This window comes from Fannyhessea sp. C0108B2, assembly GCF_056583915.1.
Genome location: NZ_JBWPJQ010000005.1, coordinates 1 through 115343 on the forward strand (window position 1 = coordinate 1; position 115343 = coordinate 115343).

A 115343-nucleotide genomic window follows, 5' to 3' on the forward strand; every position below is an offset into this window, starting at 1 on the left:
CATGTGTTAGGCGCGCCGCCAGCGTTCATCCTGAGCCAGGATCGAACTCTCCATTCAAAATGAAATAAACTGAATTGATTCAGTTTTCAATCAAAATTAAGAAGTGTTTATCTTGCTCATATGATCGCTGATCTGGATTCGCTTGGTTCGAAAAAATTGACGTATAAATACTTATATAAATTCGAATTTGCTTAGCTATCTTTTATGATTTCTCAATCACAGTATCCAGTTTTCAAGGTTCAGTGTGCGCTCACTCAGACAATGTAGCGTCTGTGCGGCGCGAGGAATTACTATACGCGAAACAATTGACAATGTGCGCGAGAATTTGCGTCTTCACGTCATCGACACAATTATGGTTATAAGGACATGCGATAGAAGTAGGAGCATATAGGGTTATACCTATTATGAACTGGTGTTTTAGGGATTTGTGTGGTGGATAAGATGCAAAGGCGACAGGAAACGAAAACGTTTTATTTGAATTTGACTATCCTTTTATAAAATGCCTTCACAGTATGTACATATTTTGGAAACAATTCCTACGGTGCTGAGTTTGCAAGCACTTATCTATAGTGTTACGTGCAACAGATGATTAGAGCTTACTTTGGGCAAGCGCGTATGCTGCGCGTAAGAGCTCATTTCTTTCGGCTAGATTAGGCGCTTCGGCATAAATACGAACCGTAGGCTGCGTACGAGAAGGACGCAGCATAACCCACGAACCATCATCAAACGCAAGACGTAATCCATCTGCATGGCTTACTGCACAAGGAGTTTTTTGCGCAATACTTGCAGGATTAACACCAGGTAACATGGTAGAAAATGTTTGCATTTTGGCTGGATCAAGGCGTAAATCTTTTCGGATATAGTCCATATTCCCAAGGTCAGAACTCATCTTGGCAATAATTGTATGAAGCGGTTCGTTTCTCATTTGCAGATAGCGAATTACAAGCAGCGACGCTAATATACCATCGCGCCATATACCAAAGCGAGGAACACATATACCTGCATATTCATCACAGGCTAGTAAAACATCACCTTCGGTAAGCTCATCGGCAATGCGCGCGTAACCTACGGGCACAATACTTGTTTCGCACTTAAGCTGTTCGGCAAGTCGACAAATTCTTACTGAGCTTGCCTGTGTAGTAACCACGCGCCCATGCCCACCGCAAAAACGTACGAGAAAATCAAGAATACATGGGGCAATAAAGTGAAGCGGCACTTGCTGGGCTTCGTTATCTATTAAGCTAAAGCGCATCCCGTCACCATCATATATAACTGCTACATCAGCCTGCGCCGAGCGTAAAACCTCATAGCTGTGTTTAGTCCACGGTTTAATTGGACAAGGATGTACGCCGCCAAAATCATCGCGCGCGCCTTGGCGTGTGGTAATGACCTTACAGCCAAGAGCCTCAAACAATTCGGCAGCAATACCGCTTGTTGCTCCATGCATATTGTCAATCACAACGGTAAGCGGACGGCACAAACCATGTGGTGCCATGTTTTTTACAAAGGAGAGAATCTCTTTTTTATAGAGTTCGCACACATCTTGACGCGGAGTGTCAAACGTGCGATCAAGATCTTCTAAAGCAATTTCGCGATTGGTAAGTGCTGTGATAAGCTGTTGCGTTTCATCGGGAATTGTCTGTTCAACAAGGCCGTCAAGCTGAGACCATATGTTAGCGGCTACAAGGCCACCTCCACGTGCACGCAACACAACGCCGCCGTAAGTTCCAGCATAATCGGCACCAGAAAGCATAATTCCCAATGCGTAAGAAGAATCGCTCATCATAAAACTTATCATGGGAGTTGTTACCGCATAATTTAAAACGCGAGCATGATAGCCCTGATCGGCCATCGTCGCAGCTACAACATAGGCAAGCGTGCGCGATTGACTTCTGGTGTCATAGCCTACAAGAATGGTTGAGCGAGCTTTTTCGGCCTCATATAAATGAGCAAGCGTTAGGGCAACGCTATAAAGAGCTTGAGGTGTGAGAGCTTCATCAAACCGAGCATGCCAGCCATTAGATCCAAAATGTACAATATTCATTTCGATTACCTAAAAACATTCTGGCTCGATTGTTGCGAAATTCGACAATAACGGCCTGCATTGACATTTGCACTGCCAAATCTATAACCGTGCTGATTGTTGCCTTCATTGCCGTCTTTATAGTGCAACTGCTATAATGCCGACTTTAAAATTGAAAGAGCGTCGTCGTTAAGCGCCTCAATAAACTTTGGACGAATATCGGGGTTAAGCAGAGCTATGCGAGCATTAGTTGCTGCCCAAGCAGCTGGTGTTCCTGTGTCACAACCTTCGTTAATATCAACAACGAGTGCATACATTTCTTCTTCGGCAAGCACACGTTCCATAGCATCGGTAAGCTGAATTTCTCCGCCAGCGCCCACGCCTTGCGTTGCAAGCAGCTCCATTACGCGCGGAGTTAATAAATAACGGCCGACAATGAAAAGGTGACTGGGTGCTTCTTCGGGCTTGGGCTTTTCAACCAAACCAGAGATCTTCCAAACTGCGCCCTCTTCATCTGAAGCAGCACCTTCAAAACCTTTAAGCGTGCCCACCTGCTCACCTGCAATGATGCCGTATCTGCTCACCTGATCTTGCGGAACACAAGCAACCGCAATAACAGACGCGCCCCCGTGTTCGTCTGAAATTTGTTTCATGCGAACGCACATTTGACGGTCAGGAACAAAATAATCGCCCAACAGTACAAAAAAGCGCTCATCCTTTGTATAAGAAGCCGCACAATGAACTGCATGGCCTAGGCCTAACGGTTTATCTTGATATACAAAGTTGATGGGCAAAGACTCGGATTCTTGCACCATTTGAGCCTCTGCGTTCTTTGCGCGATCGTGTAAATAGCGCTCAAGAGTTTCGTTATGTTGGAAATAAGAATCTATCTGGGGCTTTTCGTGAGAATTAATAATAACTACGCCGTCAACATCATCGGGCTCAAGGGCTTCTTCTACCACGTATTGAATAACAGGCTTGTTAAGAACCGGCAATAATTCCTTTGGAGTTACTTTAGTAGCTGGTAAAAAGCGAGTACCAAGCCCTGCCGCAGGAATGATGGCCTTCATAGTGGTTCCTTTCTTACACGGTGATTACACCGACACACAAACACGCAGGTATTTCTTCGTGTTTTATTAGTTTTCCATAAAACAAGTATGCATAAAAGTTTATACTAAGCGCATATCATTGTGATACGATAGCACAAAACAGACAAAAGTTCTAAAGTATGCAAAAGGTTTTCTGTACGCGGCTCTATACTATTCTTCAATGGTTATGCCTTGTTTATCCAGATAGGCAAGCCATCTGTTCTGTGTGTCAGTAGAAATAGCATGCTCCATAAGGCATGCCTCATTATCTGCAGTATCGCTTGCTACACCTAAATCTTGAACCAAAAATGAACGAATCATACGGTGACAACGCCAAATATGAGCGGCGTATTCTCTACCCGTGTTAGTTAGTTGAATGCGACCATAACGATTCTGTTCAACATAGCCGTTTTCTTTGAGAACATTCAGAGCCTTATTAACGCTTGCTTTTGAAACCTCAAGCTGGTCTGCAACATCTTTTGACCGGATTCCTTCAAAAGCATTCTCTTCTTGCATAATGCGATATATTGTTTCTAAATAATCTTCACTCGCCATGGTTAAGCGATGCCATGCATTTTCTGCCGTATTAGCCATAGTCTCTCTCCCTATGCAGCGTATTCCCCATCCAATAGTGCATCGTAATACGTCTTTAGTGACATGTACCACATTTAACGAATATATTTCATTGTAATTAAAGATCTTCAACAAAACATGTCTTAATGGCTTGCTTATGCAATTGTATACATAAAATGCTTATATTTCTTCATCTTCTATCTGCATTCTTTGTATATGTGCGCCCAACGACTGCAATTTAGGAACAAAGTTTTCATATCCTCTATCGATGTGCTGAATCGCAGACACCGTGGTATAACCATCTGCGACAAGCCCTGCCATCACGAGCGCAGCACCTCCACGCAGGTCGGGCGATTTAACATCGGTCCCAGAGAAACGAGAAATTCCGTGAATTACAGCATGATGACCTTCAAGACGAATGTCAGCGCCCATACGCTGCAGCTCACTTGCAAACATAAAACGGTTTTCAAATACATTCTCGGTTACCACACAACTTGAATTGCCAAGAGCCAAAAGACACACAGTTTGTGCTTGCATATCAGTTGGAAAGCCTGGATACGGTAATGTTTGGATGTCAACAGAATTAATAGGACATTGGCGCTGAACACGTACAAAATCGTTTCCTTGTTCGATAGACAAGCCCATCATTTCGTATTTTTTAAGTACAAGCGATAAATGCTTAGGGTTAAATCCCTTAACTTCAACGGGATCTCCGCATAAGCCGCCAAGCGCAATAAAAGTCCCTGCTTCGATGCGATCACCAACCACCTTATGGCATTCAACGGGATGAAGCTCCTCGGATACTCCTTCAATCTCGATAATAGGTGTACCAGCACCTTTAATTTTTGCGCCCATTTCTTGAAGAAAGTTAGCCAAGTCAACAATTTCGGGCTCACGAGCAGCGTTTTCGATGGTGGTTACGCCTTGCGCGTGCACGGAAGCCATCATAAGATTTTCGGTTGCACCTACACTTGGGAATTCCAAAGAAACTAACGTACCGCGAAGCCCGTGCTCATCCTTTGCGTGAATATTGCCGTGGCTGATATCAAACGTAACACCTAAGGCTTCCAAGCCTAAGATGTGCATATCGATTTTTCGAGCACCGATGTTGCACCCACCTGGCATAGCAACCACCACTTTATGAAAACGTGCAAGAAGAGGTCCTAAAACAGCGGTTGAAGCACGCATTTGGGCAACAAGATGATAGGGTGCATCCCAACGATTAATATTAGTTGTATCAATTTCGAGTTCGTGCAAATTTTTTACGGTAATTTTTGCGCCTAAATAGGTAAGAACTTTTCCCATTACATGTACATCAGAAATGTTGGGGACATTAGTAAGTGTGGTAACACCAGGAGCCAATATAGTTGCAGCCATAAGTTTGAGAGCGGAATTTTTTGCTCCTTCAACAGTAACTTCTCCTGTTATAGAATAGCCGCCTTCAACACGTATGACTTCCATACTTCCTCCTTGAATATACTCATGTTCAGGTTTTAGTAAGTGCCTATGTTCATTTTACTCCCAAAATGCAGGAACACCACATTTTGGTGTAAGCAAAAAACAAGCTTAAAATATGCGTGAAGAAGAATAACAAAAGAGCATTGCATATGCAATGCTCTTACCATTTTTAGAACCATCTTATGCACAGATTAAACACGAACAGCAAAGAGTTGTTATGGACAAAACACATCGAGGGTTATTGTTGTCTTAACTTTTGCTCTTCTTTTAAAAGCATATTACACCACTTAATTTTCTGCTCGTAATAGGCACTACGATTATCGCTTTCATCCAAATTTTCGAGCGCATCAAGTGCTTTTTGTCGGGTTTCATTAACCACATCGGGATCAATATCATTTGCAAGACGAGCATGATCGGCAAGAATAATAACGCCATCAGGTGCAATTTCGGCATAACCACCCGACACAACAACGTTATCGGTACCGCCACCATCTTCGTCAAGATGATGCAGGCGCACAACGCCATCGCCCAACGAACAAATCTCATGCGCATGACCAGGCCACACGCCAAGCTCACCATTTTGTGTAACCAAAATGAGACTTTTGACGAGACCTTCATATATTAGTTTGTCAGGTCGAACAAATTGGCATGTTAACTCGGCCATTGCTATTGTATCTCCCGATTCTTGTACCAAACCCAAATTAATGCGTGCTATCTTTCATAGCTTCTGCGCGGCTACGTACATCTTCGATGGTTCCCGCATAACGAAATGCTTGCTCGGGCAAGTCGTCACATTCACCATCAATAATTGCAGCAAATGAACGAACCGTATCCTTTACCGACACATATTGTCCAGGATTGCCAGTAAACTTCTCTGCAACATGGAACGATTGCGACAGGAACTGCTGAATTTTACGAGCGCGTGCAACAACAAGCTGCTGCTCTTCGGACAACTCGTCCATACCCAAAATTGCAATAATATCTTGCAGATCTGAATACTGCTGCAAGATCTCTTGCACGGCCATAGCAACACGGTAGTGTTCCTCACCAACAATGGATGGATCAAGTGCCGAAGACGAGCTGGCAAGTGGATCGACTGCTGGATAAATACCAAGTTCGGTAATGGAACGTGACAAAACGGTTGTAGCATCGAGGTGCGTAAACGTTGTTGCAGGTGCAGGGTCGGTTAAGTCGTCAGCAGGAACATATACAGCCTGTACCGATGTAATGGAACCTTCTTTTGTTGAGGTAATACGCTCTTGAAGGTCTCCCATCTCGGTAGCAAGCGTAGGCTGATAACCTACCGCAGAAGGCATACGCCCTAACAATGCAGAAACTTCTGATCCAGCTTGAGAAAAGCGGAAGATATTATCAATAAAGAGCAGAACGTCTTGACCCTGATCGCGGAAATATTCTGCAGTTGTAAGGCCTGCAAGACCAACACGTAAACGAGCTCCAGGTGGCTCATTCATCTGTCCATAAACCAAACAGGTTTTATTAATAACGCCTGATTCAGTCATTTCTAGATAGAGGTCGGTACCCTCGCGAGTACGTTCGCCAACACCAGTAAATACCGATGTACCACCATGCTCTTGAGCAAGGTTATTAATTAATTCCTGAATTAAAACGGTTTTACCAACACCAGCACCACCAAACAAGCCGGTTTTTCCACCACGAACATAAGGCTCAAGTAAGTCAATGGACTTAATGCCCGTTTCAAAAATTTCGGTTTGAGTAGTTAACTCATCAAATGCAGGCGCTGGATGATGAATAGGATAATAGTCAACGTCGGAAGGAATGCCCTTACCGTCAACAGGCTCGCCCATAACGTTCCATACACGACCCAATGTAGACTTACCCACAGGCATCATCATAGGATGACCTGTATCGTGTACTTTAAGACCACGTTGTAAGCCGTCGGTAGACGACATGGCAACCGTGCGCACTACGCCTCCAGGAAGCTGCGATTCCACTTCCAAAATGGTTTTGACACGACCTTGTGGCGTTTGGGCGTCAACTTTAAGTGCTGTATAAATGTTAGGGAGCTCTTTTGAGAACTTAACATCTACAACAGGCCCTACAATACGAACAATAACACCTTCACCAACACTGCGGTTATGCTGATTACGCGCAGCGTTCTCTAAAAGCGTATGTTCATCATTCATAACTTGTTCCATTAGTTGTCCTCCAATGCGGAAGCACCACCGATAATTTCATTGAGCTCAGTTGTAATCGCTCCTTGGCGCTCACGATTATACGTGCGTGACAAGCTGTTAAGCATATCTTGAGCACTATCTGTAGCCGATTGCATAGCTCGACGTCTGGCACCGTGTTCGGCAGCAGCGCTATCAAGCAATGCATGAAAGATAACCGTTTTAAGATATGCCGGCATCAAATCATGAAGTACAACTTGTGCTGACGGCTCAAAATCATACATGGTATACGCCTGCGGCTTTACGGTAGACACAGCCTTTTCGACACGAGGGTTATTAGGCATGCGCAAGCGTTCACGGCTTACTGGCAAAAGCTCCTCATACACAGGTACCTGGTCTACACGGTTTTTAGCATGCCAATACATAAGCATAACACGATCTATGCTTTGCTCTGTATAGCCATTCATAACAAACGAGGCAATACGATCGGCCTCATCGCTTGTTGGCTCGGACGAAATTCCTACAAAGGAAACATCGGGCTTAACACCGCGAAACGTGAAATACTCGGTTGGCTTTCTACCGCACGTAATAAGTGACGTACCAACACCTTTTGCATGGAGCGCCTTCATACGATGCTCAACTTCATGTTGAAGCTGTAAATTGAAACCTCCAGCCAAACCGCGATCAGATGCTATAAGAATAAAAAGAACGTTCTTTTCTTCTTCATGAGTAGCCAACAGCGGCTGCGATGTATCAAAATGAGCGCATGCAACATGAGATAACATATTAGTAATAGCATCCTTATACGCAGCAGCAGCCTCGGCATTTGCAAGCGCATGCTGAATACGCGCCGTTGAAATCATCGACATCGTGCGTGTAATCTGCATGGTCGACGTAATCGAATTCATACGTCTTTGTAACTCACGAAGATTTGCCATAAGACGCTACTCCTGCTCTGCGCTTTGCTCGGCTTCTTCGGCTTGAGCTGTATATTCTGCCTGCTCCATAACGTCTACTGAAACCTCTTTATTTGGATGCTTAAGCATAAACTGTGCTTTAAACTCTTTGAGCGCTGCTTTAATCTGTGCTGCAAGCGCATCGTCGATCTTTTGCACAACAACTTTTTGACGAATATCGTCATGCTCAAGCTTCATAAACTTTGCCAGCTCGTCTCTAAAGAGTGGAACATGAGCAAGGTCAATATCATCGAGGAAATCTTCCTTAGCGGCATAAATGGTAAGAACTTGATCTGCTACCTCAAGTGCATGATAACGAGGCTGTTTAAGCATTTCGGTCATGTGCGCACCATGAGTAAGCTGATACTGTGTGGTAGCGTCCAAATCGGAACCAAACTGCGAGAATGCCTGCTTTTCACGATAACTTGCCAAATCAAGACGAAGCGTACCTGCAACTTGCTTCATAGACTTAATCTGCGCAGCTCCACCTACACGAGATACAGAAATTCCAACATCTACAGCAGGACGTTGTCCCTGGAAGAAGAGGTTAGACTGCAAATAAATCTGACCATCGGTAATAGAAATAACGTTGGTTGGAATATAAGCCGAAACGTCGCCCTCTTGAGTCTCGATAATAGGAAGTGCCGTAAGCGAACCTGCACCACGTGCATCGCTGAGCTTGCACGCACGCTCAAGCAAACGAGAGTGAAGATAGAAAATATCACCAGGATATGCCTCACGTCCAGGTGGACGATGCAATGTTAACGACATTTGTCTATATGCAACAGCTTGCTTTGACAGGTCGTCATACACAACAAGCACATGACCACCAGGGTGGTTTTCATCTGCAGGATTACCATTGATATCGTTATACATGAAGTATTCACCGATAGCAGCTCCCGACATAGGCGCAATATATTGCAAAGGAGCCGAATCGGCTGCAGTTGCAGCTACGATAATTGTTTTATCAAGAACACCTTTTTGATGAAGCGTCTCACGAATAGAAGCAACAGTTGATGCTTTTTGGCCAATAGCAACATAAATGCAAATCATATCGGTGTTGAGCTGGTTAACAATTGCATCAATAGCGATGGCTGTTTTACCTGTTTTTCTATCACCAATGATAAGCTCACGTTGGCCTCGGCCAATTGGAACCATAGCATCAATTGCCAAAAGACCCGTTTGCACTGGTTCACAAACAGGCTGGCGTTCCATAATCCCTGGTGCTTTAAATTCAATAGGACGTTCATGCGTAGTTGGAATTGCGCCCAAACCATCAATAGGAACACCAAGCGGGTTAACCACGCGGCCAAGCATAGCGCGGCCAACGGGAATAGACATAACGTGTCCTGTCGTACGACACTCGTCACCTTCACGAATTGAGTTAACGTCGCCAAATAAAACGGCTCCAATTTCGTCTTCGTCTAGGTTTTGCGCAAGACCGTACACGCTTTTGCCCGAGGATGAGCTTGTAAACTGCAACAGTTCGCCTGCCATGGCTGCTTTAAGACCCGAGATATGGGCAATACCATCGCCGACCTCGGTAACAACTGATGCTTGTTGGCGATCTACGGTTGCATTAATTTGTGAGAGCTGACGACGAAGCCCGTCAATTATAAGGTCTGAACTTATTTTGTCAGTCATTACATCTCACTTCCCGTGTACGTTTGAGAAAGTTTCTTTCTAATAGTTGCAAGCTGAGAGCGAACAGACGCATCATAGCGATTGCCCTTTACCTCAACGATAAGACCACCGATAATGGATTTATCAACACGTTCTACGAGGAAAACAGGGGCTTTTACAAGCTTGGACATATAGTCACAAACCTTGTTGCGAAGTTCGTCATCCAAAGCAACAGCAGTGATAACCGTAACAAAAACCGTATTGTCATGCGTATCCAAAATATGCTTATACACGTTTTGGACATTGGTTACCAAACCAAGATCGTCTGCATCGTACATTGCACGAATAGTTTCAAAAACCTCCGAAGAAAACTTAGCGGCGTGTTTCCACTGCACCAGGTCATCATTTACGCGACCCTCCTTTTGTGCAGCATCCATCAATGCACGCGCGTATTCCTCAGATTTGCGCTCGTCGCTATGCTTGCTCTTCGTCATGTTTTGCACCTACCTCATGGAGGTAATGTTCTGCAAGATCTCGTTGCTGTGCTTCACTTAAACTGTTTCCAATAATTTTGCCTGCAATTTCTACCGACAAATCAACAACAAAGCCAGAAAGCTCAATCATTGCCTTATGACGCTCTGTGGTAATTGCATCACGTGCTTTTTCGATAAGACCCGAAGCATTACGCTGCGCATCAGCAAGAATGTGCTCGCGTTCTTGTTCGGCTTCACGCTTTGCCGTTGCAATAATTTCGGCAGCTTTAATTTGTGCATCGCCGATTGTTTTAGCGCTTTCTTTACGATCTTGCTCTGCTTTAAGCTTTGCCTGTTCGGCGCTATCAAGATCGCCTTTAATTTTTAGCTCGCGCTTTTCCATCATTTTTACGATAGAGGGCCACGCAAAACGAGCCATAATAAACCAAATGACTAAGAAAGCTGCAAGTGCCGGCAAAAATTCTGCAGGCTTAGGCAGAAGGATATCCGCTCCACCAGGTGTGGTTGCAAGCGCAGAAGTTGCGCCGCACACCGAAGCTCCAAGCATCATCGAAACAGTGGCACCTGCAGTTTTGGTAATCAACGAGTGATTGTATAATTTCATGCCTTTACCTGACATTCTTGGTACATCCTTATTTAACAATAAGAGTTACAACAAAGCCGATCAGTGCCAATGCTTCAATAAATGCAGACGCAAGAATGAAGGTGGTAAACAGACGACCCTGTACTTCTGGTTGGCGAGCCATAGATTTCATTGCACTTGATGCTGCCAAACCGATTCCTCCTGCAGCTGCCAAAACACATACTGCATATCCGAAAATACCCACAGTTCCTCCTTTTTCATTCGTTCTTTTATGAACGAGTCCACATCAATCGGCGCGTACAACAAAGCGCGCCAATATGTAATGCCCGACTAATGCTCGGATTCTACCAATTGAATATAGACGGTAGAAAGCAGCGTAAATACATATGCTTGAATTACTGCAACAAGTATTTCAACCATATATATAGCTAACAATACTCCAACCCAAAAAATTGATGTTGAAGCGTTTGCCATTGTTTGAACGGTAACATCTTGCAGCATGGGCTCAACAAACAGCGCAGCAAGCACTGCAAACGTACCCATAACAACGTGTCCTGCAAACATATTACAAAATAAACGAACAGCCAAGGTAATAAGACGTAAAAACGTAGAGAAAGCTTCGATTATGCCTAAAAGCAGCTGTAAAGGAAGCGCAACTCCTTCGGGAGCTAGGCTTTTGATGTAACCCCATACTCCTTTAAGTTTACAACCAACTACAACAAAATAGCAAAACGAGCAGGTTGCAACAGCAATGGTTACACCCATAGTCCCCGTTCCAGGTTTACAACCAGGAATAAGTCCCATCAGGTTATTAAATAAGACAAAGAAAAAAACTGTTGCAAGAAAAGGAAAGTGTTTTTTCCACGTTGCGCCTAGCACACTTTTGCACATGTCATTTCTAACAAAGTCAATAGCGAGCTCAACAAGATTTACAAACCAACCGTGAGGAACAAAACTCTCCGCTTGACGTTTTTTAAACTGAAATATAACAACAACATAGACGATGATTGCAACAAACATCCAAAAAATGTACTGCGTCATACCCCATGAACTTGAACCAAAAACCGTCTGAGCCATAAAACTGTTAATAAGCTCATCCATAGCTTCCGATAAGTTAGACAGCGGATTCATTGTTCACCCCTTTTCCTTTTACCTGCGTATGCTTAAACCTACAGCATACATACATTGTCTCAATAAACCAACATACTACAAAGCCACATACAAGTGCGACACCAAAATAAAACGCCGATGCCAATTCGTATATGTACACAATAATCATGCTTATAACAAGCACTACGAATGAAACTATAGTACTACCAAAAGCCCATGCGCTTCGCGTTTTTACATCACGCGTAGACCGATAACATATTTCAACCACGATAAGGGACGAAAGAGTAACCACAACCGACCATATAAAGCCCACTAAAATTGTTGTAAACTCATCCATATTTGGTCTTTCCCTTATGCAATACTTAGGCGTAATATACATTAGTATACAGCCGCGCAAAGCACAAATACATACGGTAACAACCAATTCCTTAACCAAGTTTAGAAAGTCTAGTCTTATCTTTTAAGCTTGTCCATTACCTGAAAGCATTATCACGCATTTGATACAAAATGTGCACATATACACGTATACCTATAATGACATATGCATTATAGGTATACTTAAAATGCTAATCATTTGATCAAAATGAACAGGTAAAGTGCACAAACGAGTGTATGGTTGCATCAAAACACAACACGATAGATGCTCTCAAAACAATATACAACTTGCGCTGTGCTCTTTTATTTAGTTCCGTAAATACGATCGCCCGCATCACCTAAGCCAGGAAGAATATAGGCATGTTCATTAAGCTGACGATCAAGAGCGCACGTAAACAGGCGGACATCCTTATCAAAGTCAAGCGTTGCTTTAACGCCCTCGGGTGCAGACACCAAGGTGAGCGCGCGAATATCTTTTACACCTGCCTCGCGCAGAAAATGAATAGCGGCGGTAAGAGAACCTCCAGTTGCAAGCATAGGATCGACCACTAAGCAGGTACGGTTTTCGATATCCTCGGGGAACTTGCAATAATACTGATGAGGTTCATGGGTATCGGGGTCTCTATACATACCAACATGCCCAACGCGCGCAGACGGAGTAAGTTGCAAAATACCATCGACCATGCCCAAACCAGCACGTAAAATTGGAATAATGGCAACTTTTTTGCCCGAAATCTTTTTACAGTGAGCAACTTCTAATGGAGTTTTAACGTCGACGTCTTCCAAAGGAAAATCACGCATGGCTTCATAGCCCTCAAAAATAGCAAGCTCACTTACCAGCTCGCGAAATTGTTTGGTTGACGTATTTTCATCGCGAAGAAGATGCAATTTATGCTGTACAAGTGGATGATCAATAATCGTAAAACGTTTGCTGTCAAATTCCATGATACGTCCTTTCTGACGTGCTCTGTGCAAGTGGAAACAAACTTCCACCTGTTATGATAACCAACTATCAAGCGCGTAGGCTGGCTTTGCAAACCTTGAGTTACGCGCACACACCGCAAAATGCATCGTCATCTTCGCGCATAATTTTATCAACACGGCCAGCATGACGGCCACCTGCAAACTCGGTGGTAAGAAACTCTTTAACAATATCGCGATTTATTTCGTACGGGGTAAAACGACCCGATATGCAAACAACATTTCCGTTGTTGTGCTCGCGGAACAAATGGGCAAAATGAGGCGTTTGAATGCAGCTTGCACGAACGCCTTTAACTTTATCTGCAGTTATAGCCATTCCAATACCAGTGCCACATATTAAAATACCTCGATCTGCTTTTCCTTGTGCAACATAACGTGCAACTTTATCAGCAAAATCGGGGTAATCACAACGAGTGTCTGTTGTAGGGCCTAAATCAATAACTTCGTAGCCAAGCGATGTAAGCCATTCAACAAGCGCGGGTTTTTGCTCGAAACCAGCATGATCTGAACCGATGGCAACTTTCATGATGCAGCCTTTCTATAAGTATGTACAATTTTTCTACGCTTATAGCGTACCACTATGCTTAGGCGTTAAGTGCCTCCATAATATCATGAGGATCAATTGCACCAATTCTTAAAATTTTAGGAGTTGCTTGTGTGCAATCAACAATAGTTGAAGCAACTGCCAAAGGCGCAGATCCTGCATCAAGCACCAAATCAACCTCATCTATCAGACGGTCTTCAAGCGTTGCTCCCGAAATAGCTGCATCAGCACCGTGTGTATTTGCGCTGGTAATAGCCAACGGACATGACAGCTTACGTGCAAGCGCGCGAACAACATTGGAGTTTGGCAAACGCAGAGCAATAGTTTTATTATCCGCGTGAACGTATTCTTGAGGAACGTCATCACATGCTTTTACCACCAAGGTCAAAGCGCCAGGCCAAAACGTATGCGCCAACTTTTGTGCCCATGCAGGGACATCTACTGCATAGCGCATAAGGTCGGACTCATCTCCTATAAGCCAGGGAAGCGTTTGTCGAAGATCTCGATGTTTAATTTCAAAAGTTCTCTTATGTGCCGTGTTATGAGGCAAAGCAACACAACCTATACCATACACAGAATCGGTGGGGGTAATAATGACACCTTCGTGTGCAAGAACATCGGCCGCCTTATCAATAATCTGTGGATCGGGATTATTCTGGTCAACCTTTACAATCTTGTTTTCACGTTGGGCTTTTAACTGGTGTTCCTGCGTGGTCATAGCTCCAAAATCTCCCTTTAACCGAGCAACCAAAAAACGCTTGCGATGTGTAAGGTCGCGCTCAATATAAACTTTTTGCCAAACGCCTGAAGCAACACAGAGTGCCTGCGCCTTATCAACATTATCTTCAAAAAGCTCAACACATAACATACCACCAGGGCGCAGCATATGTGGCGCCGTTTCCAAAATTTTTTGAAAGATATCAAGACCGTCTTTGCCCCCATCTAAAGCAAGATGAGGCTCAAACAGAGAAACTTCAGGTGGTAAAGTTTTCACCACCGAGGTTGGAACATAGGGAGGATTGGAAATAAGCAAGTCAAATTGGCCATAATAAGAAGGGTCAACGCCTTGCGCAATGCTACAAGAAACAAACGTTACGCGATGCTCCAAATGAAGCGCCTTGCAATTACGTTGAGCTAACTCTAAGGCATCTTCAGAAACATCGGTAGCAAGAACCGTACAGCTGTCCACCTCGGACGCAAGCGATAAAGCAATACAGCCACTTCCTGTTCCTATTTCTAGTGCGCGAGGCTGACGATGATATTCATGAGCCTCTTTAAGTGCAGCGATTCCAATATCTACCAAAACTTCTGTTTCGGGACGAGGAATCAAAACACCAGGCTTGCATTGCATAATAATATGTCTGAACGGCATCTCTCCCGTAATATACTGAAGAGGTTTTCCCTGAGAGCGCTCTTCTACACGCTTGTGCATAGCGCTCAGTTGGTTTGCATCTAACACTTGATCATAGTGTAAATAGAGCTCAACGCGAGAAAACCCCATAACAGAACTTAACAGTATTTCTGCTGATAAACGAGGATGTTCATCATGCTTTTTGGTTAAGTAGGCTGTTGTCCACAAAAGAATTGATTTGATAGTCCAGACAGTTTGATTCATACGTTTATTTACACGGCTTTTGCAAGTTTTTCGGCACGCTCGGCTGCAGCAAGGGCTTCGATGATAGAAATAAGCGTATCTCCAAGCAGAACACCGTTATACGTTGCATTAAAACCAATACGATGATCGGTTACACGATCTTGCGGCTGATTGTACGTTCTGATTTTCTCGGAACGATTGCCATGTCCAATTTGTGAAAGACGCGCAGCGCCCTGCTCTTCTTGCTGTTTTTCGAGCTCCATCTCATACAGGCGAGCACGTAACATTTGCATACAAACTTCTCGGTTTTGAATTTGAGAACGCTGATCTTGCGACTGTACAACCGTATTTGTTGGTAGGTGCGTTATACGAACAGCAGAATACGTAGTATTGACACACTGACCACCAGGGCCTGACGCGCAATAGGTGTCTATGCGTAAATCGGTGGGATCAATTTGAATATCAATTTCGTCGGCTTCAGGTAAAACGGCAACCGTTGCGGTTGAAGTTTGGATTCTACCTTGGCTTTCGGTTTTTGGAACGCGCTGAACACGATGTACACCTGACTCGTATTTCATAACAGAATATACTTTTTCGCCCAGCATTTTAAATTCAATGGTCTTAAAGCCGCCCACTTCTGAAGGGCTCGACGAGAGAATCTCAACTTTCCAATTTTTACTTTCAGCAAAGCGCTCGTACATTTTGTACAGATCACCAGCAAAAATAGCTGCCTCATCTCCGCCAACACCTGCGCGAATTTCTACGATAGTATCTTTTTCATCGTTGGGATCGCCCGGAATAAGCATGATCTTAATTTCGTCTTCAAGCGCTGGAAGCTTCTCTTCGTTTGCAGCAATATCTTCCTGCAACATTTCTCGCTCGTCTGCATCGGCATCGTGAAGCATTTCTTTAGCTGCTTCAATGTCATCAAGTGCTTGAAGATATTCGCGTGCACGCGCAACAAGATCGCCTTGGCGTGCGTGCTCTTTTGCTATACGAGCATATTCTTTTGGATCGGCAACAATTGCAGGATCGATCATTTTCTTTTCAAGCTCGGCATAAGCGGCAATGAGCTTTTCAAGTTTGTCACGCATATGAGCTCCTCAAAGCTGTAACGAAGAACATAAAGTTAGGTACAAAAGTAGGTACAAACTACTATATGCCCAATAACAGATGGATGCTTGCAATATCTACAAGTTCACTAAGAAAATTTCTCTGAAAAAAGAGCACCTTCTTATTCAGATAGGTGCTCCTGATACCGGCATATGTAAGTTCGGTAGGTTAACAGAGCGCAAAACTGCTGTTATTCAGCATCCTTTGCTGCGTCTTCTGTTTTATCGGCAGCTTGCTCAACTGCATCTTGAGCAGCAGCGGCGTCTGCCTGTTGCTTTGCAGCTTCTTTAGCTGCTTTAGCTGCAGCACGCTTTTCAAACTCAGCAGCACGCTTTGCTTTTTTAGCAGCTTTTTCTTCGGCAGCAGCTTTTTGAGCAGCAGCTTCTTCTGCAGCTTTAGCAGCTTTTGCCTCTTTAGCTTCTTGAGCAGCCTTAAGTTGAGCTGCAGCAGCTCCACCGAATTTGTTAGAGAAGCGCTGAACACGTCCACCGGTGTCAACGAGCTTTTGTTGACCGGTATAGAACGGGTGGCACTTATCGCATAAATCGATAGTAAGCTCAGATTTAGTAGAGTGTGTTTGCCATGTATTACCGCACGTGCAGCGTACCGTGCACTCTACATAATTTGGATGAATACCTTGCTTCATGACAGGACTCCTTCTTGTTTGCCTGGTTTCCGATCAGGCTTGGATGTCATCTTCATCTGCTTGAGCACATGAAGATAAAAAGCCTTATCAGTTTAGCAGAGTTTTGTATATTTGTCGCCAAAATTAATTTTTAGTGCGGGCGGCTTGCTAAATCACATAGTTTCACCACGTTTAGGTGCGCGTGGTGGTGCGAGAGGTACGACGCTCATACCGATACCCCGCATGAGGTTTCTAAAGATAGCCTCACATGGTAAAATGAGCTCGATTTTAGACAGTAGATCCTCTTACTGCAAATCATGAGTGTACGCGCATATAACGTGCGCAAGTTTTATTACAACACGATGTGTCACATAAAGGAGTTCACATGAACGTTGTCAGCACAATTTGCGAAGTAAGAAAGATAATTGCTCAACAAAAAGCACAAGGCAAAACAATTGCACTTGTTCCTACCATGGGTTTTCTCCACGAAGGCCATGAGAGTCTTATAAAACGCGCCTCAGCTGAAAATGATTTTGTAGTTGTATCAGATTTTGTAAATCCCACACAATTTGGTGTGGGTGAGGATCTTGAAAGTTACCCGCGTGATCTAGCGCGCGACTGCGCCTGCTGCGAACGCGCGGGCGCAAGCCTTTTATTTAATCCAAAGCCAGAAGAAATGTATCTTCCTCACGCATGCTCGTATGTGAGTGTTGAGGGGCTTACGCAGGAATTATGTGGCCTTTCACGCCCCATTCATTTTAGAGGCGTATGTACGATAGTTTCAAAACTTTTTAACATCGTCCAACCAAATCGTGCGTATTTTGGACAAAAAGATGCACAACAGTTATCTGTTATTAAGCGTATGGTCAAAGATCTTAATTTTGATATAAAAATTATTGGATGCCCTATTATTCGCGAGGCAGATGGCCTAGCAAAAAGTTCGCGCAATACGTATCTTTCTCCAGATGAACGCAAGGCTGCACTTTGCCTGTCAAAAGCTATTTTTGCAGGTCAAGATATGGCACAGCGAGGAATTCGTAATGCGCAAGAAATTGTGGGCGCTATGCGAAACATAATTGAAGCCGAGCCACTTGCACGTATTGATTACGTTAAAATGGTTGATTTTGACACGATTACCAAAATTACGGAAATTGAACAAGACAAAACAGCTTTATGCGCGATTGCAGTATACATAGGGAAAACTCGTCTTATTGATAACTTTATCTTTCGGGCAAGCGATAACTAATACTCAACGCACAAAGTGCTACCTATAAGGACTTACCTACATAAGATGTTGCTGTTTTAATGCTTGTATAAAATTATGAGCACGTCCCTTAGAGAAAGAACTTGTCCCATGCTGCTTGCAATTGATGTTGGAAATACACAAACAAATCTTGGTCTGTTTAATGAACAAGGAACGCTTATTCATCTATGGCGTATGGCTACAACATCGAGTAATACCCCCGATGAGCTCCAAATGCATTTGGATGGGTTTTTTCGTATGTCAAACGTAGACCTAGGCCACATATGCCATGTTGCAATCGCAAGCGTGGTACCTTTACTTACGCAACAATGGTCACATGCGATGAAACGCATCTCTCAAAGCGCTGATGTCTACGTTATTGATGCAACACAAGACTGTGGTATACCAATCTGTGTTCCTCATCCCCATGAGGTAGGTGCCGATCGCGTTGCTAATGCGGTAAGCGCGTATAACACGTATGGACCCTCGTCTATTGTTGTCGACTTTGGGACTGCTACTAATATTGATATTGTTGATAAACGGGGAAGATTTTGCGGTGGCGTTATTATGCCTGGACTTTTGCTTTCGGCGCATGCCCTGTTTGCACGTGCTGCAAAATTATCAAGCGTGCCGTTAGTGGTGCCGTCGGCAACCATAGGAACTACTACCGAAACCAATATACAATCAGGAATTATTATTGGTGCTGCAGCACAGGTTGAAGGTATGGTAAGTAGAATAAAAGCTGAGCTTGGCGAGCCAAATGCCCATGTAATAGCTACGGGAGGCTGCGCAAACATGGTGGCTGGAGCAACCACCTTATTTGAAAGCGTTGACCTGGATCTCACCGTTCGCGGTATCTACCAAATTAGGACATGGCACGCAAAACATAGTGAGCATACAAGATAACACGTACACCATAATGCATGCACGATAATGCACTTCGCCCAACACAAAGACACATTATCGTGCATGAAAATACGTGCTAAACCTAGAGCAACTCACCATAATGGTGAATATACAGTTTTTTGCAGAGTGTTGTGAGTACCATGTACAACAAGACACATATCGCTAAATATGCAAAGAAGATCAAAGGTAGAGGACACAATCCCAACACAGATCCCAATGGCGAAAACGGTATCAGCGTTAGAAGAGCAATAGCGCACGAAGTACACAAAGTAAGTTGCCACGATGCATTACTTTGAATAAACGGTATCTTTGACGTACGAATCATATGAATAACCAGCGTCTGGCTCCACATAGACTCAACAAACCAGCCCGTTTGAAAAAGCATGCAATATGCAGCTCTTACATGTGCAAGTTGCGCGCCGCTATATACGCTTGGTAAATCCCACCATACAACACCGCCTGATACGCAAAGCGGGCATATCACTAAAAACATAACGGCAAACGTAAGCACATCAAAGATTGAGCTTATAGGTCCAAAACAGATCATGAATTTACCGATGGATGACGCATTCCACGCACGTGGGCGCTCGATCATCTCGCGATCTACCCCATCCCAAGGAATAGCTGTGCAGGAAAGATCATAAATAAGATTCAGCAAAATAAGCTGGATACTTTGCATAGGCAAAAACGGAAGCATTGCAGAAGAAATAAGTACCGAAAGCACATTACCAAAGTTAGAAGATGCTGTCATCTTTATATATTTCACCATATTGGCAAACGTTTTTCTACCGCCAATAATACCTTGCTCTAAAACGCCTAGATCCTTTTGTAGCAGAATGATATCAGCCGACTCTTTTGCCACGTCAACCGCACTATCAACCGATATTCCAATATCGGCTTGTTTCATAGCAGCTGCATCGTTAATGCCATCACCCATATACCCAACGGTGTGACCACATTCGCGCAAAACACGCACGATACGAGCCTTTTGTTCGGGCGTAAGCTTTGCAAAAACAGTAGTTGTTTGTGCGCGTTCACAAAGCTGTGTATCGCTTAAATCTTCAATATCGCTGCCTTCAAGAATGGAGCTCACTTCCAAACCTACGGCTTTGCAAATAGTACGCGTAACCTGCGTGTTGTCCCCCGTCAAAATCTTGGTGGTTACACCATGGCTACGAAGAGCTGCCAATGTAGAGGCAACGCTTTCTTTTGGTGGATCAAGAAATGCAAGGATTCCTAAAAAGCACATCGAACATTCGTCACTAACGTTAAACGCGCCAACAGGTGATGGATTGTCTTTTACCGCAAGCGCAAGGACTCTAAATCCGCGGTCATTAAGGCAAGATACCATGTGTAAAATCTTTGTTTTTACCTCAGCAGTAAGGTCTTTCACGGCGTCTTCGTCTCTCACCTGCGTACAAATTGAAAGCATTTCTTCAACAGCACCTTTAGTAACCATCACCGTAGTGCCTTCGGAGCCCCTTACAACAACAGATAAGCGACGACGCTTAAAGTCAAACGGTATCTCATCAAGCTTGGTATACGCTTCTGAAAGATCCTCAAGCTCTTTATCAGCGGATTCCACTTCTTCAGTTTTCTTAATAATGGCTGCATCCATAAGATTTTTGTATCCCGTTTGGAAATAGCTATTAAGATATGCACTTCTTAATACGTGTAAGTCATCTTTGCCGTGAATGTTCAAATGATATTCAAGTACCACGTCGTTTTGAGTAAGCGTGCCTGTTTTATCGGTGCAAAGAATATCCATAGCACCAAAATTTTGAATAGAATTGAGATTCTTTACAATGGTCTGCTTTTTGCTCATTAAAACGGCGCCTTTGGCTAAGCACGTGGTAACAATCATGGGAAGCATTTCTGGTGTTAAACCTACCGCCACCGAAATTGCAAACAGCGATGCTGCCACCCAATCGCCTTTAGTAAAGCCATTGATCATCAATACAATAGGCACCATAACCAGCATAAATCTAATGAGAACCCAGCTTACCGCGTTAACGCCTTTTGCAAAGCTTGTTTGGGGATCTTTTTCATCCAACGCACGAGTCATGCTTCCAAAAAGCGTATGAATGCCGGTAGACACCACAATTGCCCAACCGCTTCCAGATATAACATTTGTCCCCATAAAAGCAATATTGACGTAATCGGTTACACTCGCTTGGCGCGCTTGTGTTGCGGCAATTTTTTCTGCAGGTTCGCTTTCACCCGTTAAAGATGCCTGATTAACAAACAAATCGTGAGTTTCGATGAGGCGAACATCTGCAGGTACCATATCACCCGTGCTTAAATAGATAAGATCTCCTACAACTAATTCGTCCAAAGGTATTTCACGCGCAGCAGTCTCGCGATGCACAGGCTGCTCGTTTGTGGGCTGGTCTGTATCGTCTTTACGAAGAACAGAACAGGTAGTTTTAATCATCACCATAAGCTGATGAACGGCATTATTACTCTTAAGCTCTTGAATAAAGCGCAGCAATCCCGAAATGGTTACCATAACAACAATAATGACAACTGTTGTGTAGCTGCAATCATCGGGTGTTTGACCAAACATTGAAAGCAACGGGAACACAACATCGTTAAGCCCAGATATAATTGCCAGCACACATAATATAGCGGTAAAGGGATTGATAAACGCTTCTATAAGTTGATGAATTGGGCTTTTTTCGCGCTTATGCGTAATGTAATTGGTACCGTAACGCGCACGATGATTGATGACCTCACGCGCAGTCAAACCTTCTTGCGAGCTTTGTACATAGCTCAGCACCGCAGTTTTACTGTGCGTAGCCGCAAATGTAAGACGCTCTTCGTGCGAAACGTCTACCGTATTTTTCTGAGATGAACCACTACCATCAAAACGCTTACGTTTTGAAATAATTGCATGAGTATCTTGAGATGAAAATGTTTGAGATGACGATAAGGTCTTACGCGTATTAATGCGTTTGACAGTGCTCCAGATGTTCTTCATAAGCATCAACTCCTGTGTCACATGTATATGTGACCATCAGGCAAAGATGAGATATATGCACTTCTTTGCAACTATTTATACGTCTACTTCGACCGCAAGAGCAACTATGACTTTTGCTCGTACTGTGACCTGTACTGTTTGCGTCCATACATCCCACCTCCTTATAGTTGATGTACAAATTAAGTCTGTTCATACGCGCGCCGCCCACCAAGGCTCGCGCGGTGCGCCATAAGACTTATAAAGCGCAAAACAAACTCACGCTCGTTATACCTTACTTAAAAATAATTTGCAAGATTAAATTCTAAAATTTATAAAACTGCGTGCAATGACGCTTGCTCGGGGGCTAAGGTGAGCTCGGTTGCATCGTTAAGCGTTACTACAGCTCTACCCCATACGTCTACTCCAGCAAGGGTAGCTGTATATGGAGCACTTCCGTCTTTGGGATGAACTGCAATTTGTTGGCCCATATGATCAACATGATCAAAATATTCCGACGCTACAAAAGCAAGCGGACCTGCAACAGCTGGTGTCTTTGAAAGCGCGTGCTGCCATGCGGTAATACGATCCATAAGGCAAGATTGCAAAATGGTGTCAAAATCAACAGGAAGCGCCTGAACAGTGGGCGTATCACCTTGGCAAATAATATCGAGATCAACAAACACGCCACCTTCATCACATCCGCCGTGATGTACAATATCAAAGGTTAAGCGCTCGTAATATAATTCAACTTCAACACGATATGGCCAACAAATATGTGCTTGAGGATTAAGCGTGTGAGCACATGCGTCGTATATTCCTAACGAGCAGATCCAAGGCAATCCACTTATAAGATGTTGTGGAACCTGTGGTCGTATACGTACGTGCGCAATACAAAACGGCTCATGAGAAGGCCTGTCTTTAGTGTTATCCCAGCTCATACTACTCCCAATCAACGGTGCCCAAGTCTGCTATAACATGGCCAACTCTTTGTTCGGGGGGAAGAACTTCAATTCCTGCGTGAGACAGAAAACGTACTGGATCGTGCATTAAATCTTCCATGGGTACAAGCACAAAATCACGCTCGGCAAGGCGAGGATGAGGCAAAGTGAGCTTTTGCCCTGCGTGCGTTTCGCCTTCAACATAGCACAAATCGCAATCAATCGTACGCGGCTGTGGCGTGCGCGACTTGAGTGAACGTGTGCGTTTAAGTTCTTTTTCAATTGCCATAAGCTCATCAAGCAAGCAAAGCGGTGCAAGCTCGGTGCGCGCTTCAACCACCGCGTTTGCAACTTTTGTTGCAATGCCATATGCTGGCTCGGTTTCGTAGACATGGCTTACCTGCACAACGCCTGTAAGTGGAATCTCGTTGATCCGTTTTACCGCCATGGCAAGATTTGCCATATAATCGCCCGTATTGGAACCAAGCGCAATAAATGCCTGACGCGCATCGGCTTGCGCACAAGACCAATAACCGTTGATAACTTCTGCTGCCATTTTAACGTTGTGGACGCGCACGATTCGAGAACCTGCGGCAATTGCGGCAATGCATATACCCATCGTTGCACTATCGCGACGATTAGCAACTGCCACCGAAGATACTGCTCCTACAAATCTTTTACGAGAAACAGCAGTTAAAACAGGATACCCCATAGAAACAAGCTTGTGCATAGCGCGCTGGATAACTACGTTTTCGTTGGCGTCTTTATCAAAGCCTGGTCCTGGATCTATACAAATTCTGCTGTGATTTACACCTGCACGCATTAAAAGGCGTGCTTGATCTCCTAGGAATCCCATAATTGAGCGCATAATGGGACCTTCATCGGGAAGCGTGAAACGGCGCGAACTTTGAGGAACAATACGTTCGCGTACAGGGCGTGCACTATCGAGTTGAACAGATTTTCGCATGGGCTGGTTGCTGAATTTTTCCCAATGCATAATAATGCAGCCGCAATCGGTTTGAGCAGCTACTTTAATCATTTCGGGGTCCGAAAAGCCCGTAACATCGTTGATAATAGAAGCACCCAAACGAACGCACATTTTTGCCACGGACGCATGACGTGTATCAATAGAAATTACAGTTTGGGGCGCTTGCTCTAAGATTCCCCGAATAACCGGCACCACACGTTGTGCTTCTTCTTCGGCACTCACAGGCGTATGTCCAGGCCGCGTTGACTCTCCCCCAACGTCGATAATGTCTGCACCTTCGTCGAGCATGCGCAATGCGTGAGCAATGGCTTTTGTTGCATCAAGATTTTCTCCACCGTCTGAAAAAGAATCAGGCGTGACGTTTAATACACCCATAATGCGAGGACGTGATAGTGAAATATCATGCTGTCCGCAATGCCAAACGGAATAATCTTGACGTAGCATAAATAAGCCCTCCAAATGCGCGAATTGTATCGGTTTCCTCTATTTTACCCGAATAATAACCGCATAACTTCCTGTTTTTTATCCATGTTGGTAAACACGCCAAGCGTGCTTTGTGTGCGCGTGGTGCTCTCGCGTTTACAAACACCTCTAAGCGACATGCAGGTATGCGTTGCGTCCATGCATACATATACCCCTTGCGCGTGCGTACCATCCATAATTGCCTCGGCAATTTGCTGGGTTAGGCCTTCCTGAATTTGTAGGCGATGAGCATATTTATCGACAATACGTGCAAGTTTAGATAAACCGCACACATGACCATCGGCGCTTGGCAAATATGCAATATGAGCCACACCGTAAAACGGCAACAGGTGATGCTCACACAACGAAGAAAATGCGATGTTTTTTACCACAACAATATCATTGCATTGCGCATTAAAACTTTTTTCAAAAATAGTTTGATTAGATAGACGCGTTGGCTGTATAAACTCGTGCAACGCGCGAGCAACACGAGCCGGCGTATCAAGCAAACCACTGCGCGTGGTATCTTCTCCTAAACCCTCTAAAATAAGGCGAACACCTTCTTGAATTTTATTCAACTGCTGCTCATCCATATCGGCAGATAAACCTGGGGCATGAGCACTATCGGAGCATTTCTTGTTCATATGAATATCTTCTATCCTTTTAAGCAAACATGTAATATGGTACACAGTTGGGCAATACTTCCTCTTAAGAAATGTTACCCATGCAAGCGCACTTACCATGCAAGATCTAAATGTCGAGCGCGTGCGGCATGTAGGTATCTCTATACTACACAAAGTGCACGACGCAATATAAAGGAGATCGCATATGTCACAAAAACACCCGTATCGTTTTGTATCGTGGAATGTAAACGGGCTTCGAGCGACGCTTAAAAAAGAACCAAGTTTTTTAGAAATTTTTTCGACACTCAATGCCGATGTTTTTGCCATCCAAGAAACAAAATTACAGGCAGGACAAGTAGATCTTGATTTGAGTGGATATACACAAACATGGAGCTATGCTGAGCGCAAAGGTTATTCGGGAACAGCTGTGTTTTCTCGTGAAAAGCCCCTATCAACTATTCATACCATAGGCTGCAAAGCAGCAGACAACGAGGGGCGCGTTTGCGCGCTGGAGTTTGAAAAGTTTTGGTTTGTAGACGTTTACACGCCCAACTCTAAAAACGAGCTTGCACGCCTGGATGAGCGCATGGAATGGGATAAGGCGTATCGCGAATTTTTGGTAGGATTAGATGTTCAAAAACCTGTTATAACCTGTGGAGACTTTAATGTTGCGCACCAAGAAATAGACCTTAAAAACCCAGCGTCAAATCACGAAAATGCTGGCTTTTCTGATGAAGAACGCGCAGGCTTTTCGGACCTTTTAGATGCAGGATTTACCGACACCTTTAGATCTGCACACCCCACGCTTGAAGGAGCATACAGCTGGTGGAGTTACCGCATGCGCTCGCGCGAAAGAAATGCAGGTTGGAGAATCGACTATTTCCTTGTTTCAAACAGAATAGCCAATAACGTTAGTTCAAGTGCCATTTATAACGAGATATATGGAAGCGACCATTGTCCTGTAGGCCTTGAGCTTGAGCTGTAACAAGTGCGCAAGAACTTTAGTTGTTTGTGGGTTCTTGTGTGCCAAGAGCACGGTGCATAACACGTAAAAATGTTGCCGAATCGGTTGTTGCGATAAGCTTTTGGGGGAAATGAATTTCTTCCAGAAGCTTTTTAACGTGCGAAAATTGACCGATATGCATCGAAATGTGAGAATCAGAGCCCGTGGCAATCATAGTTCCAACTTCTGCACAACAAAGCGCAATTTCTTTGCAGGTATTGGTTGGATACCCAGCAAGCGTTGCCTCGTTTATCTCGATAAGCTTGCCTTTTTCCTTTGCGTACGCGCAAAGCTCTTTAATATCAAAATCAACACCATAACGACCCGTATGGCCTAAAATTAACACGTACGGATTATCCAAGGCTTTCATATACATGCGCGTTACCTCGGGCTTAGATGCCTGGCGAGCAAAATCTATGTTATGCAGCGAAGCAAGTGCATAATCACACTGCGAGCAAACCTTATCTGCCAAACTTTCAACATGATCATAAAGCCGACCGCCAATTTGATAGCGAACGGGAATATCTTCGCCAAAAATATGGCCTTCCATGTCAACAATATCAACTTCACAGCCATGTAATACGCGAACGCCTTCCCAACTTGAAGGCCATGCAGAATAGTTAATAAAATGCTGAAAATCACGCAAATCATATGTTTGCGCGCGCTCAAGGTTAACTTCTTTGGTGATCATCGAAGAAAAGTGATCCGTACAGCCCAACAACTCTAAACGAGCTATGGCAGCTGCGTGCACGTTTTCTTGAATGGTTGAAAAGGCATGACGTGATAAAAGCGTATGAGAATGAGTGTCACATGCAATCCGTATCATACATACACCTCTTTATGCATGGGGGCGAACACGAAATAAAATCTTGTGTTAAGCATAGCAAAAGTTACATGTTGACGCGATGGATTTCGGTATGCGGTGTATGAGACGCTTAAGCGGTACGCAAAGCTTTATGCAGCTAAGCAAGCCTTTGAGACCCGTAGATTAAAGTGGCGTGTGCCTACACAGGCGCATGTCGTTAACCAGCTAAACACGCTTGTCAGCGCTTGTTGTCATAGGCGCGCTTGAGAAGCTCAAAAGCTTTTCGTGAGCGTTTAATGGTGTCTAGATCAGCGCAATAACCAATACGAACCCATCCTTTGCAACCAAAACTATTTGAAGGAACAAGCATGAGCTCAAACGTGCGCGCCACATAAGAAAAATGTTCGGCGTCATCTTCGAGCGCGCGCATCCACAGATAGAAAGCACCCTGCGGCTTAATATAGCAATAGCCCAGATCATCTAGAATATGCATGAGCTCGCACCTATTGGTGTTATACGCCTCAACTGGTGCAGGTTCTTGCGCACAATCGATAAGAACTCGCTGAAATAGTGCCGGAGCACACACAAATCCCAAACGTCTACCTGCTCCTGCTACAGACGGGATAATTTTGTCGTGATATGGGTTAGACGAAGGCACCAAAACCCATCCAATACGCTCACCAGGTAAAGACAGCGATTTTGAATATGAATAGCACACTATAGATGTTTGGATATAATCGGGAACCCAAGGGACCCGTGTTCCATAGCTTAGCTCACGATAAGGCTCATCAGAAATAACGTAAAGAGGATGACCAAAGGTGTCCATAGCATTTTTTACAAGCTCATTAAGGCGCGTAAGCGTTTCTTTTGGATAAATAACGCCTACAGGATTGTTGGGCGAGTCGATAATAATTGCCTTAGTTTTAGCAGAAAGCGCCGCAGAAAGCGCCTCAAAATCAATATCAAAGGTCCGTTCGTTGGCTAAAACCACAACTTCGTGGGCGTCGCAAGCGTCAATCCATACACTATATTCGGGGAAAAACGGAGCAATAACAATAACTTCATCACCTGGACAAACAACCGCATGCAATGCAATGGATACCGATGCAGCGGCACCACAGGTAAGATAAAGATCGTCTGGATGGTAATCGGTATGATATTTTTGATTAAGCGCGCATACAACAGCATGACGAGCCTCATATAGTCCCGAAGCTGGCGTATAACCATGCAGACTTAATGAAGGTAGTTCAAGATTTTTAAGAATAGAAGCTTTAACCGATGCGGGAGCCGAAACACTTGGATTGCCAATTGAGAAATCAAAAACGTTCTCATTTCCTATTTCTGCTTTTCTCTTTTGAGCAAATGCTGCAAGCTCGCGAATAGACGATTTTGATGAGCCTGCTTGATAACATGTTTGGTTAATATCCATATGATTCCTCGCTCGTTCTCAATCTGCGGTATGTAAGCATTACAGATATGGTAATCATACTACAAAAAACGCCGCAAGCTGCAAAGCATTGCGGCGTCTATGCACACAGACATACAAAAATTGCGTACAAGTTATACGTACATAACGCGGTTAAGCACGCGCGCTTGTGTTCGCGTTTTGGTCTATGTCGTTCTCCATATATTCGGGGTGGTTTTGAAGATAGTGTTCCCACTTACCGTCGAGCAAAGCTTGAACGGCCTCACCTTCAACCGTTTCGCGCACAAGCAGCACGTCAACCATCGTTCGTACCAACTCTTTACGCGAAGCTAAAACTTGTTCAGCGCGCTCGTGCGCACGACGCATCATACGCTCAACTTCATCATCAATGCGTTTAGACGTTTCGGCAGAATAATTAGAGCCGTGGGCATAATCGCGGCCTAAAAACACCTCATGCTGCGCCTCGCCGTACACCTGAGCACCAAGCTCGTCGCTCATGCCATAGCGCATAACCATCTTGCGCGCAAGTTTAGTGGCTTTTTCAAGATCGTTGCTTGCACCAGTGGTGATATCTCCGCAAAACAGCTCTTCGGAAGTTCTACCACCCAACATAACTGCTAGCTGATCTAACATAGCATTTTTAGTTTCAAGCACTTTATCTTGCTCGGGCAACTGCAGCGTATAACCAAGTGCAGAACCACGGCTGATAATTGAAATTTTATGTACAGGATCAGCGTGTTTAAGAATATGGCCCACAAGAGCATGTCCGCTTTCGTGGTAGGCAATGGTGCGTCTTTCCTCTTCGGTCATAACGCGACCCTTCTTTTCTGGACCAGCTATCACGCGCTCCATAGCCTCTTCTATTTCGTTCATACCAATTATCTGCTTATGACGACGCGCTGTAAGAAGCGCTGCTTCGTTCAAAAGATTAGCCAAATCGGCGCCCGTAAATCCAGGCGTTAGCTTTGCAAGCGCTCCGAGCTGTACATCGGGTGCAAGTGGTTTATTTTGAGCGTGAACCTCAAGAATGGTTTTTCTGCCTTTGATATCGGGAGGATCAACTTGAACACGTCGATCAAAACGACCAGGACGCAAAAGTGCTGGATCCAAAATATCAGGACGATTGGTTGCAGCAATAAGAATAACTGCGTCACTCTCTGCAAAACCATCCATTTCTACCAGCAACTGATTAAGCGTTTGTTCGCGCTCATCATGGCCACCGCCAACTCCAGCTCCACGCTGGCGTCCAACTGCATCTATTTCGTCGATAAAAATAATGGAAGGAGCTGCATGTTTTGCCTGTTTAAAGAGGTCGCGAACACGAGAAGCGCCTACGCCAACAAACATTTCAACAAAATCTGAACCCGAAATAGAGAAGAACGGCACTCCTGCCTCTCCTGCTACTGCCTTTGCAAGCAACGTTTTTCCCGTTCCTGGCGCGCCCACTAACAGTACGCCACGCGGAATTTTGGCACCTAATTTTTTATAGCGCTTAGGATCTTTAAGAAAGTCGCGCACTTCTTTGAGCTCTTCAACAGCTTCATCAATACCTGCAACATCTTTAAAAGTTGTTTTGGGGCGACTTTTTTCTCCAACGCGAGCGCGCGCTTTACCAAACGACATCGCGCGTCCATTTTGATCGGAAATCGAATTCATAAGGAAGAACAGCGCCGCAACAATCAAAACCGTTGGCACAATTGCCGAGATTACCGTTTTAATCATGGAATCGTCTGACGTGTCAATACTAAACGCAATTGTTGGGTGATCTTGCATGAGCTTTTGCAGGCTATCGTGCCCTATGTAATAGGTTTTAAAATGACGCGAAGTGTCATTGGAATTAGTATAAACGCCTGTAATGCTGCTGTCTTGAGTTTTATAAACAACCTTGGTGATCTGTTCTTGATTAACCGCTTCAACAAACTGATTGGTTGTAAGGGTATCTTGAGGCGAAGCAAAAAAGGCATTATAGGCACAATACGCAAGCCATGCAGCTAAAAGCAGTGCAAAAATAATCCATATACGCTTGCGTCGGGGTGACTTATTTTTAGAAAACGCGTCAATAATATCGTTGAGCTCATCAACACTTAAGTCATCTAAATTAAGGTTTTTGAAACGACTTTGGCCAGATGTGTCCTCTTGCTGAGACGCATTTCCGCGTTCAGGCGTTTGGACAGACTCATTATGTTTCAAAGTATTGTCATGAACATCTGCGCTTTTGTTTGCCTGTTGTTGAGAAGGTTTTGTCTGCGACGTTTGCGTAGACACAGGCGTAGGCGATTCTTTCTGATCTGGTCTGTTTTCCAACACGAACAAACTCCTTATACGTTCTTATAGCGTTTAATGTGAATAAACTTGAGGCTTAAGTACGCCAACATAGGGTAAATTGCGGTAACGCTCGGCATAATCTAAACCATAACCCACAATAAATGAATCAGGAACATGTGTACCTACGTAGCGTGGTTCAATTGCCGGTTTATGATTGGGGATATCTTTCACTGAAAACGCCGCAACATGAATTGAAGCTGGTTTGCGAGCATGAAGAAGCTCGATGAGGTACTTGAGGGTAAGACCTGAGTCTAGGATATCCTCGGCAATAATGATGTCACGACCTTCGATCTTGGTATCAAGGTCTTTAAGGATTTTCACAACACCCGAGCTTTTTACCCCGTCTCCATAGCTTGATACTGCCATAAAATCAATGGCGCACGGTATGGTAACAGCTCGCAAAAGATCGGATGCAAAGATAAATGCTCCGCGCAAAACGGCAATAAACAAGGGATTTTTACCCTCATAATCTTTAGAAATTTCGGCACCTAAACGGCTTACGATTGCTTTAATATCGTTTTCACTTAAAATAACGCGCTCGATATCGGGGTGAAGCTCACTCATGATATATAGCTCCTAACTTTTTACACGTGAACATATGCACAGAGCATGAACACCTATAACCAATGCTCCTCCAATGTTATTTTGCAGGAGTAAAACTTAATTCTAGCATCACTGTAGTACGAGATGTACAACGAAAACGCTCATCCGAGCGAATGCTTGCAACCCACACGATTTTTCCTTCGGGAGCTTGCCGAACAATGGGAATGAGGGGGCGCTCGGCAACGGGAATGTGTGCCTCATTTAAAATGTCGCTAATTTTTTTGGATCTTCCACTCATACCAAACGGACACATAACATCTGCAGGCTGTGCGCTGTCTACCCACAACATAGCTCCCTGTAAAGACGGACGAGAATCCAGTGCAAATCCAAGTTTTTCGGCATCACACACTATATGGGTACCTTGTGTTCTTTGCGAAAGCTTTTGCGCAAAATCTTCGGGCTGCATATGAGCAGGACACGCATACACACGCGCGCTTAAAGCATAGGGTAGTGCATTGCGCGTGCACGAAAACGTACCTGGTACACGCATCCATGCAGGACGAAGCGCCTCTTTATGCGAGGTTAGACGAATAAAGAGCAGACCATGTTCAACGCGAACAGACAAAGAACTTGCAAGGCTTAAAGACCCAATACCAGCAGCAACACAGCGCAAAATAGCTTCAATGTGTGCGGTATCAAGACGAATATCACAAGCCATCTGCATAAGAGCAAGGCGCACCATACGGCGCGCAAGAGCCACATCTTCTGAACTTAAACGAAGAGCATCAAGCACTAATACGCTTTCTGTTTTTCTTCTTATAAGCGACTCAAGGTGGCGACGCGCCACATTATCCATATAATTGTTTTCATCGCGCAAAATATCGCAGGTTGAGCAAATTCGCTCAATCAAACGCGGATTTTTTTCCTTGAGCTTGGGAACAATAACGTGACGCATATATGCACGCGCATAATGCGTATCGTGATTAGTTTGATCTTCGCACCAGGTCATACCATGTTGGGTCAGCATATCGCAGAGTTCTTCATGCGTTGCGTCCAAAAGTGGACGAACGATAATTCCTCGACGACGAGGAATTGAGCACAAACCCGACAGTGCCGAACCCTTAGTTGCATTCAAAAAGAACGTTTCTACCCGATCACTTGCTGTATGAGCAGTGAGAATACGGGCATCCTGTACGCGCGTATGCGTTTGGTGACACAGTTTTTTTATCAATTCGTAGGCCACTTTATAGCGCACCATACGACCAACATTTTCTATATTTTTCTCTCCTGATAAGGATTTTTGCGCGGCAAGGCGAGCAACATCTACATGTGCGACATGAAAAACAATGCCATAATGAGAGGCAAGCTCTTGTACAAATTCCTCATCAGCTTGAGCGGAAGCACCGCGCAGCCCGTGATTTACGTGAAGAATGTGCAGGCGCTCTTTTGCAATTGGTGCACAGCCTCGACCATCCTCAAGATCAAGCTGCGAAGTTGCAGCTAACAGGGTTAATGCCGATGAATCTGCTCCACCAGAAACCATCAAAAGCACCGGTGCAGATGAAGATCCTTCTACTTGAAACCTAGAAGATGTTGTATGAGCAAAACGAGCCTGAACGCTTGGCACGTAAACCTCCTCAAAACCGCGCTTTATTTGTTTGCCTATAGGTGCAATGTCAGCCTGAATACATAAGATGATAGTATGCAGAAAATTATTGTAACCGTATTACATAAACAGCGCCTATTCATCACAGTAAAACAAAAAGTATAAAACAAAACGTGCGGTATCACACAACGTGATATCGCACGTAAAAGCATATGGTTGTCGCACATACGCCTATGACCAAACGCACAAAAGCTAGTCGATTGAAACCTTAGTGACGTTTGCTTTTTCTTGCTGTTTAGGAACCGTAATGGTAAGCACACCATTAGCTAAACGAGCACTTAATCCTTGTGTTGCTGCATCTTTTAGATAAACACCACGCGTAGCACTCCATGAAGATGTCTCTTTGTAGAGATAATTCTTATGCTTATCCTCTTCACTTTCTTGCTTAGTGACGGCTATCGACAGGCGCCCCTCATTAAGCTCAACATCTATATCCTCGCGTTTTACACCAGCAAGCTCAGCCGTAACTTCATAGGAAGTGCCTTTATCTTCAACATTCATCTTAAACGTATGAGCATCGGACAAATTTGAAAGCTCTACAGGCTCCTGGAAGAAGTCACCAAAAGGATCAAATGCACGACGAAGTGTCTCTAAACGATTGTAAGGAACCAAAGTAGCCATATGAATCACTCCTTAAATGATGAGGTTATACAACCTCTTATGTTCATATAGGTACGTACCCGTACTAACAGATATTATACAACCTCATATATATTTTTATAATTGCTACACATATATAATCTAAGTCTACTATTGTTAGGTATTGAAATGTAAAATCGTAAAAGAGTTGCGCGTTCAGGCGCGTATTATGGTATAAATAATGTGAGAAAACAAATGCTGTCGGAGGTGCTGTATGACAGAAGATTTACACGGCATATCAGGTAATGACGGTCGTGCGCAACAAAAACACATGTCTGATACCCAAGACGTCTGTGAATCTAAGGTTCATATGCAGCGCAGCGCCGCAACTGCCGATTATGTAGAAGATCCTTTTGCCTATGCCAACAACACCGCAGATGAGAGTTCTGTGCCTTATGTACGTCCTACCAAGCCACATCACACACAAGAAGCCATTAATGACTTGCAAGAAGATGAAGTTGACAATCTCGACGTTACTGGTATTGACTCACGCGCTATAAAATCTTCTTCTCTTAAGCGCCGTCAGCGCAGAATCTCAAGAAAGGATGCCGAGATCTTAAATAAATCTCAGTATGGTCACTATCTTGAAATTCCACGCAACAGGCGTTCCATTTTTCAGCCACAACAGCGCATTCAACAACAACGCATGAATAAACTTTTGTTTTTATCTGCGCTTATCGTGGTTGCAATTATTATCGTTCTCTTTTACATCATTCGCTAGCATCATACGCTAACGTCATCCGCTAAGAGTACTTCTCACTAATCCCAAGGATTCTTCTCAAAAAGTTTTTCTTGCAAAGGTGCGCGGTCAGAATACGGGTCATAGCCGTCATCGTCTTCACGTTCGGCTCTGATAGTGCTGTCTCCTCTACGAGAAGATATATTCTGCGCAATACGAGAAGACCCTTTTTTTGTTGAAGCTTCACGCGCAGGGTCTGTATGAGCGTCAGACATTTTTGGATGAGCTATAAAATTGTGATCTGCATCTACATCTACCACAAGCGTATCTCCCTCATGAACACGTCCATCAATAATAAGCGAAGAAATAATATCTACCACCTGTGTTTGAATAAGGCGCTTAAGGGGACGCGCGCCGTATGCAGGATCAAAGCCCTGAGTTGCCAGTTGCTTATGTGCCGCGTCAGTTAAGACAAGGCTCATGCGCTCGCGCGCAAGTCGCTCACGAACTGATTTCAGCTGAAGATCAACAATTTTCTCGATAGCTGCAGCGTTAAGCGAATCAAACATAACAATATCGTCAATTCGGTTAAGGAACTCCGGCTTAAACGTATCGCGCAATGCCTGCGTTACACGATTTTTAACATCTTCAGATGTAAGCGATGAGCCTGCTTGCGTTGCTTGCGATATAATTTGACTTCCAACATTGCTAGTCATAATAATGATTGAGTTTTTAAAGCTCACCACACGACCTTGCCCATCTGTTAGACGCCCATCATCAAGCAACTGCAACAAAATGTTAAACACATCAGGATGCGCTTTTTCCATTTCGTCAAGCAAAATAACACAGTAGGGATGCCTGCGTACAGCCTCGGTGAGCTGTCCGCCTTCGTCGTAACCTACATATCCTGGAGGCGCACCAATGAGACGCTGAACGCTAAACTTCTCCATGTATTCGCTCATATCAATACGCACTAAGGCGCGTTCGTCGTCAAAGAGCGTAGAGGCAAGCGTTTTAGCAAGCTCGGTTTTTCCTACACCAGTAGGGCCGAGGAAGAAAAAGCTCCCCAGTGGCTTATTGGGATCCGCAAGCCCTGCACGACTTCTGCGCACAGCCGCTGCAACAGCTGATACGGCCTTATCCTGTCCGATAACACGCTTATGCAGCACAGCTTCTAAACCGCGCAATTTAGACATTTCACCCTGCATCATCTTTGCAACAGGAATACCTGTCCACGAAGAGACAACGGCTGCAATCTCCTCAGGCGTTACTTCTTCTTTAAGCAATCCGCCATTTTCCTGCTTGTCATGCAAAGCGGCTTCGGCTTCTTGATAGCGCTTTTCAAGCTCGGGTATCGTTGCATAACGCAGTTCGGATGCGCGAGCTAAATCCGATGTCTGTGCGGCATATTCCATATCACGTTTTGCGTGTTCAATCTTTGATTTAAGATCTTGAACCTTATCAATTGCGTGTTTTTCGTTATACCATTTTGCACGTGCTGTTGTAAGAATTTCACGCGCATCTGCAATTTCTTTTTGAAGCGCACACAAACGCTCCTTAGAAGCATCGTCGTCCTCTTTTTTAAGCGCCTGCTCCTCAATTTGCATGCGGGTAAGTTCGCGTTGCTTTGCATCTATATCTGCTGGCATCGAATCAAGCTCCATGCGAAGCTGAGAGGCCGCCTCGTCAACAAGATCTATTGCTTTATCAGGTAAAAAGCGTTCGCTAATATAGCGATTAGACAAATCTGCAGCACTCACCAACGCAGCATCACAAATACGAACACGATGATGCTGCTCATAGGCTTGTTTAAGGCCTCTTAAAATAGATACCGTATCCTCAACAGAAGGCTCTTTTACCAGCACCGTTTGAAAACGACGCGCCAAAGCTTGATCTTTCTCGATATATTTACGATACTCGTCCAGCGTTGTGGCTCCTATTGCATGAAGCGCACCGCGTGCAAGTGCAGGCTTTAAAATATTGCCGGCATCCATTGCACCGTCTGTTGCCCCTGCTCCTACAATCGTATGAAGCTCATCGATAAACAAAATAATTCGGCCTTGAGATTTTTCTACTTCTTTAAGCACCGCTTTAAGACGATCTTCAAATTCGCCGCGGTACTTAGCTCCAGCAACAAGCGCACTCATATCAAGCTCGATAAGCTCTTTATCTTTGATGCTTGACGGGACATCGCCTGCAACAATACGCTCGGCTAAGCCCTCTACAATTGCTGTTTTACCAACACCAGGCTCACCAATGAGTACGGGATTATTTTTAGTACGACGACTAAGCACCTGAATTGTTCTGCGAATCTCTTCAACACGGCCAATAACGGGGTCAAGCTTGTGAGCACGAGCAAGTGCGCAAACGTTTCTGCCGTATTGTTCAAGCGCCTGAAACTGAGGCTTGCTGTCAGCAGAAGTAACGCGATCGTTTCCGCGCAATTCCTCGTAAACTTTTGCAACGCGCTGTGCGGTAATACCAAAATCTTGCAAGATTTTTTGTGCATCACCCGATGTAGACGCAAGCGCATAAAGAATATGCTCGGTTGTAACGTAATCATCGGTAAGTTTATGAGCATATGCCTCGGCCTTATTTGCCACATCAATGAGCTCAGTGCTTAACTCAGTTTGAACAGTTTGTCCTGTTATTGCTGGTAACTTGGCAAGCTTCTCTTTCACTAAGCGCTCGATAGCTCCGGCGTCACCGCCAATTTTCTCGATAATGGCAGATATATTTCTTTCACGCGATGAAAGAAGCGCATCCAAAACGTGCAGCGGCAACACCTGCGATGCGTGTGCTGTTTGAGCTGCGGCGATTGCCTGTTGGAGCAACTCCTGAGCTGTAGTGGACCACATAGACAGCTGCATACATACCACCTCTTTCATGAAATTTACGAATGTTTGTGTTATACGATTGAGCGCGTGGCTCAATCTCTGTTAAGAAGTATTACCCTTAAGTCATACTTTATACATTATCTAAGTGTATTCATATTAGATTTATAGGTCTACACATATCCTACAAGTAAGAAATTACGCAAAACATAAACGGAAAAGATGTGCTCTACCTGCGAACAGAGAGCTGAAAAGTCTGCTAGCAGCTTAAGCGTGCAATAGGATTATATCAATACGGTTTACGTCCAAGCGACCACATCACGCGTCTTGAGTATCTCCAGATAATAGGCCGCGCATAATTGTTTCGGGATTATTAGAATCATAGCGAGCAAGTGCGGTTATACGCTCGCGCATACGCAGCTCGTGGACTTCATCCTCAAGCGCGCGTATGCGTTTGCGCAATGCATCGTTTTCTTCATCACGAGCAACGGAGCGCTCACGCATATCCAAAATACGAACCACACCTGCAAGATTAATACCTTCATCGGTGAGTTTGCTGATAAGATTTAAGCGCTCTATGTCGTTAGCAGAATACAAACGCGTATTTCCGCGCGAACGACCAGGATTTACAAGACCTTTTTGTTCATAGACACGAAGTGTTTGCGGATGCATACCAGTAAGTTCGGCTGCAACACTGATCATGTATAACGGCTTATCTTTAGCGCTTTTTCCACGCGTCTCCATGCTCACGCACGTCCTTTCTGTAGTCTTGCATATCATTATCACGCAAACGCTCAAAAGTTTCACGCTCTTTTGCAGAAAGATACGTAGGAATTTTTACACGCACACTAACAAAAAGCGAGCCACGTGCACCTTTTTTCTTAGGCACGCATGCACCTAAGTCTTTGAATCTAAATGTCTTGCCGTCTTGTGTACCTGCAGGAATCTTAAGACGAAGCTCGGCACCATCAGGAGTTGGAATGTCTATATGGGCGCCCAATATGGCTTCATATATACTAATAGGAAGCTCCATATGAACATCTGCGCCATCGCGATGGAAAAGCGGATCATCCGAAACAGAAGTGGTAATAACAAGATCTCCACGTTCGCCGGTACCGATGCCATATTCTCCCCGACCGCGATACCGCAGCTTGCCGCCATTTTGAGCACCAGCAGGAACTTTTACCTCTAACGTTTGGCTCTCTTTAGTAGATGGAATTGTAAAGCGCACACGCTGCGTACAACCGTTATATGCCTGTTGTGCACTCAATGTAAGCGACAACGTTAAATCTCTACCCTTTGCGTTGCGTTGCGTATAGCCTTGCGAGCCTGCTGCATTCCCAAAAATACTTGAAAAATCAAAATCTGAAAACGCACCATTACCATTACGAATGTTAGTAAAAACATCATTCCAGTTGCCCATATTGGATGCATACGCATACGACGAGCCGCGCCCACCAGAAGCGTAGGACCCAAAACCCGAACCGCCAATTCCACCAAATTGCAACATCTGATCATACTCACGACGCTTGTTTTTGTCTGAAAGTGTTGTATAAGCCTCGCTGATCTCTTTAAATTTTTTTTCGTCACCGCCAGCATCGGGGTGATATTTTGCCGCTAATTTACGAAATGCCCGACGAATATCTTGATCGGTGGCGCTTTTTGGTACGCCTAAAATATCGTAATAACTTCTTTGCGCCATTTTGACAAGCGCCTCCTTTCAACAATTCAAAGGTTGAGCACACTATGCTTGTTCGGAAGCGCCGTCTGAGCTCGTTGCGTCATCTTGAGTATCTGCAGGACGAGCAGGACCTCCAAACGTCACCGTAACCATAGCATTGCGGATTACTTTTCCACCCATGCGATAACCTTTTTGATATACATCGGCAACTGTATCGGCATAGGCATCTTTATTTTCTTGTCTGCCCACTGCTTGATGAATCAAAGGATCAAAGGCTTTACCTGCAGGATCAATAACCTCAACGCCTTCTTTTGCCAAAATTGCAAGCATTTTATCGTGAACTTGAGAAATACCATCTAAAAACTGTGTAAAGTTATCATCCTTGTTATCCAACGAAGCTGCATGATTAGCTGCACGCTCCATGTCATCAATAACGGGTAAAAGACTTAGAACCAGTTTTTCGGCCGCGCGTGCTTGCTCGTCCAAACGTTCTTGAGCGGTGCGCCTTCTGTAATTATCCCAATCTGCTTGCAGGCGCATAAATTTTTGATTCGCCGCTGCCGCCTCTTTGGACTTTGCGTCAAGTGTGTCTTGTAAATCTTCTAATTGCCCAGAAAGCTCGTCATGCTCTTTTTTAAGCTTGTCAAAGTCTGCCTTAATGTCTTCACGCGCAGCTTTTTCACCTGCAGCAATAGCTGCGGCTACGGTAGCGTCCTCATCGGAACACGCATCTACATGTTCTGTACCGTGCGCAGCAGAATCACACGAACTACAATCTTGAGCAGGTGATTTATCATCAGACTTATGTGCAGATGGGATATCGTGATGACTGTGAGACATCTGTTGAGATGCGTCTGCTGCACCTTCGTGCGAGAAATCCTGTTTTTCATCTTTAGGCATCATAGACGTTCTACCTCCTTATGGTATAGAGGGCAGTACAGAAATTGTGTACTGCCCCGGCTACTAGCTATGCGTATAACGCTTAGTTCTTTTTGTCGTCGTCTACAACTTCATAATCTGCGTCAACAACATCATCTTGAGGCTTTTGTTGCGCGTCTGCGCCCGCGCCTTGTGGCTGTTGTGCACTTGCTTGTTGTGCGTTTGAGTACACAATCTCGGCAAGTTTATGGCCAACTTCCTGCAGCTTTTCGCCAGCAGCCTTAATAGCTTCGATGTCTTGACCTTCAAGTGCCTTCTTAGCTTCAGCTACAGCATCTTCAGCAGCTTTCTTCTGATCAGCAGGAACCTTGTCACCCAAATCCTTCAAAGTTTGCTCGGTTGAGTATGCAAGCGAATCTGTTTGGTTGCGTACTTCAATTTCGTCTTTGTGCTTTTTATCTTCTTCAGCATGAGATTCAGCATCTTTAACCATACGATCTACTTCATCATCAGAAAGTGCTGTTGAACCAGAAATGGTAATCTGCTGCTCTTTGCCTGTTCCCTTATCTTTTGCAGTAACCTTCACAATACCGTTTGCGTCGATATCAAAGGTAACTTCAATTTGAGGAACTCCACGACGAGCTGCAGGGATGCCAGTCAGGCTAAACTTACCTAAGCTCTTGTTGTCGCGCGCAAGCTCACGCTCGCCTTGTAAAACGTTGATTTCAACAGATGTTTGATTGTCAACAGCAGTTGAATAAATCTCGGTTTTGCTGGTAGGAATGGTTGTATTACGATCAATCATCTTGGTCATAACGCCACCCATGGTTTCAACACCCAAGCTTAAAGGAGTTACATCCAAAAGCAAAATGCCCGAAACATCACCTGTAAGAACACCAGCTTGAACCGCTGCACCATCAGCAACTACCTCATCGGGGTTAACGCTCATGTTAGGTTGCTTGCCCGTAATAGTTTTAACAAGCTCTTGAACAGCAGGCATACGAGATGATCCACCAACGAGGATAACCTCGTTTACATCAGAGATTGAGATATTTGCATCACGAAGCGCCTTGGTAACAGGCTCTTTGCAACGCTCAAGAAGGTCACGCGTAATGCGCTCAAACTCAGCACGGGTAAGCGTGTAATTGAGGTGCTTAGGACCAGTTGCATCAGCAGTAATAAAGGGCAGGTTAATGTCTGCTTGTTGAGCACTTGAAAGCTCTTTCTTTGCGTTTTCAGCAGCTTCTTTAAGACGCTGAAGAGCCATAGGATCTTTGCGCAGATCAATATTGTTATCCGACTGGAATTTATCTGCCAACCAGTCGATAACACGCTGATCCCAATCGTCACCACCTAGGTGGTTATCACCATTAGTAGCAAGAACTTCTACCACGCCATCTGCCAAATCAAGCAGCGATACATCAAACGTACCGCCACCAAGGTCAAATACGAGAACTTTTTGGTCAATATCTTTTTTATCCAAACCGTATGCAAGTGCTGCAGCCGTAGGCTCGTTTACGATACGCTTAACGTCCAAACCTGCAATTTTACCTGCGTCTTTAGTTGCCTGACGTTGCGCGTCATTAAAGTAAGCAGGAACGGTAATAACAGCTTCGGTAACTTTTTCTCCCAAATATTTCTCGGCATCAGCCTTCATCTTAGAAAGCACCATAGCCGAAATTTGCTCAGGGGTAAAGTCTTCTCCGTTAATGGTTACAACAGCACGATTGCCAGTACCGCCCTTAACGGAATAAGGAACAGTTTTAATCTCTGAGCTAACCTCGTCAAAACGACGACCCATAAAACGCTTAATAGAAAATACCGTGTTAGTAGGGTTGGTAACTGCTTGGTTTTTAGCAGCTTTTCCTACAATACGGTCGCCTTCAGCACGAAAGCCCACCACTGACGGTGTGGTACGATCGCCTTCGGCATTTACAATAATAGTAGGTGCGCCACCCTCAAGCACTGCCATTGCCGAGTTTGTGGTACCAAGGTCGATTCCCAATACTTTACTCATAGCTGGTATCCTTTCATCATGACATGCGCAAGCACACATACGCTTTGTATGGATATCGTGCATGTTTTACATTTCGTTAAAAGTGCGTTCCTCACGCACTATCAGAATTGTTCCCTCTATATATGAATACTATACATAATCTAAGTGTATTCATACTAGATTTTTTATATCTCCACATATCATAGATATTATACGTCGCCCCTTCATATCTGAGCATAGGCGCGTGAGAGTTTCTTCTTGAATACGTTTTGTATTTGCACAGGTCACAATACAGTTGTAGTACACTTGATACAAGTTGTGTGTGCTAATTTGCGTGCGCACACTCATCAAATTTATGGAGATGATTTTATGAAGCTCGTTATTGCATCGGATATTCATGGTGCCGCTCAATGGTGTCGCCGCTTAATTGAGGAGCTTGACCAACATCAACCTGATCGCGTTATATTGTTGGGCGATTTGCTCTATCACGGTCCGCGTAATAATCTTCCTGCTGATTATAATCATAAAGAAGTTATTGCTATGCTTAACTCAATTAAAGAACAGCTTATTGTAGTGCGCGGTAACTGCGAAGCAGAGGTAGACCAATGGGTTTTGGAATTTCCTTGTTTAGCAGAATATAACATTTTATGGGATCAAACTCTTGATAGCGATATTGGTACCAAGATTCAGCGCACAAACGAGCACGGCAAGCTCATACAAGGTCGCTCACTCTTTTGCACGCACGGACATAAATGGGGAGCAGGCTTTCATAATTCTTGTGATCATATGCCACCTCTTCCGCAGGGAAGCGCGTTGATATTTGGCCATACTCACAAAAAAATTAACGAGGAAAGCACAGCATACCCAGGTATATGGTGTTTTAATCCAGGCAGCGTTGGCCTTCCTAAAGACGGCACGCATAGTTATGGTATCTATGAAGACGGTGTTTTTACGCATCGAATTTGGGATAATGCATAACGTTTTGTCTTGATGGATAAACCGTTGATTATGAGTATTGCTTGAATTATTAAACATTGCCTCACACGCATGTAACAGACCCATCCAAGGAGCGCCGATGAAACAAATGAGAACATACCCCGTAGCCACTATTACCAAAAAGGCAACTCGTGCGCTTAAAGATGGGTTTAGCTGGGTTTATGCTGACGAGGTTATAAAAATTGAAGCACATGATAAGACTACACGAACGGTGGAAAATGCTTCGCTGGTAGATGTTTGCGAAGAAAACGGAACGTATCGAGGCACGGCGTTTCTTTCTCAAAACAGTACCATTCGTCTGCGTATGGTAAGTACAAACGCTAATGATCGTTTTGATGAAGCGTTCTGGAAACGTCGCATTATGTGGGCATGGCAACACCGCGTAAGCTGCATGAAAGAAAAAAGTCTTCCCCATACCGATGATACGCACTGTTGCCGCGTTATTTTTTCCGAAGCGGACGGCATCCCTGGGCTTATCGTCGATAGGTATGAAAGTGTTTTGGTATGTCAAATTACCACAGTTGGTGTTGAGCGTATAAAGGATCTGCTCTATCGACTTGTTGTTGAAGTTTTGCACGAGGCCGGCGAAGATATCCGCGCGTTGTATGAGCGCTGCGATTCGCCTGTGCGAACCAAAGAAGGTTTAACGCTTTATAAAGGCTGGTATACCAAATTGGCACCTACACTGAGTGTACCTACTTCATCGCAGCTTATCATGCATGAAAATGGAATAGCTTTTTCAGTTGATGTAGAAAACAGCCAAAAAACGGGCTTTTTTCTGGATCAGAAATACAATAGACGAGCAATACGTAGCATATGCGCAGGTAAACGCGTATTAGACTGCTTCTCACACGTTGGGCCATTTGCCCTTAATGCAGCCGTTGCAGGAGCAAAAACTGTTCGAGCGGTTGATATTAGCGAGCTTGCGCTTAAACTGGCTCAAGAAAATGCGCGTCTTAACCATGTTGAACATATTGTGCACTGTAGCTGTGCAGATGTCCTGGACTATCTGCGTAAATTGGAGCAGGATAAAAACTATGCACATGCCGAAGGCGGCCCTTTTGATGTAATTATTCTTGATCCTCCTGCATTTACTAAAAGCAGGGGCACCATTTCTTCGGCTATGCGAGGCTACAAAGAAATCAATTACCATGCCATGAAACTTCTGCCACGTGGCGGATATCTAGCCACTTGTAGTTGTAGTCACTTTATGTCAACAAAACTTTTGCAAGACGTGCTTCGAAGCGCAGCACAACAAGCCCAGGTTACGCTCAAACAAATTGAAGCTCGGCAACAGGCATGCGATCATCCTATTATATGGGGTATGCCCGAAACCCATTATTTGGATTTTTTCATCTTTCAAATTATTTAGCGTGCCTAAACGGTTATATGCGCACGTAGGTGGATTATTGCCGAGGTATTATGCTCAAGTATTATGCCAAGGTGTCAGCATATGGCAAACCCATGGCTTGTAGGTATATTTGCACACATATATAACACGTAATGAGACTTGCTTTTATCGTACATACGTTCTATACTAGAACACATGTTTTACGAACTTTTGTTCTAAGGAGTCTCGGTGTTCACACTTGCAGGATACATTCCTTTTAATGCCACATCCCAAGCACATGCCAAAGCAACACAAGGTCTATCCGCACAAAAAGCAGCGTATGAGCATATAGACACCCTACCATATATGTGCATTGATCTCAAAACTTTTTACGCTTCAGTTGAATGTGCCGATCGAGGACTCAATCCATTTACAACTAACTTGGTAGTTGCCGATCCCGATCGCGGAGAAGGAACCATCTGCTTAGCCGTTACACCTGCGCTTAAAGCACAAGGTGTACGAAATCGTTGTAGAGTATACGAGATCCCTAAAGACATAACGTATATAAAAGTAAAACCACGCATGCAGCACTATGTTGATGTTTCTGCACGTATACGCTCTATCTATGAACAATTTTGTGCACCGTGCGATATTTTTCCATACTCAATAGACGAGTGTTTTATCTATATTGCACCATATATCAAACGATACAACATGTCGTCACAACAAATTGCACAAATGCTTATCGATGCCGTATATGAGCAAGAACATATTTGTGCAACAGCGGGTATTGGAAGCAATATGTTTCTTGCAAAAATTGCCATGGATATTATCGCAAAACACAATAACACGCATATGGGGATTCTTACCAAAACGCTCTTTTATCGTGATATATGGCATCATAGACCGCTGACAGATATATGGGGTATAGGATCAAGCACCGCTCAAAAACTTGCACGTTATGGCGTGTTCGATCTGCATGGCGTATGTGGCATTCCCAATGAAATTCTGTTGCGAGAATTTGGCATAGGCGCGCATACGCTTATCCATCATGCTTGGGGCCTTGATTTTTGTACCATAGCTTCAATCAAGGCATACAAACCACACCATCAGTCGATATCAAATGGACAGGTACTTCTGCGCGATTATAGCGAAGCAGAAGCAAAAAGTATTTGTAAAGAAATGATTTATGACTCATGTCTTCGTCTTATTGAAGAAAGAAATACCTGCTCGTGCATTACGCTTGAGGTGATGTATACCAACACGCCCTTAGTGCAGGTAAACAGTATTGATTCTGTTTATCTCAAAAGTCGTCAGCACACACTTCACTGTTCTCATACGCTTTCATACCATACAGCATCACGCAGCATACTAGAACAAATTCTTGATACGTTGTGGGACACACGCGTTGATAAAGATCGTCTCATACGCAAAATTTGCATTACGCTGGGAAATCTTAAGCCCCAAGCACAAGTTACTCCAACACTTTTTGAAGGAGATGAATCGCACACTAACGAATATAAACTTGCACATGCCACGCTTGCCGTCAAACATAAATATGGTAAAAACTCCCTGTTGCGAGGAACAAGCTTATTGCCACACGCAACAGGAAGACAGAGAAACCAACAAATTGGAGGTCATCATGCATAAACACGTTATATACACGCTACTCATTTCGTATAAAGTGTACATGTTGTCAGATACACCGCATGCCATTGCTGCATAAAACGTTAGAAACACTTTATGCATCAGATGGCAGAAAAACTCTATGCATTGTTGTTTTGAGCTTTAAGTGCAATATCTGAACGATAAAACATATGTGGAAGGTCTAACGAATCGAGGTAGTCATAGACGTGCTTTCGGGCTTGCGCAATGCTAGATGCTTGCGAAAGCGCCATAAGAATACGACCACCTGCGGATACCAGATCACCATGGTTTACGCCTGACTTTGCGCTTGATTCTAGTCCTAGCTTTTCACGTGGTGTTGCATCTGCGTGTGTATCTAACGTTGTATCCGACTTTACTCCAGCATAAATCAATTCAATCGAAGAAGGAGGATTACTAAATGACGTGAGTGGAATATTTTTTATATAAGATTTTGGATAGCCGTCAGCAGCAACAACAACTCCTACGCATGTACCATGTGCCTTGGCAAAGCGTTTGGTATCTGTGCCGCTAAGCAACTCAGCTATCATCAATGCAGTATCTTCATCCAAAACCGATGTGATAACCTGCGTTTCGGGGTCACCAAAACGGGCGTTAAATTCTATAACATAAGGGCCAGAGCTTGTAAGCATAAGTCCTGTGTACAGTACTCCGTTAAATTGAGCGTTTTGTTGTTCCAGGGCCGATAAGGTAGGTTCAACAATGGTTGTAATAGTTTGCTGAACCAGTTCAGGTGTTACGAAGGGAACAGGCGTATACGCGCCCATGCCTCCTGTATTTAAGCCAGTATCTCCTGTACCTTGGCGCTTGAAATCTTGTGCGCAGGGTAAATAGATACGACTATTGCCATATACAAGGGTAAAGAACGAAAACTCAGGACCTTCAAGGAATTCTTCAAGAACCACTTTTGTTTGGCTTCCAAACTCATGAAGTGTAAATATCTCCTGAAGTGCCTGATCGGCGTCGTGTAACGTACGCGCAATAATAACACCTTTACCTGCTGCTGGACCGTCGGCTTTAATAACAATAGGGACAAAATGAGACGAAGTGACACAGTATTTTTTTACAGCATCTAATGCACTCTCATAAGATGTGTGAACTGAATATTTTGCCGTAGGAATGTGATGCGCTTCCATCAAGTCTTTAGCAAATGATTTTGATGATTCTATTTGTGCAGCTTTTTGAGTTGGACCAAAAATTTTAAGCCCGCGTGCCTCAAAATAATCAACAATGCCAGAAAAGAGAGGTAACTCGGGTCCAACAAATGTCCAATCGATGTTATGTTGTACGCAAAAATCGGCTAATCCCTTAAAGTCATCTTGAGGAATTGGAACACATGATATCTTTTCAGCGCACATGCCTGGATTACCAGGTGCGCAAAAAACGTGTGCCACGTGAGGCGACTTCGCAAACGAGCGCGCTAAGGCGTGTTCGCGTCCACCAGAACCTACAACCAATATGTCCATGAGACATCCTTTCGTGCTTCGTGTGCTTCGTGTGCTTCGTACGCGATATATTACGCACTCACGAGTTCATCAGTATCAAGCGTACTTTTACAGGCAATTTTTATCAAAACAGAAGGGTACAACAAATGCTCTGCTTCATGAATACGCGCTTCAAAACTATCAAGAGTATCATTGTCAAAGCGAGGAACTTGCACTTGGCTTATAACTGTTCCTGTGTCTATTCCCTCGTCAATGTAATGAACGGTTACCCCTGAAATCTTTACTTTTGCAGCAAAAGCATCTGCGATAGCTGTAGCTCCTGGAAAAGAGGGTAAAAGCGCAGGATGAATATTGATGATTTTTTGAGGGAATGCGTCCAACATAGGTTTATGTAAAATACGCATATAGCCTGCCAATGCCACAAAATCTATTTTATAGCGCTTGCAAAGTGCAACAAGAGCTTGCTCGTAATCTGCACGCGTTGCAAAATCACAAGGAGAGAAAACCTCAAGAGGAACACCTAATTTTTTAGCGCGCGTACACACATACGCATGTGGGTTGTCACAAAAAAGAAGCGCGATTTCTAAAACACGCGTTTGACGACAACAGATATCATAGATAGCTTCAAAATTTGTTCCAGAACCCGATGCAAAAACAGCAAGTTTCATAACTTAGTGCTCCTCAGAGGTCTTGGCGTCTATAACAATTTGTGGTCTATCTTGTAAATATACAGACGAGGTGCGTTCTATGGAGTCAGCTTTCTCTACACAACCAATCACAAACGCCTGTTCACCTGCGGTTTTAAGAGCGTCCATTACCTTTTGGACATCGCCTTTACCCACAGAAAGGACAAGACCAATGCCCATATTAAAATATTCAAACATAGACGCATACTCAAGATTACCTTGCTCTTGAAGCATGGTAAAGACGGCTGGTTTTTCCCATGATCCATCGTATATATGCGCTCGCAAATCGCTTGGCAACATACGCGGAATGTTTTCCACAAATCCGCCGCCTGTGATATGAGAAATCCCGTGAATAAGCCCTTGCTGTACAAGCGGAAGAACGCTTTTTACATAGATTTTAGTAGGCTCCAAAAGCTCAGGATGTTGCGATAGCGATTGACCTAAAATAGAGCGAACAAGACTAAATCCATTTGAATGTACACCCGAAGAAGCTAATCCTACAAGTACATCACCCTCATGCACCAGCGACGTATGCAAAAGCGCACGACGCTCGGCAATACCCACACAAAAACCTGCTAAATCAAACTCATCTGATTCATACAGACCAGGCATCTCTGCCATTTCGCCACCAATAAGCGCAGCGCCTGCTTGTTTACATCCCTCACACACGCCTTTAACCAACGCTTCCATACGTTCAGGCGAGTTTTTGCCCACACTTATGTAATCGAGGAAAAACAGGGGCTCAGCACCTTGTGCAAGAACATCGTTTACGCACATAGCAACACAGTCTATGCCAACAGTATCGAGTCGATTAAGTTGCTTTGCTAACAGGATTTTAGTACCAACACCATCGGTTCCCGAAACTAAAACGGGGTCATCAAAGTGAAAGTCTTTAAGCGAAAATAAACCAGCAAATCCGCCCAAATCACCCAAAACTTCTTTTCGATATGTAGCATGAACATGCTTTTTTATACGAGATACGGCTTCATATCCTGCCTCTACATCAACACCTGCTTGAGAATATGCATTTTGGCTCATAAGAATCCTTTCCATTTGGAATGCAAAACACATCGTACATGCATGCCTGTGTTATTGAACACGATCGGTAATATGCGAAGCATGTTTAAGCGGCACTTGATTTACCTCGGCAAGTGAGGCTTTGTAATCCTGCTCGTAGTCAAACAAGCGTGTTGGATAATCACCGTTAAAGTACGCCATGCACAAACCTTGATACGGAGCATCTACATGCAGATCAATCGCTTTAATAAGACCTTGCTCACTTAAATACGCAAGTGATGTTGCTCCAATAAAGGACCTAATGTATTCAAGGCTGTGACCTGCTGCAATAAGCTCACGCGTATCCGAAATATTAATTCCATAAAAACACGGATATTTAAGAGCGGGACTCGCAATGCGTACGTGCACTTCACGCGCGCCAGCTTCAAAGAGCAGCGCAACGATTAAACGCGAGGTAGTGCCACGCACAATTGAATCATCAACCATCACGATGCTTTTACCTTCAACGATCTTGCGCACCGCCGATAACTTCATGCGTACGCCTCGCCTACGTTCGTCTTGAGTAGGCTGTATAAACGTTCTGCCAATATACTGATTTTTAACGAGCCCCATTTCGTTAGGCAAGCCCGATGCTTCAGCATAGCCCATAGCTGCAGAAAGCGAAGAATTGGGTACACCTATCACCAAATCGGCCTGCGAACACGGAGCCTCGTGCGCAAGAATTTCGCCAGAGCGTTTGCGCGCCGTGTGAACGCATACATCGTGAATAACTGAATCGGGTCGCGCAAAGTAGATATACTCCATCGCACAAATTGCCTGCTGATGGTGGCTGGTATAATATTCGCGCGTAACCTGACCGTCTTTAATAAATACCACTTCACCAGGCTCAACATCAAATAAAAATGATGCACCAATTTGATTAAGTGCGCACGATTCGCTTGCCATACAATATGCACCATCGCCCAGTTTTCCTACAACCAAAGGTCTAAAACCGCAGGGGTCACAGGCGCCAATCAACTCATCATCCGTTGCTAAAATATAGGTAAATCCACCTTTTACCTGCAAAAGTGCGTCTTTTACCTGCTCGTGAAACGAGCTTTTTGAACTATGACGAATAAGATGCATTAAGATCTCTGAGTCACTGGTGGAATTAAAAATAGCTCCTTGGTCTTCAAGACGTTTTCGCAGTGTTGTGCTGTTTACAAGATTGCCGTTATGCGCAAGCGCTACATTTATATCCGAAAATCTGAATACAAATGGCTGAATATTATTAATTGATGCATCACCACAAGTTGAATAACGGACATGTCCTAATGCAATATCGCCCGGAAGTTCAGAGAAATCCTTACGCTGACAAAAAACTTCACTTACCAGCCCAAGACCACGTTTTTGATGAACACGCGGCTGCGCCGCTCCATCTTTATCGCGGTTAGTAAAGCTTACAATACCTGCGCCTTCCTGACCTCTATGCTGCAATGCAATAAGTCCAAAGAAACTCAAAAGGCTTGCATCACAGTGATGGTACACGCCAATAAGGCCACACTCTTCATGCGGCTCATCACGAGCAATGTCTTGATAATCGCAGCTTACAAGTTCGCCTGCCTGCGCGTCATATTCATGCATAAAAGTTGTTTCGGTCATATGATCTCCTGCTCCTACATGTGACGCGAAATAGTAGTTTCCCAGCAGCGCTTAAGCTCATCCACGGAAACACTCAGCTGCTCATCCAATGTGGTAATACGCAACTCTGCTTCATCGGTTACATAGCCTACCTGCTTAAATTGAGCTCCATAGGCTTGCTCAAACGCAGGACGCTTATCTGCAGGAACGCTTAAAACAAAACGCGATTGCGTTTCGGCAAATATGCACGGCGTATGCATATCAAGTGCAACCGTAGCTCCAACGCCATGCTCAAAGCAGCACTCGCTTAAAGCAACAGCCAATCCACCTTCGCTCACGTCGGTACATGCAGAAACAAAGCCATCTTTAATCGCGCGTAAAATGAGCTCTTGATTGCGCATTTCCGCCTCAAGATCAAAGGCAAAAAGCTTTCCACTTACACGTCCGCACTCAAGATTTTGCAGCTCAGATCCGTTAAAGTCGGCGTGCGTTGTGCCAAGCGTGTAAATTACATCACCGGCTGTTTTGAAATGTGAAGAAGTAATATGCGATAAATCTTCGATCAAGCCCACCATACCAATCATAGGAGTTGGCATAATAGCGTGGCCATTTGTCTCGTTATTAAGCGATACATTTCCCGAAACAACAGGCGTTTTAAGGGCAGAACACGCATCGCCAATACCACGCGCGCTTTCTTTAATCTCGTAGAATATCTCGGGGTCTTTTGGATTTCCAAAGTTTAGACAATCTGTAATTGCCAAAGGCTGAGCACCCGTTGCTACTAAATTGCGCGCAGCTTCGCAAACAGCAATTTGACCTCCCACAAAAGGATCAAGATAGATGTAGCGCGCGTTACAATCGGTGGTAGCGGCAAGCGCTTTATTAGTTCCACGAACACGAATAACCGCAGCTGATGAGCCTGGCCCCACAACCGTAGACGTACGTACCATGGTATCGTAGGTTTCGTATACACGCTTTTTAGAAGCGATGGTAGGAGTCGTCAACAAATTCTTAAGCGTCTGAATCGCATCGGTAAAGCAGGGCGTATACTGCTCTTGAGGCGCCTGCGCAATACGCTGAGGCTCGCGCGACTCATTTTCATATACAGGTGCATCTTCACTTAATGCATCAACAGGAATATCAGCAACCAGCTTGCCCTTGTGATACAGCTTATATTGGTGCCCTTCGCAAACTTCACCAATTTTTACCGCATCCAAGCTGTACTTTTTACAAATCTGAATAATTTTATCTTCGTGACCTTTTGCAACACATAAAAGCATACGCTCCTGAGATTCGGAGAGCATCATTTCGTATGGCGTCATATGTGTTTCGCGCTGAGGAACAAAATCAAGGTTGAGCTCCATGCCCATATGCGCTTTTGAAGCCATTTCCGAACTAGAAGAAACAAGGCCTGCTGCGCCCATGTCTTGAATACCTACCAACTCATTAGGACAGGTTGTAATGATATCTAAGCACGCTTCCAAAAGGAGCTTTTCCATAAAAGGATCTCCTACTTGAACAGCAGAACGCTTAGACTTTTTAGTGGTATCAAATTCCTCACTTGCAAACGTTGCACCGTGAATGCCGTCACGACCAGTTTTTGCGCCTACATAAATGATAGAATTTCCAGCTCCAGCTGCACGACCAAGCTTTAAGTCGCACGTTTTCATGAGGCCAACGCACATAACGTTAACCAGCGGATTTCCTTGATATGATTCATCAAAAGCAATTTCGCCGCCAACGGTTGGTATACCAATACAATTACCATACCCCGAAATACCATGAATAATTTCTTTGAACAAGTATTCTGTACGAGCGTTATCAAGCGAAGAAAATCTAAGCGAATCCAAAACGGCAATGGGACGCGCGCCCATGCTAAAAATATCGCGCAAAATACCGCCTACGCCAGTAGCCGCTCCTTCATAAGGCTCAACTGCAGACGGGTGATTGTGGCTTTCGGCCTTAAATACAACAGCTAATCCATCGCCAATGTCAACAACACCTGCGCCTTCACCTGGTCCTTGAATAACACGAGGGCCTTTTGTAGGAAAGGTACGCAAAACTGGTTTTGTATTCTTATATGAGCAGTGCTCGCTCCACATAACGGCAAACAAACCGCACTCCGTATAATTAGGCAATCTACCTAAAATCTTGCATGCATGATCGTATTCTTCTTCGGACATCGCCCAATCTTTATATACTTTTGTTTGACGAATTTCTTCACACGTAGGCTCTTTACCATAGGAACTCATGCATGTACCTCGTCTTTCTTAAATGCTGCAACCATTGATTTAAATACACAAAGACCGTCTTTGCCGCCTAAAAGCTCCTCAACAGCACGCTCGGGATGAGGCATCATGCCAATTACGTTGCCACGCTCGTTGGTGATACCTGCTATATTTGCAACAGAGCCGTTGGGATTTTCGCCTTCGTAGGTAAAAATTATTTGATTGTGAGCGCGCATAGATGCAAGCGTTTGCTCGTCGCAATAATAATTACCTTCACCATGAGCAATGGGAAGCGTGATAATTTGATCCTTTTTAAATGCCGAGGAAAATGCACTTGTATTGTTGACAACCCTTAATTTTTGCCACTTACAAACAAAATGTAAGTTAGTATTGCGCAAAAATGCGCCAGGCAAAAAGCCTGCCTCAACAAGAATCTGAAAACCGTTGCAAGTTCCTAAAACAAGTTTTCCTTCTTCAACAAAGCGCTTAACTTCGGACATGATAGGTGCAAAACGAGCAATTGCGCCGCTTCGTAGATAGTCGCCGTACGAAAAACCTCCCGGCAACATAACCGCATCAAATCCTTCAAGTGAAGTTTGTGAAGCGGGTACGTATTGTGCTTCTTCGCCCAAAACATCACGGAGCGCGCAAAGCATATCCATATCGCAGTTAGACCCTAAAAATTGAATAACGGCAAATTTCATACCCGCTCCTTTAGTGTGTATCCGCAGCTGAGGAATTGTTTTGCGTGCATTTTGTATCGGCAATTAACGTTGTTTCTCCAGTTGCGCTGTCATGATGCCAAATGGTATACACAAAACTTTCGGTGTTAACGTTTGCAAGTAATTTGTCGGCAATTTCTTCAACAACATTCACAGGATGTTCTTCGGTATCGTCAAGCGTCATCTCAAAATATTTGCCCTGACGCACGCTTTCCACCGAAGCATAATTCATCTGATGTACAGCCTTTTTAATTGCCTGACCTTGAGGATCTAAAATGGACTCTTTATAACTTACATAAATTTCTACGTTATACATCAAACAACCTATCTCTTAGTTGGGTTTAAGACAAAGCAGAACAAAGACGCTCGTAAACTGCTTTATAGAAGGGGATCATATCTTCGTCGGAGTTTCTAAAAATATCTTTATCAAAGCTCTCGTGCGTGTGTACATCCCAAAGTCTGCAGTTGTCAGGAGAAAACTCGTCTCCCAATACAACTTCTCCATCGGCATTTGTACCAAACTCGAGCTTAAAATCAACCAATATTAAACCAGCACGCTTAAAAAGTTCTGTGAGCAGCGTATTCACTTCTAGCGTAAGACGTTTAATTTCTTGCAGTTGAGCAGGGGTTGCCAAGTGCATAAACATCAAATTATCGTCTGTTAACAGCGGGTCATGCAAATCGTCGGATTTATAGTAAAACTCAATCATGCCGCCTTTAAACTCGGTGCCTTTTTCAATACCAAGACGTCGAACAATGCTTCCAGCTGCGAGGTTTCTTAACACAACTTCAAGCTCAAACATATCAAGTTTTTCAACAAGCTCTTCTGTATCGGAAATAATCTCTTTGAGATGGGTTTTAATGCCGTGATCAGCCAAATATGCAAAAATAAGACGCGTAATTTTTTGATTGAGCTCACCCTTACCAGCTATTTGCTCTTTTTTAGCACCATCACCTGCCGTTGCCTGATCTTTATAGACCATCCAAAGCATACGAGGGTCATCGGTTTCGTACATATCTTTTGCTTTTCCCACATAAGATAGTTTCCCCTTTTGCATGTACAATCCTTTCTCGCTGTACGTTTTGCCTTACCTACTTACACCATCTACATGTTTACCAGCAGTAACTTATAGCTACACATTATCTTTTGTCCAAATACCGCATTCGTCGAACGCTTTAAGCTGCTGCGTTGTGTCTTTGCACAATGCGGTAACATGCCCCATTTTGCGCGCGTAGCGAGCCTCACCCTTGCCATACAGATGATAATGCCAGTTAGCGTGCTCATTCATGCTGTTATAGGTGCCTTCAACGTGCTGACCAAGAACGTTCATCATAACAGCAGGTGAAAGCAGATGTGGCTGAGCTATGTGCATGCCACAGATGGCTCGTATATGCAGATCAAATTGCGAAAAATCGCAGGCTTCAATGGTGTAATGACCCGAATTATGCGGCCTGGGCGCAAGTTCGTTTATCATGATGGAGCCATCGTGTAACACAAACATCTCAACGCCTAAATCACCAACAAGATGTGCTGCATGGGCAATTTTGAGCGCTTCAGTACGTGCACGTGCGCGAATAGGTTCTGAAATGCGCGCTGGAACCACAGAAGCATGCAGAATATTGTGTTTATGAATATTTTCAGACGGCTCAAAAAGTGCCATGGTACCAAATGTATCGCCACACACCATAACCGAAATTTCGCACACAAAATCAATCCACGCTTCTAACAAACATACCTGCTGCTCAATAAGCTTTTGAGCTGTGTCTATATCATCTTTTGATCTAATGACTACCTGACCTTTACCGTCATATCCAAAACGAGATGTTTTAAGAACACACGGCATGCCCAAGCGCTCAATCCCCTCCTTCAAATCTTGCGGAGTAGCAACACGCGCATGAGGAGCAACTATGGTATGCGCGTCCAACAAAAAACGCCTCTCATCGAGGCGGTTTTGGCTTGCGCGTAGCAGTTTTGTTCCCTGAGGCAGATAGAGTGCTCCCTCGTGTTGCAAGGTGTCAAGCACACCTGTGTCAACATTTTCAAACTCATAGGTAATAACATCACATGCTTGGGCAAATGAACGCAGCGCTTCCACATCGCTATACTCATTTTGATAGTGAAAATCGCTTACCTGAGCTGCAGAGCAATTTTTTAGCGGATCAAGAATACCTACGCGATAGCCCATTTCTTTTGCAGATTGAGCAAGCATTTGACCAAGTTGACCGCCGCCTATGATTCCAATGGTTTGACCAGGAAGAATTTGTTTAGCAGGCGATGAGGCTATATCTATTGTATTAGTCAAGACTCTCACTCATTTCGCGCGCAGATAAATTAAGCTCGTGCCTATAGGCAGCGAGCTTTTCTGCAAGTTGATGATTTGTAATTGAAAGAATTTGTACGGCAAGAAGTCCTGCATTTTTTGCACCAGCCGCGCCAATTGCAAGCGTTGCAACCGGAATCCCTGCCGGCATTTGCACAATTGACAGCAATGAATCCATGCCGTGGAGTGCGTGAGTTTGCACAGGAACGCCCAAAACAGGAAGTGTAGTTTGAGCTGCAATCATCCCCGGTAAATGTGCGCTTCCTCCAGCGCCTGCAATAATAACCTTAATTCCATTTTTGCGCGCGGCAACTGCAAATTCACGCATTTCAAGCGGCATGCGATGTGCAGAAATTACTTGCTTGGAATAAGGAATATTAAAATCTTCCAGAATTTGGCAACTTAACTTCATGGTTTCCCAATCGGACTTACTGCCCATAACCACCGCAACGCAAGGTTGCGCGTCTGCGTTAGTTGCCGAAACAAACGATGCTTTAGTTTTGTCGCAAGACAAAACACGTACATCCGACATACCAGAACTTCCTTTCTGAACGCACCAAATGAAACGCTTTATAAAAGGTATAGCTCTGTAAAACATGATACCTACGTGCGCTTATGCACACAACGAGGCGTGAAGTGCGCCCGACTCATGTCCTACATTCACAATATAACGGGTTTTACGTACGTTTAGAATGCATGAAACATACAGTTAATAGTTAAGATATCTATAACAATAAATCTACACATACGCGCTCTTGCAATATTTTGTACAATAGCGATAGGCACAAATCGCACGGAGCTTTTGTGAACTCTTAAAATAAAACCGCAGGCCAGCTCAAGTACGCCACACCGTAAAGCGAGAAAATCATGGTAGACAAACGACTTTTAGCATTAGTCCCACAAGCAAAAAAAGAAATTGCAAAAACGGTAGCAGCACAATATATAGGTCTTATTGCTACCATCTGCTTTTCGGCCACACTGGCATACGCCCTAGCAGCTATGCTTGCGCACACAAGCATCGCTGTATATGCTTGCTTAGGTATTTGCGCGGTGGCAATCATATTAAAATGTGCTTCATCATACGCAACAGAGCTTTATTCGTTTAACGCGGCTTGCGACATTAAGCTTGTCTTAAGATCAAAGATTTATGAAAAACTGGTTCGCTTAGACGTAGCGTCAGCACAAAATATTTCAACAGCAGAACTGATACAAACTACCGTAGAAGGAACTGAGCAACTAGAGATATATTTTGGCAAATTTTTGCCGCAACTTGTGTATGCGTGTTTAGCGCCTCTTACGTTATTTGTGGTACTGGCGTTTGTAAACATAGTTGCAGCAGCCGCGCTTTTAGTATTTGTGCCTCTTATACCTGCAATTATTATGGTTATTCAATCAATTGCAAAACGCGTTATGGGCGCATACTGGAAATCCTATACAAATTTAGGCGATGTTTTTCTCGAAAATTTACAAGGTTTAGTAACACTTAAAATATACAATGCCGACAAAGCGCGTCATGAAACCATGAACGAACAAGCGCAGGATTTTCGGCGTGCAACCATGCGCCTGCTTAAAATGCAGTTGAATTCAATTATGGTGATGGATGTGGCAGCATTTGGAGGAGCTGTCGCTGGCATGAGCGTGGCGTTTTCCCAACTTTTGAACGGGTCGCTTGACGTATTTGGATTTTTGCTTATCGTCCTTTTATCTGCAGAGTTCTTTATACCCATGCGAACATTGGGCTCATATTTTCATATTGCCATGAACGGTATGAGTGCAAGCAACAAAATATTTACGTTTTTGAATACGCCCGAAACAAAGCGCGGAATACACGATTTACCTGTGCTTGCGCAAAAATCACCTATGAGTGGCGCATGCACCATTACATTTGATCACGTCAGCTTTGCATATCCTTTGCAAAACAATGCCAACAATGAAGCACCTGTAAACGTTTTACATGATGTATCGTTTACGCTTCCAGCTCATGGAATGATCGCCTTTGTTGGCGCAAGCGGAAGCGGAAAATCAACTATCGCACATCTTATTGCAGGAGCATACCCTCATTTTTCCGGCAGCATCATGCTCAACGGCCGCTCTATCAATGATATAAACGCAAACGCTTTATCGCGCACAATAACCACCGTCTCGGCGGAGAATTATATATTTAGCGGCACGATACGAGAAATGTTGTTGTTAGCAGATAGAAGTGCCTCTGACGAGCTGCTCTGGCATGTACTCAAACAGGCGCGCATTGCTGATTTTGTCCAATCACACGGCGGACTTGAAATGCATGTAGAAACGCAAGGAGCCAATCTTTCTGGTGGTCAAAAGCAGCGTTTGTGCTTTGCACGTGCACTTTTGCATAACAGCGCATACTACATTTTTGATGAAGCAACCAACAGCATAGATGTTGAATCAGAAGAACACCTCAATCACGCTATACAAGAACTTGCAACTACCAAGGGCGTGTTGGTTATTTCGCATCGATTGGTAAATGTTGTACCTGCTGACTGCATTTATGTACTAGATAAAGGCAAACTGGTAGGAAAAGGTACTCATACTGAATTGTTGGCTCATTGCTTGGCATATCAAACAATGTGGAAAACTCAACAAAAACTTGAACAAATTCGACAAGGAGAGCTGGCATAATGAGAGCGCAACAACATACAACAAATCCATCGCCTATACACCAGCGCAAACGCACAGCACTTTCATGCATACTTGCCATGTTAAAGCTTATACATTCATTTATAGGCGTAGTTGCAGCAGCAACCGTATGCGGTATTCTTGGATTTTTGTGCGCTATTTTTATCCCTGTAGGCGCCCTTATTGGTTTGGGGATGGTGCTTCACCTTCCAAGCTCTAGCTTTGGGATGCACTCGGCGCAGACATCGCTTGCGTTAATTATTGCCATACTTATAGGCCTTGCACTCATGCGCGGAGCACTGCGTTATCTTGAACAACTTTGTAACCACTACATAGCTTTTAAGCTGCTTGCCGATATTCGTGACAAAGTTTTTGGCAAAATGAGAGAGCTTACTCCTGCTAAATTAAGTTCTTCTGATGCTGGCGATCTTATTTCACTTATTACCTCTGACGTTGAGTTGCTTGAAGTGTTCTACGCGCACACCATATCTCCGATTTTCATTGCTCTTATCGTGAGCGCAATCATGACCATACTTTTAGCTTGTATTCATCCCCTTTGTGGATTGGTTGCGTTAATTTCCTACGCCGTAACTGGTATTTTGTTACCTCTGTGGACATACAGACGCATGGGCAGCCTTGGAAAGCAGCTTCGTTCAAAAACTGCCACATTAAGCAACTGCGTGCTCGAAAATATACAGGGAGTTCGTGTTGCACGTCAGTTTTTAGCCAGCGACGTTAGAAAAGAGCACATGATACAAAAATCACATGAGCTACTCCAAGTTCAAAAGATTACAGCTGCTCAAACGGGGTGTGGCACATCGTTGGCTCATGCAGTAGTTATGCTGTGCAGTTTGTCTCAACTTGCCTTAACATACGCACTGGTAACTCATGAAATCATTCTGCCCCTTGACGGCATAATTGCCACGGGCATGTTATTTTCTTCTTTTGGACCCGTACTCGCATTGGCGAAGCTTGGTTCAACATTACAAGGCACCCTTGCTGCTGGAGAACGTGTGTTGTCATTGCTGGACGAGGCGCCCTTAGTGCACCAGGTTGTAGATGGATCTTGTGTTTTGTGCGGCAACGCAGTCGCACGAAACGTAAGCTTTTTGTATGACTGTCATCAAAATCCGGTTTTAGAGAATGTATCCTGCGATATACCACAAGGATCTATTGTGGGTATTACAGGAGCAAGTGGTTCGGGAAAATCAACATTATGCAGGCTTTTAATGCGCTTTTGGGATGTATCAAAAGGTGTTATTACTATTTCTAAAACACCCATCCAAGATATTACAACAACAAGCTTACGTTCTGGACAAGCGCTTGTTGAACAAGATACGTATCTTTTTCGTGAAAGTATAAAAGACAACATTAGGCTTGCGCGTCCAACAGCAAGCTTTGATGAGATTGTTCATGCTTGTAAACAAGCTTCATTGCACGATTTTATTATGAGCTTGCCTCACGGATATGACACGGTATTAACCCAAGGCTCAAGCTCACTATCAGGTGGACAGCGTCAGCGTATAGGTGTTGCCCGTGCATTCTTACATCAAGGCTCAATGTTGCTGCTTGACGAACCTACCAGCAATTTGGACGCGCTTAATGAAGCGCGCGTCCTTACAAGTATTAACCAAATTAAAAGAAAACGAACAATTGTGCTTATTTCGCACAGAACGTCTACGCTTAACTGCGCAGATAAGATCTATCATGTTGAGAGTGGAAAGCTTGTGTAACGAGCAACAAACAAACTATTGCGCAGGCACAAGCATAAAGCGTGTTCCTCGCCCAATAAGGTCAATAAGCTCTACATAGTGCTCGTCTACGTGTCCAATAACATTCACGCGCGCATCAGCTGGAAAATCGTTACGCAAAAGTTCAATTTCACCCTGATAGCGCATAAAATGTTTGTTATCCATCGTGATACAACCACGCTTGCGAAAAGTTGTACAAAAGGGCTCAATACCGTGCGAACCATTTGATTGATCCGAGGCATACCGGCGCGATTCTTCAAAACGCACAAGCCAGGAAGGGCTATCCTTCCTGCAGGTAAAAATCTTACGATACAAATATTCATAACCTGAGCGAAGCTTAGCTGGTATCACAAGCATATCTTGTTGTATAAAGGTATCTATCAGCGCTTGTTCATAATAAGAGATTTCGGGATCGGCGCAAAAAACCTCGTCAACCGCATAGCGTATATTCATTTGAACAAAAGACACATACGGCGAAAGCGTGCGCTGATGCTCAAGCGTGGGTAAGCCTTCTCGAAGTGGAATGCGCCTAACTTTATCCGCTGGGATAAACGCCATAATATGCATACCCAAGCGTTTTAAGGTGTCATTGCACTCATCAAAAAACGCACTATCCAAGCCAGTTAGCGGACGCGGATAAAAATTGTGCATTGCATATACCAAAGGATTTGACGAAGTTTGAGCAGATTGCACAATCAATTGCGCGTCATCAGGGCATATGGTAGAAGCATTTACAACGATAGGCATCGTTTTGGCCAAATCGGCAATTTCTTGTGGAGTTAACCCATCGTCGATACGTAAGGCCCACAAGCCCAGTGTTTGCTTTAACTCAAGAAAAGAGCTCATCTTAAAAATTTCAAGCGTTTTTGGAGAAACATCTGCAAGAATGCGCGCGTGTTTTGAACAGAGCAAAGCGCATAAATCTTTAACTTGCTGCGTATACGATGAGCAAAATTCTTCTTCTATATGGAGTGAGATAAATACACAAACACCACCTGCCGCACAAAGAGCGGCAGGCAGTTTTTTGGTTTTATTATATTCGGTTAAAGAAATCGCACATCCAAGTGGATTTTTATGCATTTGCGGCTTCCTCATTCTTTACCATAATATTTGTAATTACAAATCCCATGATATAAGAAACAACCAAACCAGCACCATAAGTTAAGACCGAAGCAATGGCACCGCCTTCACCAGCGGTCATAACAAACAACGCAAGCAAGCCAGAAGGACCCCAAGTTGTGGCTGCAACGCCCAAAGCCATAACAAGCGCGCCACCAAAACCTGCACCAAGGCCTGCAGAAATGAAAGGACGACCCATAGGTAAGGTAACACCATAGATTAAAGGCTCGCCAATTCCTAAGAAACCAGCAGGTAAAGCACCTTTAATTACGTTGCAGATACGTTTATTGCCACCGCGCTTTGCTTTAAGATAAATTGCAATTGCGGCACCAACCTGACCAGCACCAGCCATAGCAAGCGCAGGATACAAAGTAACATAGCCAAATTGTTCAAGCTGAATAGAGTAAATGGCAACAAGACCGTGATGCATACCCATAGCAACCAAAGGAAGGAACAGGGCAGTTGAAATATAACCAGCAATAATGCGTACAACAATTGACGAGCTCATGCAAAGTTGTTGTAATCCCATGCAAATACCCGAAGAAATAAATCCGCATAAAGGCATAACAATAAAAATATAAGGAATCAAGGTAACAATCAACGTTAAAACTGGAGTAAATACGATATCCAAAGAATCGGGCATTTTAGCGCGAATAGCTTTTTCGATTTTAACAAGCAGAAATACGCCCAAAACAGCAGCCAATACACCACCGCGACCAGAGCGCAAAATGGCATCCAACGGCTGAGTCTTATTAAACAAACCAACAACAGCAGAGATGTCGTTAATTGCTGGAAGACCAGTAATCATACCCAGCATACCACCTAAAATTGGAGTTCCTCCAAATTTTTCAGCAGCACGATAGCCTACCCATGCTGTTAGAAAAGCCAAAAATGACGTGTTAATAAGTCCTAAGAATGGAATCAACACCGAAAAGAACATGTCCGATTTCCATCCAGGATTAAGCTGCTGAATAAGAGACGAAAGACCAGCACACAAACCAGCGGCAATAACACCCGGAATAAGAGGAACAAAAATTTCGCCAAAAGTTTTAAGGATCAATCTTATGCGAGAGTCACTTTGCTGCGACTTAACAGCTTTTTTGTTGGCTTTCCAGTCGTTATCACAAGATAAGCCTTCTTCCGAAGTTGCAATACCCATAGCAGCACAGATATCAGCGCATTTACGGCATTTACCAGGTCCAACCACAATCTCAATATAATTTGTGCGGTCGTGAACAATGCCAAGCACGCCTTCAACATTTTTAAGTGCATCCTCATCTATTTTGGCATCATCTGCAACTTCAACACGTAAACGCGTCTGACAGTTTGTTGCCAAACGTACATTTTCTTTACCTCCCAAATGCACTAATACATTTTGTACCAGTTCCTCATTGGTCATGGTAGCCTCCCTTTCGTGAGCTTTACACTCTTTAATACCCTTATCACCCAATAATGCAAACACTCTATAGAGGTTATGCATAAGCGTTTGCAACTGATCAAGCTATGCTTGCGCAAGAGCTTCTCGAACATGTCCATGCGCACGTGAAAGTTTTTCTTCTGCTTGCGCGCGTGTAAATGAACCCAAAATCATCACGATCGCCAACTTACAGCTGCCCTGTGCTTCTTGAAGAACGCGAGCAGCGGTCTGGCTATCAACACCAGTAGCTTCGGTAACAATGTGATTGGCTCTAACTTTAAGTTTTTCGTTACTTTGTAAAACATCTACCATAAGGTTTTGATATGCTTTTCCAGACAAAATCATAGCTGTGGTAGAAATCATATTGAGCACAAGCTTTTGAGCAGTTCCCGATTTTAGGCGCGTTGAGCCTGTAAGAACTTCTGGCCCTACAACTGCCTCAATTGCAACATCAACAAGACGCGAGATTTCACAATCTTTGTTGCAGGTAATTGAAGCTGTAAAACATCCCTGTTGGCGAGCGTACGTAAGACCGCCAATAACGTAGGGAGTACGCCCGCTTGCCGCAAGACCAACAACTATATCGTCCGAGGTAAGATTGCGATTTTTAAGATCTAAAGCACCCAACTCTCGTGAATCTTCGGCGCCTTCTACCGCATCGATAAGAGCTGATTCCCCACCTGCGATAAGGCCGATAACAACATCTTTTGTAACACCAAATGTTGGAGGACACTCAGCTGCATCCAATACACCAAGCCTTCCGCTTGTTCCTGCTCCCATGTAAAAAATGCGATGATGTGAACTTATGGCCGTAGCACCACGCTGCGCAACTAAAGCAATTTTTTCAAGTTCAGGACGAATTGCCTGAGGAACGCGCGCATCTTCTTCGTTCATAATGGACGCGATCTGCAAGGCACTCATTTGATCAAGTCCCATTGTCCGAGGATTACGAGTTTCGGTTGTCATAGTGTCTAACTGTATGTCCACGTCATGCATCCTTTCAAAAAATTATGTGCTGACGTACTTGGCGTAATAAATGATTGTGCGTAATAAGTATTGCGCTCATAAATAGCACCGCACGCCTTCCTTGCTTTAAGTGTATTAAGACTTCACTTTATTTCAAGATTTGCGCGCAAGCGTGAAACTTTATTTCAACTTATGATTTTTCGGACTTTAAATTGTGCAGCACCAATAAGGCGTGATACGATTACGATTATAAGAAAGCGCAGGTAATATCCTATGAAAAATATTATAATTCGTTTACGAGAAAATATTGGATTCCTAAACCCTGCAGAAAAAGCTGTGGCTCGATACGTGTTGCAATGCCCTCATGAAAGTAATCGCTTGTCGGTAAAGGCACTTGCTGCACGCTCATTTGTATCTCCGGCTGCAGTGGTTAGAATGTGTAAGTCTATTGGCTTTGAGGGCTTTAAAGAATTTAAGACCGAACTTACTCGAGAACTTGCAACCGAAAAGCTTATTCTTCCTCTTGATACCAAAGACATCAAACAAAACGATACGCCCGAAAGCATTATCAAAAAAATTACGCTCAAAAATATTCACTCTCTGTATGATGCGCTGCGTTTAATTGATCCAGAAACTATTGAAAAAGCCGTTGAACTTTTGCAAGCCTGCGACCGTATTTTATTGTTTGGACTTGGTGCTTCTCTTATTGCCGCCAAAGATGCTAATCTCAAATTTTTGCGCGTAAATAAAACTTGTTTAATTAACGATGACTGGCACCTTCAGCTTATAACAGCACGTAATAGCACCTCTCGAGACGTAGGAATAGTAATTTCATATTCAGGACAAACAGCAGAAACACTAACATGCGCCGAAATATTAAAGCACAATAATACTCCTATTATTGCGATAACACGTTGTATCGAATCGCCCATTTCAAAACTGGCCGATGTTTTGCTCTATACCACCAGTAATGAATCGCTTTTTAGAAGTGCTGCAATGAGTAGCAGAATTTCGCAGCTCAACATTATTGATATCTTATATACGGCATTTGCGGTAAGCGATTACGAGAAAAACTTTACCTATTTAAGTAAAACTCGTATTGTCAAACACATACCAAAGAACGAAAGGGAGGGAGAGCACCATGTTTAATGTGTTTAAACATTTGATTAAAACCAGCTCGTGCAAAAATCCGTTGGAGCACTCACCTGAAGCATCATCTTGTAATGAGCGCGCAGGCGCACAAGCAACACCAGATGTAACACATGACAGCGCTTCTGACAGCACGAGCACCGATATTATTGCCTGCTGTTCAGGTAAGCTCATTGATGCCGCCACGCTTCCCGATCCTGTTTTTGCACAGAAAATGCTGGGTGAAACATGTGCAATTGTCCCTCTTGAAGACACTATTACGGTGTGCTCGCCTTCCGATGGGAGCGTATCTGCTTTATTCCCAACGGGGCATGCTTTTGGCATTACGCGCCCCGATGGAGTTGAAATACTTGTCCATATAGGTATCAATACGGTTGAAGCTCATGGTGAAGGTTTGCGCGTTTTGGACGTACGCCAAGGCGATACAGTCAAGGCAGGAAAACCAATGGTAGAAGTTGATGTGAAGAAACTTTCCCAAACGTATAATATGAGCATTATGACTATTATTACCGACGCACAACAGCAGTCCATCAGCTTTAAAACCAGCGGCTCAGTAAATCAAGGAGACTCGATCGTTGCCTAGAAGGGCTGTCTTACACCGTATGGGTTGGAAACATAGGTATATCTGGATATAAATGTCATCTCCCTTTCTGAGGCCTCGGCAAGGGAGATGTGTTCTGTTCTATAATCTCTTATTTTGGCATATGTAAACCATAATCCAGAATAAGTTCTTCTGCTAAATTAATGTCTATTCCCAAATCAGTAATTACACCAGAGCGTAACAAACCCGTTATTGAAAGACTTTTTTTAACACCACAAGCGAGCAGCAAAACCCTTGGTATAAACTTTAAATCTTGAAGATGAAGACCCACCATTCTTTTCGATAATGCCGTTGATACCTCTTTGCCAAACCGATTGAAAAATGAGCATAAGATATTACCAGTAATATCTGCGTTTTGATATTCAGTAACTTCAGCGGATGTCATATAGCCGAACCTTTTGAGCGAAGATCCTTCATTTATCACATCAGGTGAGACTATCGCAAGCTCAACCGATCTCGCTTTATCAATCACATCTTTAATAAATACTGAATCCATAAGCATATGCGCCATTTGTGCGCTATCGACTACCGCAGGGGCATAAAAATACAAGAAACTTGTACTTAATTTCTCAGCAAGTTTGGAGGCAATGTAATTAGCATGATATTGAGGATTGTCTATACCAAAGCCACCAACAAGTGGAACAACGTGGCTTACAGACGTAGTTAGCGTGGGCAGAGAATTCACGATTTCGTAAATAGTTGAACCCCAACCTACACCGATAGTATTTGATTGCTCGAGCATCTTCTTCAAATTAGGTAGTAGGATTTGTGAAAGATTGTATTTAGTTTTTATATCTCCGTCATTTTGGCATATGACAACTGATTTAAGGTTATATAAATCACAAAGCTTACTGGTAAGATAAGCATATCGATCATTAGGTCGCCTAAGCGATATACCAACCACGCCATAATCAACGGCCTCTTTAAGTAATTTTGCAACGGTTGGCCTTGTAATACCAAGATCGCCCGCAATTTCAGTTTGTGTCTTTCTGTCCTTATAATACATACGTGCAACTTCATATAAAAAGATATCTCTATTGTACATGGAAAAATACCCCACCCTATTTGAGTAATACTTGAGCATAATTTTACACATGTAAATTAAATACCGCCCGTACTTTAAAGATTAGCATAATGAAGTTTTTGATGATAACGTGAATCATGAGGATTTCCTTATAAGTTAAGGCATGTTAGCTGTTGGGAGGTAAAAATGAGCTATGAAGATGCTTGCCAAGATATAATTAAAGGAGTTGGCGGCGTAAACAATATTAAAACCTTTGTACACTGCGCCACACGATTACGCTTCACTCTTGACGATGTGAACAAACTTAATAAAAAAGAGATAAATTCTATCTCGGAAGTTATGGGAATCGCAGAGGGAAGTGGACAGATTCAACTTATTGTTGGGGCAGATAAAGTAAACGAAATGTCTCGTCTAATTGAGCTGTCGATAAATAAACAGCAATCTTTAGATGCTCATGAAAACCCCGAAAACAATAAAGTTTGTCAACACAATGAGGATATGCCAATTCATAAAAAATTTAGTACTATATTAATGAATCTTTTAAATGGTTTTTCCCAGATTTTGACGCCTCTCGTTCCAGCACTTGCCGCTGCTGGTATGTTAAAAGTTGTTTTGTTAATGCTATCGAAAATAGGACTATTATCGCCTACTGATCCAACTTATTCAGTTTTAAACTTAATAAGCGATTCTATATTTTACTTTATGCCCCTCATAACGGCCTTTTTATCAGCCAAGTATTTCAAAACAGATCTGGTTCTCGCCACTGTTTGTGCAGGCGTTCTCATCCATCCGACCTTTATAAAATTATTGAGCGAACAGTCGCTTTTATTTTTAGGAATACCTGTTGCTAAGGTTAATTATAGCGGCACTATTTTACCCATTATTGTAATGGTTTGGGTTTTATCGAAAATCGAACCTATAGCAGACAAGCTTTCACCTAAAATAATAAAGATTTTTATTAAACCCCTGATTGAGATGCTTATAATAGTGCCTCTGACTTTATGGTTACTAGGCCCAATCGGCAATTGGGTTGGACAAGGTCTGGGAGATCTCGTAACGATTATGTATGATAAAGTTGGCTGGCTGGCGGTAGGTATTCTTGGTGGTCTTCTTCCATTTTGCGTGCTTACTGGGCTTAACCGCGCTCTTACACCGCTTAGTATTCAAATATATACAACCTTAGGTTATGAGCCATTATTCCGTACTGCCTACATAGCAGGCAATATGACTCAAGGTGCCGCAGCGTTGGCAATTGCATTTAAAACAAAAAATAAAAGATTTAAACAGATTGCTTTCTCAGCTGCTTTCACTACGCTTTTAAGTGGGATAACTGAGCCTTCCTTATTTGGAGTAATACTTAAAGCAAAAAGATCTCTTATAGCGGTATTTCTAGGAGGAGTAATCGGAGGTGTATACACAGGACTAACGGGTGTCAAAGCTTATGCAATGGCTGTTCCTGGATTCCTCTCGTTACCAATGTTTATTGGGGATAACCCGTATAATTTTATTAATGCTGTAATAGGTTTTATTATCTCAATTATTGCAACATTTGTATTGACGCTTATTATTGGTTTTGATGACATAAAAGAATTTGACTCAGACACGCAATGATCATCTTTTTATACACTTTTGATTAGCAAGTTCTGAAAGGAAAATAGTCATGTTTTATGCTGATTTACATATTCATACATACTATAGTGATGGTCTTTTCAGTCCAAATAAAGTTTTGTATATGGCAAAAGAAAACCAGGTCAAAGTTGTTGCAATTACCGATCATGATACACTCTTCCATCTTGATATGTGTCAAGATATAGCAGATGGCTACGATATTAAGCTTATACGTGGCGTTGAGCTAAGTTGCTATAATTCATGTGCTAAAAAGAAGGTGCATATTATTGGCCTTGGTATTACCGGCAAAACACCGCAACTTAATAAAATAACTGCTCAAATACGCGAAGGCCGAAACGCTTGTCATAGGATAATAATCGATGAACTTAAAAAAGCTGGTTACGATATAGACTATGAATACGTGTTGAGTTTTTCTCATTCACAAACGGTTTCGAAGATTCACATTTTTAAAGCACTGCAAAACAAGTATCCAAATATAGATGAAAGTTTTTATAAGCAACATTTTATGAAAACGAAACACACCTCAGCAGATGATTTAATGAGCTACGTTGATGTTGAGCAAGGAATTCAAGCTATTTTACATGATGGTGGAATTCCAATCCTAGCGCATCCAAACTTTTATGATAGTTTTCCCGATGTGAAAACATATGTTGATTTTGGCCTGCAAGGAATAGAAATTTCTCACGTAACTATGAACGAAAATGACTGTGCAAAAGCAAGAGAATTTGCAAAAACTTATGGTTTAAAAGTAAGTGGCGGTAGTGATTATCACCCCTTTAAAAGCTATCCGTCAGAAATAGGTGAGTATGGGATATCTGAAAAGGATTGTTACGAATTACTATCGATAATCTCATAAGACGCTTAACTATATAGACGCGGCGCACCATTGATACTATACGTTCGTGGTGCGCCAGTCTTAACTAATATTTATTTTCTCTCTTTGAGTGAGCTTGATTCACTATTGAAATTTAAGATAATAGTCTGTTTACCTTAATCGCACCTTAATGAATTTAATTTATCGCAGAATGCTAAACGTAGTACCACGTAGTTATCTAAGGAAGCTGTTTGATTGCCCAGCATAACAGAGATACCTTCAACCCAAGACAAGACATCCTCAAATCCATCATTCATAATATGTCATACAGTAGCGACAAATTGGTTATTAACTGTAAATGCCATTTAAGAGATACTTAATTTAGTTAGATATTCATTACGCTGTTTGTCTTGAATATCTACAAGTAATTCTATTAGGCGTAACAGCAGGCTGTATAGGAGGTAAGTATATGTCAAAATCCATTGTTGCCGTAACCAATTGTCCTGCAGGCATTGCCCATACATATATGGTTGCCGAGGCTATAAAAAATACGGCCGAGGCGGCGGGTTATAAAGTAAACGTCGAAACGCAGGGCGCCAATGGCGTAGAACATAAACTTACTGCTGAGCAAATCAAGCAGGCAGATTATGTTATCCTCGCTCTTGGCAAAGGAATGAGCGACGAAGAACGAGTTCGTTTTGACAGCAAAAAAGTAATAGAGTTGCCCGTATCAAAAGCATTCAAAGAGCTTGATACCATCTTTAAAAATTTGGATGCTAATGCTCATGTATACCGCGCAACAAACGTTGATCTCGGCGGACGAGCTGGCAATGATACAAACGTAAACAATCTTTTAGCTCATTTAATGGCTGGAGTGTCAGGAGCCTTGCCTTTTGTTATTGGTGGCGGTCTCCTTATGGCCATAGGCTCAATCATGGCTCAATTTGGAGCACCAAATTTACCACCAGCAGATGGGCAAACCGCAAGTATTGCATGGATTCTTAACGAAATCGGTGGACTTGGTTTCTCATTCATGGTTCCAATTATGGGTGGTTATATCGCAAAATCCATAGGTGGTAAACCTGCACTTGCGCCAGCTTTTATCTGCTCATATCTTGCAAATAGTCCAAAGATTCTTGGAACACCAACAAGCGCAGGATTTTTGGGTGCTGTTTTGATTGGTTTACTCGTTGGACATTTTGCGCTCTTATTAAAATCAATAAAACTGCCAAAGAATGTTCAGGGATTAATGGGCTTCTTGATTATCCCATTTATAAGCCTGCTTTTATTTGGCCTGCTTACCTATTATATTATCGGACCAATTGCCGCAAGTGTTATGGCCGCATTGGTGAACATGCTTCAAACGATACCCCCTGAAGCAAAATTTATTGCAGCGTTCCTTGTTGGTGCAATGCTTGCATTTGATATGGGTGGCCCTGTTAATAAAGCAGCTTGGTTCTTCTCATTCTCGCTGGTTTCAACGGGTATTTATGAATGGTACGGAATCGTAGGTGTTGTAACATTGCTGCCTCCTATGGCTGCAGCTATAGCCACCTGGATTAAGCCTACACTTTTTACGTCTGCCGAACGCGATGCTGCATGGCCTGCGCTTATCGTAGGAGCAACAACAGCAACCGAGCCTGCAATACCTTATGCGCTCGCAGCTCCACTTCCTATGATTTCAGCAAATGTTCTTAGTGGAGGAATTGCTGGCATTGCTTCTATGGCACTTGGTGTTCAGCGTTTAGCACCTGGTATTGGCGTGTTTGATCCTTTGTTGGGACTCATCACTCCAGCTCCCAATTACTATGTTGCGTTAATAATAGGTCTCGTTTTAAATGTTGTATTTGTTATTGTCTTTAAATCAGCATGGTTAAAACGTCGTAACGCTAGCAACAATTCTTAAGCCGTTATACAGCGCACGCGAATCTATTGTTTTTATTCGTGTGCGCTGTTAGCCATGTGATATATTCATCCATAAGCCTACGGTCGCTTTGTTTCGCAGAAACATAGCTTTTAACACATTGGATAGACGGATAAAAATGATGAACATTGACTTTGATTCCCCTATTGATCGTCATAACACATACAGCACACAATGGGACTACATTGCCGATCGCTTTGGTCGTAATGATATAATCCCCTTTTCAATTTCAGATACAGATTTTGCAGTACCTCCTGAAATTATCGAAACATTGAATGAACGCCTTAAGCACCCCATATTTGGATATACACGATGGAATCATGATGATTTTAAAAAACCCATTGCTACGTGGTTTATGCAACGCGGGGGTTCTTATGTTGACACCAACTGGATAGTTTATTCACCAAGTGTTATATGGACACTTGCAACGCTCATACGCATGCTGTCTGAACCCGGCGATTCAGTGGCGGTATTTAATCCAATGTATGATGCGTTCTTTAACACCATACAGTCAAATCAAAGAAAAATATGCCCCGTACAGCTCAACGCTTCAAATAATATTTTTACTTTTGACCAGAATGACTTATTCAAGGCATGCTCTGATCCAAACGTAAAATTACTCCTGCTTACAAATCCGCATAATCCAACTGGTAAAGTATTTACAAAAGACGAGCTCAAAGCAATTGTATCAATAGCCAAAGAAACCAATACTTTCATAATTTCTGATGACATACATCGTGATATTATTTTGCAAGATGTTCCATACTCACCAATCACAGATTACACAATAAAGCATGTTGCTCTGCTGTGTTCAGCATCTAAAACTTTTAATATACCTGGCCTTATTGGTTCATATGCATTTTTACCTGACAATGATGTAAAAGATTCATTTTTATATGAACTCAAACAAAAAAACGCTTTATCAAGTGTAAGTATTTTTGGCATGTATGCACAAACAACTGCCTATACAAGCTGTGCCTACTACGTTGATGAACTTACAAACTATATAAAACTAAATATGAAATGCATCGAAACATATTTTAACGAACATTTGCCAAACATAAAGTTTATGATTCCACAGGCAACATATTTGGCATGGATTGATATCTCATCTCTGCATGTCACCTCTTTAGCGTTGCAACAAGCATGCGTTGACTATGGTAAAGTTGGCATCATGAGTGGCTCAGTTTACGGCAATGATGCATTTATGCGCATGTGTGTTGGTTGCCCAAGGTCTAAGCTCTTACAAGGTCTTGATGGCTTTTATAAAGGAGTGAGGGGGTTATGCGGTTAAATAATCGTGAGAAGCGCCTTGTTGCATATCTTCGTACGCGCAATGTCAACGGAAAAGAACTTGCAGCAACCCTCAACGTTTCTCAACGTACAATTTTTAGAGACATAAGACACGCAAATAGTGTATTAAAGGCATGCGGAGCAGGATATATCGACACTTCATCGCACTATCATTTAGAAGTTGGATCGATCGCCGCGCTTGAACAGCTACTTGAAGATATATGTGATGAGCCAACCGAAGTACTACTTGTATTGCTGTGCTCCACGCATCCAACCATGCAACAACTTATCGAAAAAACTTTTTTATCCCCCACGCGCATACGTAATGCAATAAAGGTAATAAACGCTCAGTATAAGGCTGTTCTACAAATAAAACCGCGAACAGGTCATGGACTTGAAATGTGTTTTTATAAAATGCAAGCTGCGGATTTATTAGCTGCTCTTTTGGTAAAATATAAACATGCAAAGCATATCGTTTCTAAATATACGGTACACATGCCGTCTGCAGTAGGTCTGTTGCGCTGCGAAATTAATAATTATGAAGAATGCGTAAATAGCTGGGTTACGCCGCGACAAGTTATGCTTCAAGTGGAAGCAGCGCTCATTACCGCAGGTGTTGTCTCTCGAGAAGCACTTTATCAAAAGGAACGCATCAACGCTATTAAAGACTATTTTTGTAAAAAGAAAAATCTTTTTACTTGGCTAACCGCACATCGTGATGTTTTGGAACAAAAAGCTCATGACTTATTACATGCACACGGTATGTATAACAAAACGTTCGATTTAGAATCACGAATATTTGATCACATTGTTCGCGAAGCGCTCTTTCCCACCTTAATGAACGACGAATTTTTCACGCAAGCTGAAGAATTACAACGCAGTTACCCTTTCGAATTTGATTTTGCATATATGTATTGCGAATATCTTGAAGCACAGCGCAAGGACATGTTCGTTGTCCCCGAACTTTGTGCTTTATACGTAATAGGCACTCATGTAAATCTAACCAGTGCCCAAACGAATATTCTTCTTTTATGTACGCGTAAATCATTAGAACAGGTAAATTTATCAGTTATAAAACAAATTTTTATGGATTCAAATATTACAATTGTTAACACTTATTTAGAAGCTAAACAAATGTATTCTCATAAGAAATTTGATGTACTGATTTATGATGACTCGATTTCAATTTCAGATGTTACAGAACTGCCATGGGACTTTTCTTATCGGGGAATTATAAGAGAAGACGATTTACGTCTTTTACAAAAAAGATTGTTATATGCCAATTATTGTAAAACTATCACCCAAATGCTTCCTCAAGAACATTTTTGCATACTTACGACTTCTAACAAGCAGTACCAAGATGTGCTGCAAGAGGCACTGGGTCTTTTTATAAGCCGCAAATGTATGACAGAACAAGAAGGTAGAAGCATACAAAAACGAGAAACGCAATCAAACCGACTTTGTTTTAATACAATTGCTGTTCCGCACTGTGTAACGGAGGTATATTCAAATACATTTAGATTATTTGCAATTATGTTAGATCCGCCACTTTATGAAGACGAAGAAGAGATACGAATCATATTGATAGTGCTTGCAAGCGCTCATCAACAAGACAAAAATACGATTTTTTCTTATTTATACAAGGTATTTAGCATGCAAGAAAAATATCAGCAACCAATATCATATCAAGCTCTAATTAATTTTTTAGGTCAGGTGAAGCTGTAATGTATATCGAAAAAACCACTATAGAGCACTATATTGATGCTCATTGGAATGAAATCTTAGAAGACATTCAACAAATGGTAGTAATACCAAGCACAATGGATAAAGAACGCGCAACAAGTGGACAACCATGGGGTCCAGACGTAGCGCAGGCTCTCACCAAAATATTGAATATTGCTTCACGACTAGGCTTTGCTACACACAATTATGAGGGCTATGTTGGGTGCGCAGATCTAAAGCAAGCAACTTCTAACCGTAAAAACAAAAAGCAGATAGCCGTTTTTTCACATGTCGATACTGTCCCTGCTGGTGCTGGCTGGAGCTTTGAACCATACGCGCTTACAAAAAAGGACGGTTATTTATGCGGAAGAGGCGTTGTGGACGATAAAGGCCCATCAATTATTGCTCTGTGGGCAGCTCACTTTTTTACAGAGTACAAACAGGAAATAAATTCTGATTTACGCATCATATTTGGGACTAACGAAGAAAGCGGAATGGAAGATCTCAAGTATTACCGAGCCCATTTTGAAGATCCCTATTTTCTTTTTACTCCTGATTCATATTGGCCTGTTGTGATAGGAGAAAAAGGAACTTACAATGCAGAAATATCTTTTCCTTTAGTTAAGGATGGCCGCATTGTTAAATTCGAAGGGGGAACTGTCCGTAATGCAGTTGCGTCCGAAGCAGATGTAATAATACGTGGCCAAGCAGACAAACTTATAAAACAAGAAAATATTTCAATTACACAAGTAAGTACTGATAGCGTATGTCTACATGCTATAGGCATTGGCGGACATGCATCAGAGCCCCAAAAGACAAAAAGTGCGATCGGTATTCTTGTTGACTATCTTTATGACCATGGGATTTATACTGCACCAGAGAAAACGTGGCTTGAGTTGCAGAGAAAAATATATCATAAATGGGATGGCTCATTACTTAACATTGATGCAGTAGACGACATTTTTTCTCCTCTTACTATCATTAGTGGCGTTATTGGCACGCGTGATGGAAAACTCATTCAAAGTATTGACTGCAGATTTCCAAAATCGACAAATCCTGACGCCATTTATAAAAAGCTCAGTCAAACCTGTTCACAACATGGCGCTTTATTACAAGAAACACATCGTGGGCATTGTATGTTCGTAGACCCCAAACAAAAGGAGATTCAAATTCTTCTCTCCAGCTATCATGAATGGTCAGCCCCAGATGAGCAGCCAATTACTCTTGGCGGCGGAACCTATGCCAAACACTTTCCATATGCAGTTGCATTTGGACCAGAACACCTAGAAGACAGCAATACTCCATCATGGCTGGGAAGTATTCACGCGGCAAACGAAGGAATTTCAGAAAATGCCTTAAAGAAAGCACTGGCCATTTATATTACAGCACTTGGCGAATTGTTACGATAATAATTATGTAAGCTCTACACTGGGTGTAGTTCTTGAATTATTACACATGGCACTTTAAAACGGCTGATTTGCAAAATCCTAGCTGCATTGTTCAGTAAAAAAATTGCATATAAGCACGATTACCAGACTCCATGCAGCAGAACCGCAAAATCGAATCTATGCCCTGTTTTCTCTCATAAGGCACCGCAAAAACTGTGCCCCCTTACAAGATGATTTGTGTAAGGGGGCATATAAAACTATTCAAGTTGTTTATAGCTTTTGTTCGCCCATAAACGCACAAGTTAACAATTACTTGGTGTTTTTACGAGCTTTATTTTTACGCTTAATGCCAAAAGCGCCGCTCACCACCGCTAATGCACCTATTATCTTACGGGGAGAAAAAATGGTCGGGTTGACTGGATTCGAACCAGCGACCTCTCGGTCCCGAACCGAGCGCTCTACCAAGCTGAGCCACAACCCGACAAAACAAAACACATGATACAGCACATTAAACAGCTGTACGCGCGTGCTTACTGTATCAAAAAACGCGATTTAATCCAAGTGTCTTAGTAGAATATACCCACCAATTCCGCATTTTGGAAGCCTTTTGAGCAATTTCATCACAAATAGCAGAACTTTGGGCAAATGCAAAAACCGCACTTCCCGAACCCGTCACGCAAGGATGAGAAATGCCTTGCTGCACACGCAACCACGCCAAAACTTCGCGAATATCCGCGACGTGCTGGATAACGGCCTCGGCCAAGTTATTATACAAAAGCTCATTAAGTGCCAAAACATCGCCCACACGCAAAGCCTGAATAATCCTATCGGGCGATTGAGGCATAAATGATTGTATTCCTGCCTCTGGATTTAATTCTGGGCGTAACTCTTGGCTTAATTCTGGCTGTAACCTTATCTTAAGCTCTGAACCCGGCTCTGCCCCCGCCTCAGCCTGAACATATTCATCAAAAAGACGATATGCAACAGGGGTGCTCACTCCTGCCTGAGGACGAACGATAACGCAGGGAATTGAGGGTACATGTTCAAAAGATTCTTGCAGTGTTGCTCCAACACCATTTAAGTACGCAGGAATAGGGCGTAAAAAGAAGGCAACATCTGCACCAATAGATTGCGCCACGCGCACCACGCGCGCGTCAAGGGCATCTATCCCCCAAAATTTGCACAGCAACTTAATAGTGGTGGCTGCATCTGAGCTTGAGCCGCCCAAGCCAGCTTGCGCTGGAATATGTTTTTGTATAGTTACGGTATATGCTGGCTGTTTATGAAATGTTTGACACATAGCTTCAAGCGCGCGAAACGCCGTGTTATCCTTCATGGCAACATCAGGGCCTGCACCCATGACAACCGTATTTTGTTGAGCGTGCTCGTTATAGCTAAGAGTTACCATATCCGCCAGCTCAAGTGCAGCCATAACCGAGTCGGCACGATGATAACCACTTTCGCCAACGTTATGCGGATATATTCCTAAGTGAAGATTAATTTTTGCGTAAGCAGGCGCAACGTCTTGATACGATGCGCAACAAGTAACCGAATTATTCATACAAAACGATTACAGCGCCTAAAATTCTTCTACAACGCAGTCAAACAGGCGCTCTCCCGTATCGGCGTCAAAAAGCTCAACCGCACCCGTTAGCACATCAACATATTGAAACGATTGACGCTCAACACGGCCACGACGCTCTTCGGTTTCTACTACAAACAGTGACGGGTGAACTCCTACCAGCATGCCCATACGATCGACCACGCGCGATCTACCCATATTAGCTCGAACTTTAATGCGCTGCTGTTCAAGTGTTTTTAATTTTTCGCGAATATCCTCAACACGTAGACTAGAAGGTGTTAAACTATCCATACATGCCTCCACTCAATACAGGTAGCGCTTTGGATGTGCTGTTGTCTTAAACAGTTGCCGTAACAAGTTTGCGTTAGGAAAACATACACACGCTAACATTAGGTGCTGCGCGTGCCTAAATAAGTACCAGATAATGGGAATACACAAAGCTCAAAGAACCCAATCACTAGATTAGATTCTTTTGCTTGCATTTATAACACAAACTCGTACATAGCGACATAGCGCAAATCAGTATTGTATTACAGTTTGTGCATTTACGCAAAAAAACCGTAGTATTACCATACAAACCTGCAGACGAGCGTGTACAAACGCGCAACATTCATAAACTAGTTATCAGCACGCATATGCACAAGCAGCACAATATTCATGGATGGTCAAATCTAAGTTCTGTTAACGCGGACACTTACTCAGCGCGGCATCATCGGCAATTAGCACGCAATTATTGTGCAACTGCAAAATAGAGGCAGGACAATTTGGATTGATAGCGCCATAGCACATGTCATATACGGCATCAGCTTTATCTTCGCCGCTTGCAATAATCAAAATCATACGAGCATACATAATGGTTTGGATCCCCATCGTATATGCCTGACGAGGGACGTCTTCCTTACGCTCAAACAAACGGCTGTTTGCGTTAATAGTGCTTTCGGTAAGGTCTACACAATGCGTACCACACGAAAAATGATCGTCGGGCTCATTAAAACCAATGTGGCCATTACGACCAATACCCAACAACTGTAAATCGGGATAACCTGCCTTCTTGACCAGCTCATCATAAGAGCGGCAGGCGCTTTCGGCGTCTAAATTAGAACCGTCGGGAACATGCGTGTTGTTGATATCAATATTTATGTGGTCAAAGAAGTTTTTACGCATAAAATAGTGGTAACTTTGCACATCACTGTGAGAAAGACCACGATATTCATCCAAGTTATACGTAGAAACGCGCGAAAAATCGATGTCATCCTTTTTATACCATTGTGCCAGCTGATTATAGGTGCCTATAGGAGTGGTACCCGTTGCCAAACCTAAAACACAATTAGGCTTAAGAATGACCTGGGCGGAAATAACATTAGCAGCTTTACGGCTCATATCGTTGTAATTGAGCGTGCGAATAATCTTCATGAGGTCCTCCATAATCAACGCGCAAATCTGACAAGCAACAAAGGTTTTAACAGCAAAGATTGCGAGCGCCAAAGGCTCAGCAAAACGCCTTGTATACTTTTATTGTCGCGCAAGTAGGTAAAAAATTTAGCAACAATGAGTAACTGGTATTAAATTATACAGAAAATCCTTTTTAACTGGTATTTTATTTAATACCAGTTGCGAACGAAAGGCACGTGAGCTGTGAAGATTTCCATAAACACACGTGCGCTTTGATTGCAAAGCACAGCGTAATTGCAGAACGCTCGCACTACAATTGCAAAAAGCACGAACCAGCCAACACGGGCTATTGGAGCTTAAGCGCCAAATCTTCGAGCGCACGACGACGATGAGAAATTGCGTTTTTCTCGTCGGCAGAAAGTTGCGCCATAGACCTATGCGTTGCCTGGGCTGCATCGGGCAAAAAGAGCGGATCATATCCAAAACCTTGTGTTCCAATTTCTTCATGGGCAATATAACCCAAGCAATTGCCTTCACCTCTAAAAACTTGTTCAACCGAGGAGTCGCGCTCGCGCTTTATGAGCACAATAGAACAGTGAAAATGTGCGCGTCTGTGAGCATCGTCTACATCTTTTAAGGCTTCCAATAATTTTTTATTATTAGCTTTATCGTTACCGTGCTCGCCAGCATAACGCGCAGAATAAATACCAGGCGCGCCTGACAGAGCGTCTACGCATATTCCAGAATCATCAGCAAGTGCATACATACAACCAACCGCATCAAGCGCATGACGTGCTTTAATAACCGCGTTATCATAAAAAGTAGCGCCGTCTTCAACAGGATCATCAAAAGAGCCTAAGTCGTGAAGCGCCACAAAAGAAAACTGCGGAAGGACATGCTTAAGGATTGCTTCGATCTCGATAACTTTATGGGCATTGCCCGTTGCAACAACAATGGTAGATTTTGGATCAAAGTCAACAACGCTTGCCATACAAGCTCCTTTGCAACAAATTCACAAGGATATATCTTATCCTAACAAAGAATTAACACGGCAGTGAGCTCGCTAAAAATCAGCACAAGCGCTTAAAAATTGGTAACCGATTTTTGCAGTGCAAACAACTTAGTAAGCGCAGGCTCACTTGCATCAAGCAGTGCGTTAAGATCGTGGCGCGAAAGAGTTGCGCGCTCACCAGTACCTTGAATTTCAACGAGCCCACCGTCGTCGCGCATAACAACGTTGAGATCAACATCTGCATTGCTATCTTCGGGATAATCAAGGTCAACCAGCAGCTGTCCATGCACAATACCCATTGAAATTGCAGCCACTTGCCCCGTAAGTGGACAACGCGAAATCTTGTCGGCTTCAACCATCTTACGGCACGCGTCATGCAATGCCACCCACGCGCCCACAATTGACGCAGTGCGTGTACCGCCATCTGCTTGCAGTACGTCGCAATCAATAGTTATGGTGTGCTCGCCTAACTTAGAAAAATCAACAACCGAGCGAAGACTTCTGCCAATCAAACGCTCAATCTCCATCGAACGGCCTTTTCTCCCCTTGTATTCGCGCGGTGTTCTTCGTGTTGCCGAAGCAGGCAACATAGCATATTCTGCACTCACCCATCCCAGGTGAGATAATTTTCGCCAAGCAGGAAGAGTGTCTTCAACCGTTGCACTACAAAGCACGCGCGTATCTCCGCAGGTAATAAGGCACGAACCGTCGGCATACTTCATAACTTGACGCTCAAGCGTACAGGGGCGCGCCTCAAAGGCAGATCTTCCATACGAACGCGCGTGTACGCTATTGGATTTTTGCGAAATGGTTTGCACGCGCGTTTGGTCGCACGCCGCCAAGGATTTACCCTCTGGCAATGGGGACGTTAAAGAATTCTCTGTATTCATATATACTCACTTTAAAAAATTGCGGACACCAGTAGCAACTTTGCATAAAAGCGTATTTTATTTGTATAAAAGCGCTTTTCTATACATTATTTACTGGCTTTTTTGTATTCATCTAAGAAGTCGCCAAACATCGAGCGACTCTTTTTAATCTGACGGCCTACACTTTTTGCCGCTTTGGTATATTCTTGCGAACTGCTTACCTCATCAATTTTGTTATTAACTCGTTGGGCAAGCTTTTTACCTGCGTATTTTGCTTCGGCATATTTTTTACCCGCGTCAGCTGCCAACCCTTTAGAAAGTTCGGTTGATATTCCTTGCGTGTTTACCAGTACACGCCCTTTTTCACAAGACTCATAACTACTAAAAGGTATTTTAATGTGCCCAACTAAGCGCGAGGCAATTTTCCCATCGTCGATAATAAACGCTAAAACAGCTCTAGAACTGGCGTTAAGCGCCACGTCGCTAATATGGCCAATCATCTGCTTGTCCTGCGATACAACATCCATCCCTTGCCAAATGATGCAACTACCCCAATCAAGTGCTAAGCGCGAAAGAGCCGATTTTCCTAATTGGCGCATAGACGCATGAATATGCATTTCAGAACCTTGTAAATGGCACACATCTACGGGAACAAATATATCTTTACGCTTGAACATCCACAGCATGTCTGGTCGTTTAATAAGAAAGCCAACAAGCCTATCACCTGCAGGCGTAAACAGGGCAAAATGAACTTTACCCAACGGTTTTTTATGTTCAACCGTTACGCCGTTAGATGTTTTTGTGCGTATAATGTATGCTTTTTTATTCACACATTGCGAAATTCGTTCTATGCTCACGGCCTCTCACTTTCCCAAAGAAATCTAACAAAGATCATGCGACGCAACACATTACATGGATATACAAAAAGCGTAGCACTATCCATGCTACGCTTTACCATGATATCTGCATATATACTAGGCGTTAGCAGGTTCGGCCGACTCCACAACCTCTATATGAGCACCTTCACCCTCGTGATCCACAACCTGATGAACAGCCGCCGTTGAATTTGCAACAGCTTCAGAAAGCGAGTTGCGCAGCAAATCCATGCGCTCGCGCGCACGATCTACCTTAGCGCGAAGCTCGTCGGTAGTTGCGCTAATGGTTGGGCGCATAGCATCAAATTTATCGTTTACTAATGCTGAATTACGCTCATAGGAATCTCTTGCATTATCCCATGCATCATTAATTGCATCGGCGGCAAGCGCGCGACTCTCTTTGCCCGAACGAGGAGCCACTAAAATACCTACGGCAACTCCGGCAGCAACACCAACAATGCTACCAGCAATAAAACCCAGAGTTCCTTTTGCGCTCATATTTCCTCCTTGAAAGCCGAATATACAGTTATATTCAGGTTCATATGTAACGTAATAATCTCTCGCGATATTAGTGTAGCGCACTCATGGCAAAGTTGAAACATAAAAGTGCTTTTTCGTGCGTAAAAACCATGAGTACCGCCACGTATTTAGTTATAAATTAACTGATACGGTACTTGTCAGCACATGTAAAACACTTTTGGCACTCTATGCCTATTCTAGTTCAAACGCACCTGTATACAGTTGATAATATACTCCCTTAGCTAAAAGTAACTCGTCATGAGATCCGCGCTCAACGATACGGCCGTGATCCAATACCACAATCTCATCAGCGTTTCTCACGGTAGATAGCCGATGCGCAATAACAAAGGTTGTACGACCTCGCATAAGTGCATCCATACCCTTTTGCACCAATTCTTCGGTATGCGTATCAATAGAACTTGTTGCTTCATCCAAAATCATTACAGGAGGATTTGCTACTGCGGCGCGCGCGATAGCAAGCAACTGTCGCTGTCCTTGACTTAAATTAGAACCGTTGTCAGTAATGCGTGTTTCATAACCATCAGGCAAACGTTCTATAAAGGTATCAGCACCACTTAAATGAGCCGCCTGCATGCACTCTTCGTCGCTCGCGTCAAGACGCCCATACCTAATATTGTCTATAACTGTTCCTGTAAACAAATTTACATCTTGAAGTACGATGCCTAAAGATTTTCTTAGATCGTGTTTTTTTATCTTGGTCAGGTTAATACCATCGTAGTGTATTTTCCCATCCGCAACCTCATAAAATCTATTGAGCAGGTTGGTGATGGTTGTTTTACCAGCACCCGTAGCACCCACCAAAGCAATTTTATACCCAGGTTGTGCATGAATGGAAATATCGTGCAAAATGAGTCTATCGGGTTCATATGCAAAATCGAGGTTTTCCAGCAAAACGTCGCCACGTAAAGGCGTATAGGTAACTTCTTGGCTTGCGGTATGAGGATGTTTCCACGCCCAAAGGTTTGTGCACGTATCAACTTCGTGCACGCAAGATTGCCCGTTGGCGTCACACGCCTTATCTACGTTAACCAATGTCACATAGCCTTCGTCTTGTTCGGGTAGCTCATCGAGCAAGTGAAAAATACGAGATACTCCTGCAAAGCCCATCACAATCGAATTGATTTGGTGCGATATTTGCGCTATTTGCCCCACAAATTGCTTAGTGATGTTCAAAAACGGAATGACCACCGCCAGTGAGAGCGCCATGCCCGAAAGACTTACATTGGGTAGGTTATACAGCAGGCATATACCCCCTGCAAGTGCTACCATTACATAAGCAAGGTTCCCAATATTAAAAATAAGTGGTGGAAGCATATTTGCGGTTAAATTTGCTTTATGTGACACTACAAATAACTTTTCGTTTGCTTGGTCAAACGCCTCAAGACTTTGTGCTTCATGGGTAAATACCTTGATTTCTTTAAGGCCGTTCATGTACTCTTGCGCAAAACCCTCTACATTGCCTGTCTCGTTTTGTTGGGCAAGAAAATACCCCGCGCTCTTTTTGCCAACTATTTTTGTGACCGCAGCGGTGCAAGCGACGCCAAGAATTACCACTATCATCAATGATGCACTGTAATACAGCATAACCGCAGTTAAAGTTGCCATAGTAACCAGCGTCATGGCAACGTTAGGCAAGCTTTGCGAAAGCATTTGTCTAAGCGCGTCCACATCATTGGTGTACATAGACATAATGTCACCATGAGAACGTTTATCAAAATATGAAAGCGGCAAAGAGTCCATGTGCGAAAACATGAGCTTCCTAAGCTTATTGATGGTTGATTCGGTAAATACCGCGCAAAGTTGAGTGCCAATAGTAGTAGAAGAAAGAGCGCACACATACACACATATCAACGCGAAAATACTAGAACTTATATAAGGAATTGCCGCGTACCAATCGCCCGACTGCCAATATTTGGCTATGACATCTAAAATTTGCTGCATAAAGATAGGAGGAAGAGCAGAAATAACCGCACTGGTAAGTATGGTTAGTAGTATGCCTATAAACATATAGGGATAAAAATGAAATATCATAGACATGAGGCGCATAAAATTTGTGGTAAAAAGCATTAAATCTTTTTTATCATCTTCCGAATTCTTACGCTCATGTGAGGACACTATGCCTTCGTGCGAAGTGCGTTCAAGCTGCTCGGCGTCGTGCTTTTCATATGTTTGGTTATGCATTATTGATCGCCTCCTCATAAGATTCATGCGTTTGTGATAGGTGCGTTTCGCGATAAAATTCGCATTCTTGCATAAGGGTACTATGCGTACCAACTGCTAGAATCTCGCCCTTTTCCATTACAATAATTTTGTCAGCACCGCGCAAAGACGACGTGCGTTGTGCAATGATAATTTTTGTAGTAGCTGGCAACAAGCGCGCAAGTTCGGCTCGAATGTGCGCATCGGTTTTAGTATCAACAGCACTGGTTGAATCATCAAAAATCAAAATTTTTGGACGCTTAATAAGAGCTCGCGCAATTGACAAACGCTGCTTTTGACCTCCAGAAAAATTAGAGCCGCCCTGTTCAACAAAAGATTCAAGACCGTGCGGAAGCGTTTGGATAAATTCATCAGCACAAGACGCTTTACAAGCCGACATAATTTCTTGGTCATCTGCCAAAGGATTACCCCAGCGCAAATTATCTTTAATAGTGCCTCTAAAAAGCAAACTTTTTTGCAAAACGTATCCAATGTTTTTACGCAAAGATGTTATATCGTATTCGCGAACATTATGACCGCCTACCAGCACTTCTCCTTCGGTAGCGTCATACATACGCGCAATAAGTTGAATGAGCGTAGTTTTTGCAGATCCAGTCATGCCCAAAATGCCCACCGTTTCGCCTGAATGTATGTCTACCGAAACATTCTTGAGCGCTCTATGCCGCGAAGTAGGCGTATATCTAAATGAAACATTACGAAAAGAAATAGACCCATCAGGCACGTGCATGATTGGAGCAGGCGGATTTGTAATGTTGTTCTGCTGTTGAAGAACCTCACAAATACGCAAAGCGCTTTCTTCGGATATTACGATTGCAATAAACACAAACGAAAGCATAAGAAAACCAATAAGAATTTGAAAGCCATAGGTAATAAGCGCTGAAAGCTGACCTATATCAAGGTTGGTGCCTCGTGTTGAAATAATTGCATAGCTACCAAAAAATAGCACAAGCGTAAACATTGTATAACTTGCCATGCTCATAAGAGGAGCATTTAGTGACATTAATCGCGCGCCTTGTGTATAATCGCAGAATAAGTCATCAGCTGCAAAGGAGAATTTTTTTGCCTCGTGATCCTCGCGCGTAAAGCTCTTTACCACACGAATACCTAAAATATTTTCTTCGATAATTTGATTAAGGCGGTCATACTTAGGAAACACACGGCGAAAAATGCGCACGCCAAAGTATATAACTACAGCGAGCCCTACACACATAATAAGCGAAGTTCCCAGGTAAACCCATGCGCTCCAGCCAACCATTAAAACAGAGGCAACCAAAGCGGCACAAATAACCATAGGTGCCCTAATTGCTATCGTTAAGATCTGAATACCTGCAAACTGCACATTCATAACATCGGTAGTAAGACGAGTTACTAAACTGGAAGACGAGAATTTATCAATAATAGAAAAGGAAAAATGAAGCGTACTCTTAAAAATATCGTGGCGTAAATTTTTTGCCAAACCACACGCTGCATATGAGCTTGTGTAACCTGCTAACATGCCAAAAGCAAGTGACGCCAGGGAAATACAGGCCAATATACCTCCCATATACATAATGGTTTGAAGATTTGTTCCCTGTTTAATAGTATCGATAAGAAATGCCGTATAAAACGGAATAGAACATTCAAAAGCCACCTGTGCTACTACAAAAAGCGGCGTTAACAACGCAGGAACCGTGTATTCTCGCATGCTTTTAGTTAAAATTGAAACAATTTGAGTATTTGAATACGATAATTCAGTATTTTTTGCTGATGTAGCCATAAACCTCCCCTTTTTTATTTCAAAACATATTTGTTATGTGTCTGTAATTATTGAGAAAAATCTAAATATATTGGCTGACCGAATATGCACAACTTCGCGCAAGTACGCCATTCCAATACGCATAATACAAATAAATGATTATAAAAAGTATTTCCCTCACACAAAGATATGTGTGTAATTACGTATATAAATCTTAACCAAAAATTTTAGCGAATAACGCTAAACCATGCTTTTGCATAAAAAAGTCAGGATGCCATAAAACCTGCAATCTATGGCGCGGCGTGCGCAAACACTAACTTGGCAGCCATAAACAAGAGCTTACCGGTACGTTATGCATTTTGCGCTACGCATACGCACTGCAGACGGTGGACAAAACTGTGTGTAAGCCGCGTAGCTTATAGAGACGTTTAGCGAATTCTTCTAGAGCGAGGTAGCTTCATAGTACCGTCTAAGTCAGCGCGTTTTGAGCTGCCCATATTTTGACGAGACGTTTTCATATCTGCAGGTGCATCTTCTGCGCTTGCAGTACGAGAAGTTTCTTGTGGCGCAGGTGTTGGTTTTGATTCTATAGGCAACTCATCAGAAGCCTCAGCACTAGAATCTGAAACAGGCGACGCCGTGTCAACAGATTCTGTAGCAGCGGATTCTGTATCAGCAGGAGCTTTTTCGACAGGTTCGGCGTCTGTGTTCTCTACACTCTCTGCCTCATCATCAGCGTTTTCAACCACTGATACGTCGTGAGCGTTCTCAGACTGAGCGTCCGCGCCATCTGGGTTATCTTTGGTATCACCGTTGTGATCTGCAACGTCGCTTGCCTCGACATTGTCACAAGCTACGTCGTCGCTTGCTTCGGCATTGTCACAAGTCTCGGCGTCGCTATTATCTTCTGCATTATCACAAGCAGCAGCACTGTCCTCAACAGACGTGCGTGCTTCAGGCGGCAGTTCAAGTTCGGAAGGCAGAGAATCTATAAGTGCACACAAACCCGAAACAATAGCCTCAACATTTGGCTTAGTACCACGGGCACCACCAAAAGCCCAATTCATAATCCAAATTGCGCTCGAAAAAGCCGCGGTTACCAAAACATCATCATTGCATATAAATTCAAGCGTATATGTGCGCGTATCCTCCTGAGCAATAAAGGTTTTACCTGCACTGATATCTCCCGCAAGATTAGTTTGTGCCAAAAGTTCAACGCATACATGTTCAAGAAGGTGCGCAAGCTCGGTATTTCCCATAACATCTTTGAACGTGTCGGACGCATCGCCCATGCAAACATGGTTAATAATAGCTGGAAACAGATTGTAAATGCGCGTAGTTGCTTCAAGATCGTCGCACGTCATAAGAGGCGCTTTAGGGCTAAGCTCAATGGTGGCTACAAACTTTTTTGCGTCTATGGCCACTTTCTTAAGAGAAATTACAGATGACTGATAAGAGCTTTTCATGGTAGTCCTTTCACCAAAACACAGCACCTATGCACAAACAAGACACGCACAAACCAATGCATAATTGCATATAAGCATAACACACACGCTTAAAAACGGCGCTGAATTTTATAAGTTCTGCGTGAGAGTTATAAGTTCTGTGCAAGCACACAAAAGAGGCATCAGCAAACAAACTACTTAGACGCGTCAGCATCTGTTGGCAGCTCAGGTGCAGGCGCTGGTTCTTGGGGTGCTATCACATGCAGGCGACAAATGCGCTTGCGACGAACCGATTGCACGCGAAATGTATAGCCTTCAACATGAAATACCGAACCTTGTTCTGGTAGACCATCGGCAATATCGAGAATAAAGCCTGCAACCGTTTCAAAACCCTCGCCGTCTTGTAGGGGCCAGCCCAGCTCGCGTGCATCATCAACCGAAAATCTTCCGTCTACGATCCACTCATGATCGTTGATTTTGGTTAAATACTTATTGTCGGGGTCAAACTCGTCTTCAATTTCGCCCACAATCTCTTCGACAATGTCCTCAATGGTAATAACGCCTGCAGTACCGCCATATTCATCTACCACAATTACCATTTGTTCGTGATTTTGGCGCATTTCCGAAAGAAGCGGAATAATATCTTTGGTGTCGGGAACAAACTCGGCCTTGCGCAGATAACCAACTACAGGGTTATCCATGCAATGTTCATCAACACACGGTCCTATCAGGTCTTTTATGTGTGCAATACCTACAATTCTATCTACATTTTCGTGATAAATGGGAATACGCGAATATCCCGTTTTTTGCATAACATCCAAAACCTCACCAAGCGTTGCGCTATCCTCTAAAACCGTTAGATCAACACGGGGAATCATCACCTCACGGGCAACAGTGTCTGCAAGATCAAAAATATCGTGGATCATTGACTTTTCTTCTTCGGACAGCTCGCCAGAATCTTTAACCAAATAGCGGATTTCGTCTTCGGATGCGTCTTGCCTGTTTTCACTTCCATGTATACCCAAAGCAGCGCAAACCGCCTGCGCGCTTAAGGATGTAAGCAGAACCAGAGGTTTACTGATAGTTAAAAAAGCAGCTATTGAGGACGACACGCGCTTTGCAATCTCTTCGGGGCGCGACAGGGCAATGCGCTTGGGAACCAACTCGCCTATAACGATAGAAAAATACGAAACAATAATCGTAATAAGCGCCGTGGCAAGCACATGCGACAGGTGTGGGGGCATTTTTTGATTGATAAGCAAACTTGCAAGAGGCTCAGATAAACTCGTAGCCGCCAACGCAGAGCTTAAAAACCCGAGCAAAGTAATTCCCACTTGAATTGCAGCTAAAAAATCTGCGTCATTTTGCGTAATTAAAAGCACACGAGCTGCACGCTTGTCGCCTTCTTGTGCTTCGTGCTCAATAAGTATGCGTTTAGCAGTAGAAAGTGCCATCTCGGCCATAGAAAAGTAACCATTTGCAATGGTTAAAAGAACCGTAACAACAATAGGCAGGATCGTATCCATACGAGCAGGCACACCTCTTAGACTTGAAAGGGCAGTGCAAAAACAGAGCCACAGACAGCTGATAATCAACTGTGCATGACTAATCATACCCAAAATCACAAAGTGTTTTCGGTACATCTTTGTACATCATACCATGAAACAATGCAAACGGTTGCTCCTACATGCGATAAGAGCAACCGTTCAAACAGGTACGAACTATTCACTGCGCACTATCGCTACGTGCCGTTGGCTGCTGAACACAACGCAAACAGATGACACGAGCGAGGCATGAACGCTGGCAAGAGCTCTAACGACCCTCGCTCCTACGACGCGCATACTCGTCGGCAAGTTTTTGTTGAATATCATGGGGTACCTGCTCATAACCCGAAACAGATAACTCATACTCGCCTGTACCGCGAGAAAGCGAGCGCAAGCGCGTTGCATAGTCTACAACTTCGGCATAAGGAACTGTTGCCTCGATAGTGGTACTACCTAGATATCCTTGAGCACGACATGCATCCATGCCTTCCACGCGTCCACGAGACGCGCTTATGTCGCCCATCACCGAGCCTGCGTAACTATCGGGAACCGTAATGCGCATGTGCGCCATTGGCTCAAGCAGAACCGCCTCTGCTTGCGAAACCGCTTTTTGGAACGCCAGACGCGCTGCCGTTTTGAATGCCATTTCGTTTGAATCTACTGGATGATACGAGCCTTCATATACGGCAACTTTAAGGTCAATCATCGGATAACCAGCCAAAACGCCTTCGTGCAAACACTCTTGCACTCCTTTGTCAATAGCTGGTATAAAGCCTCGCGGAATATGGCCTCCTACCACTTCGTCTATAAACTCGTAGCCTTTATCTGGATTAGGCTCAACACGAAGCCAGCAATCACCATACTGACCAGCGCCACCCGTTTGTTTTTTGTACCTTCCCTGGGCGGACGCCACGCGACGTATAGTTTCTCGATACGCAATACGCAATGCAACAACATGTGCATGCAAGCCCGTACGAGCTTCAAGGCGATCAAGCAGGACGGCAACTTGAGCCTCACCAATAGCCGACACGATGGTTTGACCTGTTTCTTCGTCGCGATCAACATGCAAAGTAGGGTCTGCAGCTGCACTTTTTTCGATGAACGCAAAAATCTTGCCCTCACTGCCTCGCTCATCTGGTTCGATGGCAACGCGGTACAGCGAATTGGGGAACCTAAACGAAGCCGCCTCTACTTTACCTGTAACAGAGAGGGTATCCCCTGTTTGGACATCTAATTTAGGAACAACGCACACATCGCCTGCTGCCACTTCTTTTACTTCGAGAAGCTCTTTTCCGCACATATGATACAGATGACCAAGGCGCTCTTTTTTACGCGTGCGCGCGCATATAAGCTCGCAAGATGGCGTAATCGTTCCTGCAAGAACCTTTACAAATGAAAGCCGCCCATTTTGTGCGTCGTTGAGTGATTTAAAAACAAATGCAACAGGGCGCGTATCATCAGGTGAAATATCAAGCTCTTCACCGTTGATAAGCGGAATCCGACCAAAATCACTCATGCTTGGGAACCACTCGTCAATTGCATTGAGAAGCGACGTAACGCCTTCTTCGCGAACACAAGCACCAGCAAATACGGGCACAAACGAGCGCGCCACCAGCGCCTTACCCAAAAGATTTTCAAGCTCTTCTTGCGTAACGGCTTCGCCCTCAAGATATTTCATCATAAGGTCGTCGTCGATTTCTACAACAAACTCTATGAGCTGCGCACGAGCGGCGTCAGCAGCAGCTTGATATGCTTGTGGAATATCGTCTTCGTGAATAACGCCGTCTTTAAGTGAGCGTGCGCGCATGTGAATAACATCAATAATGCCCAAAAAGTTTTCGCCCGAACCCATAGGCATAGTCACAGGAACCAAACGATCGCCATAGAGCTCGCGCGCGCGGTCAAGTGCTGTTTGCCAATCGGCATCCGAGCGATCCAAACGATTTATAAACAATGCCCGAGCAAGCGAGAGGTCTTGCGCAGCATACCACAAACGCGTGGTAATAGCACCAGGACCCGATGATGCATCAATAACAAAAACTGCTGTTTCTGCAGCGGAAAGCGCACCGTACGCGTCGCCCACAAAATCGGGGTAACACGGCGCATCAAGGACATTGATACGAGAGGAATTCCATGTAATGGGGGCAATCGTGGTTGAAATCGAAAAACCGCGCGCTCCTTCTTCACGGTCGTAGTCAAGTGTTGGTTTTGTACCAGCATGGCCGCCCAAACGCGAAGTTTTCCCACTTAAATGGAGTGCTGCTTCGGCGAGCATGGTTTTACCGACTCCACCTTGTCCAACAAGTGCCAAGTTTTTTACCTGCGATATTTCTTGTACCATACTTCCTCCTAGCAACATCTATTGGTGTTTGTGGTTGTGCATAAAGCGCGGAACAACACGGTTTTATCAAGCATGCGTAAGACCCAAACTTATATAAAACTGTCTTTTAGCATACGTAAATTGGCAACAAGCAACATCAACATATCGGGCAACGTCACAATATAGGGCATGAGCGTATAGAGCGTGATGAGCGGCTAGGAAAGAACGTGCTTAAATGCTTGCACAAAGCTCGTTGTGCGCAGGTAAGCTTGTGGTAAATTTGAGAGCCGTTGTGTGTTGGCGGCAGCTGTTATGCGCTGACTGTAGCTGTTATGTGCTGCCCGTTTTGCCAGAAGTCATTATGTATTGCCCGTAGCCGTTGTGTACCACATGCAGAATTTACCCGTAGCCGTTGTGTACCGCCCAAAGATTCAAGATGAATTTGGTGCAGACATTTAAGCAACTCAAACCGACATTTGAATAAATTACGATACAATTTCATTGTAAGTGAGGTTTTTGATACTTCGCGGTACCTAATCTGAACAGGACGGCTTAAAAACCCATGCAAAAACGCGCAAAAACACATAAGAAAACAGTTCCATCACACACCATAAACCAAGGTGCGCAAGGCAAGGGGAAAACGTGCCCAAAGCGTCCAAGCGCTGCTCACAAAAACGCAGATAAACAGGGTGGGCCGCGCAAACGGGCATCTGCTACTCGCGCTCGCGGCTATTGTGGTTGTGAATGGCTGGATATCCCCTATTCCGAACAGCTTATGCGTAAAGATGAATACATGCGTGAGCTTTTTGAGCCGCTCGTAACCCAGCAGGGTAAAAACTGTGCCGATCTCTTGCGCTCAATTGTGCCTATGAAGTGCACAAAAGACAGGACGCTCTGCGGCATACCGCGCTGTTTTAGGCACAAAGTAGCAACGCCCTTTGCACCGCTGTCTGTGCCTTTTGCTTCGCTCGCTTCAAAATCAAACAGCAAGGTGCAAACTAACGCGCGCACGTCAGGTATTGCCTGCGGCTTTTTTGAACCTGGAACTCACCATATTATCCCATGTGATTTTTGCCCGTCAGAAGTACCAGGCGCGCGCAAAATTCTCAATTTTATTGCAAAAGACGCAGCTCGTTTAGGCATTAAAGCGTATAACGAAAATACACAAATTGGAATACTGCGCCACGCTATTTTGCGTTATAGCAGAAGTTGCAACGAAATTATGCTTGTAATTGTTACGCGCACGCGAAATTTTGCACAAAAGAAGTTGCTGGTACAAGACATTTTATCGGCATTTCCTCATATTACAACCGTTGTGCAAAACGTAAATCCAAAAAATACTAATGCCATGCTTGGAAACTATAATGTTGTGTTGTTTGGCTCGGGTAAAATACACGACAAGCTGCTGGGATGCACCTTTGAGATAGGTCCTGTGAGTTTTTTCCAAACCAATCCAGAACAAACCGAAATTTTGTATCAAACTGCAATCGACGGTATTAAACGCGTCTGCAATACTGACAAGAGTGCCAACGATACCTGGAATTATGTGTCACACGGCACACCTATTAACAGCAAACGTTTAGACACATCTGGCTTAGAGCGCACGCGTGGAAAAGAGCAGCTGGCAACACAAGAACAAGCAGATCAACACATCATAAGGATTATGGACGCATATTGTGGATGCGGAACTATTGGTATTTGCGTGGCAAGTCAAATAAAAAACGCGGTCGTTATAGGATTTGACCAGGTAGAAGATTCAATCGAACGCGCAAAAAAGAACAGACGTCTTAATCACTTAAAAACACGTTGTGTATACTCGTGCGAAGATGCGACTCGTTTTATGCAGGACTTTGCATATGCAAATAACGGAGCATCGCGCTTTAAAGCAATTATTATGGATCCACCGCGCGCAGGGTCTACGCCAGAATTTATAAAAGCAGCCGCGTCTCTTAAGCCTTTGTGCATAGCCTATATTTCGTGTAACCCACAAACGCAGGTTCGCGATTTAGCCGAATTTTATAGGTGCGGATACAGTGTTGAAAGCATTACACCAGTTGACATGTTTCCGCATACTCCTCATACAGAGACGGTAGCACTTTTGTCCCACCAAAAGTTAACAGAGTACGTCCAAATACCTTATGAGCCAGAGGACAAGACAGCTCATGCTTTCAGGGATGCGACCTACAAGGAAATCAAGGACTGGATAAAAAAGGTATTTGATATGAAGGTAAGCAGTCTCTACATTGCACAGATAAAGGATGCGTGTGGTCTTGAGAAGAGGCAGAACTACAACAAGTCAAAGAAGGAGAACGCTAAGGTTCCGACTTGCACCAAGGAGAAGAGAAAGGCTATTCTTGCGGCACTTCGTCACTTCCAGATGATTGATAACGAATAAAAGCGTGCGCGTCGGGGGCTTTGCCCCCTCCGGCAGAAGAAAAGCTGGGCACAGAGAAAGAGCAGGCATGCTGGCTTAGGATGCCGTTCCCTCGTAAATGAGGATGTGTCTTGAAAAGCTGACCTAAAATCACCCAAAGTGACCGAAAAATTTTTGCTTTAGGTCAGTTTTCGGTCACCCCCGCCGCCTTGGGGCACAAGGGGAAGGACGAAAATTGACCGATTGACCTAAAATTTTCAAAAAGTTTTGTGTGCGTTACGCGCGTGAGTATCTCAATAAATAGTTTTTCATTTTTTTAGGTCATTAGGTCACTTTGCGGTTTTGCATGTCGTTTCGGTTCGTTTATGAATTGATTGAAGCTGACCTAAAAAGTGACCGAATCGAAAATCAGTTTAGGTCAGCGTTGATTTTAGGTCACTTTCCCCCTCCCCACCTGTGTTTTGTGATTTTTAATGTTGAAATCTGACTTCGTTTGGGGTATAATAAATATGAAAATTAAATACTTTCACGAGTTAAAATACGATGGAAAAGCAGGGGTCTCATTAGTGTAAATCCCCGTAAGACTTTCTGGGAGCGGATGGCGTGACGAACCATCAAGCGAGGCATACAGCGTCTAAGCGGGTCACTGGAAGTCTGAGACAAAACCTCCAAACTTAGTGAATTGTACATAGCAACAAGCGGTGAATCTTTAGGGCATCAAAGTCCTTCAGGTTCATCGCTTTTTTTTGTTTTCAAATTCAAGGAGGATTTGATTATGCAAGCGAAATTGAAAAAGACAAAGAAGGGCGAACTTACATATCCGGAATATGCAGGACTGCTACTCGCCCTGTCCCAGAAGACGTTTTTGACTATCGATGAAGCGTGTGACCTGTATGGAATGAGCCGCCCTCACATGTTTCGAATCATAGGTCAGCCTGATGCCGACTTCTCCTACTTCATCGGCAAACGCCGCGCCATCGACCGCAAGCAGTTCGATGACTTCATCCGCTCTGGATTGGCGAAGGGGGTGTAGGCAATGGAAGATAAAAAGAAAGACGGCGCCCTCGCCTCATCAGCAAAGGGAACCGCATCTCCATTTATCAATAATACTACAAATGTGTGCTCATATCTAGGAAATGATTACTCGAAGATGCAGCATGCGGCTGTGTCCGAGGTTATCAAGGAGGCGACCAATAGTGGAAGCGTTGATATTCGTAACACGTCGTTGTCTGACCTGTCGGAGGCGGTTCTGAACCGCACGCTTGGGTATGTATCGCGCACGAACCAGGCGCGTGAAAAGGGCGAGAAGATGCGCCTTCCCAACACAATCAGCCCGGTTCAGGCTGGCGAGCTTGTCTTCGCTTACGAGCGTATCCGCATGGTGTGCTCTGCCGAGACCATCAACGATGAGAAGTCTGAGGGCACGGTTGCTATGTACGTTGACCATGGCATGGATGAGGGCATCTATAAGGAGATTGGCGATGGACAGGTTGAGTCTTGGTGCTCTGAGTTGGTCGGTTCTGTTGGGTCAAGCTGGAAGCGTGAGTTTATCGCCAAGATTCATGACATGGCATCGAGGCGGGATAACCGTGTGACCGAGTGCCAGGATGTAGACCTCGTCTGGATGGCAAATGGCATCTGGAATTGCTCGGCAGATATGATGATGAGCTTTGACCCCGAGCTGGTGGCGCTGCGCAAGAGCACGACCGTCCTCCCAGACAAGGAACCGTCTGAGCCTGTGCATGTAAAGCCCGATGGCGCGCCGATTACCTTCTGGCAGTGGATTGATTCGCTTGTGCCGTATGAGGGCGGGCGCGAGCTTTTGGTCAAGCTTGCAGGGGCAACCCTTCGCAACCGCGTGAACTGGCGCTGCATGGTCACCCTGTACAACAAGACAGGGCACAACGGCAAGAGCACGTTCCTCGACCATCTAAAGGCTCTCGTCGGCAATCAGGGTTATATGACATCCAATCTCAAGACTCTTGCTGAGGCACGCTTTGGGGTTGCCAACATCGTTGGAAAGGTTCTCATTACCTGTGAGGATTCCGATTCGGGTTCCTATATTAAGGATGTGTCACGTCTGAAGTCCATCATCTCTCAGGACACGATTTCGGTCGAACGCAAGCATGAAGCTATGTTTGACTATCAGCCCCATGCATTGGTTGTGGCTGCGGCGAATGATATTGCGGCGACCAAGGAAAAGAGCCAAGCGTGGACTGACCGTAATATCTATGTTCTCTTCACGGGGCATTTCATTGGGCAGACGGATGACAAGACCATCCGTTCCCAGTGGGTGGTGTCAGATGAGTTCTGCTCCTACATGGCATATCAGGCACTGGTCAAGATGCCGGATTACGATTCGCTACCTGAACCTGATGAAGCGGTGCAGCTCAAGCGTGAGTGGCTCAAGGACAACGACTCCATTGTCGAGTTCTTCGAGGACTACCTGTGCTCTTTCGGTCTTGATTTCATTCCTTTTGATTTTGCGTGGAAAAGATATCAGGAATGGCTTGCCAACAACCGCCCGAGCACTCCGATGAAGAACCGCCGAGAGTTCAACAAGCATCTGGTTGAAGTTGCTGAATCAAGCAGAGAATGGGTGCGCCCGATGTCGGGAAAGGATGCCCGCCGCCTTTCGTGCAAGAAGTGGGTTCCTGATGCCATGCGCTTCTGTGATGCTCGATATTTGAGTGGTAGCCAGCGCGGAATCGTGCGCAAGCCCATGTGGGATTACTTCAAGCAGACGGCGCAGACTCCTCTCGATTTGGGAGACAAGCTTCCTTCCGTTCGTGCGAGCTTGGGCATCTCCTTTGGCGATGATTTCTCACCCGAGGAGGACTGACATGCTCGCAGCAAGTCGCTTGTTTTTGGTCTCCGCTCTGGTGCCTTCGTGGTCTCTTTTTGACCATGATCGCACCAATGTGAGACCGACAAGCGCCCCGAAATCGCGGATGTGTCCGTCCGTTTTCGGTGGGGATGCCGTCGATTTTTCGATGCGGCATGCCGCCCCGTCCATCCATCGGATTGGCTCATCCGCATCTCGATTTTCAGCGGGGCAGTCGTGCCCTAGGTGCCGAGTCGTCGGCACCACCAGACCCGTGCTTGGGGGTCTGGATTTCGGGGTCGAGGGGCGAAGCCCCCGCAAGCTACATCCTGCGTCAAGCCCGAGCGAAGCGATGGTTTGTACGCACAGGATGTCTGCTTGCGTTAATTCCCTTTTCTGCGCAATTTGCGTATGACGCAAGAAGATGAATTTCAGTCAATTTCAAAGGAGGTTTCCAGTTATGAAGAACGATAAAAAGCACGCAGGGGGACGACCTGTTCTCTGCGAGAAAAAAAGAAAGTCTAGCACGGTGAAAGTGCGCGTGAGCGATGAGGAAATGTCGAAGCTTAAGTCGAAGGCTAATCAGTGGGGCTTGACAGTCTCGCAGTACCTTCGCGATGCCGCACTGAGGCATCGAGTGACGAAAATGATTATCACGAATAATTCCGACCTCAATTTACTTACCGCCGAGGTGAACAAAGTTGGCATCAACGTGAACCAGATTGCCCGTCGTTTGAACTCGAGCGAGGGCTATCGGGAGTGCTTCGGCGTGAGTTCGATGCGAGAGGACGAGGCTGTGATTTCGCTTAAGGTTTTGCAGTCGCAGCTTGCGAAAATCGACGAGCATTTGCAGCTGGCACGAGAGGAGTTTTTCCGTGAGCAGACCGACAAGATTTTCGACTACGAGGACTACCTGAGAGCGAAGGAGTTTTGGCTTTCTGAGGACGGAGGTGAGACGCATGGCGACGACGTATATCCATCCGCTTAAGGACTCGAAGTCGAGCTTGGTTTACACGGAGCTTGGCAATGGGCAGAAGAAGAAAATGCACGAGGCAGAAGGCACTACTCGTGCAGCCTTTGAGGTCGGAGACATGCCGCGAGACGACATGGCAGTATATGCCGAGGAAGTTCACAAGAAGCATCCTCTATCGTGTTATGAGGCGTTTGAAGTTCGTGTTTCGTTTTCGCCAGATGAGCTTAAGGCAGGAAACGCCGATGACGAGCAGATGGCAGGTGAGCATAGCTACAAGCTGTGCAAGAAGCTCTACCCCAACGCGATGTGCTACGTCACCGTACACAACGACGGTAAGGGAGGGTGCGTTCATGCACACTGTCTCGTCGTAAATCACGATGAGGTGACGGGACAGACGCTACGAGATAATCGTCGACATTTCGAGGTTAAGGATGCGAGCGATGAGCTTGCCGCCGAGGAGGGCTTGTCAGTCATCGGAACACCCAAGTTTGCGTGCGACCACAAAAAGGAACCGACGACATGGGAGAAGCGCCGTGATACGTGCGACGCATTTGAGCGGAGGCTGGGCGACCGCGTGCAGAAAGCCCGCGATGAGTCCAAGTCCCTTGACGAGTTCAAGCATAACTTAAGCGTCTATGGCGTCGAGCTGATGGAACAGAAGCGCATGGGCAAGGATGGTAAGGAGCACGAGGCATGGTGCTACAAGATGATGGATATCTACGGCTCCAAGCCTCGCAAACGCCGCCGCAAGGCAAAGCTTCTAGCCGACGACCTGACCAAGGATTCCATCGAATCCTACTACGACCAGAAACAGGCTCAGAACCCCGTAGAAGCCTCGCAGCCAACGGTAACACCAATCTATCAGGAAAACGTCTCAGAAGACGCTACAGAACCTATTAAAGGTCATGCGGAGGATGAGGCGGCATATTCCCTGCTGGATGATTACAAAATCGATGAGGATGACGTTAAGTGCTTCACCGATTGTCTTGAAAGACAATACCGCAAAGATGCGATGCGCAATGCCAGGAATCTGAGAAACGATGCTACCTATGCCCGAATCAAACAAGCCCAGCAGACACCAGCCGAAACCACGACAAAGCTTCAAGTGGATGTGGACAAGGCACGTGCACAGTTCAAGGCTGATAAGGCTAACCTCGACGAGCTGAAGACACACAAGGCGCCGAACCTATACGGAATCATGAGGCTATTCGACATTTGCAGGAAGAAGGCAAAGACACCTTTCGAGCGTATGATTGATGAGATGTTCTTCCAAATGATGAAGAACCTTCTCAAGGTATTTGCTGCCGAACAGAGCAGAAGGCAAATCGAGGAAGCGGAACGAAAACTTTACAAGAGCAGACGCAAGATGTGGGATGCTGAAAAGCGTCTCAAGGCAGCGCATGTCATCGTCATGCAGAGGAAGGCGCGACACGTGTTAAAGACCCGCTCCCTTATGCAAGACATCGAGGAAGCCGAGAAAAGAAGCAGCGAAGATTTCGAGCTGGGTGGATAAAAAAATAAGCGGTTCCCGTGGTGGGAGCCGCTTATTGGCGTTCTAGTGAAGTTCAGGGACAGGAACGCTAGACCATGCAGTGCCGAAGTGGGTGATGCCCCATACGTAGATGTGCAGCTCGTCATCATAGAATACAAGCTCATCGGTATGTTCAAGCAAGAAGTCTGGGTTTGAAATGATGTAGAACTGGAAAATTTCATCCCCCGCCCCGAAGTCCCCGTTTATCAGGTCAAGGTTGCGGATGGTTATATCGTTTGCAAGCACCATGCCGCCTACCTGCTGTGCCAAGTCCTCATAGGTCTTGATGTAGTTCGAGTAGTTCATGAAAAGCCTCCTTTTTTTCATGAGAACCCGGGAGCCGTCAGGCGACTTTTTAACTAAAGATATTCAAGAAAGGAGATTATGCGATGAAACAACAGACCGATAAGTCGACGATTGGTCTTGCTATCGGCAGTTCCGTTATTGGACTAGCCGGGGTTCTTGGCATTGGAGCTCTGACGTTTAGTGCATTGAGCAACGCTGTTACAGCGCACGCTGATGCTATTTACAGCCAGCAGACGACATTGGCACAGAAGTACAAGACAGGCATCGATAATTACAATGACCGTGTTGCTAAAGCTGAGGCTAAGCGGGTTGCCCGTGAGTCGGCTAAACGCAGCATAGGGCTAGCATTGCCTAAGGATAAGAAGACGGAGTCCTTGGACTCCCTCGAAGTCGCTGGTGTAGATACCAGCCACATAGTTCAGAAGTCTGACGGGACAATGGTGTATATGATTCAACCGGGTGATACCTTGACACGTATCTCAGCGACTCTTGGTTATTCAGTTGATGAGATTGCCAACTTTAACCAGATTCGCAACGTAAACCTTATTTATGCAAATTCAGCACTTCGTGTTCCGAAGGGCAAGTAAGTTTTTCTTTGAAGGAAAAAGACCGGCTGTAATGATGCAGTCGGTTTTCTTTGTTGAGAGCCCCTAGGAGCCTCGTGAAGCGATTTTATGGGCGCAGAGGTAGTACGACATGTCTTTATGATTTACGTGGCTTAAAACGCCGTTTGAGAGCTTTTGAGAGTGGGAGTGTCAAATCGATAGCGTAAGTATTATTGCGCCTAAAACGATTAGCATAGATATGTCAGTGGTCAACATAATGGCGATGATGATGACGGCGATGAGGTCTAAGACTCCGCGCGTTTTCTTGATAGCGGTATATATGCATATGGTTATTAGTATGGTTGCCATTAGATAGATAGAGATGTGACAAATAGTTTTTAGCAAGTGTATACGCCTCCTTTTTGGCTTGTGTTCTACGTTATTGACAAAAGTTCTTTTGCAGTAAAGTAGATTGCCACGGATATTCCTGTTATGAGCACAGCAGAGATGGCATATGTTTTGATGCGATTATTTTTGTTGATGTCTCGCGTTAGCATGTTTTGAGCACCTTCTTTCTGATTGGTCATGCGGTAATTTTTGTGAGCGGGGTTTATCGTAGTTGTCCAGAAACGATGCACATACGCTTACGACCAGCAGTGCGAACAAGGCTGTTGCTGTGACGTATTTGCCGTAGGTAAATACTTGCATGAATTCTTCAGGTTCGGGTATGACAAGCTCTTTTATCGATGGCGTTTTTGCTATCAGGAAGTGGATAGCAATTCCATTGAGTGTTAGACCGCAGAGAATAAGGTAATAGCGTATAGTGTGACGAATAATTTTTATCATGAGTTTTAGATACCTCCTTTTTGGCTTACGCTCGGGTGCGAGGTGCTCGCACCGTGGGCGGGTGATAGTGCATGAAAAAAATACCCCTGTCCTTACGGGCAGGGGTATTTCTGTGTGGTAGTGCTGGGATTGGCTTGTTGATAGCAGGGTTATTCGTAATGTCCAGCTTCGTCGACGACCCAATGTTTACCTGTGACCTTGTCTTCGTAGTAACCACGGTCTTCAGTGTGGGTTATTGCGTCGTGGTGCACGGTTTTGAACTCGTGATACCAAGTGTAGCTTATGGGTGTGCCTGCTCGAAGCATTGCTAGGTCGTGAGCACTACGTTCGGCATCGCTATAAGTGGTGAAGCCGTCGCTACAAACATATTTGGTTCTAATTTTTACTCTCTCGTCCCAAGCAGGTTTGTCGGTTACTGTAATGACATTAGGAATCCATACACGCTCAGTGGTGTTTTCCCAGTGACCTTTTTCAGGTATCCAAGTCTGAACCTTATTAGGTTCAGATGCAGATTCATTGCTGTTGCCAGCAGAAGCTGAAGATTGGCTTGTAGGCGCTGGAGTTTCTGCTACCGTAGGTTTAGCTTCGGTTCCCGTAGAAGCTTGAGCTTCGCTGGTGCTTTCCGTAACAGTTGCTTTCGCATCTTCTGAAAGGTGCGTATTAGCATTAGTGTTGTTTTCTACTTTGCTAAGGATTGCTTTTCCGGCATCACCTTTCAGTGAGCTGTCGCCGTTTTCAACTGCGATTTTCGTAACGTCTGCGATTTCTTTCACATCATCTGCTGTTACTTGGTCAGCGGGAATTGTCTTGTCAAGTTTAACGTTGACATCGGTTTTGCTTTTGGCAACTTTGTCGTCGGCTTTGACGCTGACTGCAATTTCTTTTGATTCAGCAACAGGTTTTGCTACAGAACCGTCGTTGTTGATAACTCCGGTTACATTAACTTTGTAGTCGCCAGGTGTTACTTCGACCGTGTCGGTCTTTTTGCCTGAGTCTACCGCATGGTAGAAGTCTACAGGCTCTTCGCGTTTATCGGTGCTTTCTACATGGACGATAGTAGGAGTCGATGACTCGGTTACCTTATCGTCTGCTGTGACATCGATTTTAAGCGGTGCTGTTTCGGCTTTTGTAGGAGCCTTTGTAGTTGCTGCGGGTTTATCAGACGTAGTGTCAGCGGGTTTTGCGCTGAATACGCCAGTTGCTCCGGCAACTGAGAGTGAAATTACGGCTATGATTGCGACGAATAATCCTGCCGTATGTGGTTTGTGGGACTTAACCCACTTCGTGAGTTTATTCATAAAGAATCTCCTTTTTTATAAGTTTATCACTTAACATGAATAAAAGTAATTATGACCTATATAGGCAGAAAATAGCCCATTCAGTTTATTATAACTCCTAATAAATGTCTATACAATACATTTATAAGTGAATTGTATAGGCAGTGAATAGAGTGGATTATTACAAAATAGGTCAAAGAATACGTAAATACAGAAAAACAGCTGAGCTGACGCAAGAGCAGCTTGCTGAAATGGTTGGCATCTCAATGACGCACATGAGCCACATCGAGACGGGCAACACGAAGATGAGCCTGCCTGTGGCTGCTGACATCGCAAAAGCTCTTTCGGTGCATGTAGATGCACTTTTGTATGATAAACCAAGTGTGGGAAAAACAGAGATAGCTGATGAGATTCAGCAGATATTGGAATCATGCTCACGAAGAGAGCTTTACTTTATACTTGACGTTGTTAGAAACTTGAAGATGACGCTCAGGAAGCACTGGGACTAATTAATATTGACTTGAACTGCAAGCCGGGACAGAAGAATCTGCTCCGGCTTCTTTTCATTCTTAAAATCGCTTGCTCAAAAATTACAAAAACCCTCGTTTATCAGGATTTTGATTGAAATTCTATCCAATTCAAAGTATAATAAGTGGGACGAGTTATGTTATATAAATGCGCGGAGGTTGCTTTGCTATGGGAAACGAGAGAAAAAAAGCCTTTGCTTATATCCGAGTAAGTACAGGAATGCAGGTAGAGGGATATTCGCTGGACAATCAGCGAGAGCTTATTGAGAGGAAAGCATACGGCGAAAACATCGATATTGTTGAGTGGTTTGCGGATGAGGGAAAATCAGGAAAGAGTATCGAGGGACGAGAAGAATTTCAGAGGATGCTTGAAAAGATAGACGCTGGTGCAGATGTCCAGTTTGTTATGGTCTACAAGCTGAGTAGGTTTGGAAGAAATGCCGCCGATGTTATGACCTCGCTGGAAAGAATCAGACTGAACAATACAGAGCTTTATTGCGTGGAAGATGGGATTGATTCTTCCAAGGACGCAGGAAAGCTCGTTATTTCGGTTCTTGCAGCCGTTTCTGAAATTGAGCGAGAAAACATTATCGCACAGACCATGGGCGGAAGAAGACAAAAGGCACGTGAGGGCAAGTGGAATGGTGGAATGGCTCCCTACGGTTATAAAATAGGAAGAGAAAAACACAAGGGCATTCTGCAAATCGTACCAGAAGCGGCTGAGCACGTGAAGATGATTTATGAACTCTACTTGAATCGGCACATGGGTATCTCCAGAATCGCTGACTATATGACAGATAGAGGCTATCGAAAAGTCGAAAGGCAATATGTCAATCCGAATCCAAACAGAAAAAAGAGTCCTGAAAGTGAGATATTCACGCCAGCTTTTGTAAAAGGGGTTTTGGATAATCCTGCATACATGGGAAAAATCCCTTATGAGAGAAGGCAGACTAAGCGTGTCAGTGAAAAAAAGGACAATAAAGTACACGTTAAATATGTCAAGGAAAAGCAGGGCGATGGAGACTATGGATTATACGATGGTCTTCATGAAGCAATTATAGACAAAGACACATGGTATGCCGTACATGCCAGACGGCTTGAGACGGGTGTGGCATGCGATAGACGCCATGACCTCGACCATGTACATCTTCTGACCGGTATTTTGAAATGTCCGGTCTGTGGTGCAAACATGTACAGCAATCCCAACAGAAAAAAGAAAAAGGATGGCTCGGGCGAATACTATGAAACCGAGTATTACTACTGTTGCAAACACAGAAAGATGGTTGGAGACCATAGGTGCGACTATCACAGGCAGTTCAAGCAGAGCAGAATAAACCTAGAGGCACTGGATGCTATCATGGATGCACAGAGCAGCAAGACTTTTATCAATGAAGTAAAAGCTCGTATGAACGCAGCCGTTGATACCAAGCAGCAGGAAAAAGAGCTTGCTGGGCTAAAGAAAACGAGGCGGCAAATCGAAGCGACTATCGAAAAAATATCAGACCAGATGGATAGGCTGGATGCTACTGACGCCATGTATGACCGCAAGTATGCCGACTTGGAAAAGAGGCAGAACGACAAATACGATGCGCTTGGCAGGCTAGAAGATGAAATCAATATCCTTGATGCCAAAGTACGCCAAGTTATGAGAGCAACCACTAATTACAAAAAAGCGATGATTGAAGTAGCTCGAAAATTAAACAGCTGGGGTACGCTTCCAGAGCAAGAGAAAAAGGAGTTGTTTCAAAAATACTTTAAGAGCATCGAAATCTTTGAAGACCCAAAACCGGGTGAACGCATAATCAAAAAAATCATATTCCAATTTCCAGTTGAATTTATGGGTGGAGCAACTCCTGAAACAGATATGACCTATCAAGGTATTGTCGATGGTAAAGAACGCTGGGAAGCAGTGGGAACGCCTGAAATTGGTGATGAAGTAAGGTGGGACAGATTAGGTAATGTTGAATCGGTATGTCTCTTAACCCAGCAACATGTCAAAGAGCATTTATATGTGAATGTTGATATGAAAGACCTGAAGAGTCAGAAACTACCACCAAAGCCAACATACAAGCAGATTCAGGCGTACGTGCTTGAAAAGTACGGTCTGAAAGTGTCGTCGCTATTTATCGCAACTTTACAAGATGAACTAGGGCTTGAGAAGCAGTTCTCTTACGAAAAGGAAGGGATGGCTGCTAAAAATCGACCTCAATGCCCGAAAGACAAACAAGATGCAATTATCAAGGCATTTAAGCACTTCAAGATGATTTCATAAAGGCACTCAGAACATTGCAAGAAAGGAAACGGAGGAAAAGTAATGGTTGATGAATCAGCGAAGAAGAAACGAACGAAATTATTAGTGGTGATAGCCGTTATAGTGGCAATTGCGGTCTGCTGCGGAGGCGCGTATTTGTATTTCTCAGCACAAGAAGCCAAGATGTATGCCGTGCCGATTGTAGTGAACGCCAAGGGGCTTGATACGGAGAAGGGCACAAAAATCCCTGTCCATGCTACTGGAAAAGATTCCAAGGGAAATGATGTGGACAGCGTGTTCTATGGAGGATCAAGTTCCTCTGACATAGTGCTAAAACCGGGAGATTACAGCCTTGCGGTTGCGGCATCGCCAATCGCAGAGGACGGCAGCATCTATGACATAAAGGATGCGGTTACGAGGGTGAGCATTGCCAAGGATGGCAAGTCCGATGTTGAGAAGGAAATTACTATCGAGCCAATCCCTGCGGAAGAGGTGACAGACGCGCAAATCGAAACAGCATATAACGCAGCGAAGGACAGTGGGATAGATATATCCAAACTTAATGAGCTTAAAGAGAGGGCACAGAAGCGCAGGGACGATGCCGTAGCAGCCAAAAAGGCAGAGGAAGAGAAGAAGGCAGCCGAGGAGAAAGCGAGAAAGGCAGAGAAAGAGCGGAATGCAGCGCAGAATAGTCATTTGCTGACGACAAACTACTTCTATGTGGATGTACTTCCTGAGTATTGGAATCCAAGTGATTGGACTGTAAAAAAGATAGATGACCATACATGGGTGATTTCGCGCATACCAGCGAATGATTATGGCGGAGGGATTAGTATTTCCGTTGCAAAGAACAATCCGTGGCCGTATGACAATTACGGTACAAAGGAACTGGGCGCAACAGGTACTGGGCTGAACGTGTATATGGGCGACGGAGCGGGAGCTGGTATCGCAAAGTATCTTAAAGTCAAGCTGACGAAGACGTGGAACCCAGACGACCCCGATTCTATCCGTGCAGACGGCTTCTCGAACTCCGAGTATCATGATATTGCCGAGGCAAGGCAGCGATTGAGGGAAGAGCAGACGGGCAAGAAGTAAGTTCTTTGAACCTAAGCGAGGCGCTAGGAGCAAGGCTAGCAAGATGGCTACCTCGCTCTTTTTAATTTCAAGAACAAAAAGAAAGAGAGGAAATAGATATCTATTGGTCAGCGAGAAAACCGTTGGATGCAGGATGTAAACCATTGTGTATCAAAGGCACTCGTTGAATCACATCCAAAGCATACTCTTTTCGTACTTGAATATTTGAAAGGTGGCTGTGACGATACAGACCGTGTGATAACAAAAATTCTATATGCTTTTGTATCGTGGGCGTTTTACGGCCTCGAACAAAAATTGATGTATAAAGCGAAACAAAAGCAATCTTCTGTAATAAAGGTTGACCCCCCCCGTTGTACAAGTCAGTGCTGTCCTCTGTGTGGGCATGCCGAAAAGGCTAACCGTAACAAGAATATACATCTGTTTGCCTGCAAGAACTGTGGCTATCAATCAAATGATGACCGTATCGGGGCTATGAATCTGTATCGTATGGGAATAAACCTCCTTTTTGGCTTACGCTCGGGTGCGAGGTGCTCGCACCATGGGCGTATGATAGTGCATGAAAAAAATACCCCTGTCCTTGCGGGCAGGGGTATTTCTGTGTGGTAGTGCTGGGATTGGCCTGTGGATAGCGGGATTATTCGTAATGTCCAGCTTCGTCGACGACCCATTTTCTACCTGTGACCTTGTCTTCGTAGTAGCCACGGTCTTCAGTGTGAGTCACTGCGTCGTGGTGAACGGTCTTGTATTTTCTTTGGATGCTATAGCTTCCAGGCGTACCGGCTTTTATCATTTTGATATCATAGGCTTCGAGTTCGTTTACATTATGGAAAATGGTACCGTCGCTGTAGACGAAGTATACGCCGTCCGCCACTCTCTCGTTCCAAGCGGGTTTGTCGGTTACCGTAACGACATTAGGAACCCACACCTTTTCAGTGGTGTTTTCCCAGTGCCCCTTTTCGGGCACCCAGGTTTTCGCCTTTTCAGCAGGTGCTGAGCTGGTAGAAGCTGAAGATTGGCTTGCAGGTGCTGGAGTTTCTGCTACCGTAGGTTTAGCTTCGGTTCCCGTAGAGGCTTGAGCCTCGCTAGTACTTTCCGTAATAGTTGCTTTCGCATCTTCGGAAAGGTGCGTATTAGCATTCGTGTTGTTTTCTACCTTTTCAAGGATTGCTTTTCCGGCATTGCCTTTCAGTGAGCTATCACCGTTTTCAATTGCTACCTTGGTAGTGTCAGCGATTTCTTTTACGTCATCTGCTGTTACTTGGTCAGCAGGAATTGTGTTGTCAAGTTTAACGTTGATATCTGTTTTGTTTTCATCAACGTCTTTCTTTTCAGTGGATTTAACGCTGACTGCAATTTCCTTACTTTCTGCGACAGGTTTTGCGACAGAACCGTCGTTATTGATAACACCAGTTACATTGACTTTGTAGTCGCCAGGTGTTACCTCGACCGTGTCGGTCTTTTTGCCTGAGTCTACTGCATGGTAGAAGTCTACAGGCATACTGCGCTCGTCAGTGCTTTGTACGTGGACGATAGTAGGAGTCGAAGACTCGGTTACTTTGTCATCTGCTGTGACGTCGATTTTAAGCGGCGCTTTTTCTGTTTTTGCAGGAATCTTTGCAGTTGCTGCGGGTTTATCAGATGCAGTGTTATCGTGTTTTGCGCTGAATACGCCAGTTGCTCCGGCAACTGAAAGTGAAATTACGGCTATGATTGCGATAGACAATCCCGCCGTATGTGGTTTGTGGGACTTAACCCACTGCGTGAGTTTATTCATAAAGAACCTCCTTTGTAGATTTTGGTTGCTAGAAGGAACCCCTGTTTTGCTTTTTGAGTTCTTCGGCAGCGACTCCAGAATTATAGGCGGCTCTCGTGGCGGCGTCAGCGCCTCTGTTGATGGCTTGGTTGTTCGCCAGATTGACCACAAGATTTCCCATCTGGATGAGGTTGGAGGCTTTTTGCAATGCAATCATCTCCTGCTGGTTGTGCAGGCATTGGTCGACCCCATTCTTGATGGATGACAGCCCTGTTATCACCTGCTCGCGGTACTTGTCCTCCTTGTAGGTCTTCACCATTTCCTTGACGGTGTCTGCCTCGTGGTTTTGTACATATTTTATGAACGCTGAGCAGCAATCGATGGCGTAGTAGTCGGCTGGGTACCAAGAGGCGGTCTTACCCTGCATCTCGGCGACTATGGCATGGACCTCGTTTGCAAGTTCCTTGCGCCGCTGAATTACCAGTTCATTGTTAGCTTTTATTGCTCTGTTTGCTTCGTCAGCATCAGCTTGCTGCTTCGCGTTGTATTTGTCGCGGATTATCTTTGCGCCTATGGATGCCACAACGAGGGCGCCGACTTTAAAGAGGGATAGATTAATGAGAAATGTTAAAAGCAGCGCCACAAGCAAAATCTTTCCAATTTTTAAAAACATTTTGTTTTGCTTTGCCTTTCCAAGCGCGAAAAGGCCGACGGATGCCAGAGCGAAGATGAAGGTTACCGGATCGCCGCCGAGCAGGCAGATGAGGCCGGCGATTCCGGCGAATGCCATGCCGGCAACAAAAAGGCCGTACTGGGATTTACCACTGAGGGTATTCGTCTCGATGAGGTTTGGTACAACCTCGTCTCGAAACTTACGCTCCAGCTCCCAGTACTGGTTGAGCTTTTTGCTAGCATCCTGTAGATACCCATTGACGACATAGAGCCCATCGAGAAGTTTTGGACCCTCGGGGTATGGGGTTGATGAGTAGACGCTTTCACCCATGCAATCTCCTCCTTCTATAGAGTTTGATGAATCAGTCGCTACGTCCAATTTTAAGGAAATATGACCTGTATAGGCAGCAAATAGCCCATGTGGTTTATTATAACTCCTAATAAATGCCTATACAATACATTTATAAGTGAATTGTATAGGCAGTGAATAGAGTGGATTATTACAAAATAGGTCAAAGAATACGCAAATTCAGAAAAGCGGCCGAGCTGACGCAGGAGCAGCTTGCTGAAATGGTCGGCATCTCGATAACGCACATGAGCCACATCGAGACGGGTAACACGAAGATGAGCCTGCCTGTGGCAGCTGACATAGCAAAGGCGCTTTTGGTGCATGTGGATTCGCTTCTCTATGAGAAGCCGGTTATAAGCAGAACAGAAACCGAAGATGAAGTCTTAGAAGTTTTGCGATCTTGTTCAAGCCAAGAGCTATCGGTTGCACTGGATATGGTTCGAGCTTTGAAGATGTCGCTTCGCAAATATCAACAATGAATTTTTGTATCGTAGAGATGAGCGCGGATGCCAGAAGGCATCTCCGCTTTTTTGCTATAGGTGCACATCTTTGGCAAGAGTGTTGTATTGATGTCAACGGCTGATTAGGTGGGTGCATTTTTGCCCTTGTGTAGCAGGGGTTTACAGGGGTAAACGTAAAAAGGTTTAGCGTTTGTTGTAATTGCAAGGCTTCGTTTTAGTTTTTTAAGCAGCCGATAGGAACTATGTAAACACCGTCTTTACGACAATACGCAAAATCACCTGTTCCAGTTAAAACCATAAGGAAAGATGGCTTGTTCATTTTATCGGTGTCGATTTTTTCTTTCATTGCTTTAAGGCTTTTTGCGCCTTCTTCAATGAGTTTTTCGCCTCCGAGTTTAATTTCAATAAGCCCGTATTTACCGTTTCTTAAATGAATAACAGCATCGCATTCCTGTCCGTCTTTATCTCTGTAGTGGTAAACCTCACCGCCTAGAGAATCCGCAAAAATACGCAGATCTCTGATGCAAAGTGTTTCGAATAGAAAACCGAAAGTATTTAAGTCGTTTATCAAGTCGTTTGGGCCTATTCCCAAAGCTGCCGCAGCGATAGATGGGTCGATATAATAACGCGTATTGGATGAACGAATGGCAGTTTTTGATCTTAGATTTGGATTCCAAGCAGGCATATCTTCTATAACAAATATTTTGCGAAGCGCATTAACATACGACGCAACAGTTTCCTCACTAATTGTCGTGTCTTCATTAGCAGAAATATCCCGCGAAAGCACAGTATTTGGTACTTGTGCTCCTTGATTCCTTGCGTATGAACGCATAAGACGCTTAACTTTTTCAGCATCTTTTTGAACGTCATCAGCACGATTAATGTCGGAGTGTACAACAGCATCATAGTAATCAACAGCTTGATCTAAAGCAATCTCATCGCGCATGTCCACTGATTGCGGCCATCCTCCACGGCATATAAGAAAAGATAGGTGGTCAATACTCAAGTTTGAATCGCCTTCAATGCTCTTAATTCCTGCAAAAAGGTTTTTCAAGCTAACTTCGCCCGTTGAATCACCAGATTCATACAAACTCATTGGTCTCATTGTTAGCCACGTGAAGCGTCCAGTACCAGAGTGGGTAATTTCTGTAGTGTCTGCAGGGACAGCAGAACCAGTTAAGATAAATTGGCCAAGCTCACTGCGATGATCAACTTCAAATCGTATTGCATCCCAAAGTTTTGGAGCAAGTTGCCATTCGTCGATTAATCTTGGGGTATCTCCTTTCAGTAATCGCTTTGGGCGTATCTGCGACATAGTGATATTCTGTTCTTTCTTTTCGGGGTCATCCATATATAAAACGCTTGCTGCAAATTGTTCTGCAGTAGTGGTTTTCCCGCACCACTTCGGCCCTTCAATCACTACCGCGCCTTTGCCTTCTAGTTTTCTTTTTAAAATATTGTCAGCAATTCTTTTCCTGTACTTTTTCAACCGTGTCACCTGTCTTAATTAAGTCTGCTCATATTTTCGAATGATAATTATGAATTATATCATTATTTTCCGACGATTGGCGAGTTTTTGTTCCGATGTTTGGCGGTGTTTCATTACGACGCTTGGCGAGTTTTTGTTCCGATGTTTGGCGGAGTTTCATTACGACGATTGGCGAGTTTTTGTTCCGATGTTTGGCGGAATTCGTGAGGATGATTGGAAAGCTCGTTGCATGAAATGTATGTCATCAAGTCATAAAGGGAAAAATATTTAGTATGTGCAGCAATTCTTTTGTCGCGTGTTTTGGCTGTATGGAGGAAGATATCAACGCTCTAGGGTCGAGTGTACAGGATGTTGTTCTTTTCACCGCGCGAAAAGCTGTTAACATGCTTCGCTCAAAGTTGAAAGCAAGCTCAGCGAATCGAAGTGCATTCGCGAATTATGTTTTAATCGCTCATGCAAGTCGATTCGCCATTTTGCACCCACCCTGTGAAGTGGGAAATTTATGCAGAAGGGAATGTGCTCTATCATATGGAGGAGAAAAATATACGAGTCTAGTGAACAGGTTTAATACCATAGAAACAAGGCTTAAAGAAGTCAAAGCTATCATTGTTGACAAGCAAGCAAGACGTGATGAGGTTGAATATTTTATCGAGGATTTGAAAAAGCAGGACTTGTTAACAGCGTTCGATGAAAACGTCTGGCTGAGCATGGTTGACTATCTAACCGTGCGTTACGATGGAAAGGTTGAGTTTACTTTTCTTGATGGGAGCGTACTGAAAATAGACGGGTAAACAACGAATATAGAATATATAAAGGCCAGTCAATATAGAATTTATCTTGTATGATCAGCATATTAAAAGTTATACATAAAAGGTTGACAAGCCATGAAAAGACTGACAAAATCCTTGACAGACAGCATAACACTGTCTCTACGCGGTCGGATGCGCAGCTAAAGAAGCTTGGCACTGGTGGAGAGGTTAAGGATAATGGATGAGCTCGTTCGTTTTTGCCGTGAAGTGGCGACATTCGGCTTGACGGTTGCCTTAATCGCGATGCTGATTGCCTTAATATGGGATGGCACACTTGCTATTAGAATTGGTTTTACCTCTTTTGTTATTGGTGTCACAGTGATCTCGCTTAAGACTGTCCTTCGAAAGACTGATTGAATTTTGTTTGGTTCAAGTCAATAGTTGAATATCTCACGTTGGGTGACTATTACTGATTTCTGTCAGTAATAGTCACTTCTTTTTATGAATCTTAAAGTCAGGCTCAATGTCCGTCCTGTTTAGCCGGTGATTAGTTAGGGTAATCGGCCAAAAAGTGTGAGAGTTGAGTTGCCTTAATAGATGTCACTATGTTGAGTTGCCGAGTTAGATGTTATGGTAGTTATGACTGTGAGATAGATGCCTAATTCGGATAATAGTTTTCGTCAGGAAAGATCATAATGAAACTGTAGTATATGCAAATAGTAAGGCCTATGCGATAAATTCAGGCATTTTAGGAGAAAAGGAATATATGGATATTTGGGATACAATGTATGAAAAGGCGAAGCCACAATTTCATCCGAAGGAAGTTTCTCCATTCGTTTACGCACATCATGTTGTATGTGCAATAGAAGCTGAAGACGGAGAAATTTTCACGGGTTTCTGCATTGAGAGCTGCAGTGGGGTTCTTAATTTGTGCGCAGAACGCGTGGCCGCTCTTAATATGTATGTGAATAGCGGACAGACGAAGGTGAAACGCTTTATCGCATTCCGCGACAAGGCACCTTATGGCGCGGGAAGCGGTATGCCTTGTGGAGCGTGTAGAGAGTTCTTTTATCAATTGAATGAAGAAAATGAAAAAATGGAGATTATGGAGGACTTTGAACAGCGGAAGACTGTCACGTTGAAGGAGCTCCTGCCAAATTGGTGGGGCAAAGATAGATATGCTGAAGCGAAAGCAAAATGACCCTCCCGCTTGTATAGACAGATCAAGTCTCCCACCCTGCCATCCCGGTTTCAAGCCTTCGCCATGATCTTATGGATCGAGCAAGGAGAATGGCGAGAGTGAATACTGAGCACCATCTGTGGGTTGACATATTATAAGATTAAGGCGGTGTCGACAAATTAGAATTTCTGGAGGAGAAAATGGTGGATGAATTAAGAAAAGAAATTGCAATACAGCAGAAAAAAGGATTGCCATTTATCATGGCATCGGTGATCATATGGCTTCTGATAATACTTGTGTCAATTTTAGATATCAATATGGATATGAAAAATTTATTGGTATTTTGCTGTTCATGCCCATTATTACCGCTAGCTTGGCTCATTGGTAAACTTATAAAGGTGGATATCTTTTCAAAACAAAATCCACTTGGACAATTAGGCTTCATTTTCACCTTAAATCAAATGATTTATTTATTAATCGTTATGTGGGTGTTTAGTGCTGTTCCGGAAAAAATGATTATGGTATACGCTATGGTGTTTGGAGCACATTTATTTCCCTATTCATGGTTGTATCAATCAAAGGGATATACAGTTGCTGCAATTTCCATTCCGATGATTTCCTTGATTTTAGGATGTGCGTTAAACGGCACAACGGTTGCTGTTGCGGCATGTATTATTGAGATAGTATTTGCCTGTGTATTACATATGGAATTAAAGAAAATGGGAGATAACTACAACAAATCCCAGTTTGTAGAGCTTAGCCGGGATCAAGTTTCTATGAAATAGAAATCTAAATCTAAATACGTTATGTGTAAATAATTAAGGCGGTAGTAATACCGTCTTTTTTGATGCCTAAAAAGGTTTCAGAATTGAGCTATAGGACAAAAAGTGTGTATAAAATCGGTTGTTTGCACAGGTAAACAGCCGATTTTTTGTAAACAATTCAAAAAAATCGAATTTTTCACCTGGACAAAAAGTGTGTAAAAATATCAGCATATAAGCACGTAAAACCATCTAAATTAGAGAAAAAATTACTAGTTTTAGGTGGTGGATTATGCGTGCCAATATTTGTTCTGTTTGTAGTAGCAAGATGGTCAAAAATGGCAAGACAAAGGCTGGAAAGCAGCGGTATAGATGCCTTAAGTGTGGAAGTTCGCAATCACGTAGATATGCATTACAAGCAAGAGATTTAAAACTCTTTTTAGACTGGTTATTAGGCAAACAGCTCCAGAGAGATATGCGAGGTCAAGGCCGGTCTTTTAGAAGGAAGACGGCGAAGTTTTGGGATATTTGGCCTATGCCGCCATTAATAGATGAAATACATCGAGTTATCTATATAGACGGCATTTACATATCAAGAAAGACCGTGGTTCTTATTGCAACAACAGATGATTATGTATTATCGTGGCATCTTTCAGAATCAGAAAACACTGTGGCTTATATGGCACTTCTTAGAAGAATAGCTCCCCCTGATATGGTTGTGGCTGATGGTGGATCAGGTTTTCAAACAGCTCTTAAAAAGATATGGCCAACCACACTTTACCAGCGCTGCTTATTCCATATGTACACTCTAACAAAACGTTATTTAACTTCTCGTCCTCGTCTTCAAGCAGGTAGAGAGCTTCTTAGTCTTGCATATGAGCTTATGCATATTGACAATCTTCAACAAGCACAGTGGTGGTTTGAAAGACTTTGTCAATGGTCAAAGGTTTGGCAGGGGTTTCTTAATGAGAAAAGCTTTATAGATGGTAAGTATCAATTTACTCATATTCGTATACGAAAAGCTCAGCGCGCCATTTATAGTGCGTTAAGAAAGGACTGCTTATTTTCCTATCTTGACCTTAGGCTGACCCGTTTAGGAGAGCTTGCCAAATTTAATAATCGAATAGAAGGAGGGGTAAATTCCCCTATAAGAGAAATGCTTCGCAACCATCGAGGATTGAGTGAACTAAGGCGTATTAAAGCTGTATTTTGGTGGTGCTACATGCATACAGAAGCCCCTCTAGAGCCTGCAGAGATGCTTGAGAGCATGCCTAGGAATAAAGATCTTCAGACACTAATAAATGCATTCAGACCACATAGAGGCGAAAGTATATATCCCGATACATATGGAAACGCTGTGGTGTGGTCAGAACTACATCACAGCGATCCTTATCCCTATACAACAGAATAACTCATTTACACACTTTTTGTCCTATAACCCTCAGAATTCAAGGCTAAAGTTTCAGAGTTCAAAGCTAAGGTTTCATTGTATCCAACACGTAATGAAACTATATACGAAAACTGTCAACGAGATTGATGATCTTAAAGTGAAGAAACAAAAGCTTCTTATAGAAAAAGCAGGTCAAGAAGATGCTAAAAGACGAATCAGAGAAATGGAAGATTTCTGAAAAGTGAGCGTCACGATATTAGTGAGTATGGCGAGAAGCTGGTAAGAAAGTACATCATAAAAGTCAAAAGGCTGTAAGCGTCTGAAACGTTACACAATCCAGCCTAGGGGGAATCCTCTCTAGGCTATTTTTATGTTCAAGAATCAAGCTATCAAGCCAATCTTAAACCTTTTAACGATAGCTCCCTCCTATCGTTAAAAGGTGCACCCAGCATCCATTCCGTGCACTCAAAATTTAGACAGACTTCCCAATAGCTTACTCATCAGTAAATTCAAATAAATCTTCTACTTTTACTTTGAAAATTTTTGCGATATCCATGGCCAGTTTCAAAGACGGATTATACCTACCGTTTTCTAGATGAACAATAGTTTCTCTTCTGACATTAACCATTTCAGCCAGCTCTGACTGTGTATAGTTTGCTTTTTCTCGGTAATCTTTTAGTTTTGTTATTAACGCCATAGCTATACCCCTTTTGAATTCAAGATAAGGAACAGCATGGTACGAAGCATTGCGATTGCGATAATGCTTCCGATGATTAGCCAGCCCATCATTGCAGTTGACATAGCATTGACGTGCCCTAAAATCCCTCCCGCATACGCAACTATTACCATTAAAACAGTTAGAACTTTCAGGCATATTGCATCGCATTTGTGTAGTGTTTTTATCGCCAACTCATCAAAACATTCTTTCTTATACTTATGTATCCTAAGATAATGGGCTAGCAATATAAGGAATAAGAATCCGCCGAAGTAAGCTGAATATTGGCGATATTCGGGCATCCAATCGGATCTACTCCACATCCAATAGTAACCTGCAACTAATAAGGCAATGACAATTTTTGTTGCTACAATTTCTAGTAT

At 43.8% G+C, this 115343-nt stretch carries 98 protein-coding genes, 1 tRNA gene and 1 pseudogene (1 of these 100 running past the window's edge); 33 read left to right on the forward strand and 67 right to left on the reverse strand.

Annotated elements, in window-relative coordinates; translation table 11 throughout:
• Nucleotides 1-589 precede the first annotated feature (589 nt).
• The 17 genes from AC1DBT_RS03345 to rpmE form a co-directional block, all read right to left on the reverse strand.
• Nucleotides 590-2044, reverse strand: a complete 1455-nt coding sequence (locus AC1DBT_RS03345; protein WP_480018575.1) for a phosphohexomutase domain-containing protein — start codon at nt 2042-2044, stop codon at nt 590-592.
• A 131-nt stretch (nt 2045-2175) separates the two neighbouring features.
• Nucleotides 2176-3093: a UTP--glucose-1-phosphate uridylyltransferase gene (locus tag AC1DBT_RS03350; RefSeq protein WP_480018576.1), complete on the reverse strand. Its 918-nt coding sequence runs from the start codon at nt 3091-3093 to the stop codon at nt 2176-2178.
• Nucleotides 3094-3282: 189 nt separating this feature from the next.
• Nucleotides 3283-3705, reverse strand: coding sequence for a metal-dependent transcriptional regulator (locus AC1DBT_RS03355; protein WP_480018577.1), 423 nt, complete (start codon nt 3703-3705; stop codon nt 3283-3285).
• 159 nt (nt 3706-3864) lie between these two features.
• Nucleotides 3865-5145 carry a UDP-N-acetylglucosamine 1-carboxyvinyltransferase gene (gene murA, locus AC1DBT_RS03360; protein WP_480018578.1) on the reverse strand — a complete coding sequence of 427 codons (1281 nt, stop codon included), beginning with the start codon at nt 5143-5145 and terminating at the stop codon, nt 3865-3867.
• Between the two features lie 235 nt (nt 5146-5380).
• Nucleotides 5381-5806 carry an ATP synthase F1 subunit epsilon gene (gene atpC / locus AC1DBT_RS03365; protein WP_480018579.1) on the reverse strand — a complete coding sequence of 142 codons (426 nt, stop codon included), beginning with the start codon at nt 5804-5806 and terminating at the stop codon, nt 5381-5383.
• 37 nt (nt 5807-5843) lie between these two features.
• Entirely contained in the window at nt 5844-7307 is a 1464-nt protein-coding gene (gene atpD, locus AC1DBT_RS03370; protein WP_480018666.1) for a F0F1 ATP synthase subunit beta, read from the reverse strand.
• A gap of 11 nt (nt 7308-7318) precedes the next feature.
• On the reverse strand, nt 7319-8233 hold the full coding sequence (gene atpG, locus AC1DBT_RS03375; RefSeq protein ID WP_480018580.1) for an ATP synthase F1 subunit gamma: 915 nt from the start codon (nt 8231-8233) through the stop codon (nt 7319-7321).
• Nucleotides 8234-8239: 6 nt separating this feature from the next.
• Nucleotides 8240-9895, reverse strand: a complete 1656-nt coding sequence (gene atpA / locus AC1DBT_RS03380; protein ID WP_480018581.1) for a F0F1 ATP synthase subunit alpha — start codon at nt 9893-9895, stop codon at nt 8240-8242.
• Nucleotides 9895-10368 carry an ATP synthase F1 subunit delta gene (gene atpH / locus AC1DBT_RS03385; RefSeq protein WP_480018582.1) on the reverse strand — a complete coding sequence of 158 codons (474 nt, stop codon included), beginning with the start codon at nt 10366-10368 and terminating at the stop codon, nt 9895-9897. Before atpH ends, atpA begins: the two co-directional genes overlap by 1 nt.
• Nucleotides 10349-10987, reverse strand: coding sequence for a F0F1 ATP synthase subunit B (gene atpF / locus AC1DBT_RS03390; protein WP_480018583.1), 639 nt, complete (start codon nt 10985-10987; stop codon nt 10349-10351). The genes atpH and atpF overlap by 20 nt, the downstream gene beginning before the upstream one ends.
• Before the next feature lie 13 nt (nt 10988-11000).
• Nucleotides 11001-11195, reverse strand: coding sequence for an ATP synthase F0 subunit C (gene atpE / locus AC1DBT_RS03395; protein WP_480018584.1), 195 nt, complete (start codon nt 11193-11195; stop codon nt 11001-11003).
• A gap of 86 nt (nt 11196-11281) precedes the next feature.
• Nucleotides 11282-12082, reverse strand: a complete 801-nt coding sequence (gene atpB / locus AC1DBT_RS03400; protein WP_480018585.1) for a F0F1 ATP synthase subunit A — start codon at nt 12080-12082, stop codon at nt 11282-11284.
• Between the two features lie 657 nt (nt 12083-12739).
• Entirely contained in the window at nt 12740-13381 is a 642-nt protein-coding gene (upp, locus tag AC1DBT_RS03405; RefSeq protein ID WP_006303282.1) for a uracil phosphoribosyltransferase, read from the reverse strand.
• Between the two features lie 100 nt (nt 13382-13481).
• Nucleotides 13482-13943, reverse strand: coding sequence for a ribose 5-phosphate isomerase B (gene rpiB, locus AC1DBT_RS03410; protein ID WP_061103061.1), 462 nt, complete (start codon nt 13941-13943; stop codon nt 13482-13484).
• Nucleotides 13944-14001: 58 nt separating this feature from the next.
• Complete coding sequence (prmC, locus tag AC1DBT_RS03415; RefSeq protein WP_480018586.1) at nt 14002-15576, reverse strand: peptide chain release factor N(5)-glutamine methyltransferase; 1575 nt, start codon at nt 15574-15576, stop codon at nt 14002-14004.
• An 8-nt stretch (nt 15577-15584) separates the two neighbouring features.
• Nucleotides 15585-16649, reverse strand: a complete 1065-nt coding sequence (prfA, locus tag AC1DBT_RS03420; RefSeq protein WP_006303285.1) for a peptide chain release factor 1 — start codon at nt 16647-16649, stop codon at nt 15585-15587.
• A gap of 209 nt (nt 16650-16858) precedes the next feature.
• The gene (gene rpmE, locus AC1DBT_RS03425) at nt 16859-17314 is read right to left on the reverse strand and encodes a 50S ribosomal protein L31 (RefSeq protein ID WP_006303286.1); all 456 of its coding nucleotides are present in this window, start codon (nt 17312-17314) and stop codon (nt 16859-16861) included.
• Nucleotides 17315-17678: 364 nt separating this feature from the next.
• Between rpmE and panC the strand changes: the two genes are divergently transcribed.
• Nucleotides 17679-18539, forward strand: a complete 861-nt coding sequence (panC, locus tag AC1DBT_RS03430; RefSeq protein WP_480018587.1) for a pantoate--beta-alanine ligase — start codon at nt 17679-17681, stop codon at nt 18537-18539.
• A 108-nt stretch (nt 18540-18647) separates the two neighbouring features.
• Nucleotides 18648-19442, forward strand: a complete 795-nt coding sequence (locus AC1DBT_RS03435) for a type III pantothenate kinase (RefSeq protein ID WP_480018588.1) — start codon at nt 18648-18650, stop codon at nt 19440-19442.
• Between the two features lie 82 nt (nt 19443-19524).
• Here the strand turns inward: AC1DBT_RS03435 and mgtA are convergent, their stop codons facing one another.
• From mgtA to folE, 4 genes are all read right to left on the reverse strand, one after another.
• Nucleotides 19525-22422, reverse strand: a complete 2898-nt coding sequence (gene mgtA / locus AC1DBT_RS03440) for a magnesium-translocating P-type ATPase (protein WP_480018589.1) — start codon at nt 22420-22422, stop codon at nt 19525-19527.
• Nucleotides 22423-22730: 308 nt separating this feature from the next.
• Nucleotides 22731-23339, reverse strand: coding sequence for a hypothetical protein (locus AC1DBT_RS03445; protein WP_480018590.1), 609 nt, complete (start codon nt 23337-23339; stop codon nt 22731-22733).
• A 1-nt stretch (nt 23340) separates the two neighbouring features.
• Nucleotides 23341-24771: a dihydropteroate synthase gene (gene folP, locus AC1DBT_RS03450; protein WP_480018591.1), complete on the reverse strand. Its 1431-nt coding sequence runs from the start codon at nt 24769-24771 to the stop codon at nt 23341-23343.
• Between the two features lie 44 nt (nt 24772-24815).
• Entirely contained in the window at nt 24816-25433 is a 618-nt protein-coding gene (gene folE / locus AC1DBT_RS03455; protein ID WP_480018592.1) for a GTP cyclohydrolase I FolE, read from the reverse strand.
• Between the two features lie 184 nt (nt 25434-25617).
• Here folE and AC1DBT_RS03460 point away from each other — a divergent pair, with 184 nt between their 5' ends.
• Nucleotides 25618-26397, forward strand: coding sequence for an exodeoxyribonuclease III (locus tag AC1DBT_RS03460; RefSeq protein ID WP_480018593.1), 780 nt, complete (start codon nt 25618-25620; stop codon nt 26395-26397).
• Between the two features lie 16 nt (nt 26398-26413).
• Here the strand turns inward: AC1DBT_RS03460 and AC1DBT_RS03465 are convergent, their stop codons facing one another.
• The 6 genes from AC1DBT_RS03465 to AC1DBT_RS03490 form a co-directional block, all read right to left on the reverse strand.
• Complete coding sequence (locus AC1DBT_RS03465) at nt 26414-27241, reverse strand: phosphatase (protein ID WP_480018594.1); 828 nt, start codon at nt 27239-27241, stop codon at nt 26414-26416.
• A 217-nt stretch (nt 27242-27458) separates the two neighbouring features.
• The gene (locus tag AC1DBT_RS03470) at nt 27459-28649 is read right to left on the reverse strand and encodes a pyridoxal phosphate-dependent aminotransferase (RefSeq protein ID WP_480018595.1); all 1191 of its coding nucleotides are present in this window, start codon (nt 28647-28649) and stop codon (nt 27459-27461) included.
• A 150-nt stretch (nt 28650-28799) separates the two neighbouring features.
• Nucleotides 28800-30953 carry an ATP-dependent zinc metalloprotease FtsH gene (gene ftsH / locus AC1DBT_RS03475; protein ID WP_480018596.1) on the reverse strand — a complete coding sequence of 718 codons (2154 nt, stop codon included), beginning with the start codon at nt 30951-30953 and terminating at the stop codon, nt 28800-28802.
• A gap of 30 nt (nt 30954-30983) precedes the next feature.
• Nucleotides 30984-31535 (reverse strand): hypoxanthine phosphoribosyltransferase, encoded by a 552-nt coding sequence (gene hpt, locus AC1DBT_RS03480; protein WP_311438970.1) that lies wholly within the window; start codon nt 31533-31535, stop codon nt 30984-30986.
• A gap of 76 nt (nt 31536-31611) precedes the next feature.
• A complete protein-coding gene (gene tilS, locus AC1DBT_RS03485; RefSeq protein WP_480018597.1) occupies nt 31612-33141 on the reverse strand; it encodes a tRNA lysidine(34) synthetase TilS in 1530 nt (509 codons plus the stop codon).
• A 231-nt stretch (nt 33142-33372) separates the two neighbouring features.
• The gene (locus tag AC1DBT_RS03490; protein ID WP_480018598.1) at nt 33373-33801 is read right to left on the reverse strand and encodes an Hsp20/alpha crystallin family protein; all 429 of its coding nucleotides are present in this window, start codon (nt 33799-33801) and stop codon (nt 33373-33375) included.
• A gap of 232 nt (nt 33802-34033) precedes the next feature.
• Between AC1DBT_RS03490 and AC1DBT_RS03495 the strand changes: the two genes are divergently transcribed.
• Nucleotides 34034-34540, forward strand: a complete 507-nt coding sequence (locus tag AC1DBT_RS03495) for a hypothetical protein (RefSeq protein ID WP_480018599.1) — start codon at nt 34034-34036, stop codon at nt 34538-34540.
• A 38-nt stretch (nt 34541-34578) separates the two neighbouring features.
• Here the strand turns inward: AC1DBT_RS03495 and clpB are convergent, their stop codons facing one another.
• The 5 genes from clpB to dnaK all read right to left on the reverse strand — a co-directional run bounded on the left by clpB (nt 34579) and on the right by dnaK (nt 41909).
• Nucleotides 34579-37368, reverse strand: coding sequence for an ATP-dependent chaperone ClpB (gene clpB / locus AC1DBT_RS03500; RefSeq protein ID WP_480018600.1), 2790 nt, complete (start codon nt 37366-37368; stop codon nt 34579-34581).
• A 282-nt stretch (nt 37369-37650) separates the two neighbouring features.
• Nucleotides 37651-38076 carry a heat shock protein transcriptional repressor HspR gene (locus AC1DBT_RS03505; protein WP_006303304.1) on the reverse strand — a complete coding sequence of 142 codons (426 nt, stop codon included), beginning with the start codon at nt 38074-38076 and terminating at the stop codon, nt 37651-37653.
• Complete coding sequence (locus AC1DBT_RS03510) at nt 38051-39034, reverse strand: DnaJ C-terminal domain-containing protein (RefSeq protein WP_480018601.1); 984 nt, start codon at nt 39032-39034, stop codon at nt 38051-38053. The genes AC1DBT_RS03505 and AC1DBT_RS03510 overlap by 26 nt, the downstream gene beginning before the upstream one ends.
• A gap of 42 nt (nt 39035-39076) precedes the next feature.
• Nucleotides 39077-39916, reverse strand: a complete 840-nt coding sequence (locus AC1DBT_RS03515) for a nucleotide exchange factor GrpE (protein WP_480018602.1) — start codon at nt 39914-39916, stop codon at nt 39077-39079.
• Between the two features lie 79 nt (nt 39917-39995).
• A complete protein-coding gene (gene dnaK, locus AC1DBT_RS03520; protein WP_480018603.1) occupies nt 39996-41909 on the reverse strand; it encodes a molecular chaperone DnaK in 1914 nt (637 codons plus the stop codon).
• A 348-nt stretch (nt 41910-42257) separates the two neighbouring features.
• Here dnaK and yfcE point away from each other — a divergent pair, with 348 nt between their 5' ends.
• The 3 genes from yfcE to AC1DBT_RS03535 all read left to right on the forward strand — a co-directional run bounded on the left by yfcE (nt 42258) and on the right by AC1DBT_RS03535 (nt 45864).
• Entirely contained in the window at nt 42258-42866 is a 609-nt protein-coding gene (gene yfcE, locus AC1DBT_RS03525) for a phosphodiesterase (RefSeq protein WP_480018604.1), read from the forward strand.
• A gap of 97 nt (nt 42867-42963) precedes the next feature.
• Nucleotides 42964-44256: a class I SAM-dependent rRNA methyltransferase gene (locus AC1DBT_RS03530; protein ID WP_480018605.1), complete on the forward strand. Its 1293-nt coding sequence runs from the start codon at nt 42964-42966 to the stop codon at nt 44254-44256.
• Between the two features lie 207 nt (nt 44257-44463).
• Nucleotides 44464-45864 (forward strand): Y-family DNA polymerase, encoded by a 1401-nt coding sequence (locus AC1DBT_RS03535; RefSeq protein WP_480018606.1) that lies wholly within the window; start codon nt 44464-44466, stop codon nt 45862-45864.
• Nucleotides 45865-45980: 116 nt separating this feature from the next.
• On the opposite strand, the gene purD is transcribed toward AC1DBT_RS03535, so the two are convergent.
• From purD to purE, 10 genes are all read right to left on the reverse strand, one after another.
• Nucleotides 45981-47345, reverse strand: coding sequence for a phosphoribosylamine--glycine ligase (gene purD, locus AC1DBT_RS03540; RefSeq protein WP_480018607.1), 1365 nt, complete (start codon nt 47343-47345; stop codon nt 45981-45983).
• Between the two features lie 50 nt (nt 47346-47395).
• Nucleotides 47396-47992 (reverse strand): phosphoribosylglycinamide formyltransferase, encoded by a 597-nt coding sequence (purN, locus tag AC1DBT_RS03545; RefSeq protein ID WP_480018608.1) that lies wholly within the window; start codon nt 47990-47992, stop codon nt 47396-47398.
• A 3-nt stretch (nt 47993-47995) separates the two neighbouring features.
• Nucleotides 47996-49048, reverse strand: a complete 1053-nt coding sequence (gene purM, locus AC1DBT_RS03550) for a phosphoribosylformylglycinamidine cyclo-ligase (RefSeq protein WP_480018609.1) — start codon at nt 49046-49048, stop codon at nt 47996-47998.
• Between the two features lie 51 nt (nt 49049-49099).
• Nucleotides 49100-50668: an amidophosphoribosyltransferase gene (gene purF, locus AC1DBT_RS03555; RefSeq protein WP_480018610.1), complete on the reverse strand. Its 1569-nt coding sequence runs from the start codon at nt 50666-50668 to the stop codon at nt 49100-49102.
• A 14-nt stretch (nt 50669-50682) separates the two neighbouring features.
• Complete coding sequence (gene purL / locus AC1DBT_RS03560) at nt 50683-52899, reverse strand: phosphoribosylformylglycinamidine synthase subunit PurL (protein ID WP_480018611.1); 2217 nt, start codon at nt 52897-52899, stop codon at nt 50683-50685.
• Nucleotides 52896-53579, reverse strand: a complete 684-nt coding sequence (gene purQ, locus AC1DBT_RS03565; protein WP_276769711.1) for a phosphoribosylformylglycinamidine synthase subunit PurQ — start codon at nt 53577-53579, stop codon at nt 52896-52898. The genes purL and purQ overlap by 4 nt, the downstream gene beginning before the upstream one ends.
• A 10-nt stretch (nt 53580-53589) precedes the next feature.
• Nucleotides 53590-53913, reverse strand: coding sequence for a phosphoribosylformylglycinamidine synthase subunit PurS (gene purS / locus AC1DBT_RS03570; RefSeq protein ID WP_276777384.1), 324 nt, complete (start codon nt 53911-53913; stop codon nt 53590-53592).
• Nucleotides 53914-53938: 25 nt separating this feature from the next.
• Nucleotides 53939-54655 carry a phosphoribosylaminoimidazolesuccinocarboxamide synthase gene (gene purC, locus AC1DBT_RS03575; protein WP_480018612.1) on the reverse strand — a complete coding sequence of 239 codons (717 nt, stop codon included), beginning with the start codon at nt 54653-54655 and terminating at the stop codon, nt 53939-53941.
• A 75-nt stretch (nt 54656-54730) separates the two neighbouring features.
• Entirely contained in the window at nt 54731-55909 is a 1179-nt protein-coding gene (purK, locus tag AC1DBT_RS03580) for a 5-(carboxyamino)imidazole ribonucleotide synthase (RefSeq protein WP_480018613.1), read from the reverse strand.
• Nucleotides 55893-56450, reverse strand: coding sequence for a 5-(carboxyamino)imidazole ribonucleotide mutase (gene purE, locus AC1DBT_RS03585; RefSeq protein ID WP_480018614.1), 558 nt, complete (start codon nt 56448-56450; stop codon nt 55893-55895). Before purE ends, purK begins: the two co-directional genes overlap by 17 nt.
• A 335-nt stretch (nt 56451-56785) precedes the next feature.
• Between purE and AC1DBT_RS03590 the strand changes: the two genes are divergently transcribed.
• Both AC1DBT_RS03590 and AC1DBT_RS03595 read left to right on the forward strand, forming a co-directional pair.
• Nucleotides 56786-58564, forward strand: a complete 1779-nt coding sequence (locus AC1DBT_RS03590; protein ID WP_480018615.1) for an ABC transporter ATP-binding protein/permease — start codon at nt 56786-56788, stop codon at nt 58562-58564.
• The gene (locus AC1DBT_RS03595; RefSeq protein ID WP_480018616.1) at nt 58564-60294 is read left to right on the forward strand and encodes an amino acid ABC transporter ATP-binding/permease protein; all 1731 of its coding nucleotides are present in this window, start codon (nt 58564-58566) and stop codon (nt 60292-60294) included. The genes AC1DBT_RS03590 and AC1DBT_RS03595 overlap by 1 nt, the downstream gene beginning before the upstream one ends.
• 15 nt (nt 60295-60309) lie before the next feature.
• Here AC1DBT_RS03595 and AC1DBT_RS03600 read toward each other — a convergent pair whose 3' ends face one another.
• From AC1DBT_RS03600 to murQ, 3 genes are all read right to left on the reverse strand, one after another.
• A complete protein-coding gene (locus AC1DBT_RS03600; RefSeq protein WP_480018617.1) occupies nt 60310-61392 on the reverse strand; it encodes a MupG family TIM beta-alpha barrel fold protein in 1083 nt (360 codons plus the stop codon).
• Complete coding sequence (locus tag AC1DBT_RS03605) at nt 61385-62830, reverse strand: PTS transporter subunit EIIC (protein WP_480018618.1); 1446 nt, start codon at nt 62828-62830, stop codon at nt 61385-61387. Before AC1DBT_RS03605 ends, AC1DBT_RS03600 begins: the two co-directional genes overlap by 8 nt.
• A 102-nt stretch (nt 62831-62932) precedes the next feature.
• Nucleotides 62933-63844: an N-acetylmuramic acid 6-phosphate etherase gene (gene murQ, locus AC1DBT_RS03610; RefSeq protein ID WP_480018619.1), complete on the reverse strand. Its 912-nt coding sequence runs from the start codon at nt 63842-63844 to the stop codon at nt 62933-62935.
• A gap of 243 nt (nt 63845-64087) precedes the next feature.
• Between murQ and AC1DBT_RS03615 the strand changes: the two genes are divergently transcribed.
• The gene (locus AC1DBT_RS03615; RefSeq protein WP_311438952.1) at nt 64088-64963 is read left to right on the forward strand and encodes a MurR/RpiR family transcriptional regulator; all 876 of its coding nucleotides are present in this window, start codon (nt 64088-64090) and stop codon (nt 64961-64963) included.
• Nucleotides 64956-65546, forward strand: a complete 591-nt coding sequence (locus AC1DBT_RS03620) for a PTS sugar transporter subunit IIA (protein ID WP_480018620.1) — start codon at nt 64956-64958, stop codon at nt 65544-65546. The genes AC1DBT_RS03615 and AC1DBT_RS03620 overlap by 8 nt, the downstream gene beginning before the upstream one ends.
• A gap of 109 nt (nt 65547-65655) precedes the next feature.
• On the opposite strand, the gene AC1DBT_RS03625 is transcribed toward AC1DBT_RS03620, so the two are convergent.
• Nucleotides 65656-66609, reverse strand: coding sequence for a sugar-binding transcriptional regulator (locus AC1DBT_RS03625; protein WP_480018621.1), 954 nt, complete (start codon nt 66607-66609; stop codon nt 65656-65658).
• A gap of 165 nt (nt 66610-66774) precedes the next feature.
• Here AC1DBT_RS03625 and AC1DBT_RS03630 point away from each other — a divergent pair, with 165 nt between their 5' ends.
• The 7 genes and pseudogenes from AC1DBT_RS03630 (at nt 66775) to AC1DBT_RS03660 (ending at nt 75379) form a co-directional block, all read left to right on the forward strand.
• Nucleotides 66775-68199: a PTS transporter subunit EIIC gene (locus AC1DBT_RS03630; protein ID WP_480018622.1), complete on the forward strand. Its 1425-nt coding sequence runs from the start codon at nt 66775-66777 to the stop codon at nt 68197-68199.
• A 49-nt stretch (nt 68200-68248) separates the two neighbouring features.
• Entirely contained in the window at nt 68249-69073 is an 825-nt protein-coding gene (locus AC1DBT_RS03635) for a PHP domain-containing protein (protein WP_480018623.1), read from the forward strand.
• A 427-nt stretch (nt 69074-69500) separates the two neighbouring features.
• Nucleotides 69501-70937: a fructose-specific PTS transporter subunit EIIC gene (locus AC1DBT_RS03640; protein WP_480018624.1), complete on the forward strand. Its 1437-nt coding sequence runs from the start codon at nt 69501-69503 to the stop codon at nt 70935-70937.
• Between the two features lie 136 nt (nt 70938-71073).
• The gene (locus tag AC1DBT_RS03645; protein ID WP_480018625.1) at nt 71074-72249 is read left to right on the forward strand and encodes a MalY/PatB family protein; all 1176 of its coding nucleotides are present in this window, start codon (nt 71074-71076) and stop codon (nt 72247-72249) included.
• Nucleotides 72240-72347, forward strand: a pseudogene (locus AC1DBT_RS03650) (hypothetical protein); the annotation flags it as partial. The gene AC1DBT_RS03645 and the pseudogene AC1DBT_RS03650, both read left to right, overlap by 10 nt.
• Before the next feature lie 177 nt (nt 72348-72524).
• The gene (locus AC1DBT_RS03655; protein WP_480018667.1) at nt 72525-73973 is read left to right on the forward strand and encodes a PTS sugar transporter subunit IIA; all 1449 of its coding nucleotides are present in this window, start codon (nt 72525-72527) and stop codon (nt 73971-73973) included.
• On the forward strand, nt 73973-75379 hold the full coding sequence (locus AC1DBT_RS03660) for a Sapep family Mn(2+)-dependent dipeptidase (RefSeq protein WP_480018626.1): 1407 nt from the start codon (nt 73973-73975) through the stop codon (nt 75377-75379). The genes AC1DBT_RS03655 and AC1DBT_RS03660 overlap by 1 nt, the downstream gene beginning before the upstream one ends.
• A 383-nt stretch (nt 75380-75762) precedes the next feature.
• On the opposite strand, the gene AC1DBT_RS03665 is transcribed toward AC1DBT_RS03660, so the two are convergent.
• The 13 genes from AC1DBT_RS03665 to AC1DBT_RS03725 form a co-directional block, all read right to left on the reverse strand.
• Nucleotides 75763-75839 (reverse strand) — tRNA-Pro (locus AC1DBT_RS03665).
• Nucleotides 75840-75896: 57 nt separating this feature from the next.
• Entirely contained in the window at nt 75897-76919 is a 1023-nt protein-coding gene (locus tag AC1DBT_RS03670; RefSeq protein ID WP_480018627.1) for a 4-(cytidine 5'-diphospho)-2-C-methyl-D-erythritol kinase, read from the reverse strand.
• Between the two features lie 18 nt (nt 76920-76937).
• Nucleotides 76938-77231, reverse strand: coding sequence for a Veg family protein (locus tag AC1DBT_RS03675; protein WP_006303335.1), 294 nt, complete (start codon nt 77229-77231; stop codon nt 76938-76940).
• A 390-nt stretch (nt 77232-77621) separates the two neighbouring features.
• Complete coding sequence (nagB, locus tag AC1DBT_RS03680) at nt 77622-78353, reverse strand: glucosamine-6-phosphate deaminase (RefSeq protein WP_480018628.1); 732 nt, start codon at nt 78351-78353, stop codon at nt 77622-77624.
• A 325-nt stretch (nt 78354-78678) separates the two neighbouring features.
• A complete protein-coding gene (rdgB, locus tag AC1DBT_RS03685; RefSeq protein WP_480018629.1) occupies nt 78679-79323 on the reverse strand; it encodes an RdgB/HAM1 family non-canonical purine NTP pyrophosphatase in 645 nt (214 codons plus the stop codon).
• Between the two features lie 92 nt (nt 79324-79415).
• The gene (gene rph, locus AC1DBT_RS03690; RefSeq protein WP_480018630.1) at nt 79416-80234 is read right to left on the reverse strand and encodes a ribonuclease PH; all 819 of its coding nucleotides are present in this window, start codon (nt 80232-80234) and stop codon (nt 79416-79418) included.
• An 86-nt stretch (nt 80235-80320) separates the two neighbouring features.
• Nucleotides 80321-81070 carry a PRC-barrel domain-containing protein gene (locus tag AC1DBT_RS03695; protein ID WP_480018631.1) on the reverse strand — a complete coding sequence of 250 codons (750 nt, stop codon included), beginning with the start codon at nt 81068-81070 and terminating at the stop codon, nt 80321-80323.
• Between the two features lie 117 nt (nt 81071-81187).
• Nucleotides 81188-81586 carry a YtxH domain-containing protein gene (locus AC1DBT_RS03700; RefSeq protein WP_006303340.1) on the reverse strand — a complete coding sequence of 133 codons (399 nt, stop codon included), beginning with the start codon at nt 81584-81586 and terminating at the stop codon, nt 81188-81190.
• 213 nt (nt 81587-81799) lie between these two features.
• Nucleotides 81800-83809, reverse strand: coding sequence for an ABC transporter ATP-binding protein (locus tag AC1DBT_RS03705; RefSeq protein WP_480018632.1), 2010 nt, complete (start codon nt 83807-83809; stop codon nt 81800-81802).
• Nucleotides 83802-85604: an ABC transporter ATP-binding protein gene (locus tag AC1DBT_RS03710; protein ID WP_480018633.1), complete on the reverse strand. Its 1803-nt coding sequence runs from the start codon at nt 85602-85604 to the stop codon at nt 83802-83804. Before AC1DBT_RS03710 ends, AC1DBT_RS03705 begins: the two co-directional genes overlap by 8 nt.
• 407 nt (nt 85605-86011) lie before the next feature.
• The gene (locus tag AC1DBT_RS03715) at nt 86012-87049 is read right to left on the reverse strand and encodes a cyanophycin synthetase family protein (protein WP_480018634.1); all 1038 of its coding nucleotides are present in this window, start codon (nt 87047-87049) and stop codon (nt 86012-86014) included.
• A 173-nt stretch (nt 87050-87222) separates the two neighbouring features.
• Nucleotides 87223-88554, reverse strand: coding sequence for a hemolysin family protein (locus AC1DBT_RS03720; protein WP_480018635.1), 1332 nt, complete (start codon nt 88552-88554; stop codon nt 87223-87225).
• 286 nt (nt 88555-88840) lie between these two features.
• Nucleotides 88841-90913: an elongation factor G gene (locus AC1DBT_RS03725; RefSeq protein WP_480018636.1), complete on the reverse strand. Its 2073-nt coding sequence runs from the start codon at nt 90911-90913 to the stop codon at nt 88841-88843.
• 541 nt (nt 90914-91454) lie between these two features.
• Between AC1DBT_RS03725 and AC1DBT_RS03730 the strand changes: the two genes are divergently transcribed.
• The 5 genes from AC1DBT_RS03730 (at nt 91455) to AC1DBT_RS03750 (ending at nt 98576) form a co-directional block, all read left to right on the forward strand.
• A complete protein-coding gene (locus AC1DBT_RS03730; RefSeq protein ID WP_480018637.1) occupies nt 91455-93287 on the forward strand; it encodes a class I SAM-dependent RNA methyltransferase in 1833 nt (610 codons plus the stop codon).
• Nucleotides 93288-94041: 754 nt separating this feature from the next.
• Nucleotides 94042-94299, forward strand: coding sequence for a MerR family transcriptional regulator (locus tag AC1DBT_RS03735; RefSeq protein WP_480018638.1), 258 nt, complete (start codon nt 94042-94044; stop codon nt 94297-94299).
• A gap of 3 nt (nt 94300-94302) precedes the next feature.
• Nucleotides 94303-96108, forward strand: a complete 1806-nt coding sequence (locus tag AC1DBT_RS03740; protein WP_480018639.1) for a phage/plasmid primase, P4 family — start codon at nt 94303-94305, stop codon at nt 96106-96108.
• Between the two features lie 442 nt (nt 96109-96550).
• A complete protein-coding gene (locus tag AC1DBT_RS03745) occupies nt 96551-97078 on the forward strand; it encodes a plasmid mobilization protein (protein ID WP_480018640.1) in 528 nt (175 codons plus the stop codon).
• Complete coding sequence (locus tag AC1DBT_RS03750) at nt 97050-98576, forward strand: relaxase/mobilization nuclease domain-containing protein (protein ID WP_480018641.1); 1527 nt, start codon at nt 97050-97052, stop codon at nt 98574-98576. Before AC1DBT_RS03745 ends, AC1DBT_RS03750 begins: the two co-directional genes overlap by 29 nt.
• Nucleotides 98577-98618: 42 nt before the next feature.
• Here AC1DBT_RS03750 and AC1DBT_RS03755 read toward each other — a convergent pair whose 3' ends face one another.
• Complete coding sequence (locus AC1DBT_RS03755) at nt 98619-98900, reverse strand: hypothetical protein (RefSeq protein WP_480018642.1); 282 nt, start codon at nt 98898-98900, stop codon at nt 98619-98621.
• 83 nt (nt 98901-98983) lie between these two features.
• Between AC1DBT_RS03755 and AC1DBT_RS03760 the strand changes: the two genes are divergently transcribed.
• Nucleotides 98984-99487: a LysM peptidoglycan-binding domain-containing protein gene (locus AC1DBT_RS03760; RefSeq protein ID WP_480018643.1), complete on the forward strand. Its 504-nt coding sequence runs from the start codon at nt 98984-98986 to the stop codon at nt 99485-99487.
• Nucleotides 99488-99973: 486 nt separating this feature from the next.
• On the opposite strand, the gene AC1DBT_RS03765 is transcribed toward AC1DBT_RS03760, so the two are convergent.
• Together AC1DBT_RS03765 and AC1DBT_RS03770 are read right to left on the reverse strand one after the other, a co-directional pair.
• Nucleotides 99974-100291, reverse strand: coding sequence for a hypothetical protein (locus tag AC1DBT_RS03765; RefSeq protein WP_480018644.1), 318 nt, complete (start codon nt 100289-100291; stop codon nt 99974-99976).
• 149 nt (nt 100292-100440) lie between these two features.
• Nucleotides 100441-101589, reverse strand: coding sequence for a hypothetical protein (locus AC1DBT_RS03770; protein ID WP_480018645.1), 1149 nt, complete (start codon nt 101587-101589; stop codon nt 100441-100443).
• 152 nt (nt 101590-101741) lie between these two features.
• On the opposite strand from AC1DBT_RS03770, the gene AC1DBT_RS03775 reads away from it, so the two are divergent.
• From AC1DBT_RS03775 to AC1DBT_RS03790, 4 genes are all read left to right on the forward strand, one after another.
• Nucleotides 101742-102077 carry a helix-turn-helix domain-containing protein gene (locus tag AC1DBT_RS03775; protein ID WP_480018646.1) on the forward strand — a complete coding sequence of 112 codons (336 nt, stop codon included), beginning with the start codon at nt 101742-101744 and terminating at the stop codon, nt 102075-102077.
• Between the two features lie 187 nt (nt 102078-102264).
• On the forward strand, nt 102265-104367 hold the full coding sequence (locus AC1DBT_RS03780) for a recombinase family protein (protein WP_480018647.1): 2103 nt from the start codon (nt 102265-102267) through the stop codon (nt 104365-104367).
• Nucleotides 104368-104409: 42 nt separating this feature from the next.
• Nucleotides 104410-105441 carry a hypothetical protein gene (locus tag AC1DBT_RS03785; protein WP_480018648.1) on the forward strand — a complete coding sequence of 344 codons (1032 nt, stop codon included), beginning with the start codon at nt 104410-104412 and terminating at the stop codon, nt 105439-105441.
• Between the two features lie 126 nt (nt 105442-105567).
• Entirely contained in the window at nt 105568-106047 is a 480-nt protein-coding gene (locus tag AC1DBT_RS03790; RefSeq protein WP_480018649.1) for a zinc ribbon domain-containing protein, read from the forward strand.
• A gap of 28 nt (nt 106048-106075) precedes the next feature.
• Here the strand turns inward: AC1DBT_RS03790 and AC1DBT_RS03795 are convergent, their stop codons facing one another.
• Complete coding sequence (locus AC1DBT_RS03795) at nt 106076-107215, reverse strand: hypothetical protein (RefSeq protein WP_480018650.1); 1140 nt, start codon at nt 107213-107215, stop codon at nt 106076-106078.
• A gap of 28 nt (nt 107216-107243) precedes the next feature.
• The gene (locus AC1DBT_RS03800; RefSeq protein ID WP_480018651.1) at nt 107244-108197 is read right to left on the reverse strand and encodes a hypothetical protein; all 954 of its coding nucleotides are present in this window, start codon (nt 108195-108197) and stop codon (nt 107244-107246) included.
• A gap of 161 nt (nt 108198-108358) precedes the next feature.
• On the opposite strand from AC1DBT_RS03800, the gene AC1DBT_RS03805 reads away from it, so the two are divergent.
• The gene (locus AC1DBT_RS03805; RefSeq protein WP_480018652.1) at nt 108359-108694 is read left to right on the forward strand and encodes a helix-turn-helix transcriptional regulator; all 336 of its coding nucleotides are present in this window, start codon (nt 108359-108361) and stop codon (nt 108692-108694) included.
• Between the two features lie 196 nt (nt 108695-108890).
• On the opposite strand, the gene AC1DBT_RS03810 is transcribed toward AC1DBT_RS03805, so the two are convergent.
• Nucleotides 108891-110165 (reverse strand): ATP-binding protein, encoded by a 1275-nt coding sequence (locus AC1DBT_RS03810; RefSeq protein ID WP_480018653.1) that lies wholly within the window; start codon nt 110163-110165, stop codon nt 108891-108893.
• Between the two features lie 272 nt (nt 110166-110437).
• On the opposite strand from AC1DBT_RS03810, the gene AC1DBT_RS03815 reads away from it, so the two are divergent.
• The 4 genes from AC1DBT_RS03815 (at nt 110438) to AC1DBT_RS03830 (ending at nt 114266) form a co-directional block, all read left to right on the forward strand.
• On the forward strand, nt 110438-110956 hold the full coding sequence (locus tag AC1DBT_RS03815) for a hypothetical protein (protein ID WP_480018654.1): 519 nt from the start codon (nt 110438-110440) through the stop codon (nt 110954-110956).
• A gap of 724 nt (nt 110957-111680) precedes the next feature.
• On the forward strand, nt 111681-112115 hold the full coding sequence (locus AC1DBT_RS03820; RefSeq protein WP_480018655.1) for a cytidine deaminase family protein: 435 nt from the start codon (nt 111681-111683) through the stop codon (nt 112113-112115).
• 179 nt (nt 112116-112294) lie between these two features.
• The gene (locus tag AC1DBT_RS03825) at nt 112295-112879 is read left to right on the forward strand and encodes a DUF7010 family protein (protein ID WP_480018656.1); all 585 of its coding nucleotides are present in this window, start codon (nt 112295-112297) and stop codon (nt 112877-112879) included.
• Nucleotides 112880-113147: 268 nt separating this feature from the next.
• On the forward strand, nt 113148-114266 hold the full coding sequence (locus AC1DBT_RS03830) for an IS1249 family transposase (RefSeq protein ID WP_480018657.1): 1119 nt from the start codon (nt 113148-113150) through the stop codon (nt 114264-114266).
• A 472-nt stretch (nt 114267-114738) separates the two neighbouring features.
• On the opposite strand, the gene AC1DBT_RS03835 is transcribed toward AC1DBT_RS03830, so the two are convergent.
• Together AC1DBT_RS03835 and AC1DBT_RS03840 are read right to left on the reverse strand one after the other, a co-directional pair.
• Complete coding sequence (locus tag AC1DBT_RS03835) at nt 114739-114942, reverse strand: helix-turn-helix transcriptional regulator (protein WP_040327134.1); 204 nt, start codon at nt 114940-114942, stop codon at nt 114739-114741.
• Between the two features lie 2 nt (nt 114943-114944).
• Nucleotides 114945-115343: the 3' portion of a hypothetical protein gene (locus tag AC1DBT_RS03840; protein ID WP_061103118.1), read on the reverse strand. The gene runs 18 nt beyond the window's last position; only the last 399 of its 417 coding nucleotides appear in the window; its start codon lies off the right edge, out of view; its stop codon occupies nt 114945-114947.

What these genes read in the sequence shown, in the direction of transcription:
- AC1DBT_RS03345 (WP_480018575.1), bottom strand. Translation starts at nt 2,044, where the DNA reads ATGAATATTGTACATTTTGGATCTAATGGCTGGCATGCTCGGTTTGAT.
- AC1DBT_RS03350 (WP_480018576.1), bottom strand. Translation starts at nt 3,093, where the DNA reads ATGAAGGCCATCATTCCTGCGGCAGGGCTTGGTACTCGCTTTTTACCA.
- AC1DBT_RS03355 (WP_480018577.1), bottom strand. Translation starts at nt 3,705, where the DNA reads ATGGCTAATACGGCAGAAAATGCATGGCATCGCTTAACCATGGCGAGT.
- murA (WP_480018578.1), bottom strand. Translation starts at nt 5,145, where the DNA reads ATGGAAGTCATACGTGTTGAAGGCGGCTATTCTATAACAGGAGAAGTT.
- atpC (WP_480018579.1), bottom strand. Translation starts at nt 5,806, where the DNA reads ATGGCCGAGTTAACATGCCAATTTGTTCGACCTGACAAACTAATATAT.
- atpD (WP_480018666.1), bottom strand. Translation starts at nt 7,307, where the DNA reads ATGAATGATGAACATACGCTTTTAGAGAACGCTGCGCGTAATCAGCAT.
- atpG (WP_480018580.1), bottom strand. Translation starts at nt 8,233, where the DNA reads ATGGCAAATCTTCGTGAGTTACAAAGACGTATGAATTCGATTACGTCG.
- atpA (WP_480018581.1), bottom strand. Translation starts at nt 9,895, where the DNA reads ATGACTGACAAAATAAGTTCAGACCTTATAATTGACGGGCTTCGTCGT.
- atpH (WP_480018582.1), bottom strand. Translation starts at nt 10,368, where the DNA reads ATGACGAAGAGCAAGCATAGCGACGAGCGCAAATCTGAGGAATACGCG.
- atpF (WP_480018583.1), bottom strand. Translation starts at nt 10,987, where the DNA reads ATGTCAGGTAAAGGCATGAAATTATACAATCACTCGTTGATTACCAAA.
- atpB (WP_480018585.1), bottom strand. Translation starts at nt 12,082, where the DNA reads ATGAATCCGCTGTCTAACTTATCGGAAGCTATGGATGAGCTTATTAAC.
- upp (WP_006303282.1), bottom strand. Translation starts at nt 13,381, where the DNA reads ATGGAATTTGACAGCAAACGTTTTACGATTATTGATCATCCACTTGTA.
- rpiB (WP_061103061.1), bottom strand. Translation starts at nt 13,943, where the DNA reads ATGAAAGTTGCCATCGGTTCAGATCATGCTGGTTTCGAGCAAAAACCC.
- prmC (WP_480018586.1), bottom strand. Translation starts at nt 15,576, where the DNA reads ATGAATCAAACTGTCTGGACTATCAAATCAATTCTTTTGTGGACAACA.
- prfA (WP_006303285.1), bottom strand. Translation starts at nt 16,649, where the DNA reads ATGCGTGACAAACTTGAAAAGCTCATTGCCGCTTATGCCGAGCTTGAA.
- rpmE (WP_006303286.1), bottom strand. Translation starts at nt 17,314, where the DNA reads ATGAAGCAAGGTATTCATCCAAATTATGTAGAGTGCACGGTACGCTGC.
- panC (WP_480018587.1), top strand. Translation starts at nt 17,679, where the DNA reads ATGAACGTTGTCAGCACAATTTGCGAAGTAAGAAAGATAATTGCTCAA.
- AC1DBT_RS03435 (WP_480018588.1), top strand. Translation starts at nt 18,648, where the DNA reads ATGCTGCTTGCAATTGATGTTGGAAATACACAAACAAATCTTGGTCTG.
- mgtA (WP_480018589.1), bottom strand. Translation starts at nt 22,422, where the DNA reads ATGAAGAACATCTGGAGCACTGTCAAACGCATTAATACGCGTAAGACC.
- AC1DBT_RS03445 (WP_480018590.1), bottom strand. Translation starts at nt 23,339, where the DNA reads ATGAGCTGGGATAACACTAAAGACAGGCCTTCTCATGAGCCGTTTTGT.
- folP (WP_480018591.1), bottom strand. Translation starts at nt 24,771, where the DNA reads ATGCTACGTCAAGATTATTCCGTTTGGCATTGCGGACAGCATGATATT.
- folE (WP_480018592.1), bottom strand. Translation starts at nt 25,433, where the DNA reads ATGAACAAGAAATGCTCCGATAGTGCTCATGCCCCAGGTTTATCTGCC.
- AC1DBT_RS03460 (WP_480018593.1), top strand. Translation starts at nt 25,618, where the DNA reads ATGTCACAAAAACACCCGTATCGTTTTGTATCGTGGAATGTAAACGGG.
- AC1DBT_RS03465 (WP_480018594.1), bottom strand. Translation starts at nt 27,241, where the DNA reads ATGATACGGATTGCATGTGACACTCATTCTCATACGCTTTTATCACGT.
- AC1DBT_RS03470 (WP_480018595.1), bottom strand. Translation starts at nt 28,649, where the DNA reads ATGGATATTAACCAAACATGTTATCAAGCAGGCTCATCAAAATCGTCT.
- hpt (WP_311438970.1), bottom strand. Translation starts at nt 31,535, where the DNA reads ATGAGTGAGCTTCACCCCGATATCGAGCGCGTTATTTTAAGTGAAAAC.
- AC1DBT_RS03490 (WP_480018598.1), bottom strand. Translation starts at nt 33,801, where the DNA reads ATGGCTACTTTGGTTCCTTACAATCGTTTAGAGACACTTCGTCGTGCA.
- AC1DBT_RS03495 (WP_480018599.1), top strand. Translation starts at nt 34,034, where the DNA reads ATGACAGAAGATTTACACGGCATATCAGGTAATGACGGTCGTGCGCAA.
- clpB (WP_480018600.1), bottom strand. Translation starts at nt 37,368, where the DNA reads ATGCAGCTGTCTATGTGGTCCACTACAGCTCAGGAGTTGCTCCAACAG.
- AC1DBT_RS03505 (WP_006303304.1), bottom strand. Translation starts at nt 38,076, where the DNA reads ATGGAGACGCGTGGAAAAAGCGCTAAAGATAAGCCGTTATACATGATC.
- AC1DBT_RS03510 (WP_480018601.1), bottom strand. Translation starts at nt 39,034, where the DNA reads ATGGCGCAAAGAAGTTATTACGATATTTTAGGCGTACCAAAAAGCGCC.
- AC1DBT_RS03515 (WP_480018602.1), bottom strand. Translation starts at nt 39,916, where the DNA reads ATGATGCCTAAAGATGAAAAACAGGATTTCTCGCACGAAGGTGCAGCA.
- dnaK (WP_480018603.1), bottom strand. Translation starts at nt 41,909, where the DNA reads ATGAGTAAAGTATTGGGAATCGACCTTGGTACCACAAACTCGGCAATG.
- yfcE (WP_480018604.1), top strand. Translation starts at nt 42,258, where the DNA reads ATGAAGCTCGTTATTGCATCGGATATTCATGGTGCCGCTCAATGGTGT.
- AC1DBT_RS03530 (WP_480018605.1), top strand. Translation starts at nt 42,964, where the DNA reads ATGAAACAAATGAGAACATACCCCGTAGCCACTATTACCAAAAAGGCA.
- purD (WP_480018607.1), bottom strand. Translation starts at nt 47,345, where the DNA reads ATGGACATATTGGTTGTAGGTTCTGGTGGACGCGAACACGCCTTAGCG.
- purN (WP_480018608.1), bottom strand. Translation starts at nt 47,992, where the DNA reads ATGAAACTTGCTGTTTTTGCATCGGGTTCTGGAACAAATTTTGAAGCT.
- purM (WP_480018609.1), bottom strand. Translation starts at nt 49,048, where the DNA reads ATGAGCCAAAATGCATATTCTCAAGCAGGTGTTGATGTAGAGGCAGGA.
- purF (WP_480018610.1), bottom strand. Translation starts at nt 50,668, where the DNA reads ATGACCGAAACAACTTTTATGCATGAATATGACGCGCAGGCAGGCGAA.
- purL (WP_480018611.1), bottom strand. Translation starts at nt 52,899, where the DNA reads ATGAGTTCCTATGGTAAAGAGCCTACGTGTGAAGAAATTCGTCAAACA.
- purQ (WP_276769711.1), bottom strand. Translation starts at nt 53,579, where the DNA reads ATGAAATTTGCCGTTATTCAATTTTTAGGGTCTAACTGCGATATGGAT.
- purS (WP_276777384.1), bottom strand. Translation starts at nt 53,913, where the DNA reads ATGTATAACGTAGAAATTTATGTAAGTTATAAAGAGTCCATTTTAGAT.
- purC (WP_480018612.1), bottom strand. Translation starts at nt 54,655, where the DNA reads ATGCAAAAGGGGAAACTATCTTATGTGGGAAAAGCAAAAGATATGTAC.
- purE (WP_480018614.1), bottom strand. Translation starts at nt 56,450, where the DNA reads ATGTCGGATGTACGTGTTTTGTCTTGCGACAAAACTAAAGCATCGTTT.
- AC1DBT_RS03590 (WP_480018615.1), top strand. Translation starts at nt 56,786, where the DNA reads ATGGTAGACAAACGACTTTTAGCATTAGTCCCACAAGCAAAAAAAGAA.
- AC1DBT_RS03595 (WP_480018616.1), top strand. Translation starts at nt 58,564, where the DNA reads ATGAGAGCGCAACAACATACAACAAATCCATCGCCTATACACCAGCGC.
- AC1DBT_RS03600 (WP_480018617.1), bottom strand. Translation starts at nt 61,392, where the DNA reads ATGCATAAAAATCCACTTGGATGTGCGATTTCTTTAACCGAATATAAT.
- AC1DBT_RS03605 (WP_480018618.1), bottom strand. Translation starts at nt 62,830, where the DNA reads ATGACCAATGAGGAACTGGTACAAAATGTATTAGTGCATTTGGGAGGT.
- murQ (WP_480018619.1), bottom strand. Translation starts at nt 63,844, where the DNA reads ATGCATGACGTGGACATACAGTTAGACACTATGACAACCGAAACTCGT.
- AC1DBT_RS03615 (WP_311438952.1), top strand. Translation starts at nt 64,088, where the DNA reads ATGAAAAATATTATAATTCGTTTACGAGAAAATATTGGATTCCTAAAC.
- AC1DBT_RS03620 (WP_480018620.1), top strand. Translation starts at nt 64,956, where the DNA reads ATGTTTAATGTGTTTAAACATTTGATTAAAACCAGCTCGTGCAAAAAT.
- AC1DBT_RS03625 (WP_480018621.1), bottom strand. Translation starts at nt 66,609, where the DNA reads ATGTACAATAGAGATATCTTTTTATATGAAGTTGCACGTATGTATTAT.
- AC1DBT_RS03630 (WP_480018622.1), top strand. Translation starts at nt 66,775, where the DNA reads ATGAGCTATGAAGATGCTTGCCAAGATATAATTAAAGGAGTTGGCGGC.
- AC1DBT_RS03635 (WP_480018623.1), top strand. Translation starts at nt 68,249, where the DNA reads ATGTTTTATGCTGATTTACATATTCATACATACTATAGTGATGGTCTT.
- AC1DBT_RS03640 (WP_480018624.1), top strand. Translation starts at nt 69,501, where the DNA reads ATGTCAAAATCCATTGTTGCCGTAACCAATTGTCCTGCAGGCATTGCC.
- AC1DBT_RS03645 (WP_480018625.1), top strand. Translation starts at nt 71,074, where the DNA reads ATGATGAACATTGACTTTGATTCCCCTATTGATCGTCATAACACATAC.
- AC1DBT_RS03655 (WP_480018667.1), top strand. Translation starts at nt 72,525, where the DNA reads ATGCAACAACTTATCGAAAAAACTTTTTTATCCCCCACGCGCATACGT.
- AC1DBT_RS03660 (WP_480018626.1), top strand. Translation starts at nt 73,973, where the DNA reads ATGTATATCGAAAAAACCACTATAGAGCACTATATTGATGCTCATTGG.
- AC1DBT_RS03670 (WP_480018627.1), bottom strand. Translation starts at nt 76,919, where the DNA reads ATGAATAATTCGGTTACTTGTTGCGCATCGTATCAAGACGTTGCGCCT.
- AC1DBT_RS03675 (WP_006303335.1), bottom strand. Translation starts at nt 77,231, where the DNA reads ATGGATAGTTTAACACCTTCTAGTCTACGTGTTGAGGATATTCGCGAA.
- nagB (WP_480018628.1), bottom strand. Translation starts at nt 78,353, where the DNA reads ATGAAGATTATTCGCACGCTCAATTACAACGATATGAGCCGTAAAGCT.
- rdgB (WP_480018629.1), bottom strand. Translation starts at nt 79,323, where the DNA reads ATGGCAAGCGTTGTTGACTTTGATCCAAAATCTACCATTGTTGTTGCA.
- rph (WP_480018630.1), bottom strand. Translation starts at nt 80,234, where the DNA reads ATGAATACAGAGAATTCTTTAACGTCCCCATTGCCAGAGGGTAAATCC.
- AC1DBT_RS03700 (WP_006303340.1), bottom strand. Translation starts at nt 81,586, where the DNA reads ATGAGCGCAAAAGGAACTCTGGGTTTTATTGCTGGTAGCATTGTTGGT.
- AC1DBT_RS03705 (WP_480018632.1), bottom strand. Translation starts at nt 83,809, where the DNA reads ATGCATAACCAAACATATGAAAAGCACGACGCCGAGCAGCTTGAACGC.
- AC1DBT_RS03710 (WP_480018633.1), bottom strand. Translation starts at nt 85,604, where the DNA reads ATGGCTACATCAGCAAAAAATACTGAATTATCGTATTCAAATACTCAA.
- AC1DBT_RS03715 (WP_480018634.1), bottom strand. Translation starts at nt 87,049, where the DNA reads ATGAAAAGCTCTTATCAGTCATCTGTAATTTCTCTTAAGAAAGTGGCC.
- AC1DBT_RS03720 (WP_480018635.1), bottom strand. Translation starts at nt 88,554, where the DNA reads ATGGATACGATCCTGCCTATTGTTGTTACGGTTCTTTTAACCATTGCA.
- AC1DBT_RS03725 (WP_480018636.1), bottom strand. Translation starts at nt 90,913, where the DNA reads ATGGTACAAGAAATATCGCAGGTAAAAAACTTGGCACTTGTTGGACAA.
- AC1DBT_RS03730 (WP_480018637.1), top strand. Translation starts at nt 91,455, where the DNA reads ATGCAAAAACGCGCAAAAACACATAAGAAAACAGTTCCATCACACACC.
- AC1DBT_RS03735 (WP_480018638.1), top strand. Translation starts at nt 94,042, where the DNA reads ATGCAAGCGAAATTGAAAAAGACAAAGAAGGGCGAACTTACATATCCG.
- AC1DBT_RS03740 (WP_480018639.1), top strand. Translation starts at nt 94,303, where the DNA reads ATGGAAGATAAAAAGAAAGACGGCGCCCTCGCCTCATCAGCAAAGGGA.
- AC1DBT_RS03745 (WP_480018640.1), top strand. Translation starts at nt 96,551, where the DNA reads ATGAAGAACGATAAAAAGCACGCAGGGGGACGACCTGTTCTCTGCGAG.
- AC1DBT_RS03750 (WP_480018641.1), top strand. Translation starts at nt 97,050, where the DNA reads ATGGCGACGACGTATATCCATCCGCTTAAGGACTCGAAGTCGAGCTTG.
- AC1DBT_RS03755 (WP_480018642.1), bottom strand. Translation starts at nt 98,900, where the DNA reads ATGAACTACTCGAACTACATCAAGACCTATGAGGACTTGGCACAGCAG.
- AC1DBT_RS03760 (WP_480018643.1), top strand. Translation starts at nt 98,984, where the DNA reads ATGAAACAACAGACCGATAAGTCGACGATTGGTCTTGCTATCGGCAGT.
- AC1DBT_RS03765 (WP_480018644.1), bottom strand. Translation starts at nt 100,291, where the DNA reads ATGATAAAAATTATTCGTCACACTATACGCTATTACCTTATTCTCTGC.
- AC1DBT_RS03770 (WP_480018645.1), bottom strand. Translation starts at nt 101,589, where the DNA reads ATGAATAAACTCACGAAGTGGGTTAAGTCCCACAAACCACATACGGCA.
- AC1DBT_RS03780 (WP_480018647.1), top strand. Translation starts at nt 102,265, where the DNA reads ATGGGAAACGAGAGAAAAAAAGCCTTTGCTTATATCCGAGTAAGTACA.
- AC1DBT_RS03785 (WP_480018648.1), top strand. Translation starts at nt 104,410, where the DNA reads ATGGTTGATGAATCAGCGAAGAAGAAACGAACGAAATTATTAGTGGTG.
- AC1DBT_RS03790 (WP_480018649.1), top strand. Translation starts at nt 105,568, where the DNA reads ATGCAGGATGTAAACCATTGTGTATCAAAGGCACTCGTTGAATCACAT.
- AC1DBT_RS03795 (WP_480018650.1), bottom strand. Translation starts at nt 107,215, where the DNA reads ATGAATAAACTCACGCAGTGGGTTAAGTCCCACAAACCACATACGGCG.
- AC1DBT_RS03800 (WP_480018651.1), bottom strand. Translation starts at nt 108,197, where the DNA reads ATGGGTGAAAGCGTCTACTCATCAACCCCATACCCCGAGGGTCCAAAA.
- AC1DBT_RS03815 (WP_480018654.1), top strand. Translation starts at nt 110,438, where the DNA reads ATGTGCAGCAATTCTTTTGTCGCGTGTTTTGGCTGTATGGAGGAAGAT.
- AC1DBT_RS03820 (WP_480018655.1), top strand. Translation starts at nt 111,681, where the DNA reads ATGGATATTTGGGATACAATGTATGAAAAGGCGAAGCCACAATTTCAT.
- AC1DBT_RS03825 (WP_480018656.1), top strand. Translation starts at nt 112,295, where the DNA reads ATGGTGGATGAATTAAGAAAAGAAATTGCAATACAGCAGAAAAAAGGA.
- AC1DBT_RS03830 (WP_480018657.1), top strand. Translation starts at nt 113,148, where the DNA reads ATGCGTGCCAATATTTGTTCTGTTTGTAGTAGCAAGATGGTCAAAAAT.
- AC1DBT_RS03835 (WP_040327134.1), bottom strand. Translation starts at nt 114,942, where the DNA reads ATGGCGTTAATAACAAAACTAAAAGATTACCGAGAAAAAGCAAACTAT.